General features: G+C 65.7%; 93 protein-coding genes and 3 pseudogenes (1 of these 96 only partly in view). 46 read left to right on the plus strand and 50 right to left on the minus strand.

What is annotated here, in order from left to right:
- The 8 genes from QZM72_RS19060 to QZM72_RS19095 all read right to left on the minus strand — a co-directional run.
- Positions 1–326, minus strand: partial view of a DUF927 domain-containing protein gene (locus QZM72_RS19060; RefSeq protein ID WP_301738953.1) — the beginning only. Its footprint begins 2536 nt before the window's first position; only the first 326 of its 2862 coding nucleotides appear in the window; it begins with the start codon at positions 324–326; its stop codon lies off the left edge, out of view.
- A 127-nt stretch (positions 327–453) separates the two neighbouring features.
- Positions 454–780 carry a hypothetical protein gene (locus QZM72_RS19065; protein WP_301738954.1) on the minus strand — a complete coding sequence of 109 codons (327 nt, stop codon included), beginning with the start codon at positions 778–780 and terminating at the stop codon, positions 454–456.
- 9 nt (positions 781–789) lie between these two features.
- A complete protein-coding gene (locus QZM72_RS19070; protein WP_156628037.1) occupies positions 790–1137 on the minus strand; it encodes a hypothetical protein in 348 nt (115 codons plus the stop codon).
- Entirely contained in the window at positions 1130–1342 is a 213-nt protein-coding gene (locus QZM72_RS19075) for a hypothetical protein (protein ID WP_006765346.1), read from the minus strand. The genes QZM72_RS19070 and QZM72_RS19075 overlap by 8 nt, the downstream gene beginning before the upstream one ends.
- Complete coding sequence (locus QZM72_RS19080; RefSeq protein WP_301738955.1) at positions 1335–1637, minus strand: hypothetical protein; 303 nt, start codon at positions 1635–1637, stop codon at positions 1335–1337. Before QZM72_RS19080 ends, QZM72_RS19075 begins: the two co-directional genes overlap by 8 nt.
- Positions 1630–1806 carry a hypothetical protein gene (locus QZM72_RS19085; protein WP_017432173.1) on the minus strand — a complete coding sequence of 59 codons (177 nt, stop codon included), beginning with the start codon at positions 1804–1806 and terminating at the stop codon, positions 1630–1632. The genes QZM72_RS19080 and QZM72_RS19085 overlap by 8 nt, the downstream gene beginning before the upstream one ends.
- A gap of 327 nt (positions 1807–2133) precedes the next feature.
- On the minus strand, positions 2134–2658 hold the full coding sequence (locus QZM72_RS19090; RefSeq protein ID WP_217073358.1) for a hypothetical protein: 525 nt from the start codon (positions 2656–2658) through the stop codon (positions 2134–2136).
- A complete protein-coding gene (locus QZM72_RS19095; protein ID WP_301738956.1) occupies positions 2655–2966 on the minus strand; it encodes an AlpA family transcriptional regulator in 312 nt (103 codons plus the stop codon). Before QZM72_RS19095 ends, QZM72_RS19090 begins: the two co-directional genes overlap by 4 nt.
- Positions 2967–3557: 591 nt before the next feature.
- Here QZM72_RS19095 and QZM72_RS19100 point away from each other — a divergent pair.
- From QZM72_RS19100 to QZM72_RS19110, 3 genes are read left to right on the plus strand one after another with little or no spacing between them, the layout of a single operon-like run.
- Entirely contained in the window at positions 3558–4241 is a 684-nt protein-coding gene (locus QZM72_RS19100) for a GNAT family N-acetyltransferase (protein WP_301738957.1), read from the plus strand.
- Positions 4238–5092 (plus strand): ImmA/IrrE family metallo-endopeptidase, encoded by an 855-nt coding sequence (locus tag QZM72_RS19105; protein ID WP_154233001.1) that lies wholly within the window; start codon positions 4238–4240, stop codon positions 5090–5092. Before QZM72_RS19100 ends, QZM72_RS19105 begins: the two co-directional genes overlap by 4 nt.
- Entirely contained in the window at positions 5085–6155 is a 1071-nt protein-coding gene (locus tag QZM72_RS19110) for a hypothetical protein (RefSeq protein ID WP_301738958.1), read from the plus strand. Before QZM72_RS19105 ends, QZM72_RS19110 begins: the two co-directional genes overlap by 8 nt.
- Here the strand turns inward: QZM72_RS19110 and QZM72_RS19115 are convergent.
- On the minus strand, positions 6128–6724 hold the full coding sequence (locus QZM72_RS19115) for a sce7726 family protein (protein ID WP_204368690.1): 597 nt from the start codon (positions 6722–6724) through the stop codon (positions 6128–6130). The two genes, QZM72_RS19110 and QZM72_RS19115, sit on opposite strands and share 28 nt — an antisense overlap.
- A 419-nt stretch (positions 6725–7143) precedes the next feature.
- Between QZM72_RS19115 and QZM72_RS19120 the strand changes: the two genes are divergently transcribed.
- Positions 7144–7719 carry a recombinase family protein gene (locus QZM72_RS19120; RefSeq protein ID WP_301738959.1) on the plus strand — a complete coding sequence of 192 codons (576 nt, stop codon included), beginning with the start codon at positions 7144–7146 and terminating at the stop codon, positions 7717–7719.
- 19 nt (positions 7720–7738) lie between these two features.
- On the opposite strand, the gene QZM72_RS19125 is transcribed toward QZM72_RS19120, so the two are convergent.
- Both QZM72_RS19125 and QZM72_RS19130 read right to left on the minus strand, forming a co-directional pair.
- Positions 7739–8251: a hypothetical protein gene (locus tag QZM72_RS19125; RefSeq protein WP_224051405.1), complete on the minus strand. Its 513-nt coding sequence runs from the start codon at positions 8249–8251 to the stop codon at positions 7739–7741.
- 318 nt (positions 8252–8569) lie between these two features.
- The gene (locus tag QZM72_RS19130) at positions 8570–9190 is read right to left on the minus strand and encodes a hypothetical protein (RefSeq protein ID WP_301738960.1); all 621 of its coding nucleotides are present in this window, start codon (positions 9188–9190) and stop codon (positions 8570–8572) included.
- 483 nt (positions 9191–9673) lie between these two features.
- Here QZM72_RS19130 and QZM72_RS19135 point away from each other — a divergent pair, with 483 nt between their 5' ends.
- Complete coding sequence (locus QZM72_RS19135; protein ID WP_089466519.1) at positions 9674–9877, plus strand: hypothetical protein; 204 nt, start codon at positions 9674–9676, stop codon at positions 9875–9877.
- Between the two features lie 125 nt (positions 9878–10002).
- Here the strand turns inward: QZM72_RS19135 and QZM72_RS19140 are convergent, their stop codons facing one another.
- On the minus strand, positions 10003–10803 hold the full coding sequence (locus tag QZM72_RS19140; protein ID WP_057924734.1) for a cystine ABC transporter substrate-binding protein: 801 nt from the start codon (positions 10801–10803) through the stop codon (positions 10003–10005).
- Between the two features lie 236 nt (positions 10804–11039).
- On the opposite strand from QZM72_RS19140, the gene QZM72_RS19145 reads away from it, so the two are divergent.
- From QZM72_RS19145 to QZM72_RS19165, 5 genes are all read left to right on the plus strand, one after another.
- Complete coding sequence (locus tag QZM72_RS19145; protein ID WP_089466586.1) at positions 11040–11420, plus strand: Imm10 family immunity protein; 381 nt, start codon at positions 11040–11042, stop codon at positions 11418–11420.
- A 105-nt stretch (positions 11421–11525) separates the two neighbouring features.
- Positions 11526–11843, plus strand: coding sequence for a hypothetical protein (locus QZM72_RS19150; RefSeq protein WP_089466521.1), 318 nt, complete (start codon positions 11526–11528; stop codon positions 11841–11843).
- Positions 11844–11943: 100 nt separating this feature from the next.
- Complete coding sequence (locus tag QZM72_RS19155; protein ID WP_144030053.1) at positions 11944–12525, plus strand: hypothetical protein; 582 nt, start codon at positions 11944–11946, stop codon at positions 12523–12525.
- A 67-nt stretch (positions 12526–12592) separates the two neighbouring features.
- On the plus strand, positions 12593–12997 hold the full coding sequence (locus QZM72_RS19160; protein WP_179233361.1) for an Imm1 family immunity protein: 405 nt from the start codon (positions 12593–12595) through the stop codon (positions 12995–12997).
- A gap of 22 nt (positions 12998–13019) precedes the next feature.
- Positions 13020–13361: a hypothetical protein gene (locus QZM72_RS19165; RefSeq protein ID WP_089466524.1), complete on the plus strand. Its 342-nt coding sequence runs from the start codon at positions 13020–13022 to the stop codon at positions 13359–13361.
- Between the two features lie 113 nt (positions 13362–13474).
- On the opposite strand, the gene icmH is transcribed toward QZM72_RS19165, so the two are convergent.
- From icmH to tssJ, 3 genes are all read right to left on the minus strand, one after another.
- Positions 13475–14257 carry a type IVB secretion system protein IcmH/DotU gene (icmH, locus tag QZM72_RS19170; protein WP_089466525.1) on the minus strand — a complete coding sequence of 261 codons (783 nt, stop codon included), beginning with the start codon at positions 14255–14257 and terminating at the stop codon, positions 13475–13477.
- The gene (gene tssK / locus QZM72_RS19175; protein ID WP_089466526.1) at positions 14254–15600 is read right to left on the minus strand and encodes a type VI secretion system baseplate subunit TssK; all 1347 of its coding nucleotides are present in this window, start codon (positions 15598–15600) and stop codon (positions 14254–14256) included. The genes icmH and tssK overlap by 4 nt, the downstream gene beginning before the upstream one ends.
- A gap of 102 nt (positions 15601–15702) precedes the next feature.
- Positions 15703–16314, minus strand: a complete 612-nt coding sequence (gene tssJ / locus QZM72_RS19180) for a type VI secretion system lipoprotein TssJ (RefSeq protein ID WP_089466527.1) — start codon at positions 16312–16314, stop codon at positions 15703–15705.
- Positions 16315–16687: 373 nt separating this feature from the next.
- Here tssJ and QZM72_RS19185 point away from each other — a divergent pair, with 373 nt between their 5' ends.
- From QZM72_RS19185 to tssA, 9 genes are all read left to right on the plus strand, one after another.
- On the plus strand, positions 16688–17323 hold the full coding sequence (locus tag QZM72_RS19185) for a M48 family metallopeptidase (protein WP_089466528.1): 636 nt from the start codon (positions 16688–16690) through the stop codon (positions 17321–17323).
- A gap of 46 nt (positions 17324–17369) precedes the next feature.
- Positions 17370–17885 carry a type VI secretion system contractile sheath small subunit gene (tssB, locus tag QZM72_RS19190; protein ID WP_006484395.1) on the plus strand — a complete coding sequence of 172 codons (516 nt, stop codon included), beginning with the start codon at positions 17370–17372 and terminating at the stop codon, positions 17883–17885.
- A 15-nt stretch (positions 17886–17900) separates the two neighbouring features.
- The gene (tssC, locus tag QZM72_RS19195; protein ID WP_006477094.1) at positions 17901–19391 is read left to right on the plus strand and encodes a type VI secretion system contractile sheath large subunit; all 1491 of its coding nucleotides are present in this window, start codon (positions 17901–17903) and stop codon (positions 19389–19391) included.
- Between the two features lie 70 nt (positions 19392–19461).
- On the plus strand, positions 19462–19965 hold the full coding sequence (locus tag QZM72_RS19200) for a type VI secretion system tube protein Hcp (RefSeq protein ID WP_006477093.1): 504 nt from the start codon (positions 19462–19464) through the stop codon (positions 19963–19965).
- 62 nt (positions 19966–20027) lie between these two features.
- Positions 20028–20513: a type VI secretion system baseplate subunit TssE gene (gene tssE, locus QZM72_RS19205; protein WP_089466529.1), complete on the plus strand. Its 486-nt coding sequence runs from the start codon at positions 20028–20030 to the stop codon at positions 20511–20513.
- 76 nt (positions 20514–20589) lie between these two features.
- Positions 20590–22425 carry a type VI secretion system baseplate subunit TssF gene (gene tssF / locus QZM72_RS19210; RefSeq protein ID WP_089466530.1) on the plus strand — a complete coding sequence of 612 codons (1836 nt, stop codon included), beginning with the start codon at positions 20590–20592 and terminating at the stop codon, positions 22423–22425.
- The gene (gene tssG / locus QZM72_RS19215; protein ID WP_089466531.1) at positions 22389–23489 is read left to right on the plus strand and encodes a type VI secretion system baseplate subunit TssG; all 1101 of its coding nucleotides are present in this window, start codon (positions 22389–22391) and stop codon (positions 23487–23489) included. Before tssF ends, tssG begins: the two co-directional genes overlap by 37 nt.
- 39 nt (positions 23490–23528) lie before the next feature.
- Positions 23529–26198 (plus strand): type VI secretion system ATPase TssH, encoded by a 2670-nt coding sequence (gene tssH / locus QZM72_RS19220; protein WP_301738961.1) that lies wholly within the window; start codon positions 23529–23531, stop codon positions 26196–26198.
- A 43-nt stretch (positions 26199–26241) separates the two neighbouring features.
- Entirely contained in the window at positions 26242–27363 is a 1122-nt protein-coding gene (gene tssA, locus QZM72_RS19225) for a type VI secretion system protein TssA (RefSeq protein WP_301738962.1), read from the plus strand.
- Positions 27364–27462: 99 nt separating this feature from the next.
- Here tssA and QZM72_RS19230 read toward each other — a convergent pair whose 3' ends face one another.
- The 4 genes from QZM72_RS19230 to QZM72_RS19245 all read right to left on the minus strand — a co-directional run bounded on the left by QZM72_RS19230 (position 27463) and on the right by QZM72_RS19245 (position 34495).
- Positions 27463–28413, minus strand: a complete 951-nt coding sequence (locus QZM72_RS19230; protein ID WP_301738963.1) for an OmpA family protein — start codon at positions 28411–28413, stop codon at positions 27463–27465.
- A 4-nt stretch (positions 28414–28417) separates the two neighbouring features.
- Positions 28418–29407: a type VI secretion system-associated protein TagF gene (gene tagF / locus QZM72_RS19235; RefSeq protein ID WP_301738964.1), complete on the minus strand. Its 990-nt coding sequence runs from the start codon at positions 29405–29407 to the stop codon at positions 28418–28420.
- The gene (gene tssM / locus QZM72_RS19240; protein ID WP_301738965.1) at positions 29404–33348 is read right to left on the minus strand and encodes a type VI secretion system membrane subunit TssM; all 3945 of its coding nucleotides are present in this window, start codon (positions 33346–33348) and stop codon (positions 29404–29406) included. Before tssM ends, tagF begins: the two co-directional genes overlap by 4 nt.
- 301 nt (positions 33349–33649) lie before the next feature.
- Complete coding sequence (locus tag QZM72_RS19245) at positions 33650–34495, minus strand: M15 family metallopeptidase (RefSeq protein ID WP_089466537.1); 846 nt, start codon at positions 34493–34495, stop codon at positions 33650–33652.
- Positions 34496–34616: 121 nt separating this feature from the next.
- Between QZM72_RS19245 and QZM72_RS19250 the strand changes: the two genes are divergently transcribed.
- The gene (locus tag QZM72_RS19250) at positions 34617–35603 is read left to right on the plus strand and encodes a phage tail protein (RefSeq protein ID WP_089466538.1); all 987 of its coding nucleotides are present in this window, start codon (positions 34617–34619) and stop codon (positions 35601–35603) included.
- 213 nt (positions 35604–35816) lie between these two features.
- A complete protein-coding gene (locus QZM72_RS19255) occupies positions 35817–36845 on the plus strand; it encodes a transporter (RefSeq protein ID WP_089466539.1) in 1029 nt (342 codons plus the stop codon).
- Positions 36846–36872: 27 nt separating this feature from the next.
- Here the strand turns inward: QZM72_RS19255 and QZM72_RS19260 are convergent, their stop codons facing one another.
- Both QZM72_RS19260 and QZM72_RS19265 read right to left on the minus strand, forming a co-directional pair.
- A complete protein-coding gene (locus QZM72_RS19260; RefSeq protein WP_080334215.1) occupies positions 36873–37025 on the minus strand; it encodes a DUF1427 family protein in 153 nt (50 codons plus the stop codon).
- Positions 37026–37048: 23 nt separating this feature from the next.
- Positions 37049–38026, minus strand: coding sequence for a zinc-binding alcohol dehydrogenase family protein (locus QZM72_RS19265; RefSeq protein ID WP_089466540.1), 978 nt, complete (start codon positions 38024–38026; stop codon positions 37049–37051).
- A gap of 161 nt (positions 38027–38187) precedes the next feature.
- On the opposite strand from QZM72_RS19265, the gene QZM72_RS19270 reads away from it, so the two are divergent.
- Entirely contained in the window at positions 38188–39108 is a 921-nt protein-coding gene (locus QZM72_RS19270; RefSeq protein ID WP_089466541.1) for a LysR family transcriptional regulator, read from the plus strand.
- A 122-nt stretch (positions 39109–39230) separates the two neighbouring features.
- Here the strand turns inward: QZM72_RS19270 and QZM72_RS19275 are convergent, their stop codons facing one another.
- Entirely contained in the window at positions 39231–41399 is a 2169-nt protein-coding gene (locus QZM72_RS19275) for a M1 family metallopeptidase (RefSeq protein WP_301738966.1), read from the minus strand.
- 658 nt (positions 41400–42057) lie between these two features.
- On the opposite strand from QZM72_RS19275, the gene QZM72_RS19280 reads away from it, so the two are divergent.
- The 4 genes from QZM72_RS19280 to QZM72_RS19295 all read left to right on the plus strand — a co-directional run bounded on the left by QZM72_RS19280 (position 42058) and on the right by QZM72_RS19295 (position 45285).
- Positions 42058–42552: an LEA type 2 family protein gene (locus tag QZM72_RS19280; protein WP_301738967.1), complete on the plus strand. Its 495-nt coding sequence runs from the start codon at positions 42058–42060 to the stop codon at positions 42550–42552.
- Between the two features lie 151 nt (positions 42553–42703).
- Positions 42704–43036: a YegP family protein gene (locus QZM72_RS19285; protein ID WP_301738968.1), complete on the plus strand. Its 333-nt coding sequence runs from the start codon at positions 42704–42706 to the stop codon at positions 43034–43036.
- 135 nt (positions 43037–43171) lie between these two features.
- Positions 43172–44305: a class I SAM-dependent methyltransferase gene (locus tag QZM72_RS19290; protein WP_301738969.1), complete on the plus strand. Its 1134-nt coding sequence runs from the start codon at positions 43172–43174 to the stop codon at positions 44303–44305.
- A gap of 89 nt (positions 44306–44394) precedes the next feature.
- On the plus strand, positions 44395–45285 hold the full coding sequence (locus QZM72_RS19295; protein ID WP_301738970.1) for an SAM-dependent methyltransferase: 891 nt from the start codon (positions 44395–44397) through the stop codon (positions 45283–45285).
- A 48-nt stretch (positions 45286–45333) separates the two neighbouring features.
- On the opposite strand, the gene QZM72_RS19300 is transcribed toward QZM72_RS19295, so the two are convergent.
- Complete coding sequence (locus QZM72_RS19300) at positions 45334–45906, minus strand: DUF1415 domain-containing protein (RefSeq protein ID WP_301738971.1); 573 nt, start codon at positions 45904–45906, stop codon at positions 45334–45336.
- Between the two features lie 85 nt (positions 45907–45991).
- Entirely contained in the window at positions 45992–46612 is a 621-nt protein-coding gene (locus QZM72_RS19305) for a TetR/AcrR family transcriptional regulator (RefSeq protein ID WP_089466548.1), read from the minus strand.
- Between the two features lie 218 nt (positions 46613–46830).
- On the opposite strand from QZM72_RS19305, the gene QZM72_RS19310 reads away from it, so the two are divergent.
- The 3 genes from QZM72_RS19310 (at position 46831) to QZM72_RS19320 (ending at position 50316) form a co-directional block, all read left to right on the plus strand.
- Positions 46831–48114, plus strand: coding sequence for an MFS transporter (locus tag QZM72_RS19310; protein ID WP_301738972.1), 1284 nt, complete (start codon positions 46831–46833; stop codon positions 48112–48114).
- A gap of 157 nt (positions 48115–48271) precedes the next feature.
- Entirely contained in the window at positions 48272–48877 is a 606-nt protein-coding gene (locus tag QZM72_RS19315; RefSeq protein WP_089466549.1) for a nitroreductase family protein, read from the plus strand.
- 188 nt (positions 48878–49065) lie between these two features.
- On the plus strand, positions 49066–50316 hold the full coding sequence (locus tag QZM72_RS19320) for an Hsp70 family protein (protein ID WP_301738973.1): 1251 nt from the start codon (positions 49066–49068) through the stop codon (positions 50314–50316).
- Positions 50317–50420: 104 nt separating this feature from the next.
- Here QZM72_RS19320 and QZM72_RS19325 read toward each other — a convergent pair whose 3' ends face one another.
- Positions 50421–50624: a cold-shock protein gene (locus tag QZM72_RS19325; protein WP_006477070.1), complete on the minus strand. Its 204-nt coding sequence runs from the start codon at positions 50622–50624 to the stop codon at positions 50421–50423.
- A gap of 419 nt (positions 50625–51043) precedes the next feature.
- On the opposite strand from QZM72_RS19325, the gene QZM72_RS19330 reads away from it, so the two are divergent.
- On the plus strand, positions 51044–52642 hold the full coding sequence (locus tag QZM72_RS19330) for an APC family permease (RefSeq protein WP_089466551.1): 1599 nt from the start codon (positions 51044–51046) through the stop codon (positions 52640–52642).
- A gap of 114 nt (positions 52643–52756) precedes the next feature.
- Here the strand turns inward: QZM72_RS19330 and QZM72_RS19335 are convergent, their stop codons facing one another.
- The 7 genes from QZM72_RS19335 to QZM72_RS19365 form a co-directional block, all read right to left on the minus strand.
- Positions 52757–53548, minus strand: a complete 792-nt coding sequence (locus QZM72_RS19335; RefSeq protein WP_089466552.1) for a class III extradiol ring-cleavage dioxygenase — start codon at positions 53546–53548, stop codon at positions 52757–52759.
- Between the two features lie 201 nt (positions 53549–53749).
- A complete protein-coding gene (locus QZM72_RS19340) occupies positions 53750–54346 on the minus strand; it encodes a UbiX family flavin prenyltransferase (protein ID WP_089466553.1) in 597 nt (198 codons plus the stop codon).
- A 24-nt stretch (positions 54347–54370) separates the two neighbouring features.
- Positions 54371–54682, minus strand: a complete 312-nt coding sequence (gene grxD, locus QZM72_RS19345; RefSeq protein ID WP_006477066.1) for a Grx4 family monothiol glutaredoxin — start codon at positions 54680–54682, stop codon at positions 54371–54373.
- Between the two features lie 67 nt (positions 54683–54749).
- The gene (gene prmC / locus QZM72_RS19350; RefSeq protein ID WP_089466554.1) at positions 54750–55592 is read right to left on the minus strand and encodes a peptide chain release factor N(5)-glutamine methyltransferase; all 843 of its coding nucleotides are present in this window, start codon (positions 55590–55592) and stop codon (positions 54750–54752) included.
- A 7-nt stretch (positions 55593–55599) separates the two neighbouring features.
- Positions 55600–56682, minus strand: a complete 1083-nt coding sequence (gene prfA, locus QZM72_RS19355) for a peptide chain release factor 1 (protein ID WP_006477064.1) — start codon at positions 56680–56682, stop codon at positions 55600–55602.
- Between the two features lie 93 nt (positions 56683–56775).
- Entirely contained in the window at positions 56776–58074 is a 1299-nt protein-coding gene (gene hemA, locus QZM72_RS19360) for a glutamyl-tRNA reductase (RefSeq protein ID WP_301738974.1), read from the minus strand.
- A 26-nt stretch (positions 58075–58100) separates the two neighbouring features.
- On the minus strand, positions 58101–58865 hold the full coding sequence (locus QZM72_RS19365) for a response regulator transcription factor (protein ID WP_089466556.1): 765 nt from the start codon (positions 58863–58865) through the stop codon (positions 58101–58103).
- A gap of 171 nt (positions 58866–59036) precedes the next feature.
- Here QZM72_RS19365 and QZM72_RS19370 point away from each other — a divergent pair, with 171 nt between their 5' ends.
- The 4 genes from QZM72_RS19370 (at position 59037) to QZM72_RS19385 (ending at position 62372) form a co-directional block, all read left to right on the plus strand.
- On the plus strand, positions 59037–59291 hold the full coding sequence (locus tag QZM72_RS19370; RefSeq protein ID WP_089466557.1) for a hypothetical protein: 255 nt from the start codon (positions 59037–59039) through the stop codon (positions 59289–59291).
- Positions 59292–59309: 18 nt separating this feature from the next.
- Positions 59310–61124: an aminopeptidase P family protein gene (locus tag QZM72_RS19375; RefSeq protein ID WP_089466558.1), complete on the plus strand. Its 1815-nt coding sequence runs from the start codon at positions 59310–59312 to the stop codon at positions 61122–61124.
- A gap of 76 nt (positions 61125–61200) precedes the next feature.
- Positions 61201–61752, plus strand: coding sequence for a cysteine hydrolase family protein (locus QZM72_RS19380; RefSeq protein WP_089466559.1), 552 nt, complete (start codon positions 61201–61203; stop codon positions 61750–61752).
- Positions 61749–62372 (plus strand): HAD family hydrolase, encoded by a 624-nt coding sequence (locus QZM72_RS19385; RefSeq protein WP_301738975.1) that lies wholly within the window; start codon positions 61749–61751, stop codon positions 62370–62372. Before QZM72_RS19380 ends, QZM72_RS19385 begins: the two co-directional genes overlap by 4 nt.
- A 130-nt stretch (positions 62373–62502) precedes the next feature.
- On the opposite strand, the gene ettA is transcribed toward QZM72_RS19385, so the two are convergent.
- From ettA to QZM72_RS19400, 3 genes and pseudogenes are all read right to left on the minus strand, one after another.
- Positions 62503–64170 (minus strand): energy-dependent translational throttle protein EttA, encoded by a 1668-nt coding sequence (gene ettA / locus QZM72_RS19390; protein ID WP_039352138.1) that lies wholly within the window; start codon positions 64168–64170, stop codon positions 62503–62505.
- Between the two features lie 171 nt (positions 64171–64341).
- Positions 64342–64650: a DUF3761 domain-containing protein gene (locus QZM72_RS19395; protein WP_089466561.1), complete on the minus strand. Its 309-nt coding sequence runs from the start codon at positions 64648–64650 to the stop codon at positions 64342–64344.
- A gap of 92 nt (positions 64651–64742) precedes the next feature.
- Positions 64743–64843: pseudogene (locus QZM72_RS19400) on the minus strand (LysR family transcriptional regulator); the annotation flags it as partial.
- A gap of 71 nt (positions 64844–64914) precedes the next feature.
- On the opposite strand from QZM72_RS19400, the gene QZM72_RS19405 reads away from it, so the two are divergent.
- From QZM72_RS19405 to QZM72_RS19420, 5 genes and pseudogenes are all read left to right on the plus strand, one after another.
- The gene (locus QZM72_RS19405) at positions 64915–65259 is read left to right on the plus strand and encodes an MmcQ/YjbR family DNA-binding protein (RefSeq protein ID WP_089466562.1); all 345 of its coding nucleotides are present in this window, start codon (positions 64915–64917) and stop codon (positions 65257–65259) included.
- A 372-nt stretch (positions 65260–65631) separates the two neighbouring features.
- Positions 65632–67023: a GABA permease gene (gene gabP, locus QZM72_RS19410; protein ID WP_089466563.1), complete on the plus strand. Its 1392-nt coding sequence runs from the start codon at positions 65632–65634 to the stop codon at positions 67021–67023.
- Between the two features lie 280 nt (positions 67024–67303).
- A pseudogene (locus QZM72_RS35675) lies at positions 67304–67525 on the plus strand (lysozyme); the annotation flags it as partial.
- Positions 67526–67563: 38 nt separating this feature from the next.
- A complete protein-coding gene (locus QZM72_RS19415) occupies positions 67564–67977 on the plus strand; it encodes a lysozyme inhibitor LprI family protein (protein ID WP_089466564.1) in 414 nt (137 codons plus the stop codon).
- Between the two features lie 122 nt (positions 67978–68099).
- Positions 68100–68342 (plus strand): annotated as a pseudogene (locus QZM72_RS19420) (MBL fold metallo-hydrolase); the annotation flags it as partial.
- 73 nt (positions 68343–68415) lie between these two features.
- Here the strand turns inward: QZM72_RS19420 and ychF are convergent.
- On the minus strand, positions 68416–69510 hold the full coding sequence (ychF, locus tag QZM72_RS19425) for a redox-regulated ATPase YchF (RefSeq protein WP_006477050.1): 1095 nt from the start codon (positions 69508–69510) through the stop codon (positions 68416–68418).
- Positions 69511–69756: 246 nt separating this feature from the next.
- Here ychF and QZM72_RS19430 point away from each other — a divergent pair, with 246 nt between their 5' ends.
- The 4 genes from QZM72_RS19430 to QZM72_RS19445 all read left to right on the plus strand — a co-directional run bounded on the left by QZM72_RS19430 (position 69757) and on the right by QZM72_RS19445 (position 74406).
- Complete coding sequence (locus tag QZM72_RS19430; protein WP_089466565.1) at positions 69757–70935, plus strand: UbiH/UbiF family hydroxylase; 1179 nt, start codon at positions 69757–69759, stop codon at positions 70933–70935.
- 90 nt (positions 70936–71025) lie between these two features.
- Complete coding sequence (locus QZM72_RS19435; RefSeq protein WP_089466566.1) at positions 71026–71754, plus strand: DsbC family protein; 729 nt, start codon at positions 71026–71028, stop codon at positions 71752–71754.
- Between the two features lie 104 nt (positions 71755–71858).
- Positions 71859–73661: a M61 family metallopeptidase gene (locus QZM72_RS19440; RefSeq protein WP_301738976.1), complete on the plus strand. Its 1803-nt coding sequence runs from the start codon at positions 71859–71861 to the stop codon at positions 73659–73661.
- Positions 73662–73809: 148 nt separating this feature from the next.
- Positions 73810–74406: an FMN-dependent NADH-azoreductase gene (locus tag QZM72_RS19445; RefSeq protein WP_301738977.1), complete on the plus strand. Its 597-nt coding sequence runs from the start codon at positions 73810–73812 to the stop codon at positions 74404–74406.
- Positions 74407–74529: 123 nt separating this feature from the next.
- Here QZM72_RS19445 and QZM72_RS19450 read toward each other — a convergent pair whose 3' ends face one another.
- From QZM72_RS19450 to rpe, 8 genes are all read right to left on the minus strand, one after another.
- Complete coding sequence (locus QZM72_RS19450; RefSeq protein ID WP_301738978.1) at positions 74530–75459, minus strand: uracil-DNA glycosylase; 930 nt, start codon at positions 75457–75459, stop codon at positions 74530–74532.
- Between the two features lie 13 nt (positions 75460–75472).
- A complete protein-coding gene (locus QZM72_RS19455; protein WP_089466570.1) occupies positions 75473–76099 on the minus strand; it encodes a CYTH domain-containing protein in 627 nt (208 codons plus the stop codon).
- Positions 76099–76884, minus strand: a complete 786-nt coding sequence (gene trpC / locus QZM72_RS19460; RefSeq protein WP_089466571.1) for an indole-3-glycerol phosphate synthase TrpC — start codon at positions 76882–76884, stop codon at positions 76099–76101. The genes QZM72_RS19455 and trpC overlap by 1 nt, the downstream gene beginning before the upstream one ends.
- 28 nt (positions 76885–76912) lie before the next feature.
- Entirely contained in the window at positions 76913–77944 is a 1032-nt protein-coding gene (trpD, locus tag QZM72_RS19465) for an anthranilate phosphoribosyltransferase (RefSeq protein WP_059577389.1), read from the minus strand.
- 13 nt (positions 77945–77957) lie between these two features.
- Positions 77958–78557 (minus strand): aminodeoxychorismate/anthranilate synthase component II, encoded by a 600-nt coding sequence (locus tag QZM72_RS19470; protein WP_089466572.1) that lies wholly within the window; start codon positions 78555–78557, stop codon positions 77958–77960.
- Positions 78558–78570: 13 nt separating this feature from the next.
- A complete protein-coding gene (trpE, locus tag QZM72_RS19475) occupies positions 78571–80064 on the minus strand; it encodes an anthranilate synthase component I (protein ID WP_301738979.1) in 1494 nt (497 codons plus the stop codon).
- A gap of 357 nt (positions 80065–80421) precedes the next feature.
- Positions 80422–81195 (minus strand): phosphoglycolate phosphatase, encoded by a 774-nt coding sequence (locus tag QZM72_RS19480; RefSeq protein WP_089466573.1) that lies wholly within the window; start codon positions 81193–81195, stop codon positions 80422–80424.
- Positions 81196–81199: 4 nt separating this feature from the next.
- Positions 81200–81886 (minus strand): ribulose-phosphate 3-epimerase, encoded by a 687-nt coding sequence (gene rpe / locus QZM72_RS19485; protein ID WP_011883156.1) that lies wholly within the window; start codon positions 81884–81886, stop codon positions 81200–81202.
- Positions 81887–82063: 177 nt separating this feature from the next.
- Here rpe and apaG point away from each other — a divergent pair, with 177 nt between their 5' ends.
- Entirely contained in the window at positions 82064–82438 is a 375-nt protein-coding gene (gene apaG / locus QZM72_RS19490; protein ID WP_089466589.1) for a Co2+/Mg2+ efflux protein ApaG, read from the plus strand.
- 21 nt (positions 82439–82459) lie between these two features.
- On the opposite strand, the gene QZM72_RS19495 is transcribed toward apaG, so the two are convergent.
- Positions 82460–82603 (minus strand): hypothetical protein, encoded by a 144-nt coding sequence (locus QZM72_RS19495; RefSeq protein WP_235356184.1) that lies wholly within the window; start codon positions 82601–82603, stop codon positions 82460–82462.
- 28 nt (positions 82604–82631) lie between these two features.
- On the opposite strand from QZM72_RS19495, the gene QZM72_RS19500 reads away from it, so the two are divergent.
- A complete protein-coding gene (locus tag QZM72_RS19500; RefSeq protein WP_256979555.1) occupies positions 82632–83756 on the plus strand; it encodes a murein transglycosylase A in 1125 nt (374 codons plus the stop codon).
- Between the two features lie 241 nt (positions 83757–83997).
- On the opposite strand, the gene paaK is transcribed toward QZM72_RS19500, so the two are convergent.
- The 5 genes from paaK to paaN all read right to left on the minus strand — a co-directional run bounded on the left by paaK (position 83998) and on the right by paaN (position 89622).
- Positions 83998–85296 (minus strand): phenylacetate--CoA ligase PaaK, encoded by a 1299-nt coding sequence (gene paaK / locus QZM72_RS19505; protein ID WP_089466574.1) that lies wholly within the window; start codon positions 85294–85296, stop codon positions 83998–84000.
- 38 nt (positions 85297–85334) lie between these two features.
- Complete coding sequence (gene paaI / locus QZM72_RS19510) at positions 85335–85787, minus strand: hydroxyphenylacetyl-CoA thioesterase PaaI (protein ID WP_089466575.1); 453 nt, start codon at positions 85785–85787, stop codon at positions 85335–85337.
- A 1-nt stretch (position 85788) separates the two neighbouring features.
- Positions 85789–86580, minus strand: a complete 792-nt coding sequence (gene paaG / locus QZM72_RS19515; RefSeq protein ID WP_089466576.1) for a 2-(1,2-epoxy-1,2-dihydrophenyl)acetyl-CoA isomerase PaaG — start codon at positions 86578–86580, stop codon at positions 85789–85791.
- 45 nt (positions 86581–86625) lie between these two features.
- Entirely contained in the window at positions 86626–87828 is a 1203-nt protein-coding gene (pcaF, locus tag QZM72_RS19520; protein ID WP_089466577.1) for a 3-oxoadipyl-CoA thiolase, read from the minus strand.
- An 87-nt stretch (positions 87829–87915) separates the two neighbouring features.
- Positions 87916–89622, minus strand: a complete 1707-nt coding sequence (paaN, locus tag QZM72_RS19525; protein ID WP_089466578.1) for a phenylacetic acid degradation protein PaaN — start codon at positions 89620–89622, stop codon at positions 87916–87918.
- Positions 89623–89751: 129 nt separating this feature from the next.
- On the opposite strand from paaN, the gene QZM72_RS19530 reads away from it, so the two are divergent.
- Entirely contained in the window at positions 89752–90528 is a 777-nt protein-coding gene (locus QZM72_RS19530) for an enoyl-CoA hydratase (RefSeq protein WP_089466579.1), read from the plus strand.
- The last annotated feature ends 485 nt before the right edge of the window (positions 90529–91013 follow it).

Below are 91013 nucleotides of genomic sequence, written 5' to 3' on the forward strand. Positions count from 1 at the left end.
GCTTCGCGGGCCGCGCGTTCGGCCTTCTGCCGCTCGCGCTCCGCTGGATCGACCGGCTTCGCCCGGTGCGCACGCGGATCGAAGCCGCCTTGTTTGGCAAGGTGGAACAGCGTGTTGATGGTGATCTTGCCGCCCTTGAACGACTTCCACACATCGCGCGCGTCCTTGCCGTTGTAGTTCTGCGCGCCTTGGCTCCATTCGTTCCAGAGGGCGAAGCCCTCCTCGCCAAACTCGGCCTTGAGCGCCATTCCCACCTGACGCCACGTGTCGCGGTCGTCGGGCGGAACATAGCCGAGCGCGACTCTCGCCCGCTCGAATTCGGACATGGGTGCGTTACTCATAGGTTCCCACTGGACGCGCGTCGGTCGGCTCCCGATTAGTAGTCCATATCGGGCAAGCAGCTACCCGACGCGCGAAGAATTGAATGATGCGGCGATGCCTAGCGGCGCAGCGTCAGCCGGCCGCGCGAGGCACCGACAGAACCGCCCCGCCGGCTGTGACGTCGTTGCTATAGACGTAGCGGCCGAGCCGCGACTCGCCGAGTGCGTCGTTCGCCGCCTCCAGCGCCGCGCCGATCGACGGCAGGGACGCGCGGAACAGGCTCAGCACAAGCCAGTAGTCGTCATCGGACATGGCCTTGTCGGCCGCCCAATGCAGGCTGTCCAGCAGCTCCATCGCATCGCTGATCCGCGTCCCGATGCGGGTAGGATCGGCGCGATTCACCTCGGCCACGAAGTGCGACGCGAGCGGTTGCTCGGCGTTCTTGTTCGTCTTTGCCATGACCGCCCCTCAGTGCGTTGTACGCGCTTCGCGCGTGACGAGGCCGAGGGCCGCGAACAGGTGCTGCTGCACGCGCCCCATTAGGCCGGCCGCGAACGCTTGCCGGCTGATCGTCACGCGGTGCGCGTCGACGTCGCCTGCGTCCTGCATGGCGGCTTCCATGCCGCGCGCGAACGCGGCGGCTTGATGCGCCGCGTAGTCGTGCAGCCGCACGTCGCCTTTCAGGTCGAGCCATGCGTCGGCGCAGATCGCGCCCAGGTCAACGGCGAATTGCAGCTCGATCGGTGCGCCCGTATCCAGCGGCGGGGCGTTGTCGAATCCGTCGACAACCGCGGTTCGGATGCGCTGATCAGTCATGGCACACCTCCGGCTGCGCAGTACGGCGCATTTCGGCCGAATAGCGGCTCGCGACGCTTTGCCCCATGTCGACGAGCGCCCGCTCGTATGTGCCCTCCGCAAGATGCGAACGGACGGCATCGAACAGGGCTTCGAGCTGGGCGAATTGATGGGCCGCACACATGGCGATCATCGTGACTTCGTTCGGCAGGCGGTATTTAGACATGGCGCACCTCCAGAATCGATGCGAGGAGTTGCCCGACGTCGATCGTGCAATCCAGCTCCGCTTCGCCGCGAATCGGCGTGAGGTTCCAGTCGTGGACGGCTGCGTGCGTGAATTCGCCGGACCGGCGACCGTAGACGCTGCGCCCCGAGACGGGACCGCCCAAGATCCGCACGCGCCAATCGTGATTGGGCGTCGGCCGCGCCGATGCCACCTCGACCAGCATGCCGATGCGAGCGCGTGCGTCGCACTTCGTGACGATCGCCAGATCGCCGATCTTGCAGCGCAGCTCAGCCATGACGCACCTCCGCACGGACGAGCGCGGCGATGGCCGCCAATGCTGCGCCGGTTGCATCGAGCGCGTCTTGATACGTGCTGGCGGTTGCCGCGTCGCGCAGTGCTGCGCGCACGATGGATTGAATGAGGTGGGATTGCTGCCCGGTACGGGCGTGCGTTGACTGGCGCATTGAATGCGGCCTCCTTGGACGGGTTGACGAACCCGGTCCCCGCTGTCAATCGGGGTGGCCGGGCACATGGCAGGGTTGACAGACCGGCGTCCAAGGGAACCGGCGTGCGCGAACGCACCCCCACCAAGGCCCGACCATAGAAGGCGCAAGGTGTACGGACGTAAAAAAACCGCGCGAAGGCGGTTGTCCGCCTTGGAACTATTCCGGCTGTCACCCCGGGCCGCTGTTGTCTCAGCGACGCGCACAGGATAGCGCGCGATGCTGGACGACGCAAATCGCGACGCCCCTCGCCATGTATTGCTAGTGCAAAGCGACTTTGGGCGAACATCAGGCGGCCTCTCCCTTGAGCACAGCGGTCGCCAGCTTGAGCTGTTCGATATCCAGTCGCGAGCTGCCCTGCGCCAGTGATTGGCCGAGCGCGACGCCCCGCAGCAGGGCGCTAACTTGCAAGCGGCGCGTCCCGTCCGTGCACTGCGCATCGATGTCGTTGTAAAGCGCACGATAGGCTTTCCGCAGCTGTCGATACTGCCGACGACGATAGTTCGCCGAATCCTGTTCAGCAGCGGCGATCGCCTGGACGAACTTCTCGCAGGTGGTGCCAAGTTGCTTTGTCGTCAGACGCGGGGCTTCGAGCGCGAGCGTCGAGGCGAGCGTGACGGCGATCGCTACGAGCTTCCCGGTGTCGTCGCCACGGTTCCAGAAGCAACCCTCGATGTCATCGAGGATTCCTGCGAGCTTGCGGAGGCGGGCGTCGCGGCAACGCACGAACGCGGCGTCGCGCGCCGTGACGGCCGCGCCCATCGCGCGACCATACGGGCCGCCGCGATCGATCATAAGGGAGGGCGCGCTCATGCTTGCTCCCGCGTCGATTGGCGGGATTCGACCCAGTTCTGGACGTCTTGCGCGCGCCAGCCGACGCTCCTGGTCCCTAACTGGACCGGCGCTGGAAACTTGCCTTCACGAATCCAGCGATACAGCGTCGTTTTCTTGACGCCGACGCAATCCAGTACACCAATAAGTCGAAGAATCTTAAGAGCCATTTTCTGTTCAGAAATGGCCTGTTCCGCAAATAAGAGGAAAGCGGCAGCAATAAACCGCGCCGTACTATCAAAGTACGGGCGCAATGAAGTTTGCGGAAGACGCACAAAGTAATCTTGCAAAGTTACTTTGCACGGCGCGCCGCGCGCGGTATCATTCGTCCTAACAAGAGCTATGCGTTTCCTAGGCGCGGTGGCTCTTGTGGTTCCTCCAATTATGGAACAGGCAGCCAAGCCAAAAAACCGCCGGCGGGATGTGTTGGTAGCACATCCCCCGGCACCCTCTCGTCAGCTCGACGAAATATGCTCAACGATTGAGCATTCCCCGCCTTTTCCCCTTGCATCGCCCACAGATTTCTAGAGCCGTGTTCGATTAAGTGCTAACAAGTACCGCAATTATATCGAAAGGTCTGCCCCCATAAAAGATTTGTCTCGGATTATCTAAGACCGCAATACTTGATGTCACTGTTCGGCCAGAAGCCGTCCTCCATCATCATCGGTAAGCGGCCCTTTGAGCGGCGGTTTCGTAACAGCGGACGTCGGATTGACAGAGGGAAAACCCGCGAATTCTGCGGTGAATTGTTCGACTGCTCTCGCATCTTCAATTGCCACAGGCGAAAAGCAGGTAAATTTTGCTGTGGCCAGCGGTAAACATGGACAAATGTGCCGGCAGGGTGTATACGTTCTGATAAATTAAGATGGATCGTGTAGCGAATGACACTCGAAGACATCAAGGCATTGCTAGACCGCAAAAGCCCCCTTTTCGACAAGGGTGCCGTTGTGAAAGCAGGCGAGATACCACGCCACGATGGCATTCGTGTCCCTTTTGAGATTCAGGCGGGGTGGGATTTGGGCAAGGCACACTGGTGCGATAAGAACTGGGGTGTCTTCAATCTTAGCCTTTTGAAGTTCATCAAGGAAGAAGACTACTCGGACGAAGATAGAGCAAAAGTACTGGAGTCGATTCAAATCGATGATAGCCACTGGGAATGGCTAAAAAAAGCCATAGCCTACCGGACGGACGAGTACGTTTGGTTATTTCTAATAGCAGACGACGTCCCACAAGGCGCTTGTCTAATCTACCATCCGAAGAAAAGTGAAATCGAGACCGGGGACATCTTCTACATCGAATACATCGCGTCCGCACCTTGGAATCGTAAAAATCCAATGTCGCCACGCCGCTTCAGTGGGATTGGCAGTCTTTTAATCAAGGCTGCTATGGCATACGCCACCAATGAACTGAAGCTTCGGCAGGGTTTCTCATTGCACGCCCTGCCGCGCGCCGTATCGTTTTACGAGCAAATAGGAATGAAGCCGTTCGCTGCCCTGGACAAGGAAACTCTAAGGTATTTCGAAATGCCGCAAGCGATAGCAACTCAGTTTGAGGCCAGCACGTGACGCCCGATCAATTCGACGACTTTCCGGTCAGCTCAATAGGCAGCACCGACGCAAAGGATCTCTACCAGTCCTATCTGGAATTTGAGACTACTTTAGCGCAGGTACCGAGAAAGTACTTGGGAAACAATCCGAGTGTCGCTGAGTACGATCTCTTTCGTGAGGTACATACAGCACGGGTTGCTCAAGGCGCATTATATCGCAGAAGACTTGACGCAAGCGAGGCCTTGGGTCGTCTTTGGCTTTCGAGAGTTCGACAGCAGGCGCAACTGTTTTTAGCATCGACGGAACTCGTCCCGTTCGAAGGACTTTCCGCGGGCGAGCTGGTCGAATTTGCTCGTCTAAGTGCGGCCCCTGAAAAGCTTACCTCGTTGCAGCAGCTATTGTTGAATAAGGGAATCGTCGTCATCTACGAACCCTCGATTCCAAGTATGAAGCTCGATGGTGCAGTTTTTTGTCTCGATGACGGACACCCGGTGATTGGGCTCAGCCTGCGATATCCTCGATTCGATATCTTTTGGTTTACATTGATGCATGAGTTGGCTCACATCGTACTTCACCGAGAGTTGTTGACGGAGCCCATCCTGGAGGACTTGGACGCCGCACCGGTAGGGTTAGTCGAGGAGCAAGCCGACCGACTTGCTGGTGAGTCGCTTATTAGTCGCAGTGATTGGCGTAGCGCAAACGTGAAGTATTCGCCAACAGAAAAGAATTTGCGTGACTTTGCGCAGCGCGTAGGTGTTCACCCAGCTATTGTCGCAGGTCGCTTGCAACGCGAAACCGCGCGAAAGAATTTATTTTCAGCGGTACTCAACGAAGTGGATGTTCGAAAGGTCCTTTTCGGTCATGAATAACTATATTCCGTTTCTAAAACTGAAAACGGGCGAGATCGGCGCGCTCTCAACCCTAGACAGCCAAATCAAGCCTTCTATCGTGCCATTTATCGATTTGCCAAAGAAAGATGAAATGACGCCGGAAGCGTTTAAGATTATGGTCGATAAGGGGGCGAAAAGCATCGAGAAACATTTAAAGCAGTTTCCGATGTTTTTTCTCGACAATTTCGACATCGATGACGCGTTGAAGGTAGATGGCGACCACAACTATAGTTATGTTTTAGGGGCGCTAGGTAAATATAATTTTGCGCCCGTAGTGGGTCTTGATCGCGCAGCGGGAAGAAATGAGGCTGTATTTAAAGCCAAGGAGACCGGGAAATTAGTTGCAAACACAATTGCGCTCCGTTTGCAGCTAGAGGATTTTGAAAATTTCTCGCTGGTCGCAAATGAAATTGATCAATTGTTGAAACGAGGCCAAGGATTGTTCTCGAATTGGGTTCTCGTCCTTGATAACCGTGTTTGCGCCGATGTCGCCCCAGTGCAGCGAGCCAATGTATTGGCGAAATTCATCCATGACTCAGCTGCCACAAACAAATTTGGCGCGATTATTGCAACCGGTTCATCAATACCGCCGTCGATTGGCGATGTCACCGGAGTACTGACCGAGCACGATCATTCTCGCGTAGAGATAGCTATCTATCGTGCTTTGCAAAAGCAAGTAGAAGGATCGAAACTGTTCTGCGGCGACTACACGATTGTCAGTCCGTTATATTCGGACGTTAAGCTCGCGCCAGAGATTATGTATAACGTCATGACGGCTAAAGTAGTATATTCGCACGGCGACATACATTATGTTGCGAGAGGCGGGGCATTAAAGACCCATCCGCGGGGTAATTTGCAGTACAACGATATCTTTGCGCAAATTGTCACGAAATCGTTTTATCGAAAGCCGGCTTTTTCGTTCGGCGATAAGTTTATCTGGGATAGAACGACCCCCACCGGAGTAAAGGTGACGCCATCCAGTGTGTTAAAGCCGACGATAAATGCACACATAAGCTATATGTTCAAGAATTTTTCGGCATAGTTGAATCGACCTGCAAGACGATGGCCAATCTGCTCACAGAGTTCCTCTTGGCTGACATTGAGGGCAATGAAGTCCGTCAATTGAGCGCGATTGAGTTTGTTTAATTTATTTGATGAAATCGGCAGCGCAACCTCGAGTAGCTCGGATTTCCATAGAGTCAATAATGCTACACGTGTGTCATACAGTGGATTCCGAGTCGCTCTCCGCACATATCTGATCGCTACGCTTCCTCTTGATTCAGACGCAACCATAATTCCCCAATGTACGGGCGCCAAGCTTAATGCATTTCCGAGATGACGATCTGTCGTCACAAGCGTGATTCGGCGAAAAGCCAGATCGTAGTATTGTCGCTGGACGAGAATTCGACGCACCGCATCCGTATCCCCTTTTATTTCATAGCAATGGGCATACTTGTGAATCGCCACGACGTCTGCAATTGCATTGCCGTTGTGCACACGCAATTCTTCGATAATTGCCTTTGGTTTGTTTGATAACGCCGCAAGTCTGGCGATCAAAAACTTACGGATTATTTTGTCATCGAGGTTCATCATTTTAACGGTGGCAAGCATTCATCTTCAGCGAAAGTCTCGTCGCGGTGCCGTCCATGCCGATGACGCGGCAAGCTCAACATCAATGTCCACGCAACCCGAGATGAATGATACAGGGGTTGTCCGTCGATGGCTGCCGAGACGGGCGCTCGAAATGGCTGCGACGACGGGTTGAATCCGCATTCGTGAGCCGTCGTTGCTCCTACGTCGGTCCGATGGGCAGATGTGGGTCGATCACTACCCTTGAGGAAGAGATGACGTCCAAGCGATCTCAGAACTGACCTGACGCTGACTGAAAGATCAGGTCTAGCCTTACACACATGTCCGAAACCGATCCCTTGCGGACATGGGGGTGTGGTGGTGTCCAAAAATAAGGCTTTCATATTTTCGGACATGGGGTATGATTCGGACATCCCTTTCGAACACATTGAGAGAGCAGCATGTCCCGGACCTTCGCATACGCCCGCGTCAGTACGACCGACCAAACGGCAGCTAACCAACTCCGCGAGATCGAGGCGGCCGGCTTTGCGGTCGACAAGCGTCGGATGGTTACGGAGAGCATTTCCGGTAGCGTCAGCGCGCAGCAGCGCCCGGGATTCGCCGAGTTGCTTCTCAAGATGGAGGAGGGGGATGTGCTGATCGTGACCAAGCTGGATCGGCTCGGTCGGAACGCGATGGACGTGCGCGAGACGGTAGAGGTGTTGGCAGATCGCGGCATTCGGATTCACTGCCTTGCGCTCGGTGGCGTTGACCTGACAAGCGCGGCCGGCCGTATGACGATGCAGGTCTTAAACGCCGTTGCCGAGTTTGAACGCGATTTGTTGATCGAGCGAACGCACGCCGGCATCGCGCGAGCAAAGGCAGAAGGCAAGGCGATGGGCCGCCCCTCCGCACTGAGTAAGCAACAACAGGACGAGGTGCGCCAGCAGTTGAGGCAAGGTGCGAGCGTGGCGAGTCTCGCGAAGAGCTACGGCACGAGCCGCCAGACGATCATGCGAGTGCGCGACGCAGTTTAAGCGGCGCATGCCGTTCAACTCACGACGACTTGCCAGAGGTCGGCTCGTTCGGCGGTGGTGGAGCGAGCAGATTAAAGGCGCGAGGAGGCGCATGCACGGCTCCGGGTTGGACGTCGGTCCGCATTGCCCAAATCGCCGCACTCAAAAGCGCGTCGTGCCGCTCATCGCTTCGCTCAGTGTTGCGGTATGAGATCTCGCGCTGAAACGCTTGGACGGCATCCAAGACGGCCGGGGATGCGACCAATGTCAAAGCATTCACCGCGTCAGCGTAGCGCTCCTGCGCAGCGGGTGTTGATCGGCCCGAGACAATCGCGGACAGCGCGGCAATGTACTCCTGGTACCGTTCCATCTTCACTTGCCGCCAATCGGATGTGTGTTCGCGCTTTTGAGCAAGTGTCGACGTAATTACCACGCCAACTAGGGCGAATAAGCCGGACGCGAGTGCGGCAAGCACCGCCGAGAGCACCGCGGCGTTTGTCATGGCAAGTCCCCGAATCACCAGTCTTGTCGAGATTATGCCGCGTTCGCTCATGCTAATCACCGACGTGATGCGGCGATGGCAAAGTAACTTTCTAGGATTGCCGCGCCCCGGGGGCCGGCGGGGGCGCGGGGAAATTCTTTGCGCGCAGCGTTCCAGACTGCGGGGCAACTGTCGAACGAGTGAGCCGCAGTGCCTAGTCCCGGCATCTATCTCCAAACCTATCTCCAAGAAAAGAGTGTTTTTGGAGACACACTTGGAGATAGTCGGAGCCTTGCCAGTCATGGCAGACCGGCCGAAATGAGCGATTGTCTCCAAATCTCCAACAAAAATTTGCTCCGGCGGCGCACGGAACGCATCCTTGGACGTATCTCACGGAAAGACGAAGGGGAATTCCGCGAAACAGCCATCGCGCAATTTTTTCGATAGCTGTTCAGCGTGCTGCGGCTCCCCTTCCTCATGCGTGGCGAGATCCAAGTAATAGTTCGCGCCTTCGTGCTTCGTGTAGATGATCCAATCGCCAGTTAGCCCCCTTTGGGCTCGTTCCTCGAACCCGCCGACTACTAGGCGGTGCGCGAGGTAGGCTTGCCACAGTTCGGGATCTTCGCCGTATGCCTCCGCGACTTCGCGCAGCATCCGATCTAGATCTCTGTTTCCGCCGTCGGCGAGATTCCAGCGGATTCCGATATTTCGGACAAGGTGCCGGGCCGAGCTGAAGTGCTTATGCCAAAAGGGTTGGAGGTGAGGTCCCTTGAATGGCGATTCACGCTTTGTTTTGGATGTCGGGCGGATGCCTTCGAGATAGTCGAGTTCGTCCAACACGGCGAACGGGTCGAAGTACCGATCGCTCTTATCCAGAAGCCGGACCGCGAGGGCGATATTGATGCGGGGCGCGTATGGTCGTTCGCGCACTGCCGTCGTCTTGAGCTGGGCGATCGCGTCCGGGGTCAAACTGACCATCGTTCTTGATTTTTCCACTGCCAGTGTGTGCATGACGTTGACGCCTGTAGCATACACATATGCTTCGTGAGGACGCTCTCGCAGGTCTCCCGCTGTATGGGGGTACGTTTGGGGGTGTATCAGATCTTCGTCTGAAGTGATTCTTATTAAAATCAGACTGTTAAGTCGTAAATCCCATTCCTGCAGCCGCACCATATCTGACAAGGGGTTACGGAGTTTTCCGTAACCCCTTTTTCGTTCACGGGGTTGCGCGCCCCGATGTCGCGAGCGCTGTCGTTACCCCCTTTTTCTTGTCACGCCCGCGTCACGCCGCATCTCTAATGTTGCACCTTCTCGCCGCGGCAGCATTGTCGCGATCGGGGTGTGCGTGACCGCATCCGACGCCATGCCCGCGTCGCGCAGGATCCCGGGATCTCGCTCCCGGCAGCGCATCGGCTTCTGCCACCCATCCATTCCATTCGAAAACGCGACCGACGCTGATCGAACTGCATCGCGGACGATCAGGAGACATGGACCATGTTGAGTCCGCATGAATTCTCTATGCTGCTGCGCATTGCGCGCGCGCCCGACAGTGTCGACCTCGCGAACCCGGCCTTTGCCGTGCTCGTCGAAAAGCGGCTGGTCGACGACACGCAGGTACGCGTGAACGAGATAGCGGCGCGCCCGGCGCTGACGCCGATCGGCCAGATGCTGCTTGCCCGCTTCGACGAGGCGGCCTGACGAAAAAAAAGAAAAAGGAAAAGGGGAAGCAGAGGGGAGACGGCTGCAACCGCGCGTCACGCCTTCGCCGCAGTGAAAACGTGACGCAGCGAAAAACGTGACGCATTGAACGCGCGCCGAACCGCTTACTGCGCGACCGGCACCGTCACGTCGCTGCCGAACCAGTGCATCGAGATCTTCTTCAGCGTGCCGTCCTTGCGCAGCGAATCGAGCGCATCGTTGATCGCCTTCTCGAACTTCGGGTTCCCCTTGCGGAACGGGATCGCCATCTCCTGCTTGCCGCCGTTCAGCACCGCACCCGAGCGTAGCGGCAGGTTCGACGTCTTGATCATGTACGGCAGCATCAGCCGGTCGTCGAGCGTCGCCTCGATCCGCCCCGCGGCGAGGTCGCGCAGCTTCTCCGGCGCACCGGGATACGTCTGCACCTCGATGCCCGGCACGCTGCGCGCCATCTGGTCGTAGTTGGTGCCGAGCGTCACGCCGAGCTTCTTGCCCTTGAAGTCCTCGAGCGACTTGAAGTTGCGCGTGTCGTCCTTGCGCTGGATCAGTTGCGCGGCCGAGTACGTGTACGGCTCGCTGAAGTCGAGCGCCTCCTTGCGCTGCGGCGTGATCGTGACCTGGTTGACGATCACGTCGAACTTGCCGGCTTGCAGCCCCGCGATGATGCCGCTCCATTCGGTCGGGACGAACTGCGTCTTCACGCCGAGTTTGCCCGCGACCGCGTTCGCGACGTCGACGTCGAAGCCCTCGAGCTGACCGGACGTGCCGCGCGAGTTGAACGGCGGATACGTGCCTTCGAGGCCGACGCGCAGCACGCCGGCCTTCTTCACGGAATCGAGCAGGTCGTCCGCGTGCGCGGCGACGGCCGTGAAGCCGAGGGCCGACGCGAGCAGCAGGCCCGACAGCAGGAACTTCGAACGTTTCATCGCAGATCTCCAGGATTCAGTGTCGTGGTGTGAGCGCCGGGTATCGGTCGGACCCGGGGGCGGCCGGAATGCGGGCACGTAGACACTACTCGCAACCGCGCCGCGCCGGAAGTCGAATTGGCCCTGATTGCAATCGATTTCACCGAAAACCGGTGACGCGTTCGCGCAGGCGGAATAATCTGACGAAAACCGTCCGCTGGAAGACGCCGACATCATCGGGCCAGGAGCAGATCGACATGGATTTCAGATTTTTCGCCGACGTCGCGACTTACACGTTCGAGGACGGCATTCACGTCGTCGGCTTCGCGGATCGTGACCCGCCGACGAACTACGTGATTCTGCAGCGTGGAACCGAGGACGACGAACAGGACGAGGCGCTCGGCCTCGACACGTACTACATGGAAGTGTGCGAGCGCGGCGTGGCCGGTTATGGCGGTGTCGAATCCGTCTCGCTGCGCGAAGACATGCTGAATATCGAACTGGCGCTGGATGCGCGATGGACGCAAGGGCTGGGCCTTGTCACGATCGCGTTGCGCGCGACGGGCGGGCTGGAACACGTGAAGCAGGGGTTGGCGGCGGTTTTTGCGGGAACCTCGGTCACGTTGCGCATCGACTGACGGGCGTTCGGCGGCGGGCGGGCGCGGAATTGGCATAATCACGGCCTGCCGCGGGTTGCGCGCGGCCGATGCAACGCAATCAATCCGGATACTACCGCAATACCCATGTCGCTCGATTCCACGACCGCAGTGTCGCTGCACCATATTCTCGAACGTCCCGGCGATTTCTCCGGGTGGCTTTACCTGCCGCCGATGCCGTGGACGCTCGACACCGAAGGAGCATTTTTCGAAGATGCCGATGACGCGGAAGCAGACGCCGCGCCTGTCGTTGCGGTGCAGTCCGGCTGGAAAGTCACGCTCGACAGCGCGACGATCGAGGACATCGTGATCAACGCACACGACCAGATCGACGAGCCGAGCGTCGCGCAATTGCTCGACGCGTTCGTCTTCTACGTCGAGAACGACGCGTTTATCCTGTTCTGAGGGCGAGCCGGCGGCACGGCGGCATGTTTTGGTATGGACGGTGCGAAATTGGCATCGGTTTCGAACGAATAGAGAACGCGTGATGTCGATCGGAGGCACGATGCGCGACCGGGATCTGAAGCCGTTCATCGTCGCGATTCGCGACATGGCCGAGCCGAATGCAGGTATCGACACATCGGTGTGCGGTCATGCGGTATCCGCCGAGGACATGCCCGTCGACGCTGCCATTACCGCGTGGTTCAACGCGCTCGATGGCGTCGATCTGTCGATTCCCTGGACCGCCGACGACCTGCTGCTGTACGGCAATGCGGCGAGCCTCGCGGGTGGCCAGGTCGGTTATCGCGTCGATGCGTGCGGCCGGCGCCTCGCCGGATGGCACGACGACTGGACCGTGCTGGGCCAACTGGGCGGCGATCCCGTGATCGTCGTACCGGCGGGTGACGTGCTGTTCGGCCGCCACGGCGCCGGCGCCTGGGCTCCGTCGCGCGTCGCGCCAACCGTCACGCATTTCGCTCACGCGTTGTGCATCTGGTGCGAGTTGTATATCGGAAAGCATTCGCGCGATATCGTCGACGACACGTATGAAATCCTGCCGGCATTCATCGCGGAGGTCCGCTCGGGGATCGGCGATGCGCTGCCCGATGCGGAAGCAGCGGTTTTCATGGAGATGGTCGGCGGTTGAGCGCACGCGGCCCCTGTCGGGCAACGTGCACGTCAGGGGCGCGGGTAACTCGGCAGCACGAATTCGAATGCGAACGACGAAAGTGATCGAGGAAACAATCATCGGCAACCGATCGCACGTGACGGAAGCGCCGTGCGACGACCCCGCGCAAGCGATCGCGGCCGTCGAACGGCTGAACGGCCGCGATCGCTCGACCGTCGCCTTGGACGCAAACGACGCAACGGTGATGACGATCGGCGGCGGCCACGACGGCCGATACGTCGTCTTCATCGCATCGGAAATCGACGCCGCGTTGCTGAACCTGACGACACCCGAAGCACCGGCGGACGACGTGATCGAACTCGTCACAGGCGGCCAACGAGGCAGCTATTCGGCGCGGCAGTGCGTCGATCGCGCGACGGCGACGCAGGCGGCAGCCTATTTCGTATCGACCGGCGGCGCCGATCCGCGGTTATGCTGGCAACCCGGCTGATTCGCCGCGGGACAGGAAGGAAATGAATAGGGCAGACGATCCGGCAGCATTGCGCGCGCAACAGGAAGCGATTTGCGCGCGCTACGGCCTGCACGCCGCCGAGCCCGAAGAGAGGGTTGCCGTCGCGATGTCGACGCTCGGGCGCATGCCTGTCTATGGCACGCGCATCGCGCTGTCCGAAGGCGACAACGTCGGCTGGTTCTTCCACTGCGGCGAATACTCGGACGCCGACGATTTCTATCAGCCGCTGCATGCCGCGCACCTGTCGACCTGCCTGCCCTCGGTTCTGCCCTATCTGCGGTTGCCGCCCGGCGCACGCTTCATCATCGACGATGCGGGCTATGAAGATGTCTGGACGGCGTGACGTATCGGTATGCGATCGATCTTTCCGTTGTCCGGAGGAAGCCGGTAAAAACGAAGAAGGACCGCCACGCGGTCCTTCTTCCATGAAGCGGCATTCGAAAAAACGCGCTCCTGTTACGGCAACGAAATCGTCAAATTAGCCGACTCCGGGCCCACCTTGATCACCTGCGAATAAGGCGCCAACGTCTGTAGCGTTTTGTCCTTCAGATACGTGTTGAGCCCGAGATACCCAAGCAGGGCCACCAGCGCAAACACCGCCCCGATCGCCCAGACCGGCACCTCCCGCTTCAACCGATGCGCGATCTGATCCGGCAGCGGCCAATGCGGAGCAAACGCAGCGCGCTTGCCCTTCATGTGCGCGATTTCGTCGCCGAGCCGCGCGGTGAGATAAGCGAGCTTCTCCGGCCCCTCGAGCAGATACTTGCCCTGGAACCCGAGCAGCAGGCACATGTGAAATACCTCGAGCGACTGCAGCCGCGCCGCACCCTGCGCGCGACCTTCCTCGAGATACTGGTAGAACTTTTCCCCCGCGAGCTGCTCGCCGAACAGCACGAGCTGCAGCGGCCGGCGTTCCCAGTCCGCGCGGATCTTGAACTGCGACGACAGCACCATCTCGTCGATCGCCGCGCAGAACGCGAACTTCGCGCTGTATACGTCCTCGGCGGCGATATTCAGCTTCTTCGCGCCGCGCTCGAAATCCGACAGGAACTCCTGGATTCGCGTGCTGAACTCGCTGGCGCTGTCCGGCTCCCGCTTGTTCTTGAGCAGGAACAGCATGAAGAACCCGTCGTACAGCAAATCGAGCAGCGAACGGGCCTGGAACGCGGAGTCCGTCGACGCCGGGCTATGCAGGGGCGGCGGCACGTTGTCGCCGAACAGGGAAGGCGCGTAGCTCATGATGTGACCGCGATCAGTTCGAATTTCAGGTCATTGATGCCAGTCGGCGCATAGATCATCGCGGACTGGGCCTGCAGCATGCGCTCGTACAGCGGGCTGCGCGAATCGAGCGCGAAGTAGCATGCGCCGGGGCGCACCGGAATCGCGGGCGGCACCTGCGGCGTATACGACAGCCGCACGCCGGGCATCGCCGACAGCACGAGCTTGTCGACGTCGTCGGGCGCGCCGACCTTGAAGCGGGCCGGCACCGCATCGACGAGCTCGACGCTCGGCATGTCCGCGGACACCGCGAGGTAGAACTCCGTCTTGTCGTCGATCTTGCCGGAATCGAGGCGGCCGAGGTGGAACGACGGGCGCACCTCGTCGAGCGTGATCGCGAAATAGCGCGTCGAGATCACGGTGTCGAGCAGTTCGCGCAGCATCAGGTCGAGACGCGCGAAGCTCGGGCCCGGATCGTCGTGGCGGTAGACGGGCAGGTCGGCGAGCGTATAGCCCTTCGAGAACGTCATCAGCTGGCCCGCGAGGCGCAGCAGTTCCTGGAACAGCCGTTCCGGATGCAGCGCCGCGTGCTGGTGCAGGTGCGCGAGCGTCGCGAATGCGGCGTTCGCCGTGTGCAGCAGCCAGAACGACGCGATGTCGCCCGAGCGGAATTCGATGATGTTCTTCGACGGCTCTCGGTGGAAGCCGTACAGCGCGTTCACCTTCGCCTGCAGCGCGTCGACCAGTTGGCGCAGCCGCTGGTGCAGGATCGGCGACGCGTCGATCGCGAGGCACGGCGGCACGAAGCTGTCGTCGATCTCGAAGCCGGACGTCGCGGTGCGGCGCACGCGCACGAGCGGCACCGACAGCAACTGGTCGCGTGGCTCGCTGTGCGCGATCAGCTTGACCTGCGTCTTCAGGAACGTGATGTCGGCTTCGGCGGCGTCGGTGAAGTTGTCGGCGACGCTCGTCTGCTCGCTGACGAACCGCGTCATGAAGCCGGCGGCCGGATCGTCGCTGTAGTTGGTGCCGTTCTCGCGCAGCGGATGCAGCGCGAGATAGAACACGAATTCGTTGATGCCGTCGGGCAACGTATCCAGCGCGATCGGCGGCGGCAGGTCGTCGGCCTGCGGCGCGGCATACAGCGCGCCGTCCGGGAACACGAGCGCGAGCTCGGCGACCCGCAGCACGTTGCTGCCCAGCGCGTCGCGATCGATGCGCACCGAACGCACGCCCCAGTTGTACGGCTGGATCGCCTGGATGGATTCGAACAGGCGCGCCTCGTGGTACGCGTCCTGCCGTTGAAAGTGTTGAGGCCGGAGGAACAGTCCTTCCCCCCACAGCACCTTGGCCGAATAACTCATGTCAAATCCGGTTAATGTGGCGTTGCGACGTAATCGATTTGTTCGTGCCCGAATTAAATCGCCAATTGTTAACTCTTGTTAATTGACATTCGTGCGTCATGTTTAACCGCAGGAGACCGAAGACAGCATATTCAGCGGTTGCGAAGGCGCACCCTGTTGCGGTGCGATGACCGTCCCGTCGGTGACCGTCATCGCGCAATTATGCAGGCCGATGATTATGCCGGATTTCTCCGACTTCGCCGGATCGAACGTCAGTTTCCAGCGTTGCAGTGCGGGATCGCGGAACAGCGCGACAATACCGAATGCCTGCGCCTCGCGCGACACTTTCTCGGTTGCCGTATAGCGCTGGCCCGGAATCAGTGTGATTTCGCGCACGTTCAGCAGATCGGCGCCGAGTGCGGCTTTTTCCTTGGTCGGATCGGTAAAGGCGTCGAACGGCGCCTGCTGGAACGAGGTCGGGTCCTTCAGCGCATAGAGCCGGACGACGAGCGCGAGCGGCTTGTGGTCGGTCGCGGCATTCAGGTTCGGCGCGGCGGCCAGCGTGAGCCCGATGTTGCGCGGCGGCTTCTGCGCGTCGGGCACCTCGGGCTTGCCGATGCCGGCCGCGGACATCACGGCGCTCGCGGCCGAGCCGAGCAGCGGGGCGGCCGCGCATCCGGCCAGAAGGGCGCACGCAAGCAGCGGCAGCGCGTAGCGAATCATGGACGATCTCATCGTTTTTCCGGCGTGCCGCCTTTATCCCTGTCAAAACTGCCGGGCATTGCCGCGTTCGCTGCGTATCCCCGACGTTGCATCGCTCAACTATCAAGCACGCCTGCGTCGTGGCAAGCGCCCGGAAATTTTTTCCGCCGCCCCGGCGGCGTGTCGTGGGACCAGTAAAACTTGCGCATTCCGGCCCGAGGGAAAACCGCTGCGAGCCCGCAACGATAGGCCATTCGAGGGGGTAGCGCCCGGTTTTAAAAGGAATTACTCTTCACACGACGATTGAATTATGAAAAATTGATCGGTACTATACCCGCGCGCTTCTTGCAAAGCAAAAGAACCAGATTCTCAACGATTTAAAACTCACGCGCCGGTGGATATAACGATGAAAGACCGTCTGTTCGCAAAACTGTCTGGGGTGGTGGTGGCTTGCGGCGTGATCGCCGGCTGTGCGAGCCAGCCGCCCGCGCCGCCGACTGCGGAAGTGTTCAACAAGTCGCTGGCCGATGCAGACGCCGTCGCGAAGGCAGGGGATCAGGACAAGGCGCTGGGCCTGTACCAGCAGCTCGCGAAGTCGGATCCGACGCGCGAGGAACCGTGGTCGCGCATCGCGCAAATCCAGTTCGCACAAAACCATTACGGGCAGGCGATCGTCGCCGCCCAGGAAGCGCTGCAGCGCGACGCGACCGATCGTCAGGCGAAGAGCGTGCTGGCCGTCGCCGGCCTGCGGATCGCGACGCAGTCGCTCGGCGAGCTGCGCCAGGATGCGTCGCTCGCGGGCGATGCGAAGTCCGACGCGCAGGCGCTCGCGAAGCAACTGCGCGACACGCTCGGCGAGTCGGCGCTGTTCCCGCCGGAGCAGAGGGTGCAGGCGAAGAAGTACACCGGCCGCCGTACGGTTCATCGTCCGAAGGCGGGGGCCGCACCGGCCGCGGACACGGCCGCGAGCGCCGCCCCGACGCCGACGCCGCCCGCCGCGCAAAAGGGCAGCGCGGATCCGTTCGGCGCACTGCGCAACTGAAACCGCAACTGACGCGATAACCACAACTAACCTGGGAGCCGTCGAGATGGCCAAGAAAGAAAGCATTCAGAAAAGCTTGCAGAAAATACGGCCGCCGCGCGTCCAGCTGACCTACGAGGTCGAGAAGGGCGATGCGATCGAGGTGAAGGAACTGCCGTTCGTCGTCGGGGTCGTCGGCGATCTGGCGGGCCAGTCCGAAATCGAGCAGCCGAAGCTGCGCGACCGCAAGTTCGTCAATATCGACCGCGACAATTTCGACGACGTGATGAAGGCGATCGAGCCGCGTGCCGCGTTCCAGGTGGAAAACCGCCTGAGCCCGGAAGGCGGCAAGTTCGCGGTCGACCTGAAGTTCCGCTCGCTGTCGGATTTCAGCCCGGACGAAGTCGTCGAACAGGTCGAGCCGCTGCGCCGCCTGCTCGAGGCGCGTTCGAAGCTCGCCGACCTGCGCAACAAGCTCGCCGGCAACGACAAGCTCGAGGATCTGCTGTCCGAGGTGCTGAAGAACACGCAGCAGCTGCAGGAGCTCGCGAAGGGCACCGGCGGCGACAAAGACGGCGAATGACGACGGAGTGTTGAGATGAACCAGCAAACGGCTGCGGCCCAAGCGAGCGGCGCGGAATACGCCGCCGGGACTTCGCTGCTCGACGACATCGTCGAGAAGAGCAAGGTCGCGAAATCCGATTCCGAGCATGCGCGTGCGAAGGACCTGATCGGCGAACTCGTGCACCAGGTGCTCGACGGCACGGTGATCGTGTCGGACAACCTGTCGGCCACGATCGATGCGCGCGTCGCGGAACTCGACCGCCTGATTTCCACGCAGCTTTCCGCCGTGATGCACGCGCCGGAATTCCAGCGCCTCGAAAGCACGTGGCGCGGGATGGACTATCTGGTCAAGGAAAGCAACACGGGCCAGACGATCAAGATCAAGGCGCTGCACGCGCCGAAGCGCGACCTCGTGCGCGACTTCAAGGGGGCGAGCGAGTTCGACCAGAGCGCGCTGTTCAAGAAGGTCTACGAAGAGGAATTCGGCACGTTCGGCGGCTCGCCGTTCGGTGCGCTGATCGGCGATTACGAGATCTCGCGCCAGCCGGAAGACATGTACTTCATCGAGCAGATGTCGCACGTCGCCGCGGCCGCGCATGCGCCGTTCATCGCGTCGGCGTCGCCGGAACTGCTCGGCCTCGAGTCGTTCTCCGACCTCGGCAAGCCGCGCGACCTCGGCAAGGTGTTCGACACCGTCGAATACGCGAAGTGGAAGTCGTTCCGCGACGCCGAGGATTCGCGCTACGTCGGCCTGACGCTGCCGCGCTTCCTCGGCCGCCTGCCGTTCAATCCGAAGGACGGCCAGACCGCGGAGAACTTCAACTTCGTCGAGGACGTCGACGGCACCGATCACGACAAGTACCTGTGGTGCAACGCGGCATGGGCCTTCGCGGCCCGCCTGACGGCCGCGTTCGACGACTTCGGCTGGTGCGCGGCGATTCGCGGCGTCGAAGGCGGCGGCCTCGTCGAGGATCTGCCGACCCACACGTTCAAGACCGACGACGGTGAAGTCGCGCTGAAGTGCCCGACCGAAATCGCGATCACCGATCGCCGCGAGAAGGAGCTGAGCGATCTCGGCTTCATCCCGCTCGTCCATTGCAAGAACTCAGATTACGCCGCGTTCTTCGCTGCGCAGTCGGTGCAGAAGCCGAAAAAATACAGCACCGACAGCGCGAATGCGAACGCCGTCCTGTCCGCCCAGCTTCAGTACATCTTCTCGGTATCGCGCGTCGCGCACTATCTGAAGGCGATGATGCGGGACAAGATCGGCAGCTTCGCATCGGCGCAGAACGTGGAGACTTTCCTCAACCGGTGGATTTCGCAGTACGTCCTGCTCGACGACAACGCCTCGCAGGAACAGAAAGCGCAATTTCCGCTGCGCGAGGCATCCATACAAGTGTCGGAGATTCCGGGCAAGCCGGGCTCGTATCGTTCGGTCGCGTTCCTGCGCCCGCACTTTCAGCTCGACGAACTCTCGATTTCTCTGCGACTTGTCGCTGATCTGCCCAAACCGGCAAATTCATAAGCGAGCAAATCGCCCGGGCGGGCCGCCTGGGTAGGACGTTAAAACCACCTCTTTGGGGAGTCGAAGGGCCATGTTACATATGCACTTGCAGTTTGGTAGTCCCGCGGTGAAGGGCGAATCCGCGGACAAGGACCACCAGGGCTGGATCGAACTGAAATCGTGGGATCACTCGATCGTTCAGCCGCGTTCGGCAACCGCATCGACCGCTGGCGGTCACACGATGACGCGTTGCGAGCACGGCGACATGATCTTCACGAAGGAAATCGATTCGTCGAGCCCGCTGCTGTACCAACACGCTTCGGGCGGCACCACGTTCGACGAAGTGACGGTCCATTTCTCGCGCGCGGACGGTGAAGGCAAGCGCGTGCAGTATCTGGAAGTCAAGCTCAAGTACGTGATCATCTCGAGCATCGCCCCGAGCGTTCGCGAGGAAGGTCTGCCCCTCGAGACGTTCTCGCTGAAGTACGCAGCCGTGCAGTGGAAGCAAACCCAGCAGAAGATCGGCGGCAACCAGGGCGGCAACACGCAAGGCGCCTGGAGCCTGACGAAGAACGACAAGACCTACGCGGTTTAAGGTCGGTTGCGGCAACGGGGCGCTTCGCGTCCCGTTGCCGTTTTCGCCGTCCACACCGGCCGATGAAACGATTCGAACCCAGTTTTCTCGACAAGCTGTTCGACGACGAACCGCACCTGCCGGCCTCGGCAGCGATGCGGCAATTGTCGCTGGACGAGCTCAAGACCACGGTCGCCCGCGACGTCGAGGCGATCCTCAACACCCGTATCGCCCACACCGAGAACGAGCTGGCCGCGCTGCCGGAATGCCAGAAGTCGGTGCTGACCTACGGGCTGAACGATTTCGCGGGGCTGAGCCTCGCGAGCCACTACGATCGCGCATTCATCTGCAAGTCGATCCAGCAGGCGATCGCGCGCCATGAGCCGCGCCTGCAGCAGGTGCAGGTGACGTTCGAGCTGAACGAGCAGGCCACCAACGCGCTCTACTTCGCGATCCAGGCACTGCTCGTCGTACACCCGGCCGAGGAGCCGGTGAGTTTCGACGCGATGCTGCAACCGTCGACGCTGCAGTACTCGGTCACGCGCGCACGCGCGGCCCGAATGCAGTAAATCAAGCCGCCGAGCGGGCCGGACCGCCCGGTGGTCAATCAGGTCCGGCAGGAAATATTGAGGTTCGGGGTCGTCGATGGAAGAATTGCTGCCGTATTACGAACGCGAATTATCGTTTTTGCGGCGCTATTCGCGCGATTTCGCCGAACGTTATCCGAAGATCGCCGCGCGTCTCGCGGTGTCGGGCGAGCACTGCGAGGATCCGCACGTCGAGCGGATGATCGAATCGTTCGCGCTGCTCGGCGCGCGCATCAACAAGAAGCTCGACGACGACTACCCGGAATTCACCGAAGCGCTGCTGGAAGTGCTGTATCCGCACTACCTGCGGCCGTTCCCGTCGTGCTCGATCGCGCAGTTCACGCCGGCTTCGCCCGGCCAGCAGACCGAGCCGGTCGTGATCGATCGCGGCACCGAGCTGAAGAGCCGCCCGATCCGCGGCGTGCAATGCCGGTTCCGCACCGCCTACGACGTGACGCTCGCGCCGATCCGCATCTCGGAGGCGCGCTATACGCCGGTCGCGCTCGCGCCGAGCGCGACGGTGCTGCCGTCGAACGCGACGGGCGTGATCTCGATCACGTTCGAATCGCTCGCCGCGCAACTCGATCTCGGCGCGCTGAAACTGTCGACGCTGCGCGCCCATCTGCACGGCGAGCAGTCGTTCGTCGCCGCGCTGACCGACTGCCTGTTCGTCAACGTGCTCGGCGCGTATGTCGAGCCCGAGCGCAACGGCCGCTGGACCGCGCTGCGCAAGCTGCCGATCGCGCAGGCCGGCTTCGCCGAGGACGACGCGCTGATCGACTACCCGGCCAAATCGCATCCCGCGTACCGGCTGCTCACCGAATACTTCGCGTTCCCCGACAAGTTCGATTTCGTCGACTTCGACCTCGCGGCGATCGCACGCGCATCGGGCCGCTGCCAGCGCGCGACGCTGCATCTCGTGCTGCAGGACGTGCGCAGCGATTCGCACGTCGCGCGGCTGCTGGAGCTGCTGACGGCGAGCCATTTCCGGCTGTTCTGCACGCCGATCGTCAATCTGTTCCGCCAGCACGGCGAGCCGATCCGCATCACGCACCGCGCGGTGTCGTATCCGGTGATCGCCGAGGCGCGGCGCGCGTTCGCGTACGAGGTGTACTCGATCGACTCGGTGAAGCTCGTCCGGCAGCAGGCGCACGAGGAATCGGTGATCGAGTTCCGGCCGTTCTATTCGCTGCATCACGGCGAATCGGCGCGGATCGGCCATTACTGGTTCGCGCGCCGCAACGACTGGGTCGCGCAGAAGAGCCCCGGCTACGAAACCGAGATCTCGATCGTCGACATCGACTTCGAGCCGACGTCGCCGCAAACCGACACGCTGAGCCTCGACCTGACCTGCACGAACCGCGACCTGCCGGCGATGCTGGCGTTCGGCCTCGAAGGCGGGGACCTGTTCCAGGAAGGCGGGGCGCAGACGAGCGGCATCTCGATGCTGCGCCGCCCGACGCAGAGCGTGCGCTTCGAGCGCGGCCGCGCCGCGCACTGGCGGCTCGTGTCGCACCTCGCGCTCAACCACGTGTCGCTCGTCGCGCACGGCCTCGCGCCGCTGAAGGAAATGCTCACGCTGTACGACCTGCGACGCACGGCCGTGTCGATGCGCCAGATCGACGGCCTGGCCGGCGTCGAGCAGCGCGGCGCGGTGCAGTGGTTGCCCGGCAAGCCGTTCGCGACTTTCGTGCGCGGTATCGAGATCCGGCTGACGATCGACGAGGAACACTTCGTCGGCGCGAGCCTCGCGTCGTTCGTGCGCGTGCTCGACAGCTTCTTCGGGCTGTACGTCCATCTCAACAGTTTCATTCAATTGGTCGTCGTGTCGAAGCGCACCGGCGAGGAGATCATTCGATGCAAGCCCCGAACCGGCGAATCGATCCTGGCGTAGTCGACGCGCTGCTCGACGAGCCGCACCGCTTCGAGTTCTTCCAGGCGGTGCGCGTGCTCGAAGGGCTGTTCGCGCGGCAGGCGTCGGACGCGCCCGGCGCGTGGCGGCAGGGCGACGTGGTCGCGCAGCGCATCGCATTCCGCAACACGCTGTCGCTTGGTTTCCCGCCGAGCGAAATCGAGGGCGCGCGCTCGTTCGACGGCGACGGCGCGCCGCTGAACTCGGACGAACAGCGCGGCGCCGCGCTGGCTGCCGGCGAGCTCGGCCGCGTCGAGCTGACGCCCGCGTTCTTCGGGCTGCTCGGTGGCCAGGGTGCGCTGCCGCTGCACTACACCGAGCAGATCGTCGCGCGCGAGCATCTGAGGCGCGACCACGCGGCGCGCGCGTTCTTCGACGTGTTCTCGAACCGCGCGACCGCGCTGTTCTATGCGGCGTGGAAGAAATACCGGCTGCCGTTCCATTACGAACTCGACCGCGACGAGCGCTACCTGCCGCTGCTGCTCGCGATCGCGGGCGTGCCGAGCGACGAGGTGCGCGACAGTCTCGCGGCCGGCCCCGGCGGCGTGCTCGACGAAGCCGTGGCCGGCTACGCGCTCGCCGCGCGGCACCGGCCGATGTCGGCCGCCTACCTGCAGCGCACGCTGTCCGATTACTTCCGCGTGCCGGTGAAGATCGACCAGTTCGTCGGCAAGTGGTACGACGTGCCGCCCGACCAGTTGAGCATGCTCGGCGAAGTCAACGCGGTGCTCGGTGCGACGGCGCTCGTCGGTGAGCGCGTGTGGCAGCGCGACATGCGCGCGCGGATCGTCGTCGGCCCGCTGTCCAAGCGCGACTACGAGGCGTTCCTGCCCGGCGGCGCGCACGCCGTCGCGCTCGAGCGAATGCTGACGCTGCTCGCCGGCGTCACGCTCGAGTACGAGGTGAAGCTGGTGCTCAAGCGCACGGAAGTCGGCGCGAGCATGCTCGGCGCGGGTTCGCGGCTCGGCTGGGATGCGTTCCTGTGCACGCGCGACGCGGCCGAGGACCGCTCGGACGCCCGCTACGAGCTGCACGTGATTCACTGACCCTAACAACAACACGCAATCGAACCTGAGATCGACGCCATGAGCACGCCCCTGAAGACCCTGATCACGAAACTGAACCCGCTGTGCCGCCACGCAACCGAGCGGGCGGCGAGCGCGTGCCTGGCGCGCGGCCATTACGAGGTCGATCTGGAGCACCTGTTCCTCGCGTTGCTCGACGAAGCGACGGGCGACCTGCCGCTCGCGTTGCGCGCGAGCCGCGTCGATCCGCATGCGCTGCATGCCGATCTCGAGCGCGAACTCACGCGCCTGAAGACGGGCAACACGCGCACGCCGGTGTTCTCCGTGCATCTGATCGCGCTGTTCGAGCAGGCGTGGCTGATCGCGTCGCTCGATTCGCAGCTCGGCCGCATCCGCTCGGGGCACCTGCTGCTCGCGCTGCTGACCGCGCCGGATCTCGCGCAGTTCGCGCAACGGATGTCGTCGCGGTTCGCGGAAATGAACGTGACGGACCTGAAGCACAAGTTCGACGAAATCATGGCCGGCTCGAGCGAGGCCGAGCCGCGTCAGGCGGACGACGAGGGCAGCGACGCCGCGCCGGCCGCCGACGGCTTTGCACCCGCGGCCGGCCCGTCGAAGACGCCCGCGCTCGACACGTACACGACCAACCTCACGCAGCGCGCGCGCGACGGCAAGATCGATCCGGTGATCGGCCGCGAAGCGGAGATCCGCCAGGCGATCGACATCCTGATGCGCCGCCGCCAGAACAACCCGATCATGACCGGCGAGGCCGGCGTCGGCAAAACGGCGGTCGTCGAAGGGCTCGCGCTGCGCATCGCGGCCGACGACGTGCCGCCGCCGTTGCGCGGCGTGGCGTTGCACGTGCTCGACATGGGGCTGCTGCAGGCCGGCGCGAGCGTGAAGGGCGAATTCGAGAACCGGCTGAAGAGCGTGATCGACGAGGTGAAGAAGAGCGCGCACCCGATCATCCTGTTCATCGACGAGGCGCACACGATCATCGGCGCCGGCGGCCAGGCCGGCCAGAACGACGCGGCGAACCTGCTGAAGCCGGCGCTCGCGCGCGGCGAACTGCGCACGATCGCCGCGACGACGTGGAGCGAATACAAGAAGTACTTCGAGAAGGATGCGGCGCTCGCGCGGCGCTTCCAGGTCGTGAAGGTCGAGGAGCCGAGCGAGCCGCTGGCCGCCGCGATGCTGCGCGGGATGTCGGGCCTGATGGAGAAGCACTTCAACGTGCGGATTCTCGACGATGCGATCACCGAGGCCGTGCGCCTGTCGCACCGCTACATCAGCGGCCGCCAGTTGCCGGACAAGGCGATCAGCGTGCTCGACACCGCGTGCGCGAAAGTCGCGCTCGCGCACAGCGCGACGCCGGCGGCGATCGACGATACGAAGAAGCGCATCGAGCGCATCGATGCGGAAATCGCGTCGCTGGAGCGCGAGGCGGCGGGCGGCGCGGTGCACGACGAGCGGCTCGGCGAGCTGCGCGGCGCGCGCGACACGGCGCTCGAACAACTGGCGAAGGACGAAGCACGCTATGAAGCCGAGCGCGTGATCGTCGCCGAGATCACCGAACTGCGCGACGCGCTCGACCGCGCGCGCGGCCCGTCGGAGGACGGCCAGCCGGTCGACGTGCAGGCCACCCGCGACAAGCTCGCCGAACGCGTTGCCGCGCTGCACGCGCTGCAGGGCGGCGAGCCGATGGTGCCGCTGCAGGTCGACGGCCACGTCGTCGCCGAGATCGTCGCCGCGTGGACGGGCATTCCGCTCGGCCGGATGGTGAAGGACGAGATCGACACCGTGCTGAACTTGCAGCCGCTGCTGACCGCGCGCGTGATCGGCCAGGACCACGCGCTGGAGGCGATCGCGCAGCGCGTGCGCACCGCGACCGCGAACCTCGAGGATCCGAACAAGCCGCGCGGCGTGTTCATGTTCGTCGGGCCGTCGGGCGTCGGCAAGACCGAGACGGCGCTGGCGCTGGCCGACATCCTGTACGGCGGCGAGCGCAAGATGGTCACGATCAACATGAGCGAGTACCAGGAAGCGCACAGCGTGTCGGGCCTGAAGGGCTCGCCGCCGGGCTACGTCGGTTACGGCGAAGGCGGCGTGCTGACCGAGGCCGTGCGCCGCAACCCGTATTCCGTCGTGCTGCTCGACGAGGTCGAGAAGGCGCACCCGGACGTGCTCGAGATGTTCTTCCAGGTGTTCGACAAGGGCACGATGGACGATGCGGAAGGGCGCGAGATCGACTTCCGCAACACGCTGATCATCCTGACGTCGAACGTCGGCTCGGCCGCGGTGATGCAGGCGTGCCTGAACAAGCCGGCCGAGGAACTGCCCGATCCGGACGCGCTCGCCGAGACGCTGCGTCCGCAGCTGTACAAGACCTTCAAGCCGGCGTTCCTCGGCCGGATGAAGGTCGTGCCGTACTATCCGATTTCCGACGACGTGCTGGCCGAGATCATCGAGCTGAAGCTCGAGCGCATCCGCCGCCGGATCGACGCGAACCACAAGGCCGCGTTCGAGTGGGACGAGTCGCTCGTCGACGCGGTGCTCGCGCGCTGCACCGAGGTCGATTCGGGCGCCCGCAACGTCGACCACATCCTGAACGGCACGCTGCTGCCGGAGATCGCGGGCCACGTGCTCGGCCGGATCGCCGACGGCGCGGCGATCGCGCGCATCGCGGTGCGCGCGGACGAGGCCGGCGAATTCGCGTACACGGTCGAATGAGCGCCGCGCGCGACCTCTCATGCATCAACGGATTCACTGAACCATGCCGATCAATCTCCCCGAGCTGCTGACGCCGATCAGCGACGCGTCGCCCAGCGGCGACGACCTGCTGTTTTCGAACGAATTCGACGCGATCCAGGACGCGCGGCGCTACGACGACCCGACGCTCGACCAGGGCGAATGGGTGACCGAGATCAAGGAGGCCGACTGGGGCTTCGTCGTCGACCATGCGGGCGAACTGCTGCGCACGCGGACGAAGGACCTGCGGCTCGCCGTATGGCTGACCGAGGCGCTCGCGCTCGAGGACGGCATCACGGGCCTCACCGAAGGCTATGCGCTGCTCGAGGGGATGTGCCGCGACTTCTGGGACACCTTCCACCCGCTGCCCGAGGACGACGACGTCGAGCACCGGCTCGGCAACGTCGCGTGGCTGTCCGGCCGCACGGCCGAGCTGCTGCGCGCGGTGCCGCTGACGGACGGCGCATCGAATGCGTTCAGCACGCTCGACTGGGAAGTTGCGCAGCACGTCGCGCAGTCGATCAAGCGCGACCCCGAACACGCGGACGACATCGCGCGCGGCAAGCCGTCGATCGAGCAGATCGATGCGTCGCGGCGCGTGACGTCGATCGCGTTCTACACGGCGCTGCTGGCGAACCTGAAGGCGTTCGAATTCGCGCTCGATGCGTTCGAGGAGCGGCTCGTCGAGCGCGCGGGCGATTCCGCGCCGAGCTTCCGGCAGGCGCGCGACGCGTTCGAGACCGTATATCGGCTCGCCGAGCGCTTTGCGCGCGAACAGGGCTATACCGGCAGCGCGCCGCACACGCAGACGGCGCAGCAGGCCCAGCCAGAACGCATCGAGCCGGTGTTCGGCCAGCCGATCCAGACCGAGGAGACTCACGTGCAGCAGCAGACCGCTTCGCGTCCGCCGGTGACGCAGATGATCGCCGGCATCCAGAACCGCGCGCAGGCCGTCGACCAGTTGCGTGCCGTGGCGCGCTATTTCCGTCAGACCGAGCCGCACAGCCCGGTCGCGTATCTCGCCGACAAGGCGGCCGAATGGGCAGACATGCCGCTGCACAAGTGGCTCGAGAGCGTCGTGAAGGACGACGGCTCGCTGTCGCACATTCGCGAGCTGCTGGGCGTGCGGCCCGACGAGCAGGCGTAAACGCAAGACGGGCGGCGCATCGCTGCCGCCGCCCGTCGTGTACCGTGCCGCGCCGCGTCGCCGTTGAGCGAGCGGCCGGCCGATTTCCCATTACACCCGTTACTGCCCCACCCGGAACTCGATCCGCCGGTTCCTCGCCCTGCCATCCGCCGTGTCGTTCGGCGCGATCGGCTGATCCGGCCCGACCCCCGTCGTCGTCATCTGCTGCGGCGGAATGTTCTTCGTGATCAGATAACCCTTCACCGCATCCGCGCGCGCCTGGCTCAGCGCGATGTTCGACGCCCGGTTCCCCGAGTTGTCGGTGTGGCCGATGATGTCGACCGTGCGGTTCTGCATCTTCGCGAGCGCGACCGCCATCTGGTCGAGAATCTGCTTGCCCTGCGGCGTCAGCGTCGCGCTGCCGGTCTCGAACTCGATCGTCCGGTTCGCGAGCGTCTGGTCGAGCACGCCCTGTTCGGACGCCGACACGCGCAGCCCGTTCTTGATCGTGTACGTCGGGTTCAGCGTGTTCGCCATGTCGCTCGCGAGCTGCTGGCGCTGCGCCTCGTTGTGCACTTCGCCCTTCATCTCGATCTGCGTGCCGTTGATCTTCAACTGGCCCTTGCTGATCTGCTTGAGCTGCGCGCCGAGCAGCTTCTGCACGTTCGCGCTCCAGTTCGGCGGCGTCGCGACGTCGCCCACCTCGATCTGGTCGACGACGTTGGTCGCGCCGTAGGTGTCGCGCAGCTTCTGCAGCACTGCGGCCTTGGTCGCCTCGTCGGGCACCTTGCCGCCGACCACCACCTGGCCGGGCGTGGCGTTCGCGGGCGGCGGCGCGATCGTGCCGGCGGTGCCGTGCACCATCGTGCCCGACGCGCCGCCGGCGCTCGGGTTCGCCTGCGGCAGCGCGGTCGTCGCGACCGTACCGTTGCCGACCGGCGTGACGGTCGCGCCCGTGTTCTGCGCGAAGGCTGCGCCGCTCGCGACGAGGCCGGCTGCGAACAGCACGGCGAGGGCGGGCGAGACGGCGGACGACAAGCGCGTGCGCCGTACCTGAATCGTGCGATGCATGCCGTCAGCCTCCGATGAACGCTTCGCGGAACGCATCGATGGCGAAGCGCAGCGAGAGTTGCGGTTGGTCGAGGTAGCTGAGGAGCTTGCTGATCTGGTGATCGTTTTGCGCATGGGCGTCGATCCACTCGGGATCGTCGATGTCGATGTTGTGGGCGGCGTAGGTCTGCGGGTCGACGACGCTCAGCAGCGTCTTCGCCGACGCGCCGTTGAAGCCGATGACGAGTCGTTCGCGTTCGGCGATCGTGCCGATGAAGATCGCGAGCTCGAAGTCGGCCTGTGCGACGAACGGCGCGATCAGCTCGAGCCAGAACGCCGCGACGAGGCTGCGGTAGAACGGATCCACCGGCAGCGGCAGCGTGAGGCCGCGTTCGATGTGCGACGAGCCGCTCTGCATCACCGGCCGCAGCAGCGAGCCGAGCGCGAGCATCGCGCCGCGCAGCCGCACCGGATGACCGCTGTCGAGCAGCATCTCCTGCAGGCCGTGCAGCGACTGGTGTTCGACGAAATCGTTGAAGGTGCCGTCATGCGACGTGCCGGGGCCGCCGACGTCGATCGGCACCTGCGTGTCGCCGAGCGCCTGCAGCGCGCCGGGCGGCTCGTCCTTGCCGAGCAGCGGCGGGATCTGCGCGGCGACCCGCGACCACAGCCGCGCGAACGCGAGCGGGCTGCGCGCGAGGAATGCGAGCGGCCGGTCGACTTCCAGCGCGGTGGCGCCGAGGAACGGGAAGCGGCGCATCGACACGTCGTGGCTCGCGACCATGTGGCCCGCGATCGCGAGCTTGCTGCGCGAACCGAGGAACGCGAAATGCATCGGCTTCGCGTCCTCGTAGACGATCTTCCAGCGCGGATCTTCCGCGAGCAGTTCGAGCGCCTGCGCGATCCAGCGATCGAGCGTCTGCAGCAGCTGCGGATTGTGCGCGCTTTTCACGAAGTCGCCGCGCGACGGAATCTTGCCGAAGTAGGCGATTTGCGCCTGTACGGTTTGCGTCATTGCGCCCTCTGTGCATTCGTTGCGTTGGCGGCCGCGACGGCCGGCGCGGCGCCCGGCGTGCCGGTGCCGGCTTGCGTCGCGTTCTGCGCGGCGCCCGCGCTCGCGTCGGCGACCGACGACGGCAGTTGCAGGCCGCGCAGGCTTTGCTGCTGCGGCTGGTCGCCGCCACCGGCCGACGGTTGCGACGTGCTGATGATGCGCATCGTCACCGACACGCTCACGCTGCCCTGTGCCCACGTCAGGTCGAAGGTGCCGTCCGGACGGCGCTTGCGCTGCGCCGAGTTGATCAGCTTCTCGAGACCGTAGCGGCCCGGCTCGTTGACGAGCTGCACCGTGCGGCCGTCGAAGGTCGTCGCGGACAGCGTCGCGCCCGGCGAGCCCTGCGGGTTCGGCCACACGAAGTTGGTCCACTGCGGCGGCGTGTTGCGGTAGCGCAGTTGCTGGCCGTCGATCGCGATCGTGTATTCCGTCGTGCCCGTGCTCGGTTGCGGCAGGATCTGGAACACGGTCTGCGGCTCGGACGACGCGGCCGCGCTGCCGGCGGCGCCGCCCGCGAGCGGCGCGACCCAGCGTGCGAAGCCGTTCGTGAAGTCCGGCGTGAGCCCGATGCCCATGTCGCCCCACGTGCGGGCGGCGAGCGTGTCGCCGCGGCGCACCGCGAGCGGCCCGAGCGTCGTGCCGACGAACTTCGCGATCGAGCCGTCCGGACCGAACACCTGCGCGATCTCGCCGGCGCCGGCCTCGACCTTCGCGTTCGCGGCGAACGGGTACTTGGTCGCGAGCGAGTTCTGGAACGGCTGGTAGACCTGCGCGTTCCACACCTTGTTGACTTCGGCGCTGGCCGGCTGGATCACGACCGCGAACGCCTGCATCAGCGGCCGCACCAGCAGCGGGCGCAGCGACTTGCGTTGCGAATCGGTCAGGCCGGTCAGCATCTGCTCGTCGACGAGCTTCAGCGAATCGGCGAGTTCCGAACCGTTGCCGTCGAGCGTCTGCTGCATCAGCTGGCGCGCGCCCGGCCCCGGGTCGCCCTGGTTCTTGATCACGTTGAAGCGCGTGCGGACCTTCGACAGCGATTCCATGTAGCTCTTCAGCATCGACGTGCCGTCATGCGTCGCGACGATCCGCGCGAGCCCGACGAACTCCTGGCCGATCGGACCCATCGGCACCTCGGCCGGATTGCCGTTGATGTCGATGTTGGCCGCCGCCATCTGGCCGGCCTGCGAGCGCGTGAACAGTTGCTTGACCCAGTTTACGACGCCCGTCTGCGCCTTCTTGATCGTCACGTTCGCGAGCGACGGGTTGTCCCACGACGTCTGGTCGTACGCGGTCTCGAGGATCTTGCGGATCGGCGAATCCTGCGGGTCGCCCAAGCGGTTCATCCCGTCGACGGCCTGGCCGAAGCTCGTGAAGCCTTGCACCGCGATGCCCTGCATGAACTTCTGCCAGTGCTGCGCGTACTCGGTCTTGTACATGCCGACGAGCGTCTTCTGGATCTGCTCGGGGCTGCCCTCGAGCGTCAGGTCGTCCTGCGTCGACGTGTTGAGCACCCAGTCCTTCGCCTGCAGCTCCTTGGTCGCCGCATCGCGGATCGCCGGCTGCACGTAGTCGAACCACGCTTCGCGCGTGAACGTGCCCGGAATCGCGTAGCTGCCTGCCACGAGCCCCTGGTTGCCGTCGCCGACGATGCGCGCGATGGTCATCGGCGCGAAGCGGGTCGACGCACGGGCCTTGATTTCCTCGTACACGCGCTGGCGGGCCGGCATGCCGCGCACCACGCGGCGCAGGTTCTCGCGGGTCTGGTCGACGAGCGCGAGGTTCGCGTCGATCATCGGCCAGTCGTCGTCGTTCACGCGCGACAGGTAGAACGAGATCATGCGCTCGGCGCTGCGGATCATCTCGTCGCGCGGCATGTTGCCGCGATTCGTCTCGAGCCAGCCGCGCCAGAAGCGGGCGAGCTGGTCGGTCAGATGCGCCTGTTCGACGTGACGCTTGTCGGACAGCATCAGGTAGGTCTTCAGCGCGTTGTACGCGTCCTGCACGTTGGTCGGCGACGCGTCGCTGTAGAGGCCGCCCTGCGGCGCGGCGGGCTGCTGCGGGGCGGCGGCCGGCGCGGCGCCCGACGCGGCCAGCGCGGCGCCGGCCTGCGGGGCAGCGCCCGCCGCGTTCGTCGACACCGGCAGCGTGCCGCCCTGCACGGCGCCCGATTCCGGCGGGCGCGTCATCGGCACCAGCTGCTCGGGATGCGCGTTCACGTCCTTCATGAACGACGCGAGGTTCTGCGACACGGGGGCCAGCAGGATCTGGCGCACGCCGTTGTAGTACTCGGTCAGCAGGTGCTGCTCGAGACGGTCGCCCTGGTACAGGCCGAGCGACACCGACAGCGGCTTGTCGCGGCGGAACTGTTCGAGCTGCTCGATCCGGTCTTCCAGGATGTCCATCGCCTGCAGGCGCGACTGCAGATCGTTGCGGCCCTGCTGCAGGCGCGTGACGTTGTCGAGGTCGGCCTGCACGTTCGACACGAGCTGCTGGTTGCCGATCGTCGACCAGGTCCAGCCGCCCAGCGCGAGCGCGAGCGCCGCAACGAAGCCGAAGAAGGTCGCGTAGCGCAGCCGCGTCTTGGTCGGGCTCGCGAACTGGCGCACCGTCTGGCGGTCGGCGAAGATCACCTTCGAGAACAGGTCGCGCAGGAAGAAGCCGTTCTTCGAGAACGCGCTGTGCGGTTTCGGCAGCGCGCTCCCGTCGAGGCCGAAACGTTGCGCGATGCGCTGCGCGGCCGCGCTGTTGGTTTCGCCTTCCTGCAGCGCGCTGGTGAAGTAGAAGCCGCGGAAGATCGGCTTGTACTGGAACGGGTTGTTCTCGAACAGCGTCGCGAGGAACGCGCGCAGCGACGGCTTGATCGTCGAGAATTCGAGCGGGAAGCTGAGCTGGCCCGGCGACAGCTGGTTGCCGCGCGACAGCGACAGCTGCGCGACGCTGATTTCCTTCAGCCCTTCGTAGAGTTCCTCGAAGTGCGTGTCGAACTGCGCGACCACGTCGCGCTTGTCGTCGGGCTCGTAGGGCAGGGTGGCGCCCCACACGCGGTCGTACTCGTGCTTGTCGCTGCTGCTGAAGAATTCGGTGAAGCCGGTGATCAGGTCGGCCTTGGTGAACATCACGTAGACCGGCGCGAACACTTCGAGCTTTTCCGTCAGCTCCTGAACGCGCTGACGGAGGTTCTTCGCGAGGTTGATCGCGAATTCGGGGCGGTTGCCGGTGAGTTCGGCGATGCTGGCCGTGACGATGATGCCGTTGATCGGCGCCTTCGGGCGGTAGCGCTTGAGCAGGCCGAGGAAGCCGAGCCACTCGCTGCGGTCTTCCTCGTGCACCGAATAGCGGCCGGCCGTGTCGAGCAGGATCCCTTCGGTCGTGAAGAACCAGTCGCAGTTACGCGTGCCGCCGATGCCGTGGATCACGGCGCTGTTCTTGTCCGCGAACGGGAATTGCAGGCCGGAATTGAGCACGGCGCTGCTCTTGCCCGCGGCCGGGTTGCCGATCACGATGTACCACGGCAGTTCGTACAGCGCGGAGCCGCCCGACACCTGGCCGATCTTCGACGTCTTGATCGTCTTCACCGCGTCCGACAGGCGCGTGCGCAGCACGTCGAGGTCGGCCGTCTTCGCGTCCGGCGCGAGCGCGGCGGCGGCCGGTGCGGCGATCTTGCCGGTTTCCGCCTGCTCTTCCAGCACCTGGCCGAGCTGCTGGTTCGCGCGCTTCACGCGCCAGCGGCGCCACAGCGCGACGACGAGCCATAGCGCGAGGACCGCCGCGAACGCGATGGCCGCCCACAGGAGCGGCAACTGCAGCATGTCGGCGACGATGAACAGAATGGCCGCTAGCGCGACGATCCCGACGATCGAGAGCGTACGCGGATGAGTCAGCACGTTGAGGATGCGTTGCATAGGACGTTCAGGTTCCGGTGCGATTCGATGAGGCGACGCAGGCGCGTCGAGCGGCAAGGGTGGCGCCGCGATGTGTCGCCATGCTGTCAAACGGGATGAAGGAGGCCGGCATCAACGCGCTCGCGGCATCGGAGAAGGCGCGCGCATTAACGAAAGGACGCTGTGAGATTTAAAACGGAAGCGGCGGCCGGAAAAAATCGCGCACCGGAATGCCCGATTGTTTGCGCCGCCCAAATCGTTTCCTGCCGGGTGATTAAAAAGCCCCATGCCGCCCTCATTATTTCTTGTCCGGCAGCCCTGACTAGCTGCCGCGTCCCAGTTTAAAACCGGGTTTATGGTATTCCACGTGCCCGAGATCCATCATTTTCCATCGGCCGCCCCAGGTCAGGCCGACTTGCTCGGCGACCTGGCCGTACAACTGGTAGCCGCGCATCGCCCACGGATCTTTCTCGGAAATGACCAGCTTGCCGTCGCGCAGGAACGCGTTGTCGGCCGCCAGCCCGAACTGGTGATAACTCTGGAAGGCCGCCGCATTGGTCACGTTCGTGCCCATCTGCGCGAGCCGGTTCTGTCGTTCCGGGCTCCGGTAGCCTTCCAGCAGCGCCATTTCATAACCATATTGTTCGTGCATGATCTTGTAGACCAGCAGCAAACGCGTCCGGAAATCCGGGTCCAGCAGGTTCCAGTCGCGGCTTGCGTCCTTCAGCGCCGGGCGGACCTGCTCGACTTCCTTCGTGGCAAAGACTTCCGGCGGCAACGGCGGCGGCGGTACGAGCTGTTCGCCCTGCAACAGCGCGGCGATCTTCTCGTCGGGCACGCGCGCCGTGTCGTCGTACTGAAATAATTGCCGACCGCGTAACGCAATGGCCACCAATGGCGGCGTCGCAAGAATACCTGCCGACACCATAATCATCAAGCGCCGCCGAACCAGTAAATTTTGCACGTCACTAAATGCGCCGCGCGTCACGCTTGCCGATTTAACAATCTGACTGCGCGCGCGGGCGGCGCGATCGTTCGCCCGGCGCGTCAGGCGGCCATGAAACTGGGCGACCGATTCGAAAACGGTCGCGCGGATACCCGGTAAAAGCAACAGTGCCGCGATGGCGACGGCAAGGGCGAAATAGGCGACGAGTGCGACGGCAATCAACGAAATCCCCGGAAATTGGAATTGATTGTGTTTTGCAATGCTTGCTCTTAGAATCAGGCTGCTTCGAGAAGCCGGGCTATATTATCGCGGTGAATTAAACCAGGATTCAATGAGACGCTGAATGAGTGCGCCGGAAAATTCAAATTCGAAAACTCCGCCCAGCCTGCTGTCAGATACTAAACCGGCAGGCGAGGGAGGACCACGGCAGTCGCGCATTCTCGCGGATCTGGAAGGGCGTGTCACGCCACCCGCCGAGCCGCCGCGCCGTTCGCTGAAGGCGCCGATCGCCGCCGTCGTGGCGTTGGTCGTGGCCGTCGGCGGCTGGGGCGCGTGGCGCATGCAACAGTCGTCGGGCGAGCAGCCTGCCGCGATCGCGGCCGCGACGGCACCAGCGGCCAAGGCCGCACCGGCCAGCGGCGCCGCCGAGCAGGTCGCGCAGAGCGGTGCGTCCGCCGCATCGGCCGTGCAACCGGCCACGATCGTGAATGACGATTCGGCGTCCCAGACCGTTGCATCCGCATCGGCGTCGGGCGCATCCGCTTCCGGCGCGGACAACAGCCGCCTGTCGCGCGCGCTCGCCAACGGCGCCGACGACGGTTCGGGCGCGGCGGCCACGGCCGGTGTCGCCGCAACGGCGGCTGCCGCGGCAGCGGCGACGACCAGGACGGCGAAGGCCGACGCGTCGAAGAGCACGAAGGTCGCGGCCCACGGCAAGACCGACACGAAAACCGAGGCGAAGGCCGACACGAAGGCCGAGGCCCGCAAGCATCGCAAGGAACAGCAGGCCGAACTCGCACAGGCGAAGAAGCGCCGCGAAGCGACGCCGACCCGAACCGCGAAGGCGGGTGAGAAGGACGATCCGGATGCCGATCTGCTTGCGGCGCTCGTCGCGCGCACGAAGCCGGCCGACAAGAAACTCGCCGCCCAGAAGGCGCAGGCGGTGCCGACCAAGACGGCGGCGACCGGCGGCTCGCTGGCGTCGCGCGTGAAGGCGTGTTCGGAGCGCGGTTTCTTCGAGGATCAGCTGTGCCGCTGGCGCGTGTGCGACGGCCACTGGGGCAAGGACCCCGCGTGCCCGAGCGCCGCGCAGTCGGAGACGCGGCAGTAACGCCTGTCGCGCACGCCACGAGGGTTTCCCTGTCCGCGCCGCCCATTGGGCGGCGCGTTGTTTTCGACGGCACGGAGAAGCTGCCGGTATGATGCCGCGTGACTCTGTCACGAACGCGTCACGCCCGTCGGGCATACGTTTCCTTTCTTTTCCCGGCGCGGGCCCGCGACCCGCGACGTGCGGCGCGCCGCGCGCCGCACCCCCTTCGACACGATGGACCTGATCGTACAGACTTACGGCGCCGATACGTCCGGCATGGTGTGCGGATTCCGCTTCGTTCCGGGCGGCGCCGGCGCGCTGCTCGATGCCGACGCGGCCGCCGCGTGGCTGCGCACGTGCCGCGAGCACGGCGCGGCCGCATCGGGCGATTTCGTGTGGCTGCATTTCAATCTCGCGCACGGCGCGAGCGAGCGCTGGATGCGCACGCATCTCGGCTTGCCCGACAGCTTCTTCGAATTCCTGCACGAAGGCTCGCGCTCGACGCGCATCGAGCAGGAGGACGGCGCGTTGCGCGCGGTCGTCAACGACGTGATGTTCAATCTCGAGCTCACGCCGTCGGAGATCGCGACGCTGTTCGTCCACGTCGAGCGGCGCATCATGGTGACCGCGCGGCTCAAGCCGTTGCGCTCGGTCGACACGCTGCGCGCATGCGTGCGCGACGGCGAGCCGTTCCGCTCGCCCGCGGAGCTGCTCGTGCATCTGCTGCGCGATCAGGCCGACCTGCTGATCCAGATCATGCGGCGCACGAGCATCGACGTCGACCGCATCGAGGATCGCTTCCTGTCGCAGCGGCTCACGTCGAGCCGGATCGAGCTCGGCGCGATGCGACGCACGCTGACGCGGCTGCAGCGCATGCTCGCGCCGGAGCCCGGCTCGATCTTCCGGCTGCTCGCGAAGCCGCCCGCGTGGCTGCATACGGAGGACGTGCAGGAACTGCGCGAGTCGACCGAGGAATTCTCGCTGGTGCTCGCCGATCTGGCGGGGCTCAACGAGCGGATCAAGCTGCTGCAGGAAGAGATCGGTTCGCGCCTCGACGAGCAGAACAACCGGACGCTGTTCACGCTGACGCTCGTCACCGTGATCGCGCTGCCGATCAACATCGTCGCGGGCTTCTTCGGGATGAACGTGGGCGGCGTGCCGTTCTCGGAGAACAAGCACGGCTTCTGGCTGATGGTGCTGCTCGTTGCCGGCTTCACCGCGCTGGCCGCGTGGTGGGCGTTCCGGCGCCGCGACGATCGCTAGCGCGGCATCGGGCGACGCATCAACGCATCAACGCAGCAGCGCGATCGCGCGTTCGCCGATCACCATCCCGAGCAGGCCGACGAGCGCGACGAGCGGCGGGGCCGGCGAACGCACGTGCAGCAGCGCGTACAACACGCCGACGCCGATGCCCACCGCGAGCGAGGTCACGTAATCCATCATGGCGGTCTCCCGTAGGTCCGGTGTCAGGGTTTGAGGATGACGCGCTCGCGCGCGCCGGCCAGCACCGCGCGATACGCGTCGTGCGCACGCTCGAGCGGGTACACGTAGTCGTCGCCGATCGGGAACGGGCGCAGCGTGCCGTTGCCGAAGCCGGGCGCGAGCGTGTCGAGGATCTGCGCGACCGCGGCCGCGCCGAGCTGCAGCGAATCGATGCCCACGAACGTATGCTGGCCGCGATAGAACGAGAAGATGTCGAACGGCACGCTGCGCTCGATCGTCGAGATGAAGATCTGCCGCGCGCCGATCGCCATCGACGCGTTCGCCGCTTCGAAATACGGGCTGCCGACCGTGTTGTAGACCACGTCCGCGCCGCGGCCGCCGGTCAACTCGCGCACCGCGTCGGCCACCGTGCGGCTCGACGCGTCGATCATATGGACGTCGCCCGACGCGTGGCCGCGATAGCCGCCGGGCCCGCGCTCGACGCCGATCACGGTCGCGCCGCGCGCGCTGGCGAGCTGGATCGCGGCCTGGCCGACCTTGCCGTTCGCGCCGAACACGAGCACGACGTCGTCGGCCGTCGGCATGCCGGCCCGGCGCAGGCCTTCGTACGCGGTGACGAACGGCACGCCCACGCCGGCCGCCTCGTCGAGCGTCAGCACGCCCGGCTTGCGGCGCACGTGCGCGGCGTCCAGCACGAGCCACTCCGCATGCGACCCGTCGCGCCCGACGCCGAGATCGCCGCCCGAGCCCCACACCGGCGCGCCAACCCAATTATCGGGGCCGCTGCGCACGATGCCGGCCCAGTCGCGCCCGGGCGTGCGCGGCCACACCGCATGCGGCATGCGGCCGAGCGCGGCCTTCACGTCGCTCGGGTTCACGCCGGCCGCGCGCACCTCGATCAGCATCTGGCCGTCGGCCGGTACGGGCGGGGCGATGTCCCGGACTAGCGCGTCGAGCGACTCGATGTCGGCGGCGGGGGTGTCGAAGCGGATGCTGCGCATGATGATCTCCGTGAAGATGGCGGCCGCCCGGCCCGGCGGGCCGGCGCGTGCGGCGGATGAAACCGGTGAATGCAGTCTAGCGGGCCCGATTTGACGCGGAAACGTGCAAAGGCGGATGATTGTTTTGCGTATTCCGCATAGCCAAATCCGCAGGCTCACGAATGGACGACTTCCTTTCCCCGCACCTCGCGCTGTTCGTCGACGTGGTCGACCAACAGAGCTTCTCGGCGGCCGCGCGCCGGCTCGGCGTCGCCGCGTCGTCGGTCACGCGGCGCATCGACCGGCTCGAGACGCAGCTCGGCATCCGCCTCCTGCATCGCACCACGCACGCGCTGCGGCCGACCGAGGCCGGGCAGCTGCTGTACGGGCGCGCGACACGCATGCTGGCCGAACTGCGCGGATTGCAGGAAGACCTGCACAGTCAGCACGACGAACCGGGCGGGCTGCTGCGCATCGACTGTCCGGCGCCTTTCGGCCGGCGGCACCTGATGGCCGCGCTGGCCGCGTTCATGCAGCGCCATCCGGCGCTGCAGGTCGACCTAGTGCTGACCGACAGCATGGTCGACCTGCAGGGTGCGCGGCTCGGCTCCGACGTCGATCTCGCGGTGCGCATCGGCCCGCTCGAGGACACGCGTTTGGTCGCGACGGTGCTGGCGCCGCAGCGGCGCGTGCTGTGCGCGAGCGCGGCCTACCTCGCCCGGCGCGGCGAACCCGCATCGCCCGACGCGCTCGCCGGCCATGACTGTCTCGCATGGCATGGCGCACCGCCGCCCGGCGCATGGCGCTTCGGCGAGCGCCGCCACGCGCCGGCGCAGCCGCGGTTTCGCAGTAATCATTCGGAAGCGTTGCTCGAGGCGGCGATCGACGGGCTCGGGCTCGCGCACCTGCCGACCTGGCTCGTGGCGGACGCGCTGCGCGACGGACGATTGCGCGCGCTGCTGCCGCAGTACGCGGCGGCGCCCGAGCCGGCGACGATTCACGTGCTGCGCCAGCAGCCGCGCGGCAGTGCGCGCACGTCGCGGCTCGTCGCGTTCCTCGCCACGTGGTTCGCGCAGCCGGCGTGGGATGCCGCGTGGGCGTGACGGCCGGCGAACGCCGCGCCGCATGAAAAAAGGGCCTCGCGTGCGAGGCCCGTCAACAGGTCGGAGAAACCGGTACGCCGGCCGGCACCGCGGGTCGCGCGGCGCCGGCCGGATCCGCACCGTTACTGCGTCAGTACCTTGCGCGGCTTGAAGAGGCCCTGGTATTGCCGTGCCGGGCGTTCCTTCGTCACCGGTTCGACGCCGCCGAAGGTCGGCGTCTGGCGCAGCTTCATCGCGGCCGGCGAAGCGACCGAGCCGATCGACGTCGAGCGCGAAGCCGGCGCGAGGTTGTTCGCGACCAGCAGCGCCGCTTCGCTCTTCAGGTTCGCCAGCAGCACCGGATCGGTCGAGCTGTTCACCTGCGTGAGCAGCCCGCTCCAGGCCGCGTCGCTGTAGTTCACGACGTAGTAGTCGAGACCGCTCGGGTTGGCGACCACGCCCGTGCAGCCGTCGATCCGCGTCTGCGCCTGCGTGTCCTTCAGCGCGAGCGTCGTGCGTTTCGCGAGACCCTGGCCGTACGCGAGCGTGATCGGCACCGTCCACTGCAGGCCCGGATACGCGTTCTGGTTCGGGAACGGCTGCTGTTTCAGCGTGACGACCGTCTGGTTCTTCGTCATGTCGCACTGCGTGTCGAGCGAGATCAGCGGTACGCCGGTCTGACGCACGTAGCTGTCGCCGATCGGGCCGACCGACTGGCCGCTTTCCTTCGACAGCGCATCCCACAGGCGCTTCGGCGTGCCGTTGCCGAACGAGTAGTCGACCAGGTACTGCTGCAGCCCCTTGCGCAAGGTCTGCTCGCCCAGATAGTTCTCGAGCGTCTTCAGCACGTGGCCGCCCTTGTCGTACGTGAACGCGCTCGCGCTCAGCACGAAGTCGTTCGACGCCCAGTCGTTGAAGTTCGGCGCGACCGGGAACGCGTTCGGGCCGATGTCGCGATTGATCACGCGATACTTGTTCTTCACCTGGTCGAGCCAGCTGAACTCGTCGGGGAAGAACTGGATCGTCGTCTTCGTCTCGAAGAACGTCGCGAACGATTCGTTGAGCCACACGTTGTCCCACCAGTCGGTCGTCACGAGATCGCCGAACCACTGGTGCGCGACTTCGTGCGTCAGCACTTCGTTGCCGTAGTGCGACATCGGCTGGCCCGGCTGCGGCAGGATGTCGTCGGCGAACTCGAGGATCGACCCCCAGTTCTCCATCCCGCCGAAGTTCAGGTCCTTCTGCTCCTTGAACGCGTCGTTCGCGGCCACCGTGTCGAACTTCGTCAGCGGCAGCGGGATGCCCGTGTAGCGGTAGTAGAAGTCGAGCGCCTGCTTGGTGCGGTCCATCGCCGGCTTCGCCCAGTCGCTCATGCCCGGCGGCGTGAACACGCGCAGGTGCAGGCCGCCCTTGCCGCCCGGCAGCGGGCTCGTGAAATCGTCCTCGTAGGTGTCGAACAGGCCGCCGCCGAAGAACAGCAGGTACGACGGCATCGGCGGGGTCTTCTCGAACTGCACCAGTTTGTAGCCGCCGCCGACGTTGGTCGACGGTTTCTCGGCCGCGTTCGACACGACGCGCCAGTTCTGCGGCACTTCGGCCGTCACTTCATAGGTCGGGCGGAACGCCGGCTCGTCCCAGCCCGGGAACCACTGGCGCGACAGGTTGGTTTCGCCCTGCGTCAGGATCGCGCCGCTCGTCTTGCCGTCGGTGCCCTTCAGGTCGACGCGGAACACGCCTTCGGCGGCCGAGCAGCCCGGATACGGATCGTCGCCGCAACTGCCGCCCGTCTGCGTGGCCGGATCGTCGTACGACTTGAAGTTGATGATGCCCGACCACTCCATGTGCAGCGAATAATTGCCCGGTGCGATCGTGCCGGCGGTGGGGCGCAACTGATAGAAGTCGCCCTTGTCCTGCGGCGTCGCGATCAGCTGGATGTTGCCCGGCTGCAGCGTGATGCGGCCGTTGGTGAACTTGATCCGGTGGCCGGCGATCACGATGTTGTTGACCGGCTTCAGCACCTTGATCTCGACGTCGGCGCGGCCGTCGAACGCGTTCAGCGCGTCGTTCGGGCGGAACCACAGCCGGTAGTTCACGGGCACCACGGTGTCCGGCAATTCGACAGGCGAGACGCTCTTGTCGACGTTCGATGCGCTCGGCGGCGCGGTGACGGCGGGCGACGAGCCCGTATGCGGCGCGCCGGCCGAGCTGAGCGCGGAAGCGGAGCCCGCACCGCCGTCGTCGCCGCCGCATCCGGCGAGCGCCAGCGCGGCGACGAGCGGCAGATAACGCATCTTGCGAATATGAATCGACATGACTGAAACCTCGATTGTTGAAAGAATCGTTCAGTGCTGCGAAAACACCGGCAAAAGCAATCCCCTCGCCGTTTAATCAACAGCGAAAGAAGCCAATGACGGATTATTCGAAAAAGACGGCGGCCGACTACGTGAAGGTAATCATGGTTTACTGCCCCCTCTGGATTTCCGGATGTCGTTTAACTGGCCGGTTCAAAATGGCCGGACGCGTGTTGTACTGAATTGATTTCGCGCGCACGACACGGGGCCGCACGCCCGGCGCGGGCGCGCGATCACTTTGAACCGACGACCTACGGGGCTGGCCGGGCCAGGCCGCAGGACGGAAGGACAGCGTGTCGCCGTCCTGTAAATTCGCCGTCATGCGGCATCAAGGTTTGTCGGCTTGCTCCAAGGATGCGTAAATATACTTGATGGTTTTGGGTAAAGGAAACGAAAAATTTAGAAAGCGCATCTATTGAATTCCGAGCGCTTCATTGAATGCTGAAAGTCATTAATGCGCTTTCCGTTTGGCCGGCAATTCCGTAGTTTTAATCTATTAACGATCTTGCGGAGCCGCCGAAACTACGAAATCCGGTGACGGACGGCACGGCCGGCACAGGCCGGCCGGTACAATGCAGCGACGCGTCCCGTTCACCGATTGCCGCGAGGAGACCTTCCCATGCCACGAGCCCTGTCCCGTCTCGCGCCGCTGCGCGCCGTGCTGCCGCTGGTCGCGACCGTGCTCCTGCTGGGCGGTTGCGCGGCGCTCACGCGCGAGCCGGTGCGCGTGTCGGTCGCCGGGCTCGACCCGCTCGTCGGGCAGGGCCTCGAGATGCGCTTCAGCCTGAAGTTGCGCGTGCAGAATCCGAACGATGCGCCGATCGACTACGACGGCATCTCGGTCGCGCTCGACCTGAACGGCACGCCGTTCGCGAGCGGCGTCAGCGATCGGGCGGGCACCGTGCCGCGGTTCGGCGAGGCCGTGCTCGACGTGCCGGTTTCGGTGTCGGCCTTCGCGGCCGCGCGGCAGGCGTGGAACCTGCCCGGCGCGGCCGCGAACGGCGAGCTGCCGTATGCGCTGCGCGGCCGGCTCGCCGGCAGCGGGCTGGGCACCGTGCACTTCAAGGACGCGGGCACGCTGCGTCTGCCGGCCTTGCCGGGGTGGGGCGGGTAGCTCGTTCGGTTGGATTCAACGTCGGCCAAATGTTTCTAAAAATTCACCATTTGACAGTCTTCAACGCTTATTTCGGCGCAATATCGATTTTTGTCGTGGCGCCCCTACACTTGCCGATGTCCGGCGGTCGGACATTTTTCAGGGGCAATCCATGGCGGCAAAATTCGAGCTGATGAAGGCCACGAACGGCCAGTACTACTTCCACCTGAAGTCGGCGAACGGTGAGATCATCCTCGCGAGCGAGCGGTACGAGGAGAAAAGCGGCGCGCGAAACGGGATCGCGTCGGTGCGGGAAAACGCGCCGCTCGACGCGCGCTACGAGCGCAAGCTCGCCCACAACGGCGAGCCCATGTTCAATCTGAAGGCCGCCAACCACCAGATCATCGGCACGAGCGAGACGTACAAGAGCGTGCAAGGGCGCGAGAACGGCATCGCGGCCGTCAAGCGCGATGCGCCCGTTGCGGAAACCTTCGATCTCGGCTGATTGACGGTTGCGCCGCGACGCATGCTTTCGGTCGACCGTCGCGGCGCCTGTTTTGCCGGGTCGGGCAAAGCGCGGTATGGTGTGGTCCGCGCGGTGAATTCTCGCCGCCGTTGAAGCCAACCGTACCGAGTTCGCGTGACCGATTTCCCCCTTTTCCACTGGACCGACGCCGACGGCGTCGATCATGCCGTGCGCTGGCGCTCCGAAGCCGGCGTGCAACCGCCGAAGCGCGCGGTGCCCGCCGACGACCGCCTCGCCGCCGATGCGGCCTACCGCCTCGCGTGCGAGGGGACCGCGCTCGTCTGGCAGGGCGATTTCCAGAATGCGCGCCAGCTTCTGCAGGCGATGGCGCGCCGTGTCGAACGCAAGCCGAAGAAGGCGAAAGCCGCGGCCGGCGTCGAGGCGTTCAACCTGCATCGTCTCGCGCAATCGCAGCGCGCCCGCACGCTCGGCATGCTGCTGATCCCGCTCGACGCCGATTACACGATTCCGCTGCGCCGCGCGCCCGACGTGCGGGCCGCCTGCGAGGAAGCGTACGGCCCCGGCGGCGCGCCGTCGGTCGTGTCGCTGCGCGAATTGCTCGGTCTCGTCGGTGCGCACGAGTGGCGCAAGAAGGGCGTGCCGATCCCGGCGCTCGGCGGCGCGCCGATCCATCCGCACTACGGCGTGTTCCCGCCGGTGCGCGGCGAATACGTCGAGCTCGTCGCGCGTGCGCCGCTGCCGGCGACGTCGCTCGCATTCGATATCGGCACGGGCACCGGCGTGCTGGCGGCGGTGCTCGCGTCGCGCGGCGTCGAGCGCATCGTCGCGACCGACCAGGATCCGCGTGCGCTCGCCTGTGCGCGCGAGAACGTCGCGCGGCTCGGCCATGCGGGCCAGGTCGAGATCGTCGAGGCCGACCTGTTTCCCTCCGGCCGTGCGCCGCTCGTGGTCTGCAACCCGCCGTGGGTGCCGGCCCGGCCGAGCGCGCCGATCGAATACGCGGTCTACGACCCGGACAGCCGCATGCTGCGCGGTTTCCTCGCGGGGCTGGCCGCACATCTGGAGCCGGGCGGCGAGGGCTGGCTGATCCTGTCGGATTTCGCCGAGCATCTCGGCCTGCGGCCGCGCGACACCTTGCTGCAGTGGATCGACGAAGCCGGCCTCGTCGTGCTCGGCCGCGACGACATCCGCCCCGCGCATCCGAAGTCGACGGACGCCGACGATCCGCTGCATGCGGCGCGCCGCGCCGAGGTCACGTCGCTGTGGCGGCTCGGCGCCCGGGCCTGACCGCGTATTTTCGGTAAACTACCGCCATTCCTCACGAATTCCCGCCGCCGGGCCGTGGTCGACCGACCGTGGCCCGGCGCCGCTTCACGATGTCGAACAAGACCCACGAAATCCGCCCGGAGCAGTCCGTCGAGCTGCTGAAGGAACTGCACATCCTCACCCGCGACGGGAAGCTGAACCAGGACAGCCGCCGCAAGCTGAAGCAGGTCTATCACCTGTTCCAGTTCATCGAGCCGCTGCTCGCCGGCGTGCAGGCCGACAAGGGCCACGTGACGCTCGTCGATCACGGCGCCGGCAAGTCGTATCTCGGCTTCATTCTGTACGACCTGTTCTTCAAGCAGCAGCCGGGGCACGGCACGCCGGCGTTCGCATCGCACGTGTACGGCATCGAGACGCGCGAGGATCTCGTCACGCGCTCGACCGAGCTCGCCGCGCGGCTCGGGTTCGGCGGCATGTCGTTCCTGAACCTGTCGGTCGCCGATTCGATCACGTCGCCGCAACTGCCCGAAACGGTCGATGTCGTCACCGCGCTGCACGCATGCGACACGGCGACCGACGACGCGATCCGCTTCGCGCTCGCGAAGCGCGCGCAGCACATCGTGCTGGTGCCGTGCTGCCAGGCGGAAGTCGCGGGCGTGCTGCGCAGGAACAAGGGCAAGTCGCTCGCGAATGCGCTGACCGAGGTGTGGCGGCATCCGCTGCATACGCGCGAATTCGGCAGCCAGATCACCAACGTGCTGCGCTGCCTGCAGCTCGAGGCGCACGGCTACCAGGTCAGCGTGACCGAGCTGGTCGGCTGGGAGCATTCGATGAAGAACGAGCTGATCATCGCGCAGTACAAGAACCTGCCGCGCCGCAAGCCGGGCGAGCGGCTGAACGAGATCCTCGCGATGTTCGGCCTCGCCGAACTGAACGAGCGCTTCTTCGTCACGCAGGCCGCCGCGGCGGGCGACGCCGCCGTCGAGCCCGCCGAAGGCTGACGGGCGGCCGCGCGGGCATGGCGCCCGCGCAGCGCGTTGCACGTTGCCTCACACGTCGTCGCCCGGCCGGCGCATCCATTCGCGCCAGCCTTCGTGGCCGAGGCGGCGCAGCGTTTCCTGATTCTTTTCGTAGATCGCGGACGCGTCCGGGAACGCGTCGACCGCGCGCGCGATGCTGTCCTCGCGCAGCAGGTGCAGGATCGGGTACGGCGCGCGGTTCGTGTAGTTCTCGATGTCGTCGGGCTCGGTGCCGTCGAACTGGTATTGCGGATGGAAGCTCGCGATCTGCAGCACGCCGTCGAGCCGCAATTGCCGCACGAGCCGCTCGGCGAAGAACAGCGCATCGTTGTAGTCGACGAAATCGGCGAACACGTGCGGGTAGATCACGAGCGTCGTATCGAGCTGCTGCGGGTCCGCCGCGTCGAGCGCGCGCAGCTCGGTTTCGAGTTCGGCGAGCGCGTCTTCGAGTGTCGTCGCTTCGCTGATCGCGTAGCGCACCTGTTCCTTCACATAGACGCTTTTCGCGAACGGGCACAGGTTCAACCCGATTACCGCGCGCGCGAGCCAGTGCCGCGTGGCGGCGAGGATGTCGTCGGGCGAGTCGGGGCGGGTGTCGGTCATCGTGGTACCAGTCGGGCGGAAGGGCAAAAAGGGCAAAAAGGGCCGCATTGTAGCGGGCGCGCCGGGGAACAACGCGCGCGGGCCGTCACGCGCAGGCCGCTTCGATCAACTGCGTGACGAGCGCGGGCGCGGTGCCGATCGGCGTTTCGCCATGCCGGTAGGTCTGGCTCGCCGCATAGATGCCTTCGACCACCAGCGCGAGCGCATCGGCGAGCGCCTTCGGCTGTCGCGCGCCGGCGCCTTCGCACAGCGCGACGAGCCGTTTCATCAACTGCTCCTTGTTCTGCGCGACGCGTTCGCGCGCCGGGTGCGACGCATCCGGGAATTCGGCGGCGACGTTGACGAACGGGCAGCCGCGATAGTCCTTTTGCGTCGCGCGTTCGGCGAGATCGACGAAGTACTGGATCAACTGCGCCTTCGGCTGCCCCGGATGCTTCGCGGCGCTCGTGTCGAGCCGCTCGAAGAAGCACGCGTCCATCCGTTCCAGATACGCGAGGATCAGCTCGTCCTTCGACGAGAACTGGCGGTACAGGCTCATCTTGTTGACGCCTGCGCGCTCCACCACCGCCTCGACGCCGACCGTGCGCACCCCTTCCCTGTAAAACAGCTCCTCGGCGGCACGCAGCAGGTGCTCCTGCGCGGTGGCGCCGTCGATCGGCCGGCGTGTGCGCCGCGCCAGCGGTTTGGCGGCCTCGATGCCCGACATGATGACCCTCGACTACGTAATGGATTGCTTGACATGTTACCGACTGGTAACTACGATCGCAACACAGTTGTGACCGGTCGGTAACAATCGCGCCGGCTCGACAGACGAATGCCAAGCATCGGCCCGGGTCAGCCGATGTTGAAATGCGCGGCGGAGGTGGCTCGGTCGGGGCGGAGCACGCGCGATGGCGCCAAAACCGCCCACTGGAGAACGTGAAGATGAACTGGGCAGTGACACGAATCGGCGGGCGCTTCCATTACGGATGGCTCGCGGCGGCGGTGGTATTCCTGATCCTGCTGGCGGCGGCCGGCACGCGCGCGACGCCGAGCGTGCTGATGGTGCCGCTCGAACGCGAGCTCGGCTGGAGCCGCGCGACGATTTCGCTGGCGATTTCGGTCAACATCGCGCTGTACGGCCTGACGGGCCCGTTCGCGGCCGCCGCGATGCAGCGCTTCGGGCTGCGGCCGACCATCCTCACCGCGCTCGTGACGATGGGCGCGGGCGTCGCGCTGTCGTCGATGATGACGCAGAGCTGGCAGATGGTGGTGATCTGGGGGCTGATGGTCGGCTGCTCGACGGGCGTCGTCGCGCTGACGCTGTCCGCGACCTTCGTCACGCGCTGGTTCCATGCGCGGCGCGGCCTCGTGATGGGGATCCTGACCGCGAGCACGGCCACCGGCCAGCTCGTGTTCCTGCCGATGCTCGCGGCGATCGCGCAGCGTCACGGCTGGCGGCCGGTCGTACTAGTCGTCGCGGTGGCGGCCGCGATCGTGATTCCGCTCGTCGCGTTGCTGCTGCCCGAGCGGCCGGCCGACGTGCAGCTGCGCCCGTACGGCGAGCCGGCCGATGCGCCGCCCGCGCCCGACGCGACGAAGGAGAATCCGCTCGCGGTCGCGTTCCGCACGCTGCTGACGGCGAGCCGCTCGCGCGACTTCTGGCTGCTGTTCTTCAGCTTCTTCATCTGCGGCGCGAGCACCAACGGCTATGTCGGCACGCACCTGATCGCGATGTGCAGCGACTACGGGATGACCGAAGTGCAGGGCGCGTCGCTGCTCGCGGCGATGGGCGTGTTCGACCTGTTCGGCACGACGCTGTCGGGATGGTTGTCGGACCGTTACGACAACCGCGTGCTGCTGTTCTGGTATTACGGGCTGCGCGGGCTGTCGCTGATCTACCTGCCGCATGCGTTCGGGATCGATTTCTTCGGGCTGCCGCTGTTCGCGATGTTCTACGGGCTCGACTGGATCGCGACCGTGCCGCCCACCGTACGGCTCGCGACCGATGTGTTCGGCAAGGCCGCGGCGCCGGTCGTGTTCGGCTGGATCGTCGCCGGCCACCAGCTCGGCGCGGCGTTCGCCGCGCTCGGCGCCGGGTTGCTGCGCGCGAGCCTCGGCAACTACACGATCGCGTCGATGATCTCGGGCGGGCTGTGCATCGTCGGCGCGCTGATCGTGCTGCGGATCAACCGCGGCCCGTCGCGCGCGGCCGCGCAGGCGGCCTGAGCGCGGCGGACCGGCCAGCCGCACGCGCTGCGGCCGGCCATTGCACGCACGGAGATTGGCATAGCGCGCCCGGATCGGGCACGCAGTCGCTCAAGCGGGTATGCTTGCGGTTCGCGAAGGCGTTCGCGCCCCTTCATCGATGTCAGCGAGGAACCGCATGTCCGTCAAACCTGCTCCCACCACTGTTTCGATTCACGATCTGATCGCGGGCCGCTGGAGCCCGCGCGCGTATTCGGATGAGCCGATCAGCGCCGGCGATCTTCACGCGGTGCTCGAAGCGGCACGCTGGGCTCCGTCCGCGTACAACGCGCAACCGTGGCGTTTCATCGTATTCGATCGCACCCAGGACGAAGACGCGTTCAAGCGCGCGTTCGCGACGCTGGTGCCGTTCAACCAGGGCTGGAATGCACCGGCGCCGGTGCTGATCGCGGTCACCGCGCACACGCTGACGCCGAAGGGCGAGCCGGCGCCGACCGCGCTGTACGACGCCGGCGCCGCCGCGATGTCGCTGGTGCTGCAGGCGCATGCGCTCGGCCTCGCCGCGCACCAGATGAGCGGGTTCGACGCGAAGGCATTCCGCGACGCGTTCGCGATTCCGGCGGACGTCGCGATCGCGTCGATCATCTCGCTCGGCCACTACGGCAACGTCGACAAGCTCGATCCGGTGCTGCGCGATCGCGAGAAGGCGCCGCGCACGCGGCATGCGCTCGGCGAGGTCGTCTATGCCGGTGCGTGGAAGAAGCGCTTCGACGCGGCGGCCTGACCCCTCGGGCGGACAGGCTGCGTCATCCGTCCTGTCCGTGCCTGTTCCCGGCGCGCCACGCCGCGCGCCGTGGCCACGGGCCCCCGTCGCGCGGCACGGGTGGCCGGCCCCGGTTGTGATCCCGCGGGCTTCATGTTAAAAAGCCCGTCCTTTCCGTTTTCGCGCCGGCCCTGCTGCGGCAATTTCCCATGACTTACTGCGCGATCGATTTCGGCACGTCCAATTCCGCCGTGGCGCTGCCCGACGGCGATGGCATGCGCCTCGCGCCCGTCGAGGGCGACCACCTGACGCTGCCCACCGCGATCTTCTTCAACAGCGACGAAGAGACGGTCGAATACGGCCGAGCGGCGCTGGCCTCCTATATCGACGGTTTCGACGGCCGGCTGATGCGCTCGATGAAGAGCATCCTCGGCTCGCCGCTCGCGGAAACGACGACCGACCTCGGCGACGGCAGCGCGATCGCGTACACCGAAATCATCGCGCGCTTCCTGACGCACCTGAAGCGCAAGGCCGAAGCGCGCGCGGGCGCGCCGATCGGCCGCGCGGTGCTCGGGCGGCCGGTGTTCTTCGTCGACGACGATCCGCGCGCCGACCGTCTCGCCCAGGATCAGCTCGAGGCGGCCGCGCAGTCGGTCGGGTTCGCGGACGTTCACTTCCAGTACGAACCGATCGCCGCCGCCTTCGACTACGAATCGCGCCAGTCGGCCGAGCGTCTCGTGCTGGTCGCCGACATCGGCGGCGGCACGTCCGACTTCTCGCTGGTGCGCGTCGGCCCGGCGCGGATGGCGCGGCTCGAGCGCAAGGACGACGTGCTCGCGCACCACGGCGTGCACGTCGCGGGCACCGACTACGACCGGCGGGTCGAACTGGCGGCGATCCTGCCCGCATTCGGCTACCGTTCGCTCGACCCGGAAGGGCGCGAGCTGCCGAACAAGATCTACTTCGATCTCGCGACCTGGCACCTGATCAACACCGTCTACACGCCGAAGCGGATCGGCGAGCTGAAGCTGATGAAGCACCTGTACCAGGACGTGCGACAGTACGAGCGCCTCACGAGCGTGGTCGAGCAGCGGCTCGGGCACGCGCTGATGGCGCGCGCGGAGGAAGCGAAGATCGGCGTCGCGGCGGGCGGAGAGACGATGATCGACCTGAACGACGTGGAAGAGGATCTGCAGATCGCATTCGACGCGAATCGCCTCGTCGATGCGAGCCGCGACGACACCGCACGCATCGTCGACGCCGCGCGCGAGACGGTGCGGCTCGCGGGCGTGGCGCCGCGCGATGTCGGCGCGCTGTATTTCACCGGCGGTTCGACGGGGCTCGCGTTCCTGTCGGGCGCGCTGGCCGGCGCGTTCCCGGACGCGCAGCCGGTGTTCGGCGATCGCCTGGCGAGTGTCGCGACGGGGCTCGGTATTCACGCGCAGCGCCTGTTCGGCTGAACGGCGGGCGGCTAAAAGGTCGCCATGCCGGACGGACAACCGGCGCCCAAAAACAAAAAGCCCCGCCGAAGCGGGGCTTTTTTACACGAATTATCGCGCCAAGCTTAGACCGGACGGATGTTCGCAGCTTGCAGACCCTTCGGGCCCGTCTTCACTTCGAATTCAACCTTCTGGTTTTCTTGCAGCGTCTTGAAGCCTTCGACGCGGATTTCCGAGAAGTGCGCGAACAGATCGTCGCCGCCGCCTTCCGGGGTGATGAAGCCGAAGCCCTTTGCGTCATTGAACCACTTGACGGTACCGGTTGCCATGTTACTTGTTCCTAAAAAGATAAAACGGGGCCGAAGCCCATGGGGTGCGGAAAATCAAGGAAGGGGTAATAGGACCAACCGGAGTACCGTTGATGGGCGAACTACGAAAGAACCAATTCACTCGCCACTTGAAATCCTGCGAAGTCCTTTATACGGCTAATCCGTCTGACGGTCAACCGTATTCCCGGGCATTCAGGGTTATTGCGGATATTCGGTTTACAAAGCTTGCAAGCGATGCGAATTTTTTGTAGGGGTCGATCGATTTTGGCGCCACGTTCGAGGTGCAACCGTTAAACTACGCGCCGCGTGGACGGGTTGCCCCGATCGGGTGACCCTCCTCCCAAGAATGCGTGCGCGGTGCGCTCCGAGCCGATCCCGGATCGCCGGCCGACCATGCTTTTTGAGACACAGGAGAGGATGTGAAGAGTTCTATTCAACGGAACATCGGCCCGTTTGCATTGATGCTGACGGGGCTGGGTTCGATTATCGGCTCGGGCTGGCTGTTCGGTGCGTGGAAGGCCGCCAAGATCGCCGGTCCGGCGGCGATCTGCGCATGGATCATCGGCGCCGTCGTGATTCTCGCGATCGCGCTGACGTATGCGGAACTGGGGGCGATGTTCCCCGAATCGGGCGGCATGGTGCGCTACGCGCGCTACTCGCACGGTTCGCTGGTGGGCTTCATCAGCGCATGGGCCAACTGGATCGCGATCGTATCCGTGATCCCGATCGAGGCCGAAGCGTCGATCCAGTACATGAGCACGTGGCCGTATCCGTGGGCGCATGCCTTGTTCGTGAACGGCGAGTTGCAGACATTGGGCCTGTTGCTGTCGGCCGTGCTGGTCGTCGTCTACTTCATGCTGAACTACTGGGGTGTGAAGGCTTTCGCGCGGGCGAACACCGCGATCACGATCTTCAAGTTCCTGATTCCCGGCCTCACGATCCTCGGCCTGATGCTCACGAGCTTCCATTCGGAGAACCTCGGCACCGCATCCAACGCGAGCTTCGCGCCGTACGGCTGGTCGGCCGTGCTGACCGCGGTCGCGACGAGCGGCATCGTGTTCGCGTTCAACGGCTTCCAGAGCCCGGTGAATCTCGCCGGTGAAGCGCGCAATCCGTCGCGCAGCGTGCCGTTCGCGGTGATCACGTCGATCCTGCTCGCGCTCGTGATCTACGTGCTCCTCCAAATGGCGTACATCGGTTCGGTGAACCCCGCCGACGTCGCGAAGGGCTGGGCGCACTTCAACTTCTCGTCGCCGTTCGCGGAACTCGCGATCGCGCTGAACCTGAACTGGCTCGCGATCCTGCTGTACGTCGACGCGTTCATCAGCCCGAGTGGCACCGGCACGACCTACATGGCGACGACCACCCGCATGATCTACGCGATGGAGCGCAACAACACGATGCCGAAGATGTTCGGCAACGTGCACCCGATCTACGGCGTGCCGCGCCAGGCGATGTGGTTCAACCTGCTCGTGTCGTTCATCTTCCTGTTCTTCTTCCGCGGCTGGAGCTCGCTCGCGGCGGTGATCTCGGTCGCGACGGTGATCTCGTACCTGACCGGTCCGATCAGCCTGATGGCGCTGCGCCGTTCGGCGACCGACATCGAGCGTCCGCTGTCGATTCCGCTGATGAAGCTGATCGCGCCGTTCGCGTTCGTGTGCGCGTCGCTGATCCTGTACTGGGCGAAGTGGCCGCTGACGGGCGAAATCATCCTGCTGATGATCGTCGCGTTGCCGGTGTATTTCTACTTCCAGGCGAAGTCGGGCTGGACCGGCTGGGGCGCCGACCTGAAGGCCGCGTGGTGGCTGGTCGCGTACCTGCCGACGATGGCCGTGCTGTCGCTGATCGGCAGCAAGGAATTCGGCGGTCACGGCTACCTGCCGTACGGCTGGGACATGCTGATCGTCGCGGCGATCTCGCTGGTGTTCTACTTCTGGGGCGTGAATACCGGCTACCGGACCCAGTATCTCGACGAGCGCGAGTCGCACGACGAGATCCTCGAGGGGGTCGGCGCCTGACGCCTGACCTGTCGCCGGATTCGGCGGCGGCAGGATGCAGCGAAAAAGCCCGCCCGAGCGATGCTCGGGCGGGCTTTTTGCTGACTGGCTCGGCGATGGCGCCGCCGTTCGGATTCAGGCGTCGGCGTTCGCGAACACGTAGTTCGTCATCGCGAGCACGCGCTGGTAGGTGCCGAGCGACTGGATGCCGAGCCGGTAGTCGTCGTCCGCCGCGCCGAGCGCGGTGAAGACCGGCAGCAGATGCTCGTCGGTCGGATGCATCAGCGCCGCGTGCGGCGCCTGCCGGCGATAGTCGAGCAGCGCATCGACGTCGCGCGCGGCAAGTTTGGCCTCGAACCAGTCGGTGAATTCCGCGACGCGCGGGTCCGCATCCTCGGGCGTCGCGCCGAAATCGGCGGCGCGCAGGTTGTGCGTGATCTGGCCCGAGCCGATCACCATCACGCCTTCGTCGCGCAGCGGCCGCAGCGCGCGGCCGAGCGCGAAGTGATGCGCGGCGTCCGCGCGCGGCTGGATCGACAGTTGCGCGACCGGCACGTCGGCTTCCGGAAACATCAGCAGCATCGGCACCCACGCGCCGTGATCGAGGCCGTGTTCGGTCGTCGCGGTCGCGATGCCGGCCGCGTTCAGCAGCGCGGCCGCGCGTGCGGCGACGTCGGGTGCGCCCGGCGCCGGATAGCGGATGTCGTACAGCGCCTGCGGGAAACCGTAGAAGTCGTGAATCGTGTCCGGATGCGCGGCGACGCTCGCGACCGGCTGTTGCGTGCCCCAGTGTGCGGAGAGCATCAGCACCGCGCGCGGGCGCGGCAGTTCGGCGCCGAGGTGCGTGAACGCGCCGGAGGGCAGCGCGGGGTCGATCGGCAGTGTCGGGGCGCCGTGAGACAGGTACAGCGAAGGCAAGCGGTTCATGGTGGTGACCTGCGAAAGGGTTTGCCTGTGACTATAGGCGCGCACCGGGCATTGATAAATCGGCAATCGGGAATTTGATTGACGCTTGTTCGTTGATAATCGTGGCGATGGCACGCGCACCAAGCCGATTCGCGTCTGAAGGCGTGAGATCGACGGAATTGCGGTGCGAATCGGTGGGGAATCCGCGCAGAAGGGGGTAATTTACTGCGTGTGCCGAATGCCGGCCCACGGCGTCGTGAGCGGGGCGCTGAGCGCGAACAGGTCGAGCACGCGCGTGACGGTCTGGTCGACGAGTTCCTCGATCGTCTTCGGCATTGCATAGAACGCCGGCAGCGGCGGGAAGACGATGCCGCCCATTTCGGTGACGGCGGTCATGTTGCGCAGATGCGCGAGGTTGAACGGCGTTTCGCGCACCATCAGCACGAGACGGCGGCGTTCCTTCAGCGTGACGTCGGCCGCGCGCGTGATCAGGTTGTCGGACAGCCCGTGCGCGACGCTCGCGAGCGTCTTCATCGAACAGGGCGCGATCACCATGCCGTCGGTCGCGAACGAGCCCGACGCGATCGTCGCGCCGACGTCGCGCACCGAATGCACGACGTCCGCACGGCTTTCGACGTCGGCCTTCGGCAGCTTCAGTTCATGCTGGATGTTGAGCCAGCCGGCGTTCGAAATCAGCAGGTGCGTTTCGACGCCGCCGGCGGCGCGCAGCAGGTCGAGCAGCCGCACACCGTAGATCGCGCCGGTGGCGCCGGTGATCGCGACGATCAGCCGGCGTGGCGGCGCGCTGGGAGATGCCATCGAAAAGGGGGCGGGTGCCGCGTATCAAGCGGCGGCGAACAGTTGCTGCAGTTCGCCCGACTGGTACATCTCCATCATGATGTCCGAGCCGCCGATGAATTCGCCCTTCACATAGAGCTGCGGGATGGTCGGCCAGTTCGAGAATGCCTTGATGCCCTGGCGGATTTCGTCGTCCTCGAGCACGTTGACCGTCTTGAACTGGTCGACGCCGCAGGCTTTCAGCACCTGCACGGCGCGGCCCGAGAAGCCGCACATCGGGAATTGCGCGTTGCCCTTCATGAAGAGCACGACCTGGTTTTCGTCGACGATTTGCTTGATACGTTGTTGGGTGTCCATGACTGACCTTGCGTTTGCGGGGCGTTAGATCGAAATGATAGCGGATTTCAACCGGGCGGGCCGGGCGTCAGCCCGGCAGGCGGCCGCCGGTCGTGCGTTCGATGGCGGCGAGATCGGCGAGCGATTCGACCGCGACGAAGCCGTGCGACGCCAGGATCGCGCGGACGGCTTCGGCCTGGTCATAGCCGTGCTCGATCCAGAGCGTGCCGCCCGGTTTCAGGTACGCGCCGGCGCCCGCGACGATCGTGCGGATCGCGCTGAGGCCGTCGGCATCGTCGGTGAGCGCGCCGCGCGGCTCGAAACGCAGGTCGCCTTGCGCGAGGTGCGGGTCGCCTTGCGCGATGTACGGCGGGTTGCTGACGATCGTATCGAACGCGAGCGCGGGATCGAGCGCCGCGTACCAGTCGCTCTGCAGCCAGCGCAGCGGGCCGCCGGGGCGCCGCGCGTCGAGCAGTTTGTCGGCGTTGCGTTGCGCGACCGCGAGCGCGGCCGGCGAACGGTCGAGCGCCCAGACGCGCGCATCGGGGCGCTCGGCCGCGATCGACACGGCGATCGCGCCGCTGCCGGTGCCGAGATCGAGCACGGCGGCGTGCGGCAGCCCGCTGATCGCATCGAGCGCGGCTTCGACGAGTAGCTCGGTTTCGGGGCGCGGGATCAGCACGTCGGGCGTCACGTCGAACGGGCGGCCGAAGAACTCGCGCATCCCCACCAGTTGCGCGACGGGCTCGCCGGCGACGCGGCGCGCTTCGAGCGCGCGGAAGCGTTCGACCACGGCGGCGTCGAGCGGCGCGTCGCCGCGCGTGATCAGTTGCGTGCGAGTCCAGCCCAGCGCATGCGCGAGCAGCACGCGTGCATCGACCGGGTCGAGCGGCGATGCGCGCAGCAACGCGTCGGCGGTGGTGTCGGGCATCGCGGCCTCAGTCGGCTTCGCCGAGCGACGCGAGCAACTCGGCCTGGTGCTCGGTGACGAGCGCGCCGATCAGTTCGTCGAGATCGCCGTCCATGATCGCCTCGAGCCGGTACAGCGTCAGGTTGATCCGGTGGTCGGTCATCCGGCCTTGCGGGAAGTTGTACGTGCGGATCCGCTCGGAGCGGTCGCCGGAGCCGATCAGGCTCTTGCGCGTCGCCGCTTCCTTCGCGTGCTGCTCGTGATACTGCTTGTCCTTGATGCGCGCGGCGAGCACCTTCAGCGCGCGATCCTTGTTCTTGTGCTGCGAGCGGTCGTCCTGGCATTCGACGACGATCCCGGTCGGGATGTGCGTGACGCGCACCGCCGAATCGGTCTTGTTGATGTGCTGGCCGCCCGCGCCGGACGCGCGGAACGTGTCGATGCGCAGGTCGGCCGGATTGATCTCGACCTCGCCGATTTCGTCGGCTTCCGGCATCACGGCGACCGTGCACGCGGACGTATGGATGCGCCCCTGCGTCTCGGTGGCCGGCACGCGTTGCACGCGATGGCCGCCCGATTCGAACTTCAGGCGCGAATACGCGCCCTGGCCCGCGATTCGCACGATCACTTCCTTGTAGCCGCCGAGATCCGACGCGCTCTCCGACATCATTTCGACCTGCCAGCGCTGGCGTTCCGCGAAGCGCAGGTACATACGCAGCAGGTCGCCCGCGAACAGCGCCGATTCGTCGCCGCCCGTGCCCGCGCGGATTTCGAGGAAGATGTTGCGGTCGTCGTTCGGGTCCTTCGGCAGCAGCATCTTCTGCAGTTCGGTCTCGAGCCGCGCCATGCCCTCGCGCGCGCTGCGGATTTCGTCTTCCGCGAAATCGCGCATCGACGGATCGGCGAGCAGCTCCTGCGCGGCCGTCTCGTCGCTGCGCGACTGGCGCCATAACGCGTATTGCTCGACGACCGGGCCGAGTTCCGCATGTTCGCGTGTCAGCTTGCGGTACTGGTCGAGGTCGGCCGTGACGTTTTCGCGGCTCAGCAGGTCGTTCAGTTCGGCCAGCCGTGTGGAAAGCTGGTCGAGCTTGCGTTGCATGCTCGTCTTCATGGTGTGGAGCGGCGCTCCCGGGCAAGGGGTATTCGGAAAGGATAGGCCGGCGGTGGGACAACGACCGGCCGGCGGCAGGGCGACCGGGCGGCGCTAGTGGCCGGATTGGTCGTTCGAGCGCGGCGCGTGCTGGTAGAAGCCGCGCATCAGGTCGATCAGCGAATCGCGATCGGCGCCGTTGACGCGGTTGAGCGCGCTCGTCGGGCCGTGGATCAGCTTGTTGGTCAGCGCCTGCGACAGCGCTTCGAGCACCGCAGCCGGATCGTCACCGCGCGCGAGCAGCTTCTGCGCCTTCTCGACTTCGGCCCGGCGCAGCGCGTCCGCCTGCGTATGCATGTGACGGATCACCGGCACGACGCTGCGCGTGTCGAGCCATTGCATGAAATTCTGCACGCGCGTCTCGATGATCGCTTCGGCCTGCGCGACCGCGGCCTGGCGCGACGCGTTGCCTTCGCGCACGATCGCGCCGAGATCGTCGACGGTGTAAAGGAACACGTCCTTCAGCTTGCCGACTTCGGGCTCGATGTCGCGCGGCACCGCGAGGTCGACCATGAAGATCGGCCGGTGGCGGCGCGCCTTCACCGCGCGCTCGACCGCGCCGAGGCCGATGATCGGCAGCGTCGACGCGGTGCACGACACGATGATGTCGAACTCGTGCATGCGGGCGGGCAGGTCGGCCAGCGGCATCGCGCGGCCGTTGAAGCGCTCGGCGAGCCGCTGGCCGCGTTCGGCCGTGCGGTTCGCGACGACGAGTTCGCGCGGGCCTTGCGCGGCGAAGTGCGTCGCGCACAGCTCGATCATTTCGCCGGCGCCGATGAACAGCACACGCTGATCCGACACCTTTTCGAAGATCCGCTGCGCGAGGCGAACCGCGGCGGCGGCCATCGACACCGACTGCGTGCCGATTTCGGTCGTGCCGCGCACTTCCTTCGCCACCGCGAACGTGCGCTGGAACAGCTGGTTCAGGTAGGTGCCGAGCGCGCCCGCTTCCGTCGCGGTGCGAACGGCATCCTTCATCTGGCCCAGAATCTGGGTTTCACCGAGCACCATCGAATCGAGGCCGGATGCCACGCGAAACGCGTGCCGGACGGCTTCCGACTGCGGCAGCGCATAGACGTGCGGCGCGAGCTCGTCGACCGGAATCCGGTGATACTCCGACAGCCAGCGGAGCGCGCCTTCGCGGGCCGCGCGATCGTCGGTGGCGCAATACAGTTCGGTGCGGTTGCAGGTGGAGAGAATCGCCGCTTCCGGCGTATTGGGCGCCTGCGGGCCGAGAAACACGTTCTTGAACGTGACGAGAGCCGGCTTGATTTGCTCGAGCGGAAACGCCACGCGTTCGCGCAGGGCGACAGGCGCAGTGTGGTGGTTGATTCCGATCGTGAGGAGTTGCATATCGAGGGCTATCGTTTAGCCCCATATTATAGCGTTTCAGTAATTTCCTCACTCGCTGCGTACCGGGCATCGGCGTGGCGGGGGCGCGAATTTGGGGGCTCGATCGGCACGCGGTCGAGCTGATAGCCGAAGCCGTAGAGCGGCAACAGCCGGTAGCCGCGCTCCGGAAGCAGCTGCAATTTGCTGCGCAGCCGGGACGCGTGCGTGTCGAGCGTGCGCGACTTCATGTCGCGGCGGCGGCCCCATACCGTTTCGAGGATATGGGCGCGCGACACGGGCCGCGACACGTTCGTGAGCAGCAACTGCGCGAAACGGAACTCCTTCGGCGTGAGTGAAACGATTGCGTCGCCGAAACGCACGAGGCAATGGGTGGTGTCGAATGCGTATTCGCCGTACGTTTCGCGCGAGCGGGCGGGCGCTCGCCGCACGCCCGCGCGCCGGCTCAGTGCGTTGACGCGCGCGAGAAACTCCGGCCCGCTCACGGGGCGCACGAGGCAATCGTCGGCGCCCGCGTGCAGGCACGAGACGATTTCGCTTTCGCGCGCCGACTGCATCATGGCAATGGCCGGCAACCCGGGCAGAATCGCCTGCGCGCGCGGAATGACTTCCTGCGCTGGCCGGTCGCCGGCCCAGTGGCCGGTGACCAGCATGTCGCAGGTGTTGTCGGCGGCGAGCCACTCGAAGAATGCGGTGCTGGACGGAAACGCATGGCACACGTGACCGCCCGCGAAGAGCAGGCGGTTCAGGAGAGCGCTATGACGCGACTCCGGATCGATCAGAGCGATTCGCATGACGATTTCTTCAATACGGCAGCCGGTGTGCGCTTGCCATAACGTCGAGTCGGCCCCTACACTCGAACGTTCGCGGCGCCCGGCTGGTCTCGGGTTCGATGGATGAATCGATGCTAGCCGCTGGCAACGTTCACGCCTATGGGACGAATCTGAATTTATAGAAGGCGTTGAATGAACTGGTTTGGAATCCTTGTCCTGGGAGCGGCCGTCGGGCTGTTCGGTCGCTGGCTGCATCCGATGCGGCGCACGGGCCGGCCGGCATGGTGGATCGCGGTGCTCGTCGGCATCGCGGGCGCGGCCGCCGCCCGCATGGTCGGCAATCTCTCGGGACTGTTTTACGATGGCGAGACGCTCGAATGGCCGGTCTGCACCGGCGTCGCGTTCCTCGCCGTAGCCGTGACGGTCGCGCTGTCGGCCCGTCGCTGAATGCTCTCAGGTGAAATCATGAATGCCCGTCTCCCCGAAGTCTCGCCGGTGCCGGCCCGTCTCGCGCTGTTGCGCGGCGCCATGGCCCGCGAGAACCTGGCCGCCTATCTCGTGCCGTCCGCCGATCCCCATCTGTCCGAATACCTGCCGGAACGCTGGCAGGCGCGCCGCTGGCTGTCGGGCTTCACGGGCTCGGTCGGCACGCTGGTCGTGACCGCGGAGTTCGCGGGGTTGTGGGTCGACAGCCGCTACTGGGTGCAGGCCGACGCCGAGCTGGCGGGCACGGGCGTGCAGTTGATGAAGATGACGGGCGGGCAGCAGAGCGCACCGCACGTCGACTGGCTCGCGCAGAACGTGGCGGCCGGCGCGACGGTCGGCGTCGATGGCGCCGTGCTCGGCGTCGCGGCCGCGCGCGGGCTGAGCGCCGCCCTGAGCGCGCGCGGCATCGCGCTGCGCACCGACGTCGACCTGCTCGACGCGATCTGGCCGGAGCGGCCGGGGCTGCCCGGCGATGCGGTGTTCGAGCACGTGGCGCCGCAGGCCGACACGACCCGCGCGAGCAAGCTCGCCGAAGTGCGCCGCGCGATGCACGCGCAGGGCGCGCAATGGCACTTCGTGTCGACGCTCGACGATCTTGCGTGGCTGTTCAACCTGCGCGGCGCCGACGTCAATTTCAATCCGGTGTTCGTTGCGCACGCATTGATCGGCGCCGATCGCGCGACGCTGTTCGTCGCCGACGGCAAGGTGCCGCCGGCGCTGGCCGCGTCGCTCGCGCGGGATGGCGTCGACGTTCGCGCCTACGACGCCGCGCGTGCGTCGCTCGGGGCGTTGCCCGACGGCGCGACGCTGCTGATCGACCCGCGCCGCGTGACGTTCGGCACGCTCGAGGCCGTGCCGGCCGGCGTGAAGCTCGTCGAGGCCGTGAATCCGTCGACGTTCGCGAAGTCGCGCAAGACGTCCGCCGAGATCGAGCACGTGCGCGTGACGATGGAGCACGACGGCGCCGCGCTGGCCGAATTCTTCGCGTGGTTCGAACAGGCGGTGAATCGCGAGACGATCACCGAGCTGACGATCGAGGAGAAGCTCACGGCCGCGCGCGCCCGCCGCCCCGGCTACGTGTCGGCGAGCTTCGCGACGATCGCCGGCTTCAACGCGAACGGCGCGATGCCGCACTACCATGCGACGCGCGAGTCGCACGCGACGATCGCCGGCGACGGCCTGCTGCTGATCGATTCGGGCGGCCAGTACATGACGGGCACGACCGACATCACGCGCGTCGTGCCGGTCGGCACCGTCAGCGACCTGCAGCGGCGCGATTTCACGATCGTGCTGAAGTCGATGATGGCGCTATCGCGCGCCCGCTTCCCGCGCGGCATCCGCTCGCCGATGCTCGATGCGATCGCGCGTGCGCCGATGTGGGCGGCCGGGCTCGACTACGGCCACGGCACCGGGCATGGCGTCGGCTACTTCCTGAACGTGCACGAAGGCCCGCAGGTGATCTCGCACTACGCGCCGGCCGAGCCGTACACGGCGATGGAAGAGGGAATGATCACGTCGATCGAGCCGGGCGTGTACCGTCCGGGCCAGTGGGGCATCCGGATCGAGAACCTGGTCGTGAACCGCGCGGCCGGGAAGACGGAGTTCGGCGATTTCCTCGCATTCGAGACGCTGACGCTGTGCCCGATCGACACGCGCTGCGTGCTGATCGAGATGCTGCACGACGAAGAGCGCGCGTGGCTGAACACGTATCACGCGACGGTGCGCGAGCGCGTCGGCCGGCATCTGAGCGGCGACGCGAAGGCGTGGCTCGACTTGCGCACGCAGCCGATCTGACGCAACGCGCGGCAACGGCGGATGGCGAGTCGGTCACGATCGAACGACGGCCTGACAATAACAGCGAGGGCAAGCAATGGCGGACACTGCGGTGATCGTGGTCGACATGCAGCGTGGGCTGGTGCAGCGGGCGCAGCCCGCGTACCGGCTCGACGACGTGGTGTCGGGCATCAACCGGTTGACGGCAGCGGCGCATGCGGCGAACGCGCCGGTGTGCTTCGTGCAGCACGACGGCGACGCGGACGACGACATCGTGCCCGGCACGCCGGGCTGGGAACTGCACGCCGGGCTGGTCGTCGGTCGCGACGACTGGCGCGTGCGCAAGCAGGCGAGCGACGCGTTTCACGACACGCCGCTCGCGGCGCAGCTCGATCGCCATGGCATCCGTTCGGTGCTGATCTGCGGCTATGCGACCGAGTTCTGCGTCGATTCGGCCGCGCGCCGTGCCGCGCTGCTCGGCTACCGGACGACCGTCGTGTCCGACCTGCACACGACGAACGAGCGTGCCCACCTGTCGGCGGCGCAGATCGTCGCGCACCATCACTTCATCTGGCACAACAATTCGCTGTCGGGCAACGCGGTGACGCCGCGTCCGCTCGCGGACGTGCTCGCCGCGGAGTTCGCATGACGATCAAGGCAGTGGTGTTCGATTTCGGCGGCGTGCTGATCGACTGGAGTCCCGAGTACCTTTACCGCGAACTGATTCCCGACGCCGCCGAGCGCCGCTGGTTCCTCACGCACGTATGCGCGATGGACTGGGTGGTCCGCCAGGACGGCGGGCAGACGATCGAGGAGGGCACGGCCGAACTCGTCGCGAAGTTTCCGGAGCACGAGGCGCTGATCCGCGCGTTCTACGCGCGCTGGCACGAGATGATCGGCGGCGTGCTCGAAGAGGGCGCGGCGCTCGTCGAGCGGCTGGACGCGCAGGGGATGCCGTTGTTCGGGCTGACGAACTGGTCCGCGCAGACGTTTCCGTATGCATGGGACAACTTCCCGGTGCTGCGCCGCTTCAAGGACATCGTCGTGTCGGGCCGCGTGAAGCTCGTGAAACCCGAGCCGGCGATCTACCGCGAGATGCATGCGCGGATCGAGCCGCACCTGCCTGGGGTCGCGCCGCACGAGCTCGTGTTCATCGACGACAACGCGCACAACGCGGCGGCCGCGACGGCGCTTGGTTGGCACGGCATTCATCACACGAGCGCGGCGGCGACCGAAGCACGCCTGCGTGAACTGGGCGCGCTGGTGTAGACGGCGCGGAAGTCGCGCGGGATAAAAAAAGCGAGCGCTGGGCTCGCTTTTTCGCTGTGCCGTTCCGGAAGCGGCCCCGTTCGGCACCGGCCCCGCGCGAGCGCGGCGCCGGGCGCCCGGGCCGCGCCGCTCAGCGGCTGATCGGCTTGTAGCGCAGACGCTTCGGCTTCGCGGCTTCCTCGCCGAGGCGCGCACGCTTGTCGGCTTCGTACTCCTGGTAGTTGCCGTCGAAGAACGTGACCTGCGAATCGCCTTCGAACGCGAGGATGTGCGTCGCGATCCGGTCAAGGAACCAGCGATCGTGCGAGATCACCATCACCGAGCCCGCGAATTCGAGCAGCGCGTCTTCCAGCGCGCGCAGCGTTTCGACGTCGAGGTCGTTCGACGGTTCGTCCAGCAGCAGCACGTTGCCGCCCGAGATCAGCGTCTTCGCGAGGTGCAGGCGGCCGCGTTCGCCGCCGGACAGGTTGCCGACGATCTTCTGCTGGTCGCCGCCCTTGAAGTTGAAGCGGCCGATGTACGCGCGCGACGGCGTTTCGTACTTGCCGACCGTCAGCACGTCGGCGCCGCCCGAGATTTCCTCGAACACCGTCTTCGAACCGTCGAGCGCGTCGCGGCTCTGGTCGACGTACGCGAGCTTCACCGTCGGGCCCATCACGACTTCGCCCGAATCCGGCTGTTCCTTGCCGGTCAGCATCTTGAACAGCGTCGACTTGCCGGCGCCGTTCGGGCCGATGATGCCGACGATCGCGCCGGCCGGGATCTTGAAGCTCAGGTTGTCGATCAGCAGGCGGTCGCCGAACGACTTGCTGACGTTCTTGAACTCGATCACTTCGTTGCCGAGGCGCTCGCCGGCCGGAATGAAGATTTCCTGCGTTTCGTTGCGCTTCTGGTATTCCTGGCTGCTCAGCTCCTCGAAGCGCGCGATACGCGCCTTCGACTTCGCCTGGCGGCCCTTCGGGTTCTGGCGCACCCACTCCAGTTCCTTCTTGATCGCCTTCTGACGCGCCGATTCCGACGCTTCTTCCTGCTTCAGGCGCTCTTCCTTCTGGTCGAGCCAGCTGCTGTAGTTGCCCTTCCACGGAATGCCGTGGCCGCGGTCGAGTTCGAGAATCCACTCGGCCGCGTTGTCGAGGAAGTAGCGATCGTGCGTGACCGCGACCACGGTGCCCGGGAAGCGCACCAGGAACTGCTCGAGCCAGTCGACCGATTCGGCGTCGAGGTGGTTGGTCGGTTCGTCGAGCAGCAGCATGTCGGGCTTTTCGAGCAGCAGCTTGCACAGCGCGACGCGGCGCTTCTCGCCGCCCGACAGGTGCTCGATCTTCGCGTCCCACGACGGCAGGCGCAGCGCGTCGGCGGCCACTTCGAGCTGCTGCTCGGGGCTGCCGCCGTCGCTCGACGCGAGGATCGCTTCGTATTTCGCCTGCTCGGCCGCGAGCGCGTCGAAGTCGGCGTCCGGTTCGGCGTAGGCCGCGTAGATTTCTTCCAGCTTCTTGTTCGCCTGGAACAGGTCGCCGAGGCCTTCCTCGACGGCTTCGCGCACGGTCTTCGTCGGGTCGAGCTGCGGTTCCTGCGGCAGGTAGCCGATGTTCAGGTTCGGCATCGGCGTGGCTTCGCCTTCGATGTCCTTGTCGACGCCCGCCATGATGCGGATCAGCGTCGACTTGCCCGAGCCGTTCAGGCCGAGCACGCCGATCTTCGCGCCGGGAAAGAACGACAGCGAGATGTCCTTCAGGATCTGGCGCTTGGGCGGCACGATCTTGCCGACCCGGTTCATCGTGAAAACGTATTGGGCCATTTCGGTGTGAAAGTCAGAAGTGGTTGAGACGGCCGCGCAGCGCGCGCGGGCGTGGCGGCGTCGGGTGATTCGGTACGGAGCGTGCCGCGCGGGGCGCGGCGGTGCGAGCGCGTATTGTACTTCGCCGCCGGTTGCCGCTGGCGCGGCGCAGGCCATTCGGCCGACCCGCGCTCACAGCCACGCGGCGACGCCGCCGTGCCCCGAGCACGTGCCGCGCCGGTGGCGGCTGAAGCTGTACGTGCCGTCGCGGCAACGCGCGCTCGCGCCGTCCGGCACGCGGCCCGATTTCGAATGCGCGGGCGCATGCACGGTTTCGCCGTCGCGGTTGCGATACGTGTCGTGACGGTCGAGGTCGGCTTCGTTGCCGTAGCCGGGCGGCGCGCGATAGGCGTGCGCGGCCGGCGGCAACGCGGCGCCCGCGACGAAGAGCGCGGCGGACAGGGTCGCGACCTGGGTCGCGCGGCGGAGCAGGGTGCGCATGGTCTCTCTCGTTTCGTTCGTTGTTGTCGATGTCGGGCCGGTTGCCCGCGCCGCATGTTAGCGGATCGGCGCCGGGTGCCGGCGTGACGCGACGCCGCGCCGGACATCGACGCCACGCCGTCGGGCTGCGCGGCATCGAAAATCCACCGGCGGAACGCGGCGAGCTTCGGCCGTTCCGCGTGATGCGGCGATAGTGGGCGCGTCGCGCGGTTTCCGGTAGGGTAGCCGGACCGTCAACCATCGACGCACGGTCGGGGAGGCATCGTGACATTCGACGAAGTCCGGCAGATCGCACTGGCGTGGCGCGGCGTCGAGGAAGGCACGTCGTACGGCACGCCCGCGCTCAAGGTGAAGGGCAAGCTGCTCGCGCGGCTGCGCGAGGACGGCGACACGCTCGTCGTGAAGGGCGTCGGCCCCGACGAGCGCGCGTGGCTGATCGAGTCGGCGCCCGACGTGTACTACGTGACCGATCACTACGTCGGCTGGCCGATCGTGCTGGTGCGCCTGTCGGCCGCGCACCCCGACGCCGTGAAAAACCTGCTCCTGCGGGAATGGCGCGCAATCGTGCCGGCGAGGTGGCGGGACGAAGCCGCCGGCGACACGAACTGAACGGCGCGCCCCCACGCGAGCCGCCGCCGAACCGGATCAAGCGTTGCATCGATTCGTATCGATGCAACGAGTGGTTCCATCGAAATTCTTCAATTGGTTCTTAGTGAAGAACCGTTTGATGCTTACACTCCTTCGCTTCGAAGGCGGCTGACGACAGCCGACGGAACGGGCGTACGCGATGCGCCGGCGCCCCGTGCGCCGCATCGCACCCGCAGCTTCGCAGACTGCGCGGACGACCCGACCGGCACGGCCCCTCCGGCCCATGCCCGCGTGCGACGCACGCGTGGCCGCGGCCGGATTCAAGAACGACAACTCCCGCGCCGCCTTCACGCGACACCGGTCGTACCGGAACCGTTTTTTGGAGAGAGACAGATGAGTGGAAGCAACACAGGCCTCGGCACCGGCCTGAAGCAGCGTCACGTAACGATGATGTCGATTGCCGGCGTCATCGGCGCGGGCTTGTTCGTCGGCTCCGGCCACGCGATCGCGGAAGCCGGGCCGGCGTCGATACTCGCGTATGCGATCGCGGGCGTGCTGGTCGTGCTGGTGATGCGCATGCTCGGCGAGATGGCCGTCGCGCATCCGGACAGCGGGTCGTTCTCGACCTATGCCGATCGTGCGATCGGCCACTGGGCCGGCTTCACGATCGGCTGGCTGTACTGGTGGTTCTGGGTGCTGGTGATCCCGATCGAGGCGACCGCCGCCGCGACCATCCTTAATGCGTGGTTCCCGGGCATCGCGACGTGGATCTTCGCGCTCGGCATCACGCTGCTGCTCACCGTCACCAATCTCTTTTCCGTCAAGAACTACGGCGAATTCGAATTCTGGTTCGCGCTGATCAAGGTCGTCGCGATCGTCGTGTTCCTGTGCATCGGCGGCGCGGCGATCGTCGGCATCATTCCCGCGCCGGCCGTGTCGGGCGTGTCGAACCTGTTCGTGCACGACGGCTTCATGCCGCACGGCGCGAGCGCGGTGCTCGCGGCGATGCTGACGACGATGTTCTCGTTCCTCGGCACCGAGATCGTGACGATCGCGGCCGCCGAATCGGACAACCCGCAACGCCAGATCGTGCGGGCGACGAACTCGGTCATCTGGCGTATCACGCTGTTCTATCTCGGCTCGATCCTCGTCGTCGCGGCCATCGTGCCGTGGAACGACCCGCTGCTGCCGAAGCACGGCTCGTATCAGCGCGCGATGGAACTGATCGGCGTCCCGAACGCGAAGGCGATCATCGACGTGATCGTGCTCGTGTCGGTCGCGAGCTGCCTGAATTCGGCGCTGTATACGGCATCGCGGATGCTGTTCTCGCTGTCCCGGCGCAAGGACGCGCCCGCCTTCCTGCATCGCACCGATTCGACCGGCACGCCGCGCGCGGCCGTGCTCGCGTCGACGGCGTTCGGTTTCCTGACCGTGATCGCGAACTACCTGATGCCGGAGCAGGTGTTCGGCTTCCTGCTCGCGACGTCGGGCGCGATCGCGCTGCTCGTGTATCTCGTGATCGCGATCTCGCAACTGCGGATGCGCAGGACGCTCGAAGCGGGCGGCGCGGACCTGACGCTGCGGATGTGGCTGTTCCCGTGGCTCACGTGGGCGGTGATCCTGTTCATCTGCGGCACGCTGACCGTGATGTTCGTCAGCGAGGAACACCGGATGGAAGTGGGTGCGACGGCCGTGCTGGCGTTGATCGTGCTGCTCGCGTCGTGGCTGAACAAGCGTGGGCGCGATGCGAAGGCGGGTGCGGGGCGGCGGGTGTCGGCGACGTGATCTGATCGAATGATGTGACGACGGGGCGCGAAGTCCCGGGCGTGAAAATGGCCTGATCGGCGGTTGCCGGTCGGGCCATTTGTCTTTTGGCGCCAGTACACGGATACACGGAACGTCACGCTGCCCGGTCTTCCGTGCCTCGCGATCGTTGAGGTACCCACGCGTCAAAATCGAACTCGTCTGATTTCATCGCGAACGGCAACGCCATACATTGATCGCTTCGAGAACCGAAGTGAATGATGAGGTCGACTTGCGTGAGCGGTCGCGTCGGGAGGGGTAAATGGCGAACGAAAGCCTGGGATTGAGTGACGCAGGGTGGGCGGAGCTGCGGAGGCGGGAAAGCGCGGTCATGGCTTACTACAACGATCAGGCGAACAACTGTACCTATGGCATCGGAACGCTGGCTCACACCGGGCCGTGCTCCCCGGAAGAATTGCGCACGCCGGTTACGGCGACGCAAGTGAATGCACAACTCGCGGTCCGGGTCCGTCGGGCATCGGCGCCGTTCCAGCCACGACAGAGGGCACGGTGAGAACGGCAATGATTGGTTTGCTCGTGCTGGCGTCGACGCGTGCATTTGCCGGCCCGGCGGTAGCGGACGAGATAGCGGCACGCAGCGGGTTGCCGGCAAGCGAGGTCAATGCGCTGCTCAGGGACTGTGACTCAAGCCAGACGAGTATGAATTTTTGCGCGTGGCGCGATCAGATCGTCGCCGAGCGGGAATTGCAGCGGATCGTCGACAAACAGGTGAGCGAGCAGCCACGGCGCAAGGCGGCGCTCGACGCACGGATGGCGAAGTGGAAGAAGGCGCGCGACACATCCTGCGAAAAATCGGCGCGTCACGCATGGGGCGAGGGTTCAATGCGACCTGCTGCACAGGCGATCTGTGCAACGGCGGCAACGAAGGAAATGGCGAAAAGGTTGTCCGCTAGCGCTTTCCGCAAATCCTCATGAACCGATCCGACATGACAAAAGGCCGCCACTTTCGCGATCTCGTAACAGCCGATGCGTATTCGCCATGTCACCGTGGTTCATGGCATTGAAACCCGGGCGATGACGATGCGACGGGTCTCCCGGACAAGACGATGTCGTTCGTCGGCACGGCCGGCCAGTTCAAGGGGGTGACGGATACGGTGCAGTACACGGCGCGCGAAATCCGTCCGCAGGTGTACATGGTGTACTGGCATGAGCCGTCCACAGGCTCGAACGTCGTGCGCGTCGAGGATTTCGAACGCGGCACGGTGGATACGAACATCGCGACGAAGGACGGGCAGTTCCTGCATATGTCCGGGGCGCTGACGATCGTCGATCGGCAATGAGCCGGTCTTCCGCCATCGAAAAGAAAAAGCCCGCAGTCAGCGGGCTTTCTCACGATCGATGCAGCAGCAACGCTTAAACGTTGAACAAGAAGTTCATCACATCCCCATCGTGCACGACATATTCCTTCCCTTCCGCGCGCATCTTGCCGGCTTCCTTCGCGCCTTGCTCGCCCTTGTACGTGACGAAGTCGTCGAACGCGATCGTCTGCGCGCGGATGAAGCCGCGCTCGAAGTCGGTGTGGATCACGCCGGCCGCCTGCGGAGCGGTATCGCCGATGTGGATCGTCCACGCGCGCACTTCCTTCACGCCCGCGGTGAAGTAGGTCTGCAGGCCGAGCAGCTTGAAGCCCGCGCGGATCACCCGGTCGAGGCCCGGCTCTTCCATGCCCATGTCGGCGAGGAACGCTTCCTTGTCCGCATCGTCGAGATCGGCGATTTCCGCCTCGATCGCCGCGCATACGGCGACCACCGGCGCGTTTTCGCTTTCCGCGTACTTGCGCACCGCCTCGAGGTGCGGGTTGTTCTCGAAGCCGTCGTCCTTCACGTTGGCGACGTACATCGCCGGCTTCGCGGTGATCAGGCAGAACGGCTTGATCAGCGCCTGTTCGTCGTCCGACAGCGCGAGGCCGCGCACGGCCTTGCCCTGGTCGAGCTGCGCGCGCACCTTTTCGAGCACCGCGACGAGCTTCGCCGCCTCCTTGTCGTTGCCCGACTTCGCCGCCTTCGAATAGCGCGTGAGCGCCTTCTCGATGGTGCCGAGATCGGCGAGCGCGAGTTCGGTGTTGATCACTTCGATGTCGTCGATCGGGCTGACCTTGCCGGCGACGTGAATGACGTTGTCGTCCTCGAAGCAGCGCACGACGTGCGTGATCGCGTCGGTTTCGCGGATGTTCGCGAGGAACTGGTTGCCGAGGCCTTCACCCTTGCTCGCGCCCGCGACGAGGCCGGCGATGTCGACGAATTCGACGACGGCCGGCACGACGCGCTCGGGCTTGACGATCTCGGAGAGCGCCTTCAGGCGCGTATCCGGCACTTCGACGATGCCGACGTTCGGCTCGATCGTGCAGAACGGGTAGTTCTCGGCGGCGATGCCGGCCTTGGTCAGCGCATTGAACAGGGTGGACTTGCCGACGTTGGGCAAGCCGACGATGCCGCATTTGAGACTCATGGAATCCTTCGGACGGGTGAGGCGGCGCGGCCGGACAGGCACGGCGGCGCGGGAAAAAAGGGCGGCCGGCGCGTGGAGCGCGGCGGGCCGACGGTCAAAGACGCTATTGTACCGTGCCGGCGCCCCGGATTCCGGGCCTGCCGCCGAACGGCCGATGCGGCGGGCCGCCGCGCGGGCGCACCGGCCTGCGATTCTGCTGATTTCCCGCAAAGTCCGGCCGCGTAAGGGTTTGGCCCCGCGGCTATAATGCCCGCCATGACTGCCCACCACTCCTTCGACGTCGCCGTGGTCGGCGGCGGGCTCGTCGGCAAGACGGCCGCGCTCGCGCTGACCCAGTCCGGCTACAAGACCGCCTTGCTCGCCCAGCCGGCCACGCCGCGCCCCGCGGATCTCGCGTTCGACACGCGTGTCTACGCGCTGTCGTCCAGTTCGCAGGCGTTGCTCGAGCGGCTGCGGGTCTGGCAGGCGCTCGACCACGGCCGGCTCGCGCCGGTCTACGACATGCGCGTGTATGGCGATGCGCATGCCGAACTGCATTTCTCCGCCTACCAGGCGTCCGTGCCGCAGCTCGCCTGGATCGCCGAATCGTCGCTGGTCGAGGCGTCGCTCGACGCCGCGCTGCGGTTCCAGCCGAACCTCACGTGGTTCGACGCGCGTGCGCAGGGCTTCGACGTGCGCGACGACGCGGCCGTGCTCACGCTGTCGTCGGGGCAGGTGCTCGAGGCCGATCTCGTCGTCGGCGCCGATGGCGCGCATTCGTGGGTGCGCTCCCAAATGGGGGCCAGGGTGGAGCGGCGCGACTACCGGCAGACCGGCGTCGTCGCGAACTTCAAGGCGTCGCTGCCGCACCGCGAGACGGCGTACCAGTGGTTCCACGAAGGCGAAATCGTCGCGCTGCTGCCGCTGCCGGACGGCCACGTGTCGCTGGTATGGTCCGCGCACACCGCGCATGCGGACGAGCTGCTCGCGCTCGATCCGGCGCAGCTCGCGGCCGAGGTCGAGCGCGTGTCGCACGGCCAGGTCGGCACGCTCGAATGCGTGACGCCGGCCGCCGGTTTCCCGCTGGCGCTGCAGACGGTCGACAAGCTGATCGCGCCGCGCGTCGCGCTCGTCGGCGATGCCGCGCACCTGATCCACCCGCTCGCCGGGCAGGGGATGAACCTCGGCCTGCGCGACGTCGCCGCGCTCGTCGACGCGATCGCGGGCAAGGAAAGCTTCCGCAATCTCGGCGATACGGTATTGCTGCGCCGCTACGAGCGTTCGCGCCGCGAGGACATCCGCGCGCTGATGGTCGCCACCGACGGCCTGCAGCGGCTGTTCGCGGTGCCGGGCTCGCTCGCGAAGGCGGTGCGCAATGCGGGCATGGCGTTCGTCGGCGCGCAGCCGCTCGTGAAGCGCTGGCTCGTGTCGGCCGCGCTCGGCTGATCGAACCTTCCGCCACCGCGCGGGTCGGAGACGGTTCCGTTACGGCGTACACTGTGGCGTGCACTCCGATTGAGCTGAAGGAAGATTTCGATGAAAAAAACGATCCGCATCGCGTCGCTGGCGCTCGCCGTCACGATGGCGACGCTTGGCTGCACCGCGCAGGCCGACCAGACCACCGACAAGCTGAAGGCCACGCTGCAAGCCCGTCTCGGCAGCGACGCGCCGATCAAGAGCGTGTCGAAATCGCCGGTTGCAGGTCTTTACGAAGTAAACCTCGGCACGCAGATCATCTATAGCGACGCGGCGGGCGACTACGTGCTGCTCGGCGATCTCGTCGACACCAAGACGCACAAGAACCTGACCGACGCCCGCCTGTCCGAAATCAACAAGATCGATTTCGCGAGCCTGCCGTTCGCCAATGCGATCAAGGTCGTCAAGGGCAACGGCGCCCGCAAGATCGCGGTGTTCTCCGATCCGAACTGCCCGTACTGCAAGAAGCTCGAGACGACGCTGCAGTCGATCGACAACGTGACCGTCTACACGTTCCTGTACCCGGTGCTGTCGCCGGATTCGAGCGTGAAGTCGAAGGCGATCTGGTGCGCGACCGACCGCGCGAAGACGTGGGAAAGCTGGATGCTCGACCACCGCGCGCCGTCCGGTGCCGGCACCTGCGACACCACCGCCCTCGACAAGAACCTCGCGCTCGGCCGCGGGATGAACGTCACCGGCACGCCGACGATCTTCTTGCCGGACGGCCGTCGCCTGCCGGGCGCGGTATCGGCCGACCAGCTCAACCAGGCGCTCGCCTCGAGCAAGTAACCGACTCACGCCGGGCGCATGGCCCGGCCAGCGAGGGGCGCCCGCATGATCTGCCGGCGCCTCTCTTCGTTTTCGCCGCCGTATTCGACCGACCGATTGCCACGATGACCCAGCCGATCCGCTATTCGATTGCCCCGAAAGATGTTGCCGCGCACCTGTTCGAAGTGACGGTGACGGTTGCCGATCCCGATCCCGAAGGCCAGCGTTTCTCGCTGCCGGTATGGATTCCGGGCAGCTATCTCGTGCGCGAGTTCGCGCGCAACATCGTGACGCTCCATGCGTTCAACGACGCGGGCCGCAAGGTGCGCATCGCGAAGACCGACAAGCACACGTGGCAGGCAGCGCCCGTCAGCGGCGCGCTGACGCTGCGCTACGACGTCTATGCGTGGGACCTGTCGGTGCGCTCCGCGTATCTCGACGATTCGGGCGGCTTCTTCAACGCGACGGCCGTGTTCCTGAGCGTCGCGGGCCGCGAGGCGGCACCGTGCGAAGTCGAGATCTCAAAGCCGGCCGGGCCCGCGTTTCGCAACTGGCGCGTCGGCACCTCGCTGCCCGAGGCGCGCGGCACCAAACGTTACGGCTTTGGCGCGTATCGTGCAGCGAACTACGACGAGCTGTCCGACCATCCGGTGACGATCGGCGAATTCGCGCTCGCGACGTTCGACGCGCACGGCGTGCCTCACGACATCGTGATCGCCGGGCGCGTGACGCAGCTCGACCTGGAGCGGCTGCGTACCGACCTGAAGCGGGTGTGCGAAGCGCAGATCGCGCTGTTCGAGCCGAAGTCGAGGAAGGCGCCGATGGATCGCTACGTGTTCATGACGCTCGCGGTCAGCGACGGCTACGGCGGCCTCGAGCATCGTGCGTCGACCGCGCTGATCTGCAACCGGACCGACCTGCCGGTGAAGGGGCGCCCGGAAACGACGGAAGGCTATCGCACGTATCTCGGCCTGTGCAGCCACGAGTATTTCCACACGTGGAACGTGAAGCGCATCAAGCCGGCGGCGTTCGTGCCGTACGACCTCGCGCGCGAGAACTACACGTCGCTGCTGTGGCTGTTCGAGGGCTTCACGTCGTATTACGACGACCTGATGCTGGTCCGCAGCGGGTTGATGTCGCAGGACGAATATTTCGCGGCGCTCGGCCGCACCATCGGCGGCGTGCTGCGCGGCACGGGGCGGCTCAAGCAGAGCGTCGCGGAAAGCTCGTTCGACGCGTGGATCAAGTACTACCGCCAGGACGAGAACGCGACCAACGCGATCGTCAGCTATTACACGAAGGGCTCGCTCGTCGCGCTCGCGTTCGATCTGGCGATCCGCGCGCAGACGCGCAACCGCAAGTCGCTCGACGACGTGATGCGCCTGCTGTGGCAACGCTACGGCCGCGATTTCTATCGGGGCGGCAAGCAGGCGGGCGTGGAAGAAAACGAGGTCGAGGCGCTGATCGAGGAGGCAACGGGCGTTGCGCTCGGCCGCCTGTTCGCCGACGCCGTGCACGGCACGCGCGACCTGCCGCTCACCGAACTGCTCGCGCCGTTCGGCGTGACGCTGGCCCCCGACGTCGCGATCGGCGCGGCCGCGAAGCCTACGATCGGCGCGCGCCTGCGCGGCGGCGCGGACTGCACGTTGGCGGCGGTCTACGAAGGCGGCGCCGCGCATCGCGCGGGGTTGTCGGCCGGCGACACGCTGATCGCGGTGGACGGGCTGCGCGTGACCGGCACGAACCTCGACGCGCTGCTCGCGCGCTACCGGCCGGGCGACAAGGTCGAGGTTCATGCGTTCCGCCGCGACGAGCTGCGCACCGCGAAACTGAAGCTGGACGGCCCGGACGTCACGCGCTACCGGCTGACGGCGGCCGCGAAGCCGGCCGCGGCCACGAAGGCCCGCGAAGCCTGGCTGAACGGGTAATCGTACGGAAGCGGGTATCGGGGCGCGATCAACAATTGTTCTGCTGCTGCAACAATCCGTCGCCCTGAACCCGCTTTTTCGCGGTCATGTGGCCACGCACAATGGCGTCACTCGCGCTACCGAAGCGCAACCCCACCCGGAGCCTGACATGACGACCATTCTGCAAATCAATTCCGCCGCGCGTTCGCAAGGTGCGCAATCCACGCTGCTGGCCAATGAACTGACGGCAAAGCTGCAACAATCGAACCCCGGCGCGAACGTCGTGGTTCGCGACCTGCTCGCCGAGGCGCTGCCGCACCTCGACGAATCGGTGCTCGGCGCGTTCTTCACGCCGGCCGACAAGCGCACCGCGGAACAGAATGCGATCGTCGCGAAGAGCGATGCGATGATTGCCGAGCTGCAAGCCGCTGACATCATCGTGATCGGCGCGCCGATGTACAACTTCGGCGTCTCGTCGCAACTGAAGGCGTACTTCGACTGGATCGCGCGCGCAGGCGTCACGTTCCGCTACACCGAGAACGGTCCGGAAGGCCTGATCAAGGGCAAGAAGGTGTACGTCGTGACGGCCCGCGGCGGCAAGTACCTGGGTACGCCGAACGACAGCCAGACCCCGTACCTGCGCACGTTCCTCGGCTTCATCGGCCTGACCGACGTGAGCTTCATCCACGCGGAAGGCCTGAACCTCGGTCCGGACGCGCAGAGCGCCGCGCTCGCCGGCGCACGCGAAGCGATCGCCGCCGCGTAACGCGTCAGGTCGAGGCGGGGTGCGATGCACCCGCTGCGTCGCCCGATAAAAAACGCCGCGCCCCGACAGGGACGCGGCGTTTTTGCATTCGGCCGGCGGGCGAACCCGCCGCAACCGAGGCTGTTACGCGAGCGTTTCGGCCACGTCCGGCAGGCGCCAGTCGATCGGTTCGCGGCCGGCATCGACCAGATAATCGTTCGCGAGCGCGAAATGGCGGCAGCCCAGGAAGCCGCGGTGCGCGGACAGCGGCGACGGATGCGGCGCCTCGAGCACGCAATGCGCGTTCGCGTCGAACAGTGCGCGCTTGGCCTGCGCATGCGCGCCCCACAGCATGAATACGAGGCCGCGATGACGGCCGGCAAGCTCGCGGATCAGCGTGTCCGTGCACCGCTCCCAGCCGCGCTTCGCATGGCTCGCGGCCGCGCCGCGCTCGACCGTCAGCACGGTGTTGAGCAGCAGCACGCCCTGGCGCGCCCACGTGTCGAGGCAGCCGTGACGCGGCGTGTCGTGACCGAAGTTCGCGGCGATTTCCTTGAAGATGTTGCGCAGCGACGGCGGCGTGCGCACGGCCGGCGGCACCGAGAACGCGAGGCCGTGCGCCTGCGGCGTGCCGCGATCGTCGCCGTGGTACGGATCCTGGCCGAGGATCACGACCTTCACGTCGTCGGGATGCGTCAGGCGCAGCGCGCGGAACACGTCGGTCGGGTAGACCGTCTTGCCGGCCGCACGCTCGTCGTCGACGAAGCGGCACAGCGGCGCGTACGCGTCGCTGTCGGTGAACGGTTTCAGCACGTCGCGCCAGACGGCCGGCAGTGCGTCGAATTGCGCGGCGAGATGCGGTACGTCGGCGGCAACGGGTCGCGCTGCCGCGGCGGCCGGGGCCGGCTCGGGCACGGGCTCGCGCGCCGGTGCGGCGGTTTTCTTCGCGGGTTTGCGCCGGGCCGCCGGCGGCTCGGCAGCCGGGGACGGAATATCGGCCGGTGCCGTTTCCGGCACGGGATCGTCGAACAGCGACGCCTGTTGCGGCGCGCGGGAAGTCTTGCGGGTTGCCATGCGTGATGCGTGTTTATTGCGCGCGCAGCCGGTAGCCGCGCTGCGCCTTGCTGATGTTTTCGGGAACGAGGCCCGGCAGCGCCTGCTGCAGTTCGGCGGCGAGCGTCGCGAGCGCCGTTTCCGGGCCGTCGATCAGTTCGAGTTCGATTTCGCTGATCGGTTCGCGGCGCGTCTCGTGTTCCGCCTGGACGACGATCTCGCCGAGATCCACCGCGGCCTCGACGGTTGCGCCGCCGATTGCGACGCGCCACAGCGTACGCGAAAAGTCCGTGCGGAACAGCGCATGCAGCGCGCCGGCCGCGTCATTGAGCGCGGCCGCGGCTTCCGGCACGTCGCAGGCCGCGACGAGCGCGTCGATTTCGAGCGCGTCGCCCGCGACCGGCAGTTCCCATTCGTGGCGGCTATGCAGTCCGCCTTCCGCGCTGCCGACCGTCTTGAACGTCTGCAGCCAGCCGTCCGGCGTGCGGCGCACGCGCACCGCGCTCTTCGAACGCGCGAGCGCGAGATCGGGCGTGTCGTAATAGACGTTCGCGAGCGTGATCGCGTGACCGGGTTCGCCGGTCAGCGTCTCGAAGAAGCGGCGCGCCGCGTCGGCCTGGCCGGCCGGCAGCGCGAGCTTGATTTCCTGTTCGATCGCCATCAGAAGAACATCCGTGCGAGTTCCTCGCCCGGCTGGTCGGCGCGCATGAACGCCTCTCCGACGAGGAACGTGTTCACGTTTGCCGCGCGCATCGTGTCGACGTCGGTGCGCGACAGGATGCCCGATTCCGTCACGACGATGCGGTCCGCCGGAATCATGTCGAGCATGTCGAGCGTGGTCTGGATCGACGTCTCGAACGTGCGCAGGTTGCGGTTGTTGATGCCGAGCAGCGGCGTCTTCAGCGTCAGCGCCTGTTCCAGCTCGTGGCGGTCGTGCACTTCGACCAGCACCGCGAGGCCGAGCGAGTGCGCATAGGCTTCGAGATCCTGCATCAGCGGCGTGTCGAGCGCGGCCGCGATCAGCAGGATCGCGTCGGCGCCCATCGCGCGGGCTTCGACGATCTGGTACGCATCGACGATGAAGTCCTTGCGCAGCACCGGCAGCGTGCAGGCCGCGCGCGCTTCCTCGAGGTAGCGGACGCCGCCCTGGAAGAACTGTTCGTCGGTCAGCACCGACAGGCACGCGGCGCCGTGCGCCGCATACGAGCGCGCGATGTCGGCCGGCACGAAATGCTCGCGCAGCACGCCTTTCGACGGGCTTGCTTTCTTGATTTCGGCGATGACCGCGGCGTTGCCGGCTGCATGCTTCGCCCGCAGCGCGCCGACGAAGTCGCGCAGGTCGCGCGCGGAGGCCTCGAGTTTCAGTGCCTCGAGCGGCGTGCTGCGCAGGGCCGCCGCGATTTCTTCGCGCTTGACGGCGATGATTCGGTCGAGAATGTCGCTCATAGGGGTTCCTGCTGGATTCGTGAGAGGGTCAGCGCTTGAACTGCTGCGTGAAGCGCACGAGTTCGTCGACTTTCGCGCGGGCCTTGCCGCTCGCGATCGCTTCGCGGGCGAGCTGGATGCCGTCCGCGATCGACTCGGCGATATTGGCCGCGTAGAGCGCGGTGCCCGCGTTCAGCGTGACGATCTCGCGCGCGACGCCCGGTTGGTTGTCCAGCGCGCCGAGCAGCATCGTGCGCGATTCGTCCGCATTTTCCACCTTCAGCGTGCGGTTCGACACCATCTGCAGGCCGAAGTCCTCCGGATGGATTTCGTATTCGTGCACCTTCCCGTCGCGCAATTCGCCGACGAGCGTCGCGGCGCCGAGCGACACCTCGTCCATCCCGTCCTTGCCGTACACGACGAGCACGTGCTGCGCGCCGAGACGCTGCATCACGCGCACCTGGATGCCGACGAGGTCGGGGTGGAACACGCCCATCAGCTGGTTCGGCGCGCCGGCCGGATTGGTCAGCGGGCCGAGGATGTTGAAGATCGTGCGCACGCCGAGCTCGCGGCGCACGGCCGCGATGTTCTTCATCGCCGGGTGATGGTTCGGCGCGAACATGAAGCCCATGCCCGTCTCGGCGATCGATGCGGCGACCTGGTCCGACTGCAGGTCGATGTTCACGCCGAGCGCCTCGAGCACGTCGGCGCTGCCGGACTTGCTCGATACGCCGCGGTTGCCGTGCTTCGCGACCTTCGCGCCCGCGGCCGCCGTGACGAACATCGATGCGGTCGAGATGTTGAACGTGTGCGAGCCGTCGCCGCCGGTGCCGACGATGTCGACGAAATTCGAGTTGTCCTGCACCTCGACGTGGTTCGCGAATTCGCGCATCACGGTCGCGGCGGCGGCGATCTCGCCGATCGTCTCCTTCTTCACGCGCAGCCCGGTGATGATCGCGGCCGCCATCACGGGCGACATGTCGCCGCGCATGATCAGCCGCATCAGGTGCAGCATTTCGTCGTGGAAGATCTCGCGGTGCTCGATCGTGCGTTGCAGCGCTTCCTGCGGGGTAATCGTCATCGTGCATCTCCCGTCACGCAGCCGGTGCGGCGGCATGGGCCGCTGCGCGATGCTGGTTCAGGAAATTCTCGAGCAGCGCATGGCCGTGCTCGGACAGGATCGATTCCGGGTGGAACTGCACGCCTTCGACCGGCAGCGTCTTGTGACGCACGCCCATGATCTCGCCGTCGTCGGTCCACGCGGACACCTCGAGGCAGTCGGGCAGCGATTCGCGCTCGATCGCGAGCGAGTGGTAGCGCGTCACGTCGAAATGCTTCGGCAGATCGGCGAACACGCCGCGGCAGTCGGTTTCGATCCGGCTCACCTTGCCGTGCATGATGGTCTTCGCGCGCACGACGCGGCCGCCGAACGCTTCGCCGATCGCCTGGTGGCCGAGGCAGACGCCGAGGATCGGCTTCCTGCCCGCGAATTCGCGCAGCACGTCGAGCGTGATGCCCGCGTGTTGCGGATTGCTCGGGCCGGGCGACAGGCAGATCGTGTCGGGGTTCAGGCGCGCGATGTCGTCGAGCGTGATTTCGTCGTTGCGGTAGGTGCGCACGTCCTCGCCGAGTTCGCCGAAGTACTGGACCAGGTTGTAGGTAAACGAGTCGTAGTTGTCGATCATGAGCAGCATGGTCAGTCTCCGGTCAGAAGTCGCTATCGAGGCCGTCCTGGACCTGTTCGGCCGCACGCAGCACCGCGCGCGCCTTGTTCTCGGTCTCTTGCCATTCGGATTCGGGCACCGAATCCGCGACGACGCCGGCCGCCGCTTGCACGTACAGATTGCCGTTGTGGATCAGGCCCGTGCGGATCGCGATCGCGAGATCCATCTCGCCCGAGAACGACAGGTAGCCGACCGCACCGCCGTACAGCCCGCGCTTGACCGGCTCGAGCTCGTCGATCAGTTCCATCGCGCGCACCTTCGGCGCGCCGGACAGCGTGCCGGCCGGGAACGTCGCGCGCAGCACGTCGTAGTTCGTCATGCCGGGCTTCAGCTTGCCTTCGACCGAGCTGACGATGTGCTGCACGTGCGAGTACTTCTCGATCACCATCTTGTCGGTCACCTGCACCGAGCCGATTTCCGCGATGCGGCCGACGTCGTTGCGCGCGAGATCGATCAGCATCACGTGCTCGGCGATTTCCTTCGGATCGTTCAGCAGTTCGGTCGCGAGTTCCGCGTCACGCTCGGGCGTGTTGCCGCGCGGGCGCGTGCCGGCGAGCGGGCGGATCGTGACGATCTGGTCTTCGCCGCGCTTTTCCTGGCGGACCAGGATTTCCGGCGATGCGCCGACCACGTGGAAATCGCCGAAGTTGTAGTAATACATGTACGGCGACGGGTTCAGCGAACGCAGCGCGCGGTACAGCGACAGCGGATTGTCGCGGTACGGCTTCGTCAGCCGCTGGCCGACCTGGATCTGCATCAGCTCGCCGGCGGCGATGTATTCCTTCGCCTGGCGCACGGCGGTCAGATAGTCGTCCTTCTTGAATTCGCGGAACGTCTCGGTGCGCACGCTCGCCGACGTGACGGGCGGCTGCACGGTCGTGCGCAGGCGCTGCTTCAGTTCGCGCAGGCGGTGTTTCGCCTTCGCATACGCTTCGGGCTGGCCCGGGTCCGCGTAGATGATCAGGTAGAGCTTGCCGGCGAGGTTGTCGATCACCGCGACTTCCTCGGTCAGCAGCAACTGGATGTCGGGCAGGCCGAGATCGTCGCGCGGCGCGGTGTTCGCGAGCTTCTTCTCGATGTAGCGCACCGCGTCGTAGCCGAAGTAGCCGGCGAGGCCGCCGCAGAACCGCGGCAGGCCCGGGCGCTGCGCGACCTTGAAACGGGCCTGGAACGATTCGATGAACTGGAACGGGTCGCCGTCGTGCGTCTCGACGACCTCGCCGTCGCGCACCACTTCCGACACGCCGTTGCGGGTGCGTACGAGCGTACGGGCGGGCAGGCCGATGAACGAATAGCGGCCGAAACGTTCGCCGCCGACCACCGATTCGAGCAGGAACGAGTTGGCGCCCGCGCGTTCGGGCTGGGCCAGCTTCAGGTAGAGGGACAGCGGCGTTTCGAGATCGGCGAGGGCTTCCGCGATCAGCGGGATGCGGTTGTAGCCTTCGTTCGCGAGCGATTGGAATTCGAGTTCGGTCATGTTCCGGTCCTGTTCGGGACGAGCGGCGCGTGCGCCAGGGATCATTTGACGCTGCGCGGGTGGCCGTCGGCGAAAGGGCGGTCGATCGAGAAGTGCCTGTTGCCGGCCGGCACTCCGGGCGTGAACGTCGCGAGCCTGCGGCCGAACCTGAACGCAAGCGTTCGGACGCGGTGGAACTCGGGGTGGTGCGACGATCGGCGCGCGGATGCGCAGCGAGATAAAAAACGGCGCTGAAGACGTGCTTCAGCGTACCTCATCGAAGAGGTTAGCGCGACCAGCGACGCCAGGGCCAGGCTCCCCGGTCGATGCTGCTCAGACTCCGTTTTTTATTCAGAAACATGCGGATGGAAGAAATAATCAGACGGTTGGCCGGCCGGCGTTGTGCGCGGAAATTGCGCGAGCCGCGACCAGCAACGAATCGACTATACCATCCGAATTTATCGTTTGTATAGCTTTGCCGTGGTTGTAGCCGTACGGCACCGTCAGCGTCGCCATCCCGGCCGCGCGGCCTGCCAGCGCGTCGTTTTCCGAATCGCCGATCGCGACCGCGGCGTCCGGCGCGACGCCGAGCGCGTCGCAGGCCGTCAGCATCGGCAGCGGATCGGGCTTCTTGCGCGCGACGCTGTCGCCGCCCAGCACGATGCCGAAGCAGCCGGCCAGCCCGTATTGTTCGAGCAGCTCGACCGCGAAGCGGTGCGGCTTGTTCGTCACGCACGCGAGCCGGATGCCGGCCGCGCGCAGTGCGTCGAGCCCGGCCGCCACGTCCGGATAGAGACGTGTGTGGCGACCGTTGATCTTCGCGTATTCGGCCTGGTAGATCGCCAGTGCGTCGTCGAAGCGCGCGCGCGCCTCGTCGGCCGGGAAGCGCGGCTTCAGCACGCTCTGGATCAGGTGTTCGGAACCCTTGCCGACGTAGCCGATCACCTCGTCGCGCGACGTGGCCGGCGCGCCGAGCCGCGCGAGCATCCCGTTCAGGCCGGCCGTGAAATCGTCGGCCGTGTCGACCATCGTGCCGTCGAGATCGATCAGCGCGGCTTCGATGCGCGGCGCGCCGAAGCGGATCGGGGCCGCGTGTGCAGCGTCCGCGGCGGCCCCGGCCGGCGCGTGGCCGGCGAACGACGAGTCGGCCACGGCGTCAGCTCCGCTCGACGGTCGCAAGGGCCGCGCGCATCTCGTCGATCACCTTGCGGTAGTCGGGCTTGCCGAAGATCGCCGAACCCGCGACGAACGTGTCGGCGCCGGCCGCCGCGATTTCCGCGATGTTGTCGGTCTTCACGCCGCCGTCGACTTCGAGCAGGATCTCGCGGCCCGTGCGCTCGGTGTACGCGTCGATGCGGGCGCGCGCCTCGCGCAGCTTGTTCAGCGTTTCCGGGATGAACGACTGGCCGCCGAAGCCGGGGTTGACCGACATCAGCAGCACGAAGTCGAGGCGATCCATCACGTGGTCGAGATAGTTCAGCGGCGTGGCCGGGTTGAACACGAGACCGGCCTTGCAGCCGTGGTCGCGGATCAGCGACAGCGTGCGATCGATGTGATCCGAGCCTTCCGGGTGGAAGCTGATCAGGTTCGCGCCGGCCTTCGCGAAATCGGGCACGATCCGGTCGACCGGGCGCACCATCAGGTGCACGTCGATCGGCACCTGCACGTGCGGGCGGATCGCCTCGCAGACGAGCGGGCCGATCGTCAGGTTCGGCACATAATGGTTGTCCATCACGTCGAAGTGAATCCAGTCGGCGCCGGCGGCGACCACGTTGCGGACTTCTTCGCCGAGCCGTGCGAAGTCGGCCGACAGGATGCTGGGAGCGATGCGGAATTGAGTCATGACAGGGAGCGGGGGACGTTGCGGCGCAAAACCGTCATTCTACCGTCCGGCGACCGGGCGCGCGGCGGCAGGCCGTGCGGTTGCGGCCCGATTGCGCATAGAATGCCGAACCAATGCGGCGCGCCCGCGGCCCGGCCGCTCGAGTCGGCGCGCGCGGTTACCTACAGCGGACATACCATGAGTCAGTATCAGTTCACCGTTTCGGTGAAAACCAGCTACTTGCCGGAACAATCCGACCCCGATCACCGTCAATACGCATTCGCGTACACGCTGACGATCCGCAACACCGGGCAAGTCGCGGCGCAGCTGATCGCCCGTCACTGGATCATCACGGACAGCGAGAGCCACGTGCAGGAAGTGAAGGGGCTCGGCGTCGTCGGGCACCAGCCGCTGCTGCAGCCGGGCGAGCATTTCGAATACACGAGCTGGGCCGTGATCGCGACGCCGGTTGGCACGATGCGCGGTGCGTACTTCTGCGTGGCGGAGGACGGCGAGCGTTTCGAGGCGCCGGTCGAGGAGTTCGCCCTGCACATGCCGCGCACGCTGCATTGAGCGTGCGGTGTGCGACGTGCGTCAGCGCGGCTGGCGGTCGTCGCGGCGGGCCTGCTTCTTTCTGCCCGACGACGTCCACACGACGATGAAGATCAGCAGGGCAAGCGCGACGAAGGCTTCGAGCGCGAAGATGAGCATCGGATATTGGTCGAGAAAATCTGACATGGCGGTTTCCATCAAGAACGGACATTGTATGTGGTTTGGGCCCCGGCTGGCCGGGTGGATGGCCGCGGCCGCAGCGGCGGCGCTGCTCGCGGCGTGCGGCGGCGCGCCGACGCGGACCTCCGCGCTGAAGCCGCCGACCGGAGCGGCGATCGTGCCGGGGCAGGTCGCCGCGAAGCGGCTCACGCCGGTCGCGTGGCAGCAGGTGCCGGGCTGGCAGGACGATTCGCTGATCGGCGCGACGGCCGCGCTGCGGCAGAACTGCGCGCGGCTCGCGCGCCAGCCGGCCTGGGCGCGCGCTTGCGCGGCCGCCGACCGGCTCGACGAGCTCGACGTCAGCAGCGCCCGCAGCTTCTTCGAAACGTATTTCACGCCGTTCCAGTTCGCGAACACCGACGGTACGCTCGACGGGCTCGTGACCGGCTATTACGAGCCGCTGCTGCACGGTTCGCGCGTACGCCGTGGCCCGTATCAGTACGCGCTCTATCGCTGGCCGGCCGGCTATCGCGCGGGCGCCGCGCTGCCGGCACGTGCGCAGCTCGAGCGCGCCGGCATCCTGAACGGCAACGAGCTCGTGTGGGTCGACGATCCGATCGAGGCATTCTTTCTGCAGGTGCAGGGCTCGGGTCGCGTGCTGCTCGACGACGGCTCGGTGATGCGCGTCGGCTTCGGCGGCACCAACAACCAGCCGTACCGTTCGATCGGCAAGTGGCTGCTTGATCGCGGCGAGCTGACGCCCGCGCAGGCGACGATGCAGGGCATCAAGGCGTGGGCGAAGGCGAACCCGACGCGCGTGGACGCGCTGCTCGACACGAATCCGCGCTTCGTGTTCTTCCGCGACATGCCAACCAAGGAGGATGCGCCGCACGGCGGCGCGGAGGGTCCGATCGGCGCGCTCGGCGTGCCGCTGACGCCGGAGCGCTCGATCGCGGTCGATCCGTCGTCGATCCCGCTGGGCACGCCGGTGTTCCTGCAGACCACGCGTCCGCTGACGAATACGCCGATGAACCGGCTCGTGTTCGCGCAGGATACGGGCTCGGCGATCAAGGGCGGCGTGCGGGCGGACTATTTCTGGGGGCTCGGCGACGACGCGGGCGACCAGGCCGGCCGGATGAAGCAGGTCGGCCGGATGTGGCTGCTGTTCCCGAATTCGTGATTGCGCGCGGGTCGCCCGGAGGGGGCTCGTGAACGAGACGCGGCCTGGATCGCGTCTCACGCGCGTGAGGGGGGCCGGACTGATCGCCGGTGTGCTCGTGTGATTTCAGTTCGCGTGATGCTTTGCGTGTCACGTCGAACGGCGCTTCGGCGTAAAACAGCCCGATCGGCATTGGCCGATCGGGCTGTTTCGTTTGCAGGCGCGGATTCGCCGCTGCACGATGCACGCGCGGCGAGCGACCTCAGCCCTTGCGTTTGTCGACGACGCGGCGCGCCTTGCCGACCGAGCGCTCGATGCCGTTCACCGGCAGCACATTGATCACGGCCGTCACGCCGATCAGCGACTTGATGTCGTACGCGAGCGCCTGTTTGGCCGCCTGGATCGCCGCGGTATCGGGCGCCGTCTCCGGGCATGGCTCGACATTGAGCGTCAGCACGTCGAGCGGGCCTTCCTTGGTCAGCACGATCTGATAGTGCGGCGCGAGCGCGCGCTGCTTGAGCAACTGCTCCTCGATTTGCGTCGGGAACACGTTGACGCCGCGCACGATCATCATGTCGTCCGAACGGCCGGTGATCTTCTCCATCCGCCGCATCGTCCGGGCGGTGCCCGGCAACAGGCGCGTGAGGTCACGGGTGCGGTAGCGGATGATCGGCAGCGCTTCCTTCGTCAGCGACGTGAACACGAGCTCGCCGAGTTCGCCGTCCGGCAGCACTTCGCCGGTTTCGGGGTCGATGATTTCCGGATAGAAATGGTCTTCCCAGATGGTCGGGCCGTCCTTGGTCTCGACGCATTCGGACGCGACGCCGGGGCCCATGACTTCGGACAGCCCGTAGATGTCGACGGCGTCGATGCCCATCCGCTGTTCGATCGCGACGCGCATGTCGTTGGTCCACGGCTCCGCGCCGAAGATGCCGATGCGCAGCGAACTCTGCACGGGATCGAGGCCCTGGCGCTCGATCTCGTCGGCGATCGACAGCATGTAGCTTGGCGTGACCATGATGATGTCGGGCCGAAAATCCTGGATCAGCTGTACCTGCTTTTCGGTTTGCCCGCCGCCGAACGGGATCACGGTCAGCCCTGCGCGTTCGGCGCCATAGTGCGCGCCGAGCCCGCCCGTGAAGAGGCCATAGCCGTAGCTGACATGCACCTTGTCGCCGCGGCGCGCACCGGCCGCGCGGATCGAACGTGCGACGAGATTCGCCCATGTGTCGATGTCGGCGGCCGTATAGCCGACGACCGTCGGCTTGCCGGTCGTGCCCGACGATGCGTGGATGCGCGAGATCTGGTCCTGCGGCACCGCGAACATCCCGAACGGATAGCTATCGCGCAGGTCGCCCTTGGTCGTGAACGGGAAGCGCGACAGGTCGGCGAGCGTCTTCAGGTCGTCCGGATGCACGCCCGCTTCGTCGAACTTGCGGCGATAGACGGGCGAGTGGTCATACGCGTGCCGAAGCGACCATTTGAGGCGTTCGAGCTGCAGCGCGGTCAGTTCGTCCCGTGAGGCGGTCTCGATCGGCTCGAGCGGTAGCGGGGTAGTCATGCATGTCTCCAGTGTTTGTTATGGGCGAGCCGTCGCCGTCAGCGGTCTTCCGGGATGACCGTGCCCTTGATCTGGGCGGATTTGCCGCGAAACATCGCGACCGTGTCGCCTGTCTGGTTCGTGACGCGGATGTCGTAGATGCCGTGGCGACCGGCACGCGCCTGTTCGATCGCCTCGGCCGTCAGCATGTCGCCGCCGTGCACGGGGCGCAGGAATTCGATCGAGCAGCCGGCCGCGACCGCATTCACGTTGTACGAATTGCATGCGAACGCGAACGTCGAATCGGCGAGCGTGAAGATGATCCCGCCGTGACAGGTCTGGTGCCCGTTCAGGAATTCGGGCCGCACGCGCATCTGCAGGCGGGCATAGCCGGCGCGGACTTCGGCGATTTCCATGCCGAATGCGCGGCTGCAGGCATCGGCGTCGTACATGGCTTGCGCGGTGGCGCGGGCGAGCGAGTCGGGGTCGAGCGTGGCGGTGGCGTTCGTCATGTCAACGCCCCTCGAAGCGCGGCGCGCGCTTTTCGATGAAGGCCTGCACACCTTCCGCATAGTCGTGCGACTGGCCGAGCTTGCGTTGCAGGTCGCGTTCCACGTCGAGCTGCTGATCGAGCGTGTTCGTGACGCTGTCTCGCATCGACTGCTTGATCGACGCGATCGCGAGCGTCGGCTGCTGCGCGAGCTGGGCGGCGATCTGGCGGGCCGTCGCAAGGAGCGCGTCGTCGTCGACCGCACGCCAGATCAGGCCCCACTGTTCGGCCTGCTCGGCGCCAAGCTTGTCGCCGGTCAGCGCGAGCCCCAGCGCGCGCGCCATGCCGATGCGTTGCGGCAGGAACCACGTGCCGCCTGAATCGGGTACCAGCCCGATCTTCACGAAGGCCTGGATGAAACTGCTCGAGCGGGCGGCGAACACGAGATCGCACGCGAGTGCGAGATTCGCGCCGGCGCCGGCCGCCGTGCCGTTGACGGCGGCGATCACCGGAATCGGCAGACGCTGCAGGCGGCGGATCAGCGGATTGAAATGCTCGTCGATCAGTGTGCCGAGGTCGGTGGACGCGCCCGGCGTGAAATCGAGGTCGGCCAGATCCTGGCCCGCGCAGAAGCCGCGCCCCGCACCCGTCAGAATCAGCGCGCGTGCACCGGCCGCCTCGACTTCATCGAGCGCAGACTGCAGTTCGCGATGCATCGCCCGCGTGAAGCTGTTCAGCTTGTCGGGGCGGTTGAGCGTGATCGTGGCCACGCGCGCGGCCTGATCGATATCCAGCTGGATCGCCTGATAGGACATGCAGTATCTCCGTCATGACTTCGTTATAGGCGCGCGGCGTGTTGGTTACACGCGTTCGATCGCGAGTGCGATGCCCTGGCCGACGCCGATACACATCGTACAGAGCGCGAAGCGGCCGCCGATACGCTCGAGTTGATGGAGCGCCGTGGTGACGAGCCGCGCGCCCGATGCGCCGAGCGGGTGGCCGAGCGCGATCGCACCGCCGTTCGGGTTCACGCGCGGATCGTCGTCGGCGACGCCGAGCATGCGCAGCACGGCGAGACCTTGCGATGCGAACGCTTCGTTCAGTTCGATCACGTCGAACTGGTCGATCGTCATGCCAAGCTGGGCCAACAGTTTCTGCGTGGCCGGCGCAGGACCGATGCCCATTACGCGTGGCTCGACGCCGGCGGTTGCCATGCCGATGATACGCGCGCGGCGGCGCAGGCCATACTGGTCGGCTGCCTGCGCATTCGCGAGCAGCAGCGCGCAGGCGCCGTCGTTCACGCCCGACGCGTTGCCGGCCGTCACGGAGCCGTCCGGGCGCACGACACCCTTCAGCTTCGCAAGCGCCTCGAGCGACGTTTCGCGCGGGTGTTCGTCGCGCGACACGACGATCGCATCGCCTTTCTTCTGCGCAATCTTGACCGCGACGATTTCTTCAGCCAGCGTGCCCTCTTGCTGCGCCCGTGCGGCTTTCTGCTGGCTGCGCAGCGCGAACAAATCCTGATCCGCGCGGCTGATGTGGTAGTCGACCGCGACGTTCTCGGCGGTTTCCGGCATCGAATCGACGCCGTACAGCTGCTTCATCAGCGGATTGACGAAACGCCAGCCGATCGTCGTATCGAAGATGTCGGCCTGGCGCGCGAACGCGCTCGCGGCCTTGCCCATCACGAACGGCGCGCGCGTCATGCTCTCGACGCCGCCTGCGATCATCAGGCGCGCTTCACCCGCCTTGATAGCGCGCGCGGCCGTGCCGACCGCGTCCATCCCGGAGCCGCACAACCGGTTCAGCGTCGTGCCCGGGACGGCAGTGGGCAGGCCAGCCAGGAGCGCCGACATGCGCGCGACGTTACGGTTGTCCTCGCCGGCCTGGTTCGCGCAGCCGTAGATCACGTCGTCGATCGCCGCCCAGTCGACGTTACGGTTGCGCTCGATCAGCGCCTTGAGCGGCACCGCGCCGAGGTCGTCGGCGCGGACATCTTTCAGGGCGCCGCCGTAGCGGCCGATGGGGGTGCGAATCGCGTCGCAGATGTAGGCGTCTGTCATGAGCGTATCGGTGAGTGACGAACCCGCCGGGTGGCGGATTCGTTCATGGTAGAGAACATGGCGGCGTTTGCACGTCGGCCAATCGGGTTATGCCGTCTGGCCAGCTTCCGCAGGTGCCGCCTTCGGGGCAACATGGACGCGACTTTGCACCACGCGAAACCGGTTGGCGACGAACGCCGGGTCGGCCAGCGCGGCGTTGGCTGCCGGGTTCGCGCCCGTGCCGTGGAAGTCGGAGAACGCGGCCGACTGGTTGACGAATACGCCGCTCGTCAGGTTGATCGACAGCGCGACGCCGCCACGCACCGCCGCGTCGTGCGCGGTATCGATGATCGCGTCGTCGGTGCTGTAGACGGAGAGGGTCAGCGCGCCATGCTCTGCGGCGATTTCACCGGCCAGATCGAGGGATTGTGCGGTCGAGTCGGTCGCGATCACGAACGAAATCGGACCGAACCACTCCTGCGTGAATTTCTCGCGGTCGGCCACGTCGAGCTGCAGTACGAGCGGCGTGCGCACGCGCGCGTCGGGGAAGGCGGGATGCTGGAGCGTCACGCTGTCGGCGAGCACGCGACCGAGCTTGCGCGCGTCGTCGATGCGTGCGGTCACGCCGTCGTTCTGGATCGCGCCGATCAATTCGACCGAGCGTGCCGGGTCACCGGTGAGCTTTTGCACGGCAATCGCGATCGCTTGCGCGACTTCGTCGAAGCTCGCATGACCGTCGGCCGTCCGGATACCGTCGCGCGGCACGTAGATGTTCTGCGGCGCCGTGCACATCTGGCCGGAGTACAGCGCCAGCGAGAACGCGATGTTCTTGGCGGCGGCCTTCAGGTCGTCGGTCGAGTCGATCACGATCTGGTTGACGCCGGCTTTCTCGGTGTACACCTGCGCCTGGTGGGCATGGCGTTCGAGCCACGTGCCGTTCTGCGTGCTGCCAGTGAAATCGATCAGCTTGATCTCGGGGCGCAGCGCGAGATCCTGGACGAGCGCGCCGTCGTTCGGTTCGGTCGCGAGGAGGGTGACCACGTTCGGATCGAACCCGGCTTCGCGCAGCACCTCGCGGGCGATCCGCACCGTGATCGCGAGCGGCAGGATGGCGCCCGGGTGCGGTTTGACGATCACGGTATTACCGGTCGCCAGATCGGCGAACAGGCCGGGGTAGCCGTTCCAGGTCGGGAACGTGCAGCAGCCGAGCACGAGGCCCGTGCCGCGCGGCACGATCGTGTAGCGCTTGTGCATCGCGAGAGGCGGGTTCTTGCCTTGCGGCTTTTCCCAGTGCGCATCGGCCGGGATACGGTGCAGTTCGTTCCACGCATAGGCGACCGCCTCGAGGGCGCGGTCCTGCGCGTGCGGGCCGCCGGCCTGGAACGCCATCATGAAGGCTTGCCCGGTCGTGTGCATCACGCTGTAGGCGATTTCGAAGCTTGCACGATTCAGGCGCGCAAGGATTTCGAGGCTGACGCCGACCCATGCGCTGGGGCCGGCTTCGCGCCATGTGCGTTGTGCGGCGCGTGAGGCAGCGATCAGAGCGTCGGGCGTCGATTTCGGATACCGGATGCCCAGTGCGATGCCGTACGGCGAACGCTCGGCGCCGACCGTTTCGTCGGACGCCGGCTGGTCGAGCACGAAGGTCTTGTCGAGGTGCGACTTGAACGCGGCCTCGCCGTCCGCGCTTGCGCTTTCCCCGTACACTTTGGGGCTCGGCATTTCGGCGAACGGGCTCCAGTACCCGCGGCTCTCGATGGCGGCGAGTGCGTGTTTCAGCGTGTCTTCGTGCTTCGTGAACAGGGCATGGGTCATGGCGGCGGCTTGATGAACGTTGAGAGGGATCGGATCGATTAATTAACCGACCGGTTGGTCGGAGAATGGTAGCATCAAACTATTCGCATGTGCGAGGCGTTTCTCATTTCATTGATCGAGGAGAAATAGATGGCTTACGAGAACATCCTGGTGGAGACCCGGGGGCGTGTCGGTCTGGTGACGCTGAACCGTCCGAAGGCGCTGAATGCGCTGAACGATGCGCTGATGGATGAGCTGGGCGCTGCGCTGAAGGCGTTCGACGCGGACGACGATATCGGCGCAATCGTCGTGACCGGCAGCGAGAAGGCGTTCGCAGCCGGCGCGGACATCGGCATGATGGCGACCTACTCCTATATGGATGCTTATCGGGGCGACTACATCACGCGCAACTGGGAGACGGTCCGCGAGATTCGCAAACCAATCATTGCCGCGGTTTCGGGCTTTGCGTTGGGCGGTGGCTGCGAACTCGCGATGATGTGCGACATCATCTTCGCGGCGGACACGGCCAAATTCGGCCAGCCGGAAATCAAGTTGGGCGTCATGCCGGGGGCCGGCGGCACGCAACGTCTGCCGCGTGCGGTATCGAAGGCGAAGGCAATGGACATGTGTCTGACCGCGCGCTTCATGGATGCCGTTGAGGCCGAACGTGCCGGGCTCGTATCGCGCGTGTTGCCGGCCGACAAACTGCTCGACGAAGCGATTGCCGCGGCGACGACGATCGCCGAGTTTTCGCTGCCGGCGGTCATGATGGTCAAGGAGTCGGTGAACCGTGCGTACGAGACGACGCTGGCTGAAGGCGTCCACTTCGAGCGCCGGTTGTTCCATTCGTTGTTCGCAACCGAAGACCAGAAGGAAGGGATGGCGGCGTTCGTCGAGAAGCGGAAGCCGGTGTTCAAGCACCGCTGATCGGCCGGCGCCTCGGTGGGTATCCGGTACTGATCTGTATCCGTCGCCGGCGCGATTGCTTTGCCCGATGCGTCAAAGCCCCCGTGCGCGTGAGCGCACGGGGGCTTTTTCAAGCTTTCTTCACAAAGGGCTTGCGCGGATGGGGGCGGGTGCTTAGAATCACGCCTCTTTCGCGCTAACGGAAACACGGCGCGGGAGGAAGGGAAGCGGTGCTGTCGGGTTCGGGAAGTAGCGAACCTGGGCGGCGCAGGAAGTTGAGCCCCGCAGTCGCAACGAAGTCGTGTAGAAAGTTGTTGACGAGCTGCGAAACACGGTTCATAATCTCGCTTCTCTGCTGCTGAAAACGCAGCGCTGCTGAGAAACGCTAGGTTCCTCGCAGAAATGCTCTTTAAAAATTAACAGCCGATAAGTGTGGGCGCTTGATGGCAGCGAGCTGATCCTCGGATCAGATAGCGAAAGTATCAAGAGTCTCACACTAAAGTAAG

It is taken from the genome of Burkholderia sp. AU45388 (genome assembly GCF_030481585.1).
Taxonomy (GTDB): Bacteria; Pseudomonadota; Gammaproteobacteria; order Burkholderiales; family Burkholderiaceae; genus Burkholderia; species Burkholderia sola.

What these genes read in the sequence shown, in the direction of transcription:
- QZM72_RS19085 (WP_017432173.1), bottom strand. Translation starts at nt 1,806, where the DNA reads ATGCGCCAGTCAACGCACGCCCGTACCGGGCAGCAATCCCACCTCATT.
- tssA (WP_301738962.1), top strand. Translation starts at nt 26,242, where the DNA reads ATGCCGATCAATCTCCCCGAGCTGCTGACGCCGATCAGCGACGCGTCG.
- QZM72_RS19200 (WP_006477093.1), top strand. Translation starts at nt 19,462, where the DNA reads ATGTTACATATGCACTTGCAGTTTGGTAGTCCCGCGGTGAAGGGCGAA.
- QZM72_RS19155 (WP_144030053.1), top strand. Translation starts at nt 11,944, where the DNA reads ATGCGCGACCGGGATCTGAAGCCGTTCATCGTCGCGATTCGCGACATG.
- QZM72_RS19435 (WP_089466566.1), top strand. Translation starts at nt 71,026, where the DNA reads ATGAAAAAAACGATCCGCATCGCGTCGCTGGCGCTCGCCGTCACGATG.
- QZM72_RS19145 (WP_089466586.1), top strand. Translation starts at nt 11,040, where the DNA reads ATGGATTTCAGATTTTTCGCCGACGTCGCGACTTACACGTTCGAGGAC.
- trpE (WP_301738979.1), bottom strand. Translation starts at nt 80,064, where the DNA reads ATGACCGAACTCGAATTCCAATCGCTCGCGAACGAAGGCTACAACCGC.
- QZM72_RS19280 (WP_301738967.1), top strand. Translation starts at nt 42,058, where the DNA reads ATGCCACGAGCCCTGTCCCGTCTCGCGCCGCTGCGCGCCGTGCTGCCG.
- QZM72_RS19130 (WP_301738960.1), bottom strand. Translation starts at nt 9,190, where the DNA reads ATGCACACACTGGCAGTGGAAAAATCAAGAACGATGGTCAGTTTGACC.
- QZM72_RS19110 (WP_301738958.1), top strand. Translation starts at nt 5,085, where the DNA reads ATGAATAACTATATTCCGTTTCTAAAACTGAAAACGGGCGAGATCGGC.
- QZM72_RS19335 (WP_089466552.1), bottom strand. Translation starts at nt 53,548, where the DNA reads ATGAACCGCTTGCCTTCGCTGTACCTGTCTCACGGCGCCCCGACACTG.
- QZM72_RS19370 (WP_089466557.1), top strand. Translation starts at nt 59,037, where the DNA reads ATGAACTGGTTTGGAATCCTTGTCCTGGGAGCGGCCGTCGGGCTGTTC.
- QZM72_RS19305 (WP_089466548.1), bottom strand. Translation starts at nt 46,612, where the DNA reads ATGTCGGGCATCGAGGCCGCCAAACCGCTGGCGCGGCGCACACGCCGG.
- QZM72_RS19385 (WP_301738975.1), top strand. Translation starts at nt 61,749, where the DNA reads ATGACGATCAAGGCAGTGGTGTTCGATTTCGGCGGCGTGCTGATCGAC.
- QZM72_RS19090 (WP_217073358.1), bottom strand. Translation starts at nt 2,658, where the DNA reads ATGAGCGCGCCCTCCCTTATGATCGATCGCGGCGGCCCGTATGGTCGC.
- QZM72_RS19120 (WP_301738959.1), top strand. Translation starts at nt 7,144, where the DNA reads ATGTCCCGGACCTTCGCATACGCCCGCGTCAGTACGACCGACCAAACG.
- paaN (WP_089466578.1), bottom strand. Translation starts at nt 89,622, where the DNA reads ATGACCCATGCCCTGTTCACGAAGCACGAAGACACGCTGAAACACGCA.
- QZM72_RS19300 (WP_301738971.1), bottom strand. Translation starts at nt 45,906, where the DNA reads ATGACCGACACCCGCCCCGACTCGCCCGACGACATCCTCGCCGCCACG.
- QZM72_RS19455 (WP_089466570.1), bottom strand. Translation starts at nt 76,099, where the DNA reads ATGGCGATCGAACAGGAAATCAAGCTCGCGCTGCCGGCCGGCCAGGCC.
- ettA (WP_039352138.1), bottom strand. Translation starts at nt 64,170, where the DNA reads ATGGCCCAATACGTTTTCACGATGAACCGGGTCGGCAAGATCGTGCCG.
- QZM72_RS19310 (WP_301738972.1), top strand. Translation starts at nt 46,831, where the DNA reads ATGAACTGGGCAGTGACACGAATCGGCGGGCGCTTCCATTACGGATGG.
- QZM72_RS19070 (WP_156628037.1), bottom strand. Translation starts at nt 1,137, where the DNA reads ATGACTGATCAGCGCATCCGAACCGCGGTTGTCGACGGATTCGACAAC.
- QZM72_RS19315 (WP_089466549.1), top strand. Translation starts at nt 48,272, where the DNA reads ATGTCCGTCAAACCTGCTCCCACCACTGTTTCGATTCACGATCTGATC.
- QZM72_RS19470 (WP_089466572.1), bottom strand. Translation starts at nt 78,557, where the DNA reads ATGCTGCTCATGATCGACAACTACGACTCGTTTACCTACAACCTGGTC.
- tssF (WP_089466530.1), top strand. Translation starts at nt 20,590, where the DNA reads ATGGAAGAATTGCTGCCGTATTACGAACGCGAATTATCGTTTTTGCGG.
- QZM72_RS19325 (WP_006477070.1), bottom strand. Translation starts at nt 50,624, where the DNA reads ATGGCAACCGGTACCGTCAAGTGGTTCAATGACGCAAAGGGCTTCGGC.
- QZM72_RS19530 (WP_089466579.1), top strand. Translation starts at nt 89,752, where the DNA reads ATGGCTTACGAGAACATCCTGGTGGAGACCCGGGGGCGTGTCGGTCTG.
- paaI (WP_089466575.1), bottom strand. Translation starts at nt 85,787, where the DNA reads ATGACGAACGCCACCGCCACGCTCGACCCCGACTCGCTCGCCCGCGCC.
- trpC (WP_089466571.1), bottom strand. Translation starts at nt 76,884, where the DNA reads ATGAGCGACATTCTCGACCGAATCATCGCCGTCAAGCGCGAAGAAATC.
- QZM72_RS19080 (WP_301738955.1), bottom strand. Translation starts at nt 1,637, where the DNA reads ATGGCTGAGCTGCGCTGCAAGATCGGCGATCTGGCGATCGTCACGAAG.
- QZM72_RS19320 (WP_301738973.1), top strand. Translation starts at nt 49,066, where the DNA reads ATGACTTACTGCGCGATCGATTTCGGCACGTCCAATTCCGCCGTGGCG.
- QZM72_RS19075 (WP_006765346.1), bottom strand. Translation starts at nt 1,342, where the DNA reads ATGTCTAAATACCGCCTGCCGAACGAAGTCACGATGATCGCCATGTGT.
- QZM72_RS19165 (WP_089466524.1), top strand. Translation starts at nt 13,020, where the DNA reads ATGAATAGGGCAGACGATCCGGCAGCATTGCGCGCGCAACAGGAAGCG.
- tssK (WP_089466526.1), bottom strand. Translation starts at nt 15,600, where the DNA reads ATGAGTTATTCGGCCAAGGTGCTGTGGGGGGAAGGACTGTTCCTCCGG.
- QZM72_RS19495 (WP_235356184.1), bottom strand. Translation starts at nt 82,603, where the DNA reads ATGTCAGATTTTCTCGACCAATATCCGATGCTCATCTTCGCGCTCGAA.
- QZM72_RS19150 (WP_089466521.1), top strand. Translation starts at nt 11,526, where the DNA reads ATGTCGCTCGATTCCACGACCGCAGTGTCGCTGCACCATATTCTCGAA.
- QZM72_RS19275 (WP_301738966.1), bottom strand. Translation starts at nt 41,399, where the DNA reads ATGTCGATTCATATTCGCAAGATGCGTTATCTGCCGCTCGTCGCCGCG.
- pcaF (WP_089466577.1), bottom strand. Translation starts at nt 87,828, where the DNA reads ATGACAGACGCCTACATCTGCGACGCGATTCGCACCCCCATCGGCCGC.
- tssG (WP_089466531.1), top strand. Translation starts at nt 22,389, where the DNA reads ATGCAAGCCCCGAACCGGCGAATCGATCCTGGCGTAGTCGACGCGCTG.
- QZM72_RS19415 (WP_089466564.1), top strand. Translation starts at nt 67,564, where the DNA reads ATGATTGGTTTGCTCGTGCTGGCGTCGACGCGTGCATTTGCCGGCCCG.
- QZM72_RS19160 (WP_179233361.1), top strand. Translation starts at nt 12,593, where the DNA reads ATGCGAACGACGAAAGTGATCGAGGAAACAATCATCGGCAACCGATCG.
- rpe (WP_011883156.1), bottom strand. Translation starts at nt 81,886, where the DNA reads ATGACTCAATTCCGCATCGCTCCCAGCATCCTGTCGGCCGACTTCGCA.
- QZM72_RS19450 (WP_301738978.1), bottom strand. Translation starts at nt 75,459, where the DNA reads ATGGCAACCCGCAAGACTTCCCGCGCGCCGCAACAGGCGTCGCTGTTC.
- tssJ (WP_089466527.1), bottom strand. Translation starts at nt 16,314, where the DNA reads ATGAGATCGTCCATGATTCGCTACGCGCTGCCGCTGCTTGCGTGCGCC.
- QZM72_RS19365 (WP_089466556.1), bottom strand. Translation starts at nt 58,865, where the DNA reads ATGCGAATCGCTCTGATCGATCCGGAGTCGCGTCATAGCGCTCTCCTG.
- QZM72_RS19115 (WP_204368690.1), bottom strand. Translation starts at nt 6,724, where the DNA reads ATGCTTGCCACCGTTAAAATGATGAACCTCGATGACAAAATAATCCGT.
- tagF (WP_301738964.1), bottom strand. Translation starts at nt 29,407, where the DNA reads ATGACGCAAACCGTACAGGCGCAAATCGCCTACTTCGGCAAGATTCCG.
- QZM72_RS19295 (WP_301738970.1), top strand. Translation starts at nt 44,395, where the DNA reads ATGTCGAACAAGACCCACGAAATCCGCCCGGAGCAGTCCGTCGAGCTG.
- QZM72_RS19250 (WP_089466538.1), top strand. Translation starts at nt 34,617, where the DNA reads ATGAGTGCGCCGGAAAATTCAAATTCGAAAACTCCGCCCAGCCTGCTG.
- QZM72_RS19135 (WP_089466519.1), top strand. Translation starts at nt 9,674, where the DNA reads ATGTTGAGTCCGCATGAATTCTCTATGCTGCTGCGCATTGCGCGCGCG.
- QZM72_RS19340 (WP_089466553.1), bottom strand. Translation starts at nt 54,346, where the DNA reads ATGGCATCTCCCAGCGCGCCGCCACGCCGGCTGATCGTCGCGATCACC.
- tssE (WP_089466529.1), top strand. Translation starts at nt 20,028, where the DNA reads ATGAAACGATTCGAACCCAGTTTTCTCGACAAGCTGTTCGACGACGAA.
- grxD (WP_006477066.1), bottom strand. Translation starts at nt 54,682, where the DNA reads ATGGACACCCAACAACGTATCAAGCAAATCGTCGACGAAAACCAGGTC.
- paaK (WP_089466574.1), bottom strand. Translation starts at nt 85,296, where the DNA reads ATGACTACCCCGCTACCGCTCGAGCCGATCGAGACCGCCTCACGGGAC.
- tssB (WP_006484395.1), top strand. Translation starts at nt 17,370, where the DNA reads ATGGCCAAGAAAGAAAGCATTCAGAAAAGCTTGCAGAAAATACGGCCG.
- QZM72_RS19255 (WP_089466539.1), top strand. Translation starts at nt 35,817, where the DNA reads ATGGACCTGATCGTACAGACTTACGGCGCCGATACGTCCGGCATGGTG.
- QZM72_RS19125 (WP_224051405.1), bottom strand. Translation starts at nt 8,251, where the DNA reads ATGAGCGAACGCGGCATAATCTCGACAAGACTGGTGATTCGGGGACTT.
- QZM72_RS19065 (WP_301738954.1), bottom strand. Translation starts at nt 780, where the DNA reads ATGGCAAAGACGAACAAGAACGCCGAGCAACCGCTCGCGTCGCACTTC.
- icmH (WP_089466525.1), bottom strand. Translation starts at nt 14,257, where the DNA reads ATGAGCTACGCGCCTTCCCTGTTCGGCGACAACGTGCCGCCGCCCCTG.
- QZM72_RS19430 (WP_089466565.1), top strand. Translation starts at nt 69,757, where the DNA reads ATGCCCGCCATGACTGCCCACCACTCCTTCGACGTCGCCGTGGTCGGC.
- QZM72_RS19285 (WP_301738968.1), top strand. Translation starts at nt 42,704, where the DNA reads ATGGCGGCAAAATTCGAGCTGATGAAGGCCACGAACGGCCAGTACTAC.
- prfA (WP_006477064.1), bottom strand. Translation starts at nt 56,682, where the DNA reads ATGAAGACGAGCATGCAACGCAAGCTCGACCAGCTTTCCACACGGCTG.
- paaG (WP_089466576.1), bottom strand. Translation starts at nt 86,580, where the DNA reads ATGTCCTATCAGGCGATCCAGCTGGATATCGATCAGGCCGCGCGCGTG.
- QZM72_RS19100 (WP_301738957.1), top strand. Translation starts at nt 3,558, where the DNA reads ATGACACTCGAAGACATCAAGGCATTGCTAGACCGCAAAAGCCCCCTT.
- QZM72_RS19440 (WP_301738976.1), top strand. Translation starts at nt 71,859, where the DNA reads ATGACCCAGCCGATCCGCTATTCGATTGCCCCGAAAGATGTTGCCGCG.
- QZM72_RS19185 (WP_089466528.1), top strand. Translation starts at nt 16,688, where the DNA reads ATGAAAGACCGTCTGTTCGCAAAACTGTCTGGGGTGGTGGTGGCTTGC.
- tssC (WP_006477094.1), top strand. Translation starts at nt 17,901, where the DNA reads ATGAACCAGCAAACGGCTGCGGCCCAAGCGAGCGGCGCGGAATACGCC.
- QZM72_RS19375 (WP_089466558.1), top strand. Translation starts at nt 59,310, where the DNA reads ATGAATGCCCGTCTCCCCGAAGTCTCGCCGGTGCCGGCCCGTCTCGCG.
- QZM72_RS19380 (WP_089466559.1), top strand. Translation starts at nt 61,201, where the DNA reads ATGGCGGACACTGCGGTGATCGTGGTCGACATGCAGCGTGGGCTGGTG.
- trpD (WP_059577389.1), bottom strand. Translation starts at nt 77,944, where the DNA reads ATGACGATTACCCCGCAGGAAGCGCTGCAACGCACGATCGAGCACCGC.
- QZM72_RS19265 (WP_089466540.1), bottom strand. Translation starts at nt 38,026, where the DNA reads ATGCGCAGCATCCGCTTCGACACCCCCGCCGCCGACATCGAGTCGCTC.
- QZM72_RS19500 (WP_256979555.1), top strand. Translation starts at nt 82,632, where the DNA reads ATGTGGTTTGGGCCCCGGCTGGCCGGGTGGATGGCCGCGGCCGCAGCG.
- hemA (WP_301738974.1), bottom strand. Translation starts at nt 58,074, where the DNA reads ATGCAACTCCTCACGATCGGAATCAACCACCACACTGCGCCTGTCGCC.
- ychF (WP_006477050.1), bottom strand. Translation starts at nt 69,510, where the DNA reads ATGAGTCTCAAATGCGGCATCGTCGGCTTGCCCAACGTCGGCAAGTCC.
- tssH (WP_301738961.1), top strand. Translation starts at nt 23,529, where the DNA reads ATGAGCACGCCCCTGAAGACCCTGATCACGAAACTGAACCCGCTGTGC.
- QZM72_RS19230 (WP_301738963.1), bottom strand. Translation starts at nt 28,413, where the DNA reads ATGCATCGCACGATTCAGGTACGGCGCACGCGCTTGTCGTCCGCCGTC.
- QZM72_RS19260 (WP_080334215.1), bottom strand. Translation starts at nt 37,025, where the DNA reads ATGATGGATTACGTGACCTCGCTCGCGGTGGGCATCGGCGTCGGCGTG.
- tssM (WP_301738965.1), bottom strand. Translation starts at nt 33,348, where the DNA reads ATGCAACGCATCCTCAACGTGCTGACTCATCCGCGTACGCTCTCGATC.
- QZM72_RS19270 (WP_089466541.1), top strand. Translation starts at nt 38,188, where the DNA reads ATGGACGACTTCCTTTCCCCGCACCTCGCGCTGTTCGTCGACGTGGTC.
- gabP (WP_089466563.1), top strand. Translation starts at nt 65,632, where the DNA reads ATGAGTGGAAGCAACACAGGCCTCGGCACCGGCCTGAAGCAGCGTCAC.
- QZM72_RS19395 (WP_089466561.1), bottom strand. Translation starts at nt 64,650, where the DNA reads ATGCGCACCCTGCTCCGCCGCGCGACCCAGGTCGCGACCCTGTCCGCC.
- prmC (WP_089466554.1), bottom strand. Translation starts at nt 55,592, where the DNA reads ATGCCCGACACCACCGCCGACGCGTTGCTGCGCGCATCGCCGCTCGAC.
- QZM72_RS19140 (WP_057924734.1), bottom strand. Translation starts at nt 10,803, where the DNA reads ATGAAACGTTCGAAGTTCCTGCTGTCGGGCCTGCTGCTCGCGTCGGCC.
- apaG (WP_089466589.1), top strand. Translation starts at nt 82,064, where the DNA reads ATGAGTCAGTATCAGTTCACCGTTTCGGTGAAAACCAGCTACTTGCCG.
- QZM72_RS19445 (WP_301738977.1), top strand. Translation starts at nt 73,810, where the DNA reads ATGACGACCATTCTGCAAATCAATTCCGCCGCGCGTTCGCAAGGTGCG.